Raw genomic sequence first — 115343 nt, forward strand, 5'->3', positions numbered from 1 at the left:
ACGCCGCGAGCACGGGGGTGTGGCCGCGGCCGGGTCCGCCCGGCTGCACGGGGTGGGGGTCGGTGGCGTGCCACGCGAACCCGTTGCCGATCGGCCCGCGCAGCTCGCTCTGGTGGCCCACCTCGAGGTCCCGGGGCAGTCTGGCACCCGGGGGTCGCGGGCTGTCGGTGGTGCTCGCTACCGTCGAGGGGTGACGCTGACGACCACCGAGCACGACTTCGAGACGCTCGTGGAGCCGCTGCGGCGTGAGCTCCTGGCGCACTGCTACCGGATGACCGGCTCGCTGCACGACGCGGAGGACGTCCTGCAGGACGCCTACCTGCGCGCGTGGCGCGCGTTCGACCGGTTCGAGGGCCGCTCGTCGGTGCGGACGTGGATGTACCGCATCACGACGAACGCCTGCCTCACGCACCTCGAGGGCCGGTCCCGCCGGCCGCTGCCGACCGGCCTCGGCGCACCGGCGGCCGACCCCGCGTCCGAGCCGCGTGAGGAGCACGCCGTCGCGTGGCTCGAGCCGCTGCCCGACGCCGTCGTGTGGTCCGGGACGCCGAACGACCCGGCCGCCGACGTCGTGACGCGCGACAGCGTGCGACTCGCGTTCGTCGCGGCGCTCCAGCACCTGACCGCGCAGCAGCGGGCCGTGCTCGTGCTGCGCGACGTCCTGCAGTGGAGCGCCGCGGAGGTCGCCGACGCGCTGGACCTCACGGTCGCGGGCGTGAACTCGACGCTCCAGCGGGCACGGGCGCACGTCGCGAAGCTCGACCCCGACGACGCGGGTGCGCTCGACGACGAGCGGCAGCGCCGGCTGCTCGACGCGTACGTGCGGGCGTTCGAGTCGTACGACATCGGCGGGATCGTCGCGCTCATGGCCGAGGACGTCGTGTGGGAGATGCCGCCGTACCCCGAGTGGTACCGCGGGCGCGACGACGTCGCGGCGCTCATCGGCACGTGGTGCCCGGCGAAGGGGCCCGGCGCGCTGCGGCTCGTGCCCGCCGCGGTCAACGGCCAGCCCGCGTTCGGCGTCTACCTCCTCGACCCCGACGGCGTGCACCGCGCGTTCCAGCTCGCCGTGCTCGACATCGGTGCGGCCGGCGTGCAGCGCGTCGTCGTGTGGTTCGGCGTCGAGCGCCTCACGGCGTGCGGCCTGCCCGCCGAGCTCGCGCCCGCCGTCGCGACGTCCTAGCAGCACGGCCGCCGGCGCGACCGCGCCCGGAGGCAGGCCGGGGACCGGTCCGCGGGGACCCCGGCGGTGCGCGTGCGACGAGCCGTGGGGCAGCGCCGTCAGGTGCCCGTCGGGCCGAACCGTTCGGTCCGGATGCGCTCGGGGTCGTGACCGAGGTCGACGAGCAGGTCCGCGACCGTCTCGACGAACGGCGTCGGGCCGCACACGTACACGTGCGGACGCTCGTCGGGCGGGACGCACACCTGCGCGAGGAGGTCGGCGTCGACGCGCCCGACCCGGCCCGTCCAGCCGGGCGGACCGCGCCGCGTCCACACGCGCGTGACCTCGACGTCGTCGAAGGTCGCGAGCTCGCCGGCGTAGATCGCGTCGAGCGGCGTCCGGACCGAGACCACCAGCCGGAAGGGCGCGTGCGAGCCGGCCCGGCGACGCGTGCGCAGCATCGACATGAGGGGCACCAGCCCGGAGCCGCCCGCGACGAGCTGCACGGGGTGCGGGTCGGTCGCGTGCCACACGAACCAGTTGCCGATCGGCCCGCGCAGCTCGATCTGGTCGCCCACCTCGAGGTCCTGCGTGAGATAGGGCGACACCTCGCCGTCCTCGACGACCTGGACGGTCAGCGCGATCCGCTCAGGCGGGCCGTCGGAGGCCGCGCCCGCGGGGAGGCCGAGCGTGCCCGGGGACGCGAGGGAGTACGAGCGCTGCGTCGAGTAGCCGTCCTCGGCGGTCAGCCGCACGTCGACGTGCTGACCCGCCATCGCGCCGCGCCAGCCGGGCACGTCGAGCTCGAGGGTCGTCGCGGTCGGGGTCTCGCGGCGCGTGGCGACGAGGGTCGCGACGCGCCAGGGCAGGCGGTAGGGGGCGTCGTCGGGGGAGACCGGGGCGGCCTCGTCGTCCGGCTCGGCGTTCAGTCGCCCCAATACCGCTGCTCCTTCCACGGGTCCCCGTACTGGTGGTAGCCGAGCTTCTCCCAGAAGCCCCACTGGTCGTCGGTCAGCAGGTCGATGCGGCGGACCCACTTCGCGGACTTCCAGAAGTACAGGTGGGGGATCAGCAGCCGCGCGGGGCCGCCGTGCTCGGGAGGGAGGGGGGCGCCGTCGTACTGGTACGCGATCCACGCGCGTCCGCCGCGCAGGTCGGCGAGCGGCACGTTCGTGGTGTAGCCCCCGTCGCAGTGCGCGAGCGCGTACTGCTCGTCGTCCGCGACCTCGACCGCGTCGAGGAGGCGGTCGAGCGACACGCCGCGCCACGACGTGTCGAGCTTGGTCCACTTCGTGACGCAGTGGATGTCGACCACGATGTCGTCGGCCGGCAGCGCCGTGAGCTCCGCCCAGGACCACGTGGCGCGCGGCCCGGCGGCGCCGCCGATCGAGAACGTCCAGGTGGACAGGTCGGTGCGGGGCGTCGGGCCTGCGGAGAGCACCGGGAAGCCACGCTCGAGGTACTGGCCGGGTGGCAGGCGCGGGTCGGCCTCGCGTCGCCCGCGGAAGCCGCGGGAGACGATCGCCATCAGCGGAGGGGCGCGGCTGCGGCCGCGCAGGTCGGGACGTCCACGGGTGCGGGTGCCATCGTCGCTCCGGTCTGCTCGGGGGCGTTCGGGGCCATCATGGGCCGCGCCGCGGGCCGTCCGCCAGAGCCGGGTGCCAGGTGGGGGTCGTCGGGGCCGCCGCCGGCCGTCCGCGCGCGTCGTCGCCCTCGCGGCTCCTGGAGGCCGCGACGCCGACCACCGGGTCGCACGTCGAGCCGCGGACGAGCCGTGCGGCGGACGTCGCGGTGCGTCGCGCTGACCCAGGTCCGCGCGACGCACCGGTCGGCTCAGCCGCCCGAGGGAGCGCCCGCGGGGCGACCCGCACGGCCACGGCCACCGCGACGTCCGCGGCGTCCCGCGCCCGCACCGGCCGAGGTGTCGGCCGGGGCGGTCGACGGCGTCGGGCCGCCGGAGCTGTAGCGCAGGGTGCTCGACGTGCCGCCCGCCGCGGACCGCGTGCCGCCCGCGCGGCCGCCGTCGCCGGCACGACCGCCGCCGCCCGCACGACCGGCGCCGCCGGAACGACCGCCGGCCGCGGCGCGCGGGCCGCCGCCGCTGCGTGCGCCGTTCGACGGGCCGGACGCCGAGCCGGCACGAGCCGACGTACCGGCTCCTCGCCCGGCACCGCCGCGACCGCCGGAGCCGCGCGAGCCGCCGCCCTGCGACGCGCGCGAGGAGGTGGCCGAAGGGGCGGGGGCCGGGGCGACCGGGGCCGCGACCTCGCCGACGAGCGCGGCGAGGTGCGCGTCGCCGAGGGCGACCGGCCGCGGCTGCGCGGTGATCTTCGCGGCCCGCGTGAGGGCGCGGACGTCGGCGCGCTGCTCGGGGAGGACGAGCGTCACGACGTCGCCGCCGGCTCCGGCTCGCGCGGTGCGGCCCGAGCGGTGCAGGTACGCCTTGTGCTCGGCGGGCGGGTCGACGTGGACGACGAGGCCGACGTCGTCGACGTGGATCCCGCGCGCGGCGATGTCGGTCGCGACGAGGACGCGGACGGCCCCGGTCGAGAACGCCTCGAGGTTGCGCTCGCGAGCGCCCTGGCCGAGGTTGCCGTGCAGGTCGACCGACGGGATGCCGTCGGCGGTGAGCTGCTTGGCGAGCTTCTTGGCCTGGTGCTTGGTGCGCGTGAACAGCACGCGACGGCCGGTGCCGGACGCGAGCGCGCGCACGACGGCCTTCTTGCTGTCGGCGTCGGCGACCTCGAGCAGGTGGTGCGTCATCGCGGCGACGGGCGACTGCGCGGTGTCGACCGCGTGCTCGACGGGCTTGGTGAGGTAGCGCTTCACGAGCACGTCCACGCCGTTGTCGAGCGTCGCGGAGAACAGCAGGCGCTGACCGGTGCGCGGGGTGCGGTCGAGCAGGCGCTTGACGACGGGCAGGAAGCCGAGGTCGGCCATGTGGTCGGCCTCGTCGAGGACGGTGACGGCGACGTCGTCGAGCGACACGAGGCCCTGCCGGAGCAGGTCCTCGAGGCGGCCGGGGCACGCGACGAGGATGTCGGCGCCGCGCTGGAGCGCGGTCACCTGGCGGGACTGGGCGACGCCGCCGAACACGACGGTCGTGCTCAGGCCCGCGGCCGCGGCGAGCGGGGCGATCGTCGCGTCGATCTGGCTCGCGAGCTCGCGGGTCGGCGCCAGGACGAGCGCGCGCGGCCGGGACGGCGCGGTGCGACGGCCGGCGGCGGCGGTGCGCGCGACGACCGGGATGGCGAACGCGAGCGTCTTGCCGGAGCCGGTGCGGCCGCGGCCGAGCACGTCGGTGCCGGCGAGCGAGTCGCGCAGGGTGGCGGTCTGGATGGGGAACGGGCTGGTGATGCCGTCGTCCGCGAGGGCGCGGACGAGCACGGCGGGCACGCCGAGGTCGGCGAAGGTGGTCACAGTGGGGCCTCTCGGGGAGGGTCGTCGGAGCCGCCGCAGGTAAGACCGGGGGTCTCCACGACGCGGGGCGCGCGGTGTCGCGCTGCCCGGGGATGCCACCAGGGTCTCACACCGGGCGTCCGGTGTGCCTGTGACGTCCACCGCCACGCCGCGCGCTCGGCGACCGGCCGGGCCGTCGCGGCCTCCCGGGCGGGGGCGTCACGGCTGGCTAGGCTCGGAGGATGCACACCACGGGGTCCCGCGCGGGGCGGTCGGTCCGATGAGCGACACGGGCTACGGCGACTTCGAGTTCGAGCGGCGCTTCTACGTGGAGCGACTGCCGACGGAGCTGATGGAGGAGACGCCGACGCTCATCGTCCAGAGCTACCTGCTGGCCGAGGACGGGTTCGCGGTGCGCGTGCGCGCGCAGGCGTCGGGGATCGAGGGCATCGACCCGCACGCCGACGAGCTCGCGGTGCTGGAGGCGCACGTCGGCGCGGTCGACTTCTGCGCGATCACGGTCAAGGGCCCGATGGTCGAGGGGACCCGCTACGAGGTGGAGCGCGAGCTCGACCCGCTGGTCGCGGTCGAGATCGTGCGTCGGGCGCCGGCGCGTGTCGCGAAGCTGCGGCACTCGGCGTGGCTGGGCACCGACGGCTGGGTGATCGACGTGTTCGCGGGCGGGAACGCGCCGCTCGTGATCGCGGAGGTGGAGCGCGGCGGGCCCGTCACGGACCTCGTCGTCCCCGAGTTCTGCACGACCGAGGTGACGGTCGACGGGCGCTTCGCGAACGACGGGCTGGCGCGGCACCCGTTCGGGGAGTGGGCCTCGGCATGGCGGTCGGAGCTGCTCGCGACCGGACCGCGCTTCCTGACCGGTCTCGGCCACAACCACCTGCCGGGTGAGACGGACTGACCGTCGCGGGGACGAGCCCGGGAGCCGTCCGGAACAAAGTTGAATCATCAACTATTGTACGGAGGAGCGAGCCCATCCCAGGAGGTCCCATGTCCACCGCTCCCGTCCCCGGCCAGGGTGCCGCCGTCCGCGGCGTCGCCCGCTCCGCGCACGACTCGATCGCCGCCGGCACCGGCATGGACGCCGTGACGCTCCTCGTCGGCGACCTCGACCGCCAGCTGCGGTTCTACCGCGACGCGATCGGTCTCGACGTGCTGCCCGACCCGGGCGAGCGGTTCGGCGACGCGCGCCCCGACGTCGTCACGCTCGGCCGCGGCACCACGCCGCTCGTGGTCCTCCGGCACACCCCCGACCTCCCGCCCGCGCAGCGCGGCTCGGCCGGCCTGTTCCACACCGCGCTCCTGTTCGACGACCGCGCGGGCCTCGCCGCGACGCTCGCGTCCGTCGCGCAGCGCGCCCCCGAGACCTACGTCGGCTCCGCCGACCACCTCGTGTCGCTCGCGTTCTACCTCACCGACCCCGAGGGCAACGGCGTCGAGCTCTACTGGGACCGCAGCCGCGACCAGTGGCAGCACGACGCCGACGGCCGCGTCGTCATGGACTCGCTGCGGCTCGACCCGAACGGGTTCGTCCGCGAGAACCTCGCGCAGGACCTCGACCAGCGGCCCGAGGGCGACGCGGTCGTCGGGCACGTGCACCTGCAGGTCGGCGACGTGCCCTCCGCCCGGGCGTTCTACGTCGACGCGCTCGGCTTCGACGTCACCGCCGAGTGGCACGGCGCGCTCTTCGTGTCCGCGGGCGGGTACCACCACCACCTCGCGATGAACACGTGGAACAGCGCCGGGGCCGGCCCCCGGGCCTCCGCGCTCGGCCTCGGCGAGGTCCGCATCGTCGTGCCGACCGCCGACGACCTCGGTGCGCTCGCGGACCGCGTCGCGTTCGCCGGGACGCGCCCCGTCGACGACGGCGCGACGCTCCTCTTCGAGGACCCGTGGCGCAACGTCGTCCGGGTGAGCGCCGCGGCCTGAGCCGGGAGACCCGCGTGGGCGACGGCCGGCCCGGCAGGGCGGCCGTCAGCCGTCCGGGTGGGCGCAGCGATCGCGCGACACGTCGACCTGCCCGTGCCCTGCAGCTTCCGGCCGCCAGGCTGTGCAGGATCCGGGGTGCGGTGCTCCCGGCCGTCAGGCTGTCCAGGATCGGTGCCCCGGCGCGAGCGCCCGGCGGACCGCCCGCAGCGCCGCACGCTCGGCGGCGTCGGCTGCCGACTGCTCGAGCGCGTGCAGACGCCCGAACGTGAAGGCGTTCTCGCCGTCGAGGTGCGCCTGCACGCCGAGCCGGCGCAACGTCTCGCGCCGCACGACGGTGTCCTGCTGGCGGCCCAGCACGTCCTGGACGTCGTGCGCGCGGGACGCGCTGCGCCGCGCGGGTCCCCCGACGACGAGCGCCGCCGTCGTGGCCGCGTACCGCGCCCGGCGGGCGGCCTTGCGGACCTCGTGCCGCGCCGTGTCGCGCGCGTCGCCCGCGGCCTGCTCGGCCTCCTCGGCCCGCCGCTCGAGGCGGCGCCACGCGCGCGCCACCCGCCGGGGGAGCACCTCCTCGGCGGCGTCGTCGGCGCGCGGTCCCCGCGGCAGCGTCGTCGCCCACGCGTCCAGCGTCGCGAGCAGGCGCAGGTGCTCGGGCGAGTCGAGGAGCGTGACCGCGCGCGCGAGCGCGGCGTCGCGCGCGGCCGAGCGGTCGTCGACGACGCGCCGCTCGACGGGTCCGAGCACGAGCTCGACGGGTTCGGCGGCGAGACGCTCGACCAGCGCGGCCTGCTCGACGTGCGGGTCGCGCGCGGCGCCCAGCACCCGGGCGACCTCCCGGAGCTCGGCGCGCACGGGCTCGGTCACGGCGCGGTCGACGACCGGCCGGAAGACACCGAGCGTCGCGCGCAGCCGGCGCGCGGCGACACGCGCGTCGTGCACCGCCTCGTCGTCGCCGAGCCGCACGCCGGTCTCCGCGGCCAGGAGCCGCTCGACGTCCCGTGCGACCCGCGCGCGCACCGCCTCCGCCGCGGTGCCGTCCGCCGGCTCGCGCGCCGCGGGCGCGGGGATGGCGGGACCGAGCGCGCGCTGCAGCTTCGACTCCGCGCGCGGCGCCCCGCCCGCCCGGGCGAGCGCGCTGCCCGCGGCCGCCAGCAGGTCGTCGTCGCCCGTGACGAGCTCGACCTCCCACTCCCGCCAGCGCGGGAGGTCGGCGGCGTCCGCCGTCGCGCGCGTCCCGGCGTCCCCCCGGTCGTCGCCCACGTCCCGCGGCGCGCGCGCCTCGACGACGTCGTCCGCCAGCTCGGCGAGCACCGCGCCCTGGTCGTCGAGCAGGAGCGTCGTCGCGCGCGTCGTGACGAGCTCGACGACGGGCACGAGCGCGGCGTCGCGCACGCGCGACCGCACGAGCGCCACGAGCTCGTCGGGCGGGGTGGTCGGCGCGCCGTCGACGCGGTGCTCGGCGCGGCGGCGGCCCGCGTCGTCGCTGCCGAGCGGGACCTTGAGGTGCCACCCCGCGTCGTGCCCGCCCGTGCGACGGCGCAGCGACACGCCCGCGCGGGCGAGGTCGAGCCGCGGCGAGTCCCAGTAGGTCGCGACGAGGCGGTCGGCGTCCTGCCGCTCGACGCGCGCGACGCCAGGCAGGCCGGTCAGGTCCGGGAGCGGGGTGTCGGGTGCGATCTCGAACGCGGTCTCGACCTCGTCGTGCGCCATGCGTCGAGCGTCGCACCCGGTCGCTCGGGTCGCCCGGTGAGGCGACGCCGCCCGGTCCCGCCGCGCCCACCGCTCAGCCCACGTCCGCCCACGTCTGCAGCACGCCTGTCCACCACGACGCGACGACGACGAGGCCCACCACGCCGAGCACGACCCCGGCGAGCGCCGCGTCCCGGCGGTCGAGCGGCACCGGGCGGGCGACGGTGCGCGGCCCGGCGCCCAGGCCGCGCTGCTCGAGCGCGACCGCGAGCCGCTCACCCTGCCGCAGCGACACGACCAGGACCGCGAAGGCCGCGCGCGCGAGCGCCCCGGCGTCACGGGGGAGCGGTGCGCCCGGGCGACGACCGGGCTCGCGCACGGCCTGCGCCCGGCGCACGGTCTCCCAGCGCTCGGGCAGCTGCTCGAGCACCCGGTAGCCGGCGAGGACCGCGAACGTCGCGCGCGGCCCGAGCCGCGCGTGCTGGTGCAGGCTGGTCATGAGCCGGCCCGCGTCGGTCGTGAGGGTGAACGCGACCGACAGCACGCCGACGAGCAGCGCCCGCAGCGCGAGCGCGCCGCCGACCGAGAGCCCCGTCGTCGTCACCTCCAGCCCGACTCCGCGCCACACCACCTGCCCCGGGCACGTCACGGCGTTCACCGCGAGCACCGAGAGCGCGAACGGAGCGAACAGCGCGACGGCCCGCAGCACGGTCCGCGCGCCCAGACGCCCCGCGACCGTCGCTGCCGGGAGCGCGAGCAGCAGCAGGAGCCCCGGCGTCCACGGGTCGACGGGGACGAGCAGCACGAGCGAGACCACGGACGACACCGCGAGCTTGACCGTCGGGTTCCGGCGGTGCAGCACGGAGTCGTGCGGCAGTGCGCGCCCGAGCGCGGGCGGGCTCACCGGTCGACCGTCGCGAGCGTCGGCGGTCGCCCGTCGGCGGAGCGCACCGCGGAGAGCGCGGTCGCCGCACGCAGCGCACGCAGGACCGTCCGCACCGGCCGGCCGGTGGCCACCGCCGCGGCCACCGCCGGCGGGACGACGAGACCGGCCTCGGCGAGGACGCGGTCGTCGGCGAGCACCGTCGGCACGGTCCCTCGCGCGACGACCCGCCCCGCGCGCAGCACGACGACGTCGTCGGCGAGCTCGGCGACGAGCCGCAGGTCGTGGGTCACGACGACGACGCCGCGGCCCTCGTCGGCGAGCGCGCGCAGGGCGTCGCCGCACGCCAGCGTCGTGCGGCGGTCCTGACCGAACGTCGGCTCGTCCGCGAGCAGCACGTCGTGGCCGCACACCGCGGCGGCCGCGAGCGACAGCCGCCGCTGCTGACCGCCGGACAGCCGGAACGGGTCGTGGTCCGCGAGCCCGTCGAGCGCGTACCGACCGAGCGTCGCCTCGACGAGCGCGTCGACGTCGGCGCGTCGCGCTCGACGCGGTCCCCACGCGACCTCGTCGCGCACGGTGCGGGCGAGCAGCTGGTGCTCGGGCCGCTGGAACACCGACCCGACGGTGCCGCCCACGACGCTGCCGGTCGCGGCGACGAGCCCCGCGAGCGCGAGCAGCAGCGTGCTCTTGCCGGACCCGTTCGGACCGACGACGGCGGTCACGCGACCGGCACGCACGTCGAGGTCGACGTCGTGCAGGCCGTCGCGCCCGTCGCGGCGCACGTGCACACCGCGGGCGCGCAGCACGACGGGTGCCGACGACGCGCGGTCCGTGCCGGGTCCCGCGTCGTCGTCGGCGGCGGTGAGCGCGTGCAGGGACGCGACACCGGCTGCGCGCAGCTCCGCGGCGAGCGGCAGGCTCAGCCCGAGCGCCGCGAGCCGCGCCGCGTGCTCGTGCAGGACCCGGGCCGTCGGCCCGTCCGCGGCGACCCGGCCGTCGTCACCGAGCACGACCGTGCGTGGCGGGAGGTCGGGCAGCTCGTCGAGGCGGTGCTCGACGAGGACGCTCGCCCGCTGCCGCGTCCGGCCGGTCGCGACGGCGGCGGCGACACCGCGGGCGGCGGCGGGGTCGAGCAGCGAGGTCGGCTCGTCCAGGAGCAGCACCTGCGGGTCCGTCACGAGCGTCGCCGCGAGACCGACGCGCTGGCCCTCGCCCCCCGACAGGTCGCCCGTGCGCCGGTCGATCAGGTGCGCGGCGTTGACCGCGCGCAGCGCCGCCTCCACGCGCGGACCGATCTCCGACGCCGGGACCGCCCGGTTCTCCAGGCCGAACGCCACCTCGTCGCGCACGGTCGGCAGGACGAGCTGGTCGGCCGGGTCCTGCGTGAGGTAGCCCGTGGCGGGGTCGGCGTGGTCGGTGGGCAGGGCGCGGCCCGCGACCTCGACGCCGCCCGACACGTCGGCGTCCACCACGCGCGGCACGACCCCGGCGAGCACCCGCAGCAGCGTGCTCTTGCCGCCGCCCGAGCCCCCCAGCAGCAGGACGTGCTCGCCGGCGCGGAGGTCGAGGTCGACGCCGTCGAGCACGGGCCGCGCGGCGCCGGGGTAGCGGACCACCAGCCCTCGCGTCGCGATCACCGAGCGCCGCTCGGGTCCCCGGCCGCGGCGGTCCGGCCCGCGGTCACGCCGGACCCGCCCTCGGCCACGTGGGTGTCGTCGCGGCCCGACGCGTCCGTCGGCGCCACGCCACCGTCGCCCGTGCGGGGAGCGAGTCCGTCCGTCGAGGCCGTCGCGTCGTCGCGCGTGACACCACCCGACGGTGCCGTGCGTCCGCGGCGGGCCCGGCCGAGCGGGGTGTTGTCGAGCACGCCCGTGCGCGCGAGCGCGTCGCCGACCACGCGCGCGAGCAGCCCGCACAGGACGAGCCCGCTCACGACCTGCAGCCCCAGCCGCCACGCGAACCAGTCCTGCGTGAGCCAGCCGAACCGCACCACGCCGAGCGCGGTGCTCGCGAGCCCGGCGAGCACGCCCGACAGCGCGAACACGCCCCACCCGTAGCGGCGGTAGCGCGTGAGCGCGAACGCCGCCTCGGCCCCGACGCCCTGCACGAGCCCGACGACGAGCAGCATCGGCCCGACGGGCGACCCGAGGAACGCGACCTCGACGAACGCGGCGACGAGCTCGACCGCGACGCCCGCGCCGGGCTTCCGGACGATGTAGACCGCGAGCGGCGCGGCGACCATCCAGCCGCCGATGAGGACGTGCTGCGCGAGGTCGCCGAACGGTCCCATCGCGAGCTGCAGCGCGCCCCACGCCTGCACGAGCGCCCAGTAGAGGAAGCCGAAGACGACCGCGAGGACCGCGAGCAGCACGAGCTCGGCGAGCGTGACCCGCGGGCGTGCGGCGCTCATCGGGTGCCCTCCGTCGCGTCGGACGCCGCACCGGACGCGTCGGTCCCCGCCGCGGACGGCGTGCCCGGGTCCCACGACGGTGAGTGCAGCGTGATCGTCACGTGCGCGACGACGTGCCGCACGTGCCGGGCCGCGGCGAGCCACGCGTCCGCGACGGCCCCGAGGACGTCGGCCAGGTCGCCGTCGAGACGCGTGACGAAGTGCGACGCCGACACGCTGGCGCGCGCCCGTGCGACCGCGATCGCCTGCTCGATCGCGCGCATGTGGTCGCCCGGATGCCCCGGGGTCCCGTCGTCGAGCGGGTACAGCGCCCAGTGCGCCGCGGCCCGCAGACCCGTGCGGGGCAGGTCGGGCGCCGCGACCGCGGAGAGGACGACGTCGTCGGGGAGCGCGCACGCGACCTCGCCGGGACAGCCGCGCGAGAGCTGGACGTGTGCCGCGACGTGGACGCCGTGTCGGCCCGCGGCGGCGAGGACGTCGTGGACGTAGCGGACCACGGCGGACTCGCTGCCGCGCACCAGGGTCGAGACGTCGTCGGTCGTGACGGTCACGTCCTCGCGTCCGACGCGGGCGAGCGCGTCGAGGATGACGCGCACCGCGTCGTCGGACGCGGGGTGCAGCGAGAAGCGGGCGCCGACGCCGAGCTCGGCGGCGGTCGCGGCCGGACGTCGGTCCGGCGCGGTGACGGGGGTGCTCATGGCGGGTCCTCCGGTGACGGTGGCGGACCCCCGGCGAGCAGCACGAGGCCGCCCGACGACGCGCACGGACGACCGAGTCCCGGCGGGAGGCGTGACGGGACGTCGCGCCGAGCCCGACGGACGCCGGTCGCCGGCGCGCTCCGCCGGCGACGAGTGCCCTGCTCCCTACGCTGGTGCGAACCAGGTCAGGTTCCACGGGTCTGCGGGTGGGACGTGTCGTCCGGCCGCACTCTCAGCGCTCCTGCGCTCCCCGGGGGCTTCTGTCGCCGCCGACGGTAGCGCTCGCCGGGACCGTCCGGAAGCCCGGTCCACGCGCTGGTCGTGGCCGCGCGACGGTCGCACCGGGCGCAGGCCCGGGGGTCTCGACGGCAGCGGCACACCGACGTCGAGGGGCGGGCAATCGGGCCCGCCCCGTACAGTGGGACGCCGACCGCCGAGGGAGGACCGTGCCGATCCGCGAGCCGCGCCAGCCGATCCGCCAGCCCGTCCGACGCCGCACCGCCGCCGCCGTGGTCGTGGCCGCGTGCCTGGGACTGGCGGCGTGCACCGCCGACGACGGTCGGCCCGGCCCCACGACGGGCGTGACCGCGTCGCCGTCGCCGACCGTGATGTCCGCCCAGGTCACGCAGCCGACGACGCCTGCGACCGTGCTGCCCGCGGCGTCCCCGGAGACCGCGGCGCTCGAGGTCGTGCGGACGCTCGTCGCGAGCGCGCCCGTCGTCGTCGTGGCGGACACCGCCGACGCCGCGGCGCAGGACGCCGCGATCCAGGAGGGGGCGCGCCTCGCGGCACCGGTCCTGCTCGGTGGGCCGGGCGTGCCTCCGGACGTGCTGGCCGCCGAGCTCGAGCGGCTCGGCACGCGCTGGGCCGTGGCGGTCGGTGCGACGGCGCCGAGCCCCGACGGCATCCCCGACGGCGTGACCGTCGTCCGCCCGGACGTCGACCCGTCGGCGGCGTCCGCGGCGCCGTCCGACGGGCCCCGGACGACCCCGTCGCCGGCGCGCAGCGCGCGTGCCGACGCGTCGCCGGACGCGACCGCCGCCGACGCGCTGCCTCCCACCACCCGTCCGGCCCCCGTCGAGTCCACGGTGCTGCTCACCGGCGTGACGCCTGCGCTGCCCGTCGCGGTCGCCAACGCCGCGGTGGCCGGCGTCGAGGTCGTCGACGTACCCGGAGGGGATCCGCGCGCGCTCGCGGCGACGGTCCAGGCGCTCGCGGAGCGCCGCCCCGCGCACGTCGTCGCGCTGGGGGACGCCTTCGGGCCGCCGGACCGGCTCGCGACGCGCGTCGCGGCGGCCTCGACCGGCGTCGAGCTGCCCGGCGGCGGTCAGCTCGTCTTCCCGGCCGTCGCGGGGCAGCCGGGCAAGCGGTACGTCGCGCTCTACGGCACGCCGGGCACCGCGGCGCTCGGGGTGCTGGGCGAGCAGGACGTGCCCGCCACGGTCGCGCGCACCCAGGCCCACGCGGACGCGTACCGCCCGCTCACGGGCGACACCGTGGTCCCGGCGGTCGAGATCATCGCGTCGATCGCGTCGGCCGGCCCGGGGGACGACGGCAACTACTCGCAGGAGCGGTCGGTCGACGAGCTGCGGCCGCTCGTCGAGGCGGCCGGCGCGGCCGGCCAGCTCGTGATCCTCGACCTGCAGCCGGGCCGCACGGACTTCCTCACGCAGGCGCAGCTCTACACCGACCTGCTCGCGCTCCCGCACGTCGGCCTGGCGCTCGACCCGGAGTGGCGGCTCGCGCCCGACCAGGTCCACCTGCGCCAGATCGGGTCGGTCGGCGTCGACGAGGTCAACGCGGTCAGCGCGTGGCTCGCCGACCTGACCCGCGAGCGCGCGCTCCCGCAGAAGATGTTCGTCCTGCACCAGTTCAGCCTGCGGATGATCTCCGGACGTGAGCGCCTGGACACGTCGCGCGACGAGCTCGCGACGGTCATCCACGTCGACGGGCAGGGCTCCCAGCCCGCGAAGGCCGGCACGTGGGCGACGCTGCGCAACGGCGCACCCGCCGTGCACTGGGGCTGGAAGAACTTCGTCGACGAGGACCAGCCGATGCTCGACCCGGCGCAGACCTACGGCGTGCAGCCGGTGCCGGACCTCGTCACGTACCAGTGACGTCCGGCGCCGGGTCGGCGGCGTCGACGGCGGACGCGGCGGACGCGGCGCGCGCGGCGGTCGCCGTGAGGTGGCGGTCGAGGCCGCGCTCGCCCAGCCGCATGACGCGCGCGTGCGACGCGACGAACACAGGGGCCAGCAGGGGAGCGGTCGCGTTCATCCAGGCGCGCGCGGTCCGGACGTCCCACACGACGCCGATGCGGGTCCGGGCGGGGTCGAGCGCCTCGAGCACGACGTCGCCGTGCCCGACCAGGTCGCCCGACGCGCGCACCAGCACGCGCCGCTGCGGCTGGGCGGACTCGACGACGAGCGCGACGCGCAGCGCGTAGCCGAGCGGGGTGCGGAACAGCAGCGTCGCGGAGCTGCCGACGAGCCCGTCGACCGGTCGCACGTCGCGCGTGCGCAGGTGGGGCCACCACTGCGGCCACGTGAGCGCGGGGTCCGCGAGCACGTCCCAGCACCGCGCGAGCGGGGCGCCCACGCGCCAGTCGGACGTCAGGACGTAGCCGCGACGGCGCACCCGGCCGAGTCTAGGCTCGGACGCGATGAGCACCGCACCCGACGAGACGCCGGAGGGCACGGGTGCGCGCGACGCCGTCCGGTGGGCACGCCGGGTGTCGCCGCGGACGTGGCGGCGCGTCGCGGTCGTCGCGGCGGGAGTGCTCGTGGCGCTCGTCGTCGGCGTGACGACCGCGTCGGTCGAGCTGAGCCTCGGGCCGCACGAGGCGCGCTACGACGTGACGACCGACGACACCGTGACGATCGACCTCGGACCGGTCGGGACGCTCCAGATCGACTCGCCGCTGCCCCTGACGCTCGGTGTGCGCGTCACGGTGCAGGAGATCCCGGCCGCGGTCACCGAGCTCGACCAGGCGACGACCCTGCAGGCGCTCAACGGCGACCTGCGCAGCTACCTCGCGTTCTTCTCGGCACCGCAGGCTGCGCTCGAGGACGTCGCACGCGCGCTCGTCGCCGACGCGCTCGCCCGTGCCGCGCTCACGTTCGCGCTGCTGACCGCGGTGTGGTGGCTCGGCCGCTGGGCGCTCGGACCCGCGCGCCGGGCTGAGCTCGCGGCCGCGGTGCGCCCCCACCGGCGCGCCCTCGCAGGCGGCGCGGTCGCGGTCGTGGTGGCGGGCACGGTGCTCACGGCGAGCGTGGGCCAGCAGGACCAGCCCGACGCGGCGCGACCGGCGTCGGCGGTCTTCGACGACACACCTCTGGAGGGGGCAAGCGTCACGGGTCGCCTGGGCGGCGTCATCGACACCTACGGCGGCTACGTGGTCGACGCCTACCGCGAGAACCAGGCGTTCTACGCGCGCGCCGGCACGGCGCTCGACGAGGCGTGGGACGCCACGCAGCCGGTGATCGACGCCCAGGAGGCCCGCGACCCGCTCACGGCGAGCCCGACGGCCTCCGCGGGCGCGGACGGGGACGAGGCCGAACCGGTCGTGCTCGTCGTCGTCTCCGACCTGCACTGCAACGTCGGCATGGCGCCCCTCATCGCGACCGTCGTCGAACGGTCCGACGCGGACGTCCTGCTCGACGCGGGCGACACCACGATGAACGGGACCGGGGTCGAGCAGTACTGCGTGACGACCTTCGCGCGCGCCGTCCCGGACGGAGTCGAGCTCGTGACGTCGCCGGGGAACCACGACTCGGCCGAGACGTCCGGGGTGTACGCCCGCAGCGGGGCGCGCGTGCTGGACGGGTCGGTCGTCGAGGTCGACGGCGTGCGCATCCTCGGCGACCACGACCCCGCGCAGACGCGGATCGGCTCGGGCACGGCGGCGACCGACGAGTCGCCGCAGGACATGGCGGAGCGGCTCGCGCAGACCGCGTGCGACGACGAGGACGGCGTCGACCTGCTGCTCATCCACACGCCGCGCGTCGGCACACCCGCGCTGACCGACGGGTGCGTCCCGACGCAGGTGTCGGGTCACCTGCACAAGCGTGTCGGCCCGGCCGTCGTGGGGGAGGGCGTGCAGTACGTGAGCTCGAGCACGGCCGGGGCGACGCTCGGGCAGCCGACCGTCGGCCCGCTCAACGGCACGGCCGAGATGACGGTGCTGCGCTGGGACCCGGACCGGAGGCGGATCGTCGACTACCGGCTCGTGCAGGTGCGCCCCGACGCGTCGGCGTCGGTCAGCCCGTGGCTCCGGTGGCCCGTCCCGACGCCGACGCCGTCGCCCCGCGGAGGGACGAATCACCCTTCACCGATGTGACCGACGTCACCTACTGTGGGAGCGCGAGTGGGGCCATGGTCGTGGCACACCGCCTCCCCTCGCACCAGCCGAACGTGCGCTGAGGGGGGAAGGCGTGGGAGACCAGGTGGAGGGCGCAGCGACGCGCCCCCGGGGCCGTCGGGCGGCGGCCGTCGTCGTCGCGGTGCTCGTGGCCGTCGCGTCGGTGCTGGCGGGGGCGGTGCCCGTCGCGGCCGCGTCCGGGCAGGACCGGCTGCTCGCGGGCGAGACGCTCGAGGCCGGCCACGGGCTCGTCTCGGCGGACGGGACGCAGACGCTCGTGGTGCAGCCCGACGGCGACCTCGGCCTCTACGACGCGGACGGCGTCGCTCGCTGGACGGCCGGCGCAGCGACGCCCGGCGCGCACCTCACGGTCCAGGCGGACGGTGACGTGGTGCTCGTGGCGCCCGACGGGTCGGCGGTGTGGAGCACCGGCACGGCCGGTGCGGCGGGGGCGGCGCTGGTCGTGCGGGACGACGGGGACCTCGTCGTCGAGGCGCCCGACGGCTCGGTCGCATGGGCGTCGGGCACGGCGGTGCTCCCGTCGATCCTCCCGCCCGGCGGCGAGCTCGGCCCCGGCGACGCCCTGACGTCGCCCGACGGTCGTCACACGCTCCTCGTCCTCGACGACGGCGACGTCGTGCTGCTCGGCCCCGACGCGTCGACGCGCTGGTCGGCCGGCACGCACGAGCCCGGCTCGTCCCTCGTGCTGCGTGAGGACGGCAACCTGGTCGTCGTCGAGCCCGACGGCCGCCGGGCGTGGCGCACCCGCACCGCGGGGCACCCCGGTGCGACGCTCGTGGTGCAGGACGACGGCGACGTGGTGCTGTGGGCGTCCGACGGCACGCCGCTGTGGTCGTCGCAGACGGCGATCGGACCGTCCCTGCTCGCGGCGGGTGCGCCGCTCGGCACGGGGCAGGAGCTCGGGTCGTCGGACGGCCGGCTGCGGCTGCGTCTCGACGAGGCGACGCTCGCGCTCACCTACGACGGGCGCCCGGTGTGGTCCGCGCCCGTGCCGACGGGTCCCGGGGCGCGGCTCGCCGTCCAGGACGACGGCAACCTCGTGCTCTCGTCGGCCGACGGCACGGCGCTGTGGTCGACCGGAACCGCGGGCGGCCCCGGCTCGTCGCTGCGGCTCGAGGACGGTGCGGTCCTGCTCCTCGCGTCGACGGGTCAGGAGCTGTGGCGCGTGGACGTCCCGGCCGACCTGCTCGTGCGGCGCGCCGAGCTCGCGACCGACTGCACCGCGGTCGACGCGCCGGTCGCCGAGACCGACACGGTCGTCACGACGACCGGCGTGCGGGTCCACCCGTGCCTCGCGGACGCCGTCGACGCGCTCATCCTCGCGGCGCGCGCCGACGGCATCGACCTGCACGCGTGGGGCTGGCGCAGCGGCGAGCAGCAGATCGCGCTACGGGCCAGGAACTGCGGCGCTTCCGGCGTCTGCTACCCGCCGACGGCCCCGCCCGGCACGTCGCGGCACGAGCGTGGTCTCGCGCTCGACTTCACGGTCGGCGGGCGCGTGGTGCAGCACGGGTCGCCGGCGTTCGCCTGGCTCGTCGAGCACGCACCCGCGGCCGGGCTGAGGAACCTGCCGAGCGAGGCGTGGCACTGGAGCGTCGACGGGTGGTGACGGCGCGGGCGCGCCGGTCGCGCGCCCTACGCTGGTCGCCGTGAGCAGCCAGCCGACGCCCCCGTTGACCGCGGTGACGCAGGACTACCTCAAGGTGGTGTGGTCGGCGCAGGAGTGGTCGGCGCAGCCCGTGACGACCAAGATGCTCGCGGCGCGCCTCGGCGTCGGGGCGTCCACGGTGTCCGAGACCGTGCGCCGGCTCGCCGACGCGGGCTACCTCACGCACCAGCCGTACGGCGCCGTCGAGCTGACCGCCGAGGGTCGCCGGCACGCGCTCGCGATGGTGCGCCGCCACCGTCTGGTCGAGACGTTTCTGGTCGAGGTGCTGGGCTACGGCTGGGACGAGGTGCACGACGAGGCCGAGGTGCTCGAGCACGCGGTGTCGGACCTGTTCGTCGAGCGGATCGACGCGCAGCTCGGGCACCCGCGGCGGGACCCGCACGGCGACCCGATCCCCGGCCCCGACGGCTCGCTCGACACGCCCGAGGCGCGCGTGCTGTGGGAGGCCGAGCCCGGCCGGTGGGCCGTCGCGCGCATCTCCGACGCCGACCCGGAGCTGCTGCGGTACGTCGAGTCCGTCGGGCTCGTGCTCGACGCGCCGGTCGAGGTCGTCGAGCGGCGCACGGTCGCGGGGGTGGTGTCGGTGCGCGCGGGCGAGGGTCCCGACGCGAGCGGTGTCGACCTGGGCGAGGTCGCGGCGCGCGCGATCTGGCTGGTGCCGCAGGCTTGACGCCCGACGCGTGACGTAGGCTCGTCGGTACATCCCGGAGCTGACGACGGCGTGACTCCGCCCTGTGTCGAATCGATTCGTTCGGAGGACCGTCGTGGTTCTGACTCCCGCGCGCACCCGCGCCGCGCTGCTCGCGCTCGCGCTCGGCGGGTTCGGCATCGGCACGACCGAGTTCGCGACGATGGGTCTCCTGCCCGAGATCGCCGCCGACCTCGGCGTCTCGATCCCGAGCGCGGGCCACGCGATCACCGCGTACGCGCTCGGCGTCGTCGTCGGCGCGCCCGTGCTCGCGGCCCTCGGCGCCCGTGCCGACCGTCGCCGCCTCCTGCTCGTCCTCATGGCCGCGTTCACCGTCGGCAACGTGCTGTCGGCCTTCGCGCCGACCGCCGAGACGCTCGTCCTCGCCCGGTTCGTCGCCGGTCTCCCGCACGGCGCGTTCTTCGGCGTCGGCGCCGTCATGGGCACCGCGGTCGTCGGGCCGGAGCGCCGCGGTCGCGCGGTCGCCGCGATGATGACCGGGCTCACCGTCGCCTGCGCCGTCGGCGTCCCGCTCAGCGCCGTCGTCGGCACGGCGGTCGGCTGGCGCTGGGCGTTCGTCGGCGTCGGCGTGATCGGCCTGGTGACGCTCGCGGCGCTCCGGGCGTGGACGCCCACGCTGCCGCCGCTGCCGGGCGCGACGGTCCGCACCGAGCTCGCCGCGCTGCGCAACCGGCGGCTGTGGATCGCGTTCGGCGCGGGCGCGATCGGGTTCGGCGGCATGTTCGCCGTCTACTCCTACGTCAAGCCGCTGCTCACCGAGGTGACCGGCCTCGACGTCGCCGTCGTGCCGCTCGTGCTCGCGCTGTACGGCGTCGGCATGACCGCCGGGACGCTCGTCGGCGGGCGGCTCGCCGACCGGTCCGTGCTCGGGACCGTCGTCGGCGGCATGGTCGCGACCATCGTCGTGCTCGTCGCCATCGCGCTCGTCGGCCCGTACCCCGTGCCCGCGGTCGCGGCGATCGTCCTGCTCGGCGTCACGTCGCAGGTGCTCGGGCTGTCCCTCCAGACGCGGCTCATGGACGTCTCGCCCGCGGCGCCCTCGCTCGGCGCCGCCCTGTGCCACTCCGCGCTCAACCTCGGCAACGCGGCGGGCGCGTTCTTCGGCGGGCTCGTCATCGCTGCCGGTCTCGGCTACCTCGCGCCCGCGTGGGTCGGCGCCGGGCTCACCGCGCTCGGGCTCCTGGTCGTCCTGACGGTCGGGCGGTCCGCTCCGCCGGCGGTCGGTCCGGGCGCGGGTCGGTCAGCGACGGCGGCGACGGGTGCCGAAGAGCGTGCGCGTGATCTCACGCCCGAGCTGAGTGCCCGCTGACCGCAGGAACGCGTCCAGCGGGTCCGACGACGACCGCGACGACCGGCGGGCCGCCGGGCGCTCCCGGGCGGCCTCCCGCTCGCGTCGCGCCGCCTCCTTCTCCGCGGCGGCCCGCTCCTTCTCCGCCTCGGCGCGGTCCCGGGCTGCGACCCGGTCCGCCTCGGCGCGTTCCAGCCGGGCCGTGAGCAGCTCCGCGGCCGACTCGCGGTCCACCGTGACGCCGTACCGGGTCGCGGCGGGCGACGCGGCGACGAGCTGTGCGACCGTGGCCTCGGGTGCGGCGTCCATCGACGCGCGCGGCGCGAGCAGCCGCGTCCAGGCCACCGGCGTCGGCGCACCGCGCTCGCCGAGCACCGTGACCACCGCCTCGCCCGTCGCGAGGTCCTGCAGCACGCGCTCGAGGTCGTACGTCGACGTCGGGTAGGTGCGCGCCGCCGCGCGCAGCGCCTTCGCGTCGTCCGGGGTGAACGCCCGCAGCGCGTGCTGCACGCGGCTGCCGAGCTGGCCCAGCACGTCGGGCGGCACGTCCTTGGGGCTCTGCGTCACGAACACGATGCCGACGCCCTTCGAGCGGATCAGCCGCACCGTCCGCACGACCTGCGCGAGGAAGTCGTCGGAGGCGTCGGCGAACAGCAGGTGCGCCTCGTCGAAGAAGAACACCAGGCGCGGCTTCTCGGCGTCGCCGACCTCCGGCAGGACCTCGAAGAGCTCGGCGAGCAGCCACATGAGGAACGTCGAGAACAGCGCCGGCCGGTCCTGCACGCCCGGCAGCTCGAGCGCCGACACGACCCCGCGCCCGTCGGCCGCCGTGCGCAGCAGGTCCTCGACCTCGAACGCGGGCTCGCCGAAGAAGGCGTCGGCGCCCTGGCCCTGGAGCGCCACGATCTCGCGCAGGATCACGCCCGCGGTGGCCTTCGACAGCCCACCGATCCCCGCGAGCTCCGCCTTGCCGTCGTCGGACGTCAGCCACTGCAGGGCCGCGCGCAGGTCCGCGAGGTCGAGCAGCGCGAGGCCCTGCTGGTCCGCCCAGTGGAAGACGAGCCCCAGGCTCGACTCCTGCGTCGCGTTGAGCCCGAGCACCTTGGCCAGCAGGAGCGGCCCGAAGTCCGTGACCGTCGTGCGGACCGGCACGCCCTGGCCCACGCCGCCGAGCGCGTAGAGCTCGACGGGGAACGACGCGGGCGACCAGTCCTGCCCGAGCGCGCGCGTCCGCTCCGTCAGGCGGTCCGACGCCGCACCCGCGACCGCGAGCCCCGTCAGGTCGCCCTTGACGTCCGCGACGAACGTCGGCACTCCCGCCGCCGACAGCTGCTCCGCCATGAGCTGGAGCGTGCGCGTCTTGCCCGTGCCCGTCGCGCCCGCGACGAGCGCGTGCCGGTTGAGCAGCCCGAGCGGCACCCCGACCCGCGCCGACGGCACCGGGGCGCCGTCCTCGACGAGCACGCCGAGGTCGAGCGTCGGGCCCGCGAACGTGTAGCCCTCGCGCACGGTGCGCACGCGTTCCGGCTCGCTCGCGTCCGGCCCGCCAGCGTCCGGTCCGACCGCGTGAGGCGTCGCGTCTGCGGGCGCGTCGACGGCACCGGCCTCGACACGCGGGGGAGCGGCAGCGGAGGGAGCGGCGGTCGCAGGAGCGTCGGGCGGCGCCGCGGCCGTCCGACCGGCGCCCTCGCCGCCCGCCGCGCGCATCGCGGCGACCTCGGCCGCGAGCGCCTCCGCCTCCGCGCGTGCCGCGGCTGCCTCGAGCCGGGCCGCCTCCGCGGCGGCTCGCGCCGCCTGCGCCTCCGCCGCGGCGAGCCGCCCGGCGTCCGAGGTGTCGCTCATGGCGCGATGGTAGGAGCGGGCCGGTCGCGCTGCAGGTCCACCGGTGCGCCCACCGGGCGCGAGGCGCCGCCGACGTGGGGCGGCGCCGGGGTGATGTGTGTGTGCGGGCGTCACGGGCGCGTCGGTAAACTCCTCGGGTGACGTCGCAGGACACCTCCGCCCCCGCCCCGACCAGCCCGTCGGGCGAGGTCCCGTTCCGCTACACCGCCGCCCTCGCGCAGGAGATCGAGCTCCGCTGGCAGGACGAGTGGCAGCGCCGCGGGACGTTCTTCGCCGCGAACCCGGTGGGCGACCTCACCGACGGCGACGGGCGGCTCGCGCAGCCGGGGAGCCGGCCGTTCTTCGTCATGGACATGTTCCCGTACCCCTCGGGTGCGGGTCTGCACGTCGGGCACCCGCTCGGGTACATCGCGACGGACGTCGTCGCGCGCTTCCGCCGCATGCAGGGCGACAACGTGCTGCACGCGCTGGGCTTCGACGCGTTCGGCCTGCCGGCCGAGCAGTACGCCGTGCAGACGGGCCAGCACCCGCGCACCACGACCGAGGCGAACATCGAGATCATGCAGCGCCAGCTGCGCCGGCTGGGCCTCGCGCACGACCCGCGCCGCTCGTTCGCGACGATCGACCCGGACTACGTCCGCTGGACGCAGTGGATCTTCCTGCAGATCTTCGAGTCCTGGTACGACGAGGACGCGGTGCGCGCGGACGGCGGTCGCGGCGCGGCCCGCCCGGTGAGTGAGCTGGTCGCGGCATACGAGTCGGGTCGCCCGCTGCCCGAGGGCGTCGACGGCGTGGCCGAGGGTGCGACGTGGGCCGACCTGGACGACGTGACGCGTCGCCGCGTCGTCGACTCGCAGCGCCTCGCGTACGTCTCCGAGACGCCCGTCAACTGGTGCCCGGGCCTGGGCACGGTCCTCGCGAACGAGGAGGTCACCGCGGACGGACGCTCCGAGCGCGGCAACTTCCCGGTCTTCCAGCGGAACCTGCGCCAGTGGAACATGCGGATCACCGCGTACGCGGACCGCCTGGCGGACGACCTCGAGCACATCGACTGGCCCGAGAAGGTCCGCTCGATGCAGCGCAACTGGATCGGCCGGTCGCAGGGCGCGCAGGTGCGCTTCGCGGTGCAGGGCGGCAGCGAGGTCGAGGTGTTCACGACCCGCCCCGACACGCTGTTCGGCGCGACGTTCGTCGTCGTGGCGCCCGAGCACCCGCTGCTCGACGAGGTGCCGTCCGCCTGGCCCGACGGCACGCACGCGGCGTGGACCGGCGGCCACCGCACGCCTGTCGACGCGGTCGCCGCGTACCGCGCGGAGTCGGCGGCCAAGACGGCCGTCGAGCGCCAGGCCGACGCGGGCCGCAAGACGGGCGTGTTCACCGGCCACCTGGCCGCGAACCCGGTCAACGGCGAGCTGCTGCCGGTCTTCACCGCCGACTACGTCCTCATGGGCTACGGCACGGGCGCGATCATGGCGGTCCCCGGCGGCGACGAGCGCGACTTCGCGTTCGCGCAGGCCTTCGAGCTGCCCGTCGTCTACACGGTCGACGCCCCGGAGGGCACGCCCGACGGCGCGCGCACCGGCGACGGGACGATCATCAACTCGTCGAACGACGAGATCTCGCTCGACGGGCTGTCCGTGCCCGAGGCGAAGGCCGCGATCATCGCGTGGCTCGAGCGGCACGGCATCGGCGAGGGCACCGTCACCTACCGTCTGCGCGACTGGCTGTTCAGCCGTCAGCGCTACTGGGGCGAGCCCTTCCCGATCGTCTACGACGAGCACGACCTGCCGGTCGCGCTGCCCGCCGACGCGCTGCCCGTCACGCTGCCCGAGGTCCCCGACTACGCGCCGCGCACCTTCGCGCCCGACGACGCGCAGTCCTCGCCCGAGGCGCCGCTGGGCCGCAACGACGAGTGGGTGACGGTCACGCTCGACCTGGGTGACGGCCCGAAGCAGTACCGCCGCGACACGAACACCATGCCGAACTGGGCCGGGTCGTGCTGGTACTACCTGCGCTACCTCGACCCGACGAACGACGAGCAGCTCGTCGACCCCGCGCTCGAGCGCTACTGGATGGGCCCGGGCCACGGTGCGCAGCCGGCCGACTCGGTCGGCGGCGTCGACCTGTACGTCGGTGGCGTCGAGCACGCGGTCCTGCACCTGCTGTACGCCCGGTTCTGGCACAAGGTGCTGTTCGACCTGGGCCACGTGTCGAGCGCCGAGCCGTTCCACAAGCTCTTCAACCAGGGCTACATCCAGGCGGCGGCCTTCACCGACGAGCGCGGCGTCTACGTGCCCGCGGACGAGGTCGTCGAGGACGGCGACGCCTTCACGTGGCAGGGGCAGCCCGTCACCCGCGAGTACGGGAAGATGGGCAAGTCCCTGAAGAACGCCGTCACGCCGGACGAGATGTACGCCGAGTACGGCGCCGACACGCTGCGCGTGTACGAGATGTCGATGGGACCGCTCGACCTGTCGCGTCCCTGGGAGACGCGCGCGGTCGTCGGGTCGCAGCGCTACCTGCAGCGCCTGTGGCGCAACGTCGTCGACGAGACGACGGGCGCCCTCGTCGTGACGGACGACGCGCCGTCGACCGAGACCCTGCGCGTGCTGCACCGCACGATCGCCGACGTGACCGCCGACATGGAGGCGATGCGTCTCAACACCGCGATCGCCAAGCTCATCGTGCTGAACAACCACCTGACGACGCTCGACGCCGCCCCGCGCGCGGCCGTCGAGGCGCTCGTGCTCATGACCGCGCCCGTCGCGCCGCACGTCGCCGAGGAGCTGTGGCAGCGGCTCGGCCACGACCGGTCGCTCGCGCACGAGCCGTTCCCCGTCGCCGACCCCGCCTACCTCGTCGAGGACACCGTCACGTGCGTCCTGCAGGTCCAGGGCAAGGTGCGGGGCCGCGTCGAGGTCAGCCCCGACGTCGCCGACGACGAGCTGACCGCGCTCGCGCTCGCCGACGCGGGCGTGCAGCGCGCGCTCGCGGGTCGCGACGTCCGCACGGTCATCGTCCGCGCGCCGCGCCTCGTCAACGTGGTGCCGGTCTGACCGCGCCCACCGGGCGACGTGCGGGTGCCCGCCCGCACGTCGCCGTGGTCACCGACTCGACGGCGGCCCTGAACCCCGCCGACGCCGCCGCGTGGGGCGTCGAGGTCGTGCCGCTCGACGTGGTCGTCGACGGCGAGCGGCACGCGGAGGGCGTCGACCTCGGACCGGCCGAGCTCCTCGCGGCCCTCGGCCGTGGCGCGCGCGTCACCACGTCGCAGCCGCCGCCCGCCGCGTTCGCCGCCGCCTACGAGCGCGCCGTCGCCGCCGGTGCGCGCGAGATCGTCTCCGTGCACCTCGCGGGCGGCCTCTCCGGGACCGTCCAGGCCGCTCGCGTCGCCGCCGCGACCGTGCCGGTGCCGGTGCACGTCGTCGACTCCGGCACCGCCGGCATGGCGCTCGGGTTCGCGGTGCTCGCCGCGGCGCGCGCCTCCCGGACCCCGCTCGTCCCGGCCGCTCCCGTCGCGCGCGGGGTGCGCGGCTGGTGGCACGGACGGTTCGCGCGCCCGACCACGCCGGGCGGTGCGGAGGTCGCCGACGTCGCGCGGACCGTCGCCGCGTCGAGCCGCGTGTGGTTCCTGGTCGACTCGCTCGACCACCTGCGCCGCGGTGGGCGGCTCGGCGCGACCGCCGCTGCGCTCGGCACCGTCCTGGGGCTGCGGCCCATCCTCACCGTGCGCGACGGTTCCGTCGTCGTGGTCGAGAAGGTGCGCACGCGCCGGGCCGCGCGCGACCGGCTCGAGGCGCTCGCCGTCGCTGACGTCGCACGGCGCACCGCTGCACGCGTCGCCGTGCACCACCTCCAGCAGCCCGAGCTCGCCGCCGCCGTCGCCGAGCAGGTCAGCACGTGGGGTGCGCAGCGCGTCGTCGAGGCCATCACGTGCGACGCGGGAGCGGTGCTCGCGGCCCACGTCGGCCCGGGCCTGCTCGCGATCGTCGTCGCCGACGCCTGAGCGCCCGACGCCTGACGCCCGACGCCCGACGCCCGACGCCACAGGGTCGCGTGTCCTCGCGTGACGTCGTGCGACCTCGCACGGTCACGTGAGGTGTCCACAGCCCGATGTGGCGCGCGTCGATCCACGGGGTCCTTGTGGTCGCGGCGGCCGGAGGCCGGGGCCCACCTAGCGTCACGGCGTGCGCAGCAACCCGCAGGACGCGCCGCGGCGGCGCCTGGACGACGTCGCGCGGCGAGCAGCCCCCGGCTGGACGCCCGCGCGAGGACTCGCGTCGCCGTCGGCGACGCGCGCGTCCTCCGACGCGGCCGCCGCGCACGACCGTCGGCCGGTCGTGCGCGGGCAGTCGGGTCGCCCGGGCGGTACCGACGGGCCGAGCGGTCCCGGGCTCAGCGGTGCAGACGGGCTCAGCGGTGCAGACGGGCTCAGCGGTGCAGACGGGCTCAGCGGTGCGGACGGGCTCAGCGGTGCAGACGGGCTCAGCGGTGCGGACGGGCTCGGCGGTGCCGGGCTCCGCGGTGAGGCGGGGCTGAGCGGTCCAGGCCGCAGCGTTGTGGACGGGCCGAGCGGTGCGGACGCGCTGAGCGGAGCAGGCGGACTGAGCCGTGGGGGCGGGGGGCGCGGTCCCGACGGGAGCGACGGTGCGGTCGGCGGCGAGCCGCCGGTCAGGACCACACCCCCGGTCGGCACGCCCGCGACGACCACGCCGTCTGCGACGAGGTCGTCGGTGAGCGAGCGCTCGGCCACGTCGCACGGTGCTCCCTCACGGGCGCGCTGGCCGGGTGACCTGCTCCCGCCGGACCCGATCGGCGACCGGTGGACGGGGCCCTCTGGTCCGCCCGGACGACTGCCGCGGTGGGACGCCCACCCGACGAGCCACGCCGCCCCGGAGAGCGACGGCCCGCCGATCGCCGCCCCCGGCTGGGACGCGGACGAGGCGCTCCGACGGGTGCGTGACGGCTACCGCGCGTCGCACGGACCGTCTCCCCTCGACAGGGCCGACGGACAGGACCTCGACGAGGACGTCGCCCCGCACGCGTCCCGCGACGCGGAACCGGTGCGGTGGCTCGTGTCGTGGCGGGTCGCGGCGGCGGCGGTCGTCGTCGTGATCCTGGCCGCTGGGACGATCGCGATCCGGGCCTCGACGCGCGCGACGGGGGCGGTCGTCGAGATCCCCGTCCCCGGAGCCCTCACGGCACCCGCAGACGCCGACGGTGACGGCGTGGCAGGACCGACCGGCGGTACACCCGCGGCGGCGACGGGCGCGCCCACGGTCGGTGCGGTCGTGGTGCACGTCGTCGGCGGCGTCGTGGCACCGGGCGTCGTGCGTCTGCCGGACGGTGCGCGCGTCGCGGACGCTCTCGCCGCCGCGGGCGGCCCGACGGCTGACGCCGACCTGTCGACGGTCAACCTCGCGCGCGTCGTCGTCGACGGCGAGCAGGTCGTCGTCCTGCGCGTGGGGGAGCGGCCCCCGGTGGCGTCCACGACCGGGGCGGCTCCGGGTGGTGGCGCCGTCGGGCCAGGGGCCGCTGCCGGGGCGGCCGGTCCGGTCGACCTGAACACCGCCGACGTGGCCGCGCTCGACGCCCTGCCCGGGATCGGGCCCGTCCTCGCGCAGCGCATCGTCGAGCACCGCACCGAACGTCCGTTCAGCGCGGTCGACGAGCTGGCGGACGTCCGCGGCATCGGCCCCGCGCTCCTCGAGAACCTCCGGCCGCTGGTGCGCGTGTGAGCCGCGGGCCGCGCGCACCCGGCCAGGGGGCCTGGGCTCCCGCCGACCCGCGGAGCAGCGGCGTGGCGCTCCCGCCGGTGCTCGACCTGCGCCTCGCGGGCCCGGCGGTGGCGGCGTGGCTCGCGGCGTCGGCCGTCGTGCGCCTCACGCCGTCGACCGGCAGATGGTTCGCGTGCGCGTGCCTCACGGCGGCCGTCGTGATGCTCGTCCTCGGGGCGGTGCGCGACCGCAGGCGCGGCAGGAGCCCTCGCGCCGTACCTCCGCGCGCCTCTGCGGTGGCGTCCGCCGCGCTCGTCCTCGCCGTCGTCGGGAGCGTGCTCGGCGCGGGTTCGGCGCACGTCGCCGTGCGGGACGAGCTGGCTGCCGCACCGGCGCTCCTGGCGCCCGGTCCCGCTGCGACCGAACCTGCTGCGCCCGGAGCTGTGGTGACCGGACGCGGTGCGCCCACTGGACCTGCTGCGACGGGAGATGCTGCGACCGGACGCGCCGCGACCGGACGTGCTGAGCCTGCTGAGCCCGGGCCCGCTGCGACCGGATCCCCTGCGCCCGGCGTCGGTGAGGGCGGCGTCGCCATCCCGCCGCCGGCGCACGGCGCCGGCGGGCCGACCGCGGGGGCCACCGTGGTGTCGGGGACCGTGCAGGGGATGGCACGGCCGCTCGCACCGTCGTGGCCGGGCGCCCCGCCGCGCGCGCGGGTCGACGTGCGGGTCGACCACGTCGCGACGCACGAGGGCTCCGTGGCGGTGGACGGTCCCGTCGTCGTCGTCGGACCGGCCACGTGGGTCGACGCGCAGCCCGGAGCGCGCGTCCGGGCCGAAGGCCGCTGGTCCGTGCTGCCGGCAGGCGACCGGGCCGCGGCGGTCCTCGTCACCGACGACGGGCCGACGGTCGTCGCACCGTCGCCCAGCGCTGACGCGGCCGCCGCCACGATCCGTGCCGCCGTCACGCGACAGGCCGCCGCGTTGCCGGGTGACGCGGGTGCCGTGCTCCCGGGCGTCACGGTCGGCGACACCGGTGGCGTGCCCGAGGACCTGCGTGACGCGCTACGGGTCGCCGGTCTCACGCACCTCACGGCGGTCTCCGGCGCGCACTTCGCCCTGGTCGGTGCCCTGGCGGTCGCCTGCGTCACCGCGATGGGTGCCCCGCGCGCCGTGCGCGCCGTCGCGGTGGTCGTCGTGGGCGCCGCACTCGTCCTCCTCGTCGGGCCGTCGCCGAGCGTGGTACGGGCGGCCGCGATGGCCGCCGTCGGGTGCGCAGGGCTGGTGGTGGGGCGCCGCTCCGCATCGCCCGCCGCCCTCGCCGCGGCCGTCGTCGCGCTGCTGCTCGGGGACCCGTGGCTCGCGTCCGAGCTCGGCTTCGTGCTGTCGGTGCTCGCGACAGGAGGTCTGGTGCTCCTCGGCGGACCGTTGGCCGACCGGTGGGCCGCCCACCTCCCACGTCCGGCGGCGACCGCGCTCGCGGCACCCGTCGCCGCCCACGTCGCCTGCGCACCAGCGGTGCTGCTCGTCACGCCGACCGTCTCCGTGCTCGGCGTCGTCGCCAACCTGCTCGCGGCGCCGGCGGTCGCGCCGGCGACCGTGCTCGGCCTCGCGGCCGCGGTGATCGGGACCGGGTGGCCGGCCGCCGGCCAGGTCCTGGCCGTGCCCGCGGGGGCCGCGTGCTGGTGGATCGGCGCCGTCGCACGCGCTGTCGCCGCGACCCCGGGCGCGGCGCTGACCTGGCTCCCCGGCGGACCGGGCGGGCTCCTGCTCGCCGTCGCCGGCGCGGCGACCGTCCGGCTGTGCTGGCCGTCGCGCAGCCCGTGACCCGGTGCCCTGGCGCCGGGAGGGTCCGACCGACGCGTCGGTGGCGTCTGGCAGGCTGTGCGCGTGCCTCCCGCCAGTCGCCGTAGCTCCGCCCGTACCGCCGCACCGGCGGGCCCCTCCTGGCAGGACGTCGAGCCGGCGCCGATCGTGCTGGTGAGCGGCCCGGAGGACCTGCTGGCGGACCGCGCGGTGGACCGGCTCGTGGAGCTCGGGCGCGCGCACGACCCCGGCCTCGAGGTCACGCGGCTCGACGCCGCCGACTACACGACGGGCACGCTCTCGGTGGTCACGAGCCCCTCGCTGTTCGCCGAGGACCGGCTGGTCGTGGTGGCGGGCCTGGAGCGCGCGGGAGACGACCTCCTCGCCGACGTCACCGCCTACCTCGCGGCGCCCGCGGCGGACGTCGTCGTGGTGCTGCGCCATGCGGGGGGCCAGCGTGGCAAGAAGCTCCTCGACGCCCTCAAGGCGCAGCGCGTGCCGACCGTCGCGTGCGACGCGGTGAAGACGGACGGCGACAAGACGGCCTTCGTGAGCGCGGAGCTGCGGCGCGCGGGGCGGCGTGCGGACGGACAGGCGGTCCGTGCGCTCGTCGACGCGGTCGGCAGCGACCTGCGGGAGCTCGCGGCGGCGTGCGCGCAGCTCGTCGCCGACACGAACGGCCTGATCGGTGCGGACGTCGTCGAGCGGTACTACGGCGGCCGCATCGAGGCCACGGGGTTCCGGGTGGCCGACGCGGCGGTCGCGGGGGACGCGGGCCAGGCCGTCGCCCTCCTGCGCCACGCACTCGCGACGGGCGTGGACCCCGTGCCCATCGTCGCGGCGCTCGCCGCCAAGCTGCGGGTGCTGGCGAAGGTGGCGGCCGTCCGCGGACGGGGCGCGGGGGCGGTGCGGGAGCTCGGTCTGGCGCCGTGGCAGGCGGACCGTGCGCTCGCCGACCTGCGCCGGTGGACCCCCGAGGGGCTCGCGACCGCGATCTCGTCGGTCGCGCAGGCGGACGCGGAGGTCAAGGGAGAAGGACGGGACCCGCAGTTCGCCGTGGAGCGCGCCGTCCTGCGCGTTGCGGCCGCCTCCGGCACCTCCTGATCGCGTCCACCTCCGGCACGGCGGGATCGCGCAGCCGCGGCACCTCCTGATCGCGACCCGCGTCACGCCGCCCCGACCCGTCCGCGACGCTCAGGGCCGGCTCGAGGTGCGCGGTGCGCTCAGAGCATGAGGGTGACCGCACGCCCGAGCGCGTCGCCCTGCAGGAGGCCGAAGCCGAGCTCGAGGCACCGGGCGCGACGTGCGCTGCTCGAGACCCGTTCGGCGACCAGCAGCGCACCGTGCTCGCGCGCGACGCGCACGAGGTCCTCGCCGCCGGACTCCAGGTCCCGGCAGTCGACCTTGACGTAGTCGGCGTACCGGAGCATCGCCAGCTGGTCGGGGGACGCCACGAAGTCGTCGAGGGCGATCCGGTAGCCGGCGGCCCGCAGGCGGCGCAGGCCGTCGATCACGAGCGGGTCGGCGGCGACGCTCTCGACGACCTCGATGACGAGCCGCCCGGCCGCGGCGGGCAGGGGCAGCTCGCGCACGAGGAAGGAGCGGGTCACGTTGACGAACGCGAGGGCGTCACCGGGGGGCTGCCCGTCGTGGAACAGCGCGGCGAGGACGGAGGACGTCGCACCGTCCTGCAGCCGCGCGCTCCACCGGTCCACGCCGGCGGGCAGGCCCGCCGAGGACCGGTAGAGGTACTCGTGACCGTGCAGGCGTCCGGACGTGGTCCAGATGGGCTGCCGGGCGACCGGGAGGTGCAGAGGTGCGCTCGGCGACGGCGCGGGCATGGTCACGTGGGATGAGAGGCCGCGGCGGCCCGGTCATGACGCCGATCGCTCGATGCTGTGACAGGTCTCACGCCGCGGTGTCACTCCGGGCAGGTTCTCCGCGTCCCGCGCGGCCCGTCGAGGGCGCCTGAGGTCGGCGGCGACGCTCGGCCGGAAGCCACGAGGAACCACGGATCCGGCAGCGACGAGCACGGCGCACGGCCCCATGTCCGTCGTGCGACGGACGCCAGGCGTCGGTGCGGCGGGGTCAGTGGCTGACCGGCCGCGCGCCCGCGCGGTCGAGCACGCCGGCGCGCTCGAGCAGGTTTCCCTGGAAGAGCGAGAAGCCCAGGTCGCGCGCGTACCGCAGCGTGTCCGCGTTCTCGACGTACTCGGCGACCAGGAGCGCGCCGTACGACCGGGCGAGGTCCACGACGGGGTGCCCCTCGACGTCGAGGTCGCGGACGTCGATCTTCACGAAGTCGGCGTGGGGGAGCAGGCGGCGCTGGTCGGCGTTGCTGACGAACCCCGGGACCGCGATCCGGAAGCCCTCCTCGCGCAGGCGGCGCACGCCGGCGAGCACGGCGGAGTCGACGTTGACGGTGTCCGTGATCTCGATGACGAGGCGGTCGGGCCGCCGCGGGACGGCGAGGTCGCCGGTGAGGTAGGCGCGCGGGCAACGGACGAAAAGCAGGCGACCGTGCGCGACGTGCTCGAGGTCGGCGCGACCGAACGTGGCGGCGAGCACGTGCGCGGTCGCGCGCTCGTGCTGGTAGGTGCTCCACGAGTGCGCGGTCTGCGTGTGCTGCCCCGGCGCCCGGTAGGACAGCTGGTAGGCGAACGGCCGACCGTGGGTCGAGAAGATGCCCTGGCGGGCGACGAGCACGGGCTCACGACCGACGCGCCGCTCCCACTCGTCGCGGAGCGAGTCAGGGATCGCAGCCTCGACGGCTGCGGCGAGCCGCGAGATCCGCCCGTCGACGTCGTCCGGTGTCATGGCATCTATGACACCACAACTCCTGGGCTGTGAACCGCTCGCAGGCGGGTGGATTTCTTCGGACATCGCCCCGAGGCGCACGAACCGGGCGGGCGGCGGCAGAACTTCACCCGCTGTGCTGAATCGAGGTGAACGGGAGACAGCACACCGCCGGGGCCGTCATCATTACGGTGACCCAGTCCGTGCATTGCTTGACAGGAGCTTCACCATGCCTCGTCCCCTCTCGTCCGCCCTCGCGATCGTCGCGGTGCTGGCCACGCTCGGTTTCGGCAGCGGCCCGGCCTTCGCAGAGGACACCGTCATCACGCCCTTCTCGGGCGGCGCGACCGGTTGCTGCCGACAGATCATCTGACCTCTCGACGGCCCGACGGCTGCCCGGGTGTCGACGTCGCGGACCACACCCGCATGACGTGGCCCGACGACACCCGGGCACTCGCCGGGCGGAGGGTGATGCGCTGGGCGACCGTCACACATACAATGACTTCCCATGACGACCATTGCTGACCGGGTACGCGAGGCCCGGCTCGCCGCTGGGCTCTCGCAGACGGCGCTCGCCGGGTCGGCCTTCTCGCCCAGCTACATCTCGCTGATCGAGGCCGGGCACCGGGAACCGACCGACTCCGCGCTCGCCGTACTGGCCTCCAGGCTCGGGACGACCCTCGAGTACCTGCGCCACGGCGAGGACGGACCGAACGAGGCGCGGACCCGCCTCGAGATCGACTACGCACGTCTGGACCTCACCCAGGGCGACGCGGCAGGGGCGCTGCGTCGGCTCAAGGCGCTGGACCTCGACGTCGTCACCCCTGCGCTGCGCGTGATGGCGCTCAGCGAGATGGCCCGCGCGCACGAGGCCGTCGGCGAGCTCGAGGAGTCCGTCGCCATCCTCGAGCCGCTCGTCGCCGACGCGCGTGCCCGCAACCACCACGTCGAGGCGGCGACGCTCGCCACGGCGCTCGTGGCGTCCTACCTCGAGGCCGGCGACCTGCACCGCAGCGTCGAGGTCGGCGAGCGCGTGCTCGTGGACCTCGAGGAGGCGGACCTCCTCGGGACCGACGAGCAGCTGCGTCTCGCGTCCACCGTGCTGTGGGCGTATGTCGAGCGCGGCGACCTCCTCTACTCGACGCACCGCGCCGCTGAGCTCATCACGCTCGCCGAGTCGCAGGGCACGCCCCGTGGTCGCGGCAGCGTCTACTGGAACGCCGCGCTCGTCGCCGAGCAGCGACGCGACTACGAGCTGGCCCAGCGGTACACCGAGCGCGCGCTCGCGCTGCTGTCGGAGGGCGAGCCCGACCGTGACCTGCCCCGGCTGCGGCTCAACTACGCCTGGCTGCTGCTCCGCTCGGAGCCCGCGCAGCCGCGCGAGGCCCTCGAGCACATCGAGCGCGCTGCGCCGGACCTCGCGGTGCTCGGCTCGGAGATCGAGCTCGCGCGTCTCGACGTCGAGCGGTCCCGGGCGCACCTGCTGCTCGGCGACCTCGCGACGGCGGAGTCGTTCGTGAAGGCCGCCCTCGACCGGCTGGGCGACCCGCCCCGCATCGAGACGGCGATCGCGCAGCTGTCGTACGGCGACGTGCTCTACGCGCGTGGCGACGACGACGGCGCCGCGAAGGCGTACCGGTGGGCCGCCGACATGCTCGGCATGATGCAGGCGTCGCGGCAGTCCGCGGCGGCGTGGCGCGACCTCGGCGACCGCTTCCTGCGTCAGGGCGACGCCGCGGCGGCCGCCCAGGCGTTCGACCGCGCGCTGCGCGAGGCAGGCTTCCGGCCGTCCGTCCCTCTCAGCAGCTGGGAGACCTGGTCGCTGACCTGACGGAGCCGGAGACAGGTGAAGGCGTCACCCCGCAGGGGGGGTGACGCCTTCACTTATGCCCGCGGCGACGTCTGCCCGCGGCCACGGGGGCCGCGGGGCGCCGGGGGTCGTGCGCGGGACCCGTCCGGCCGCCCGTCCCCGGAGACGACGAAGGCGCCACCCGAGGGTGACGCCTGTCGTGGTGCGAGGGCTGGTGCCCCTGCGAGGTGCCTCAGAGCGCGGCGACGGTCTTGGCGAGCGCCGACTTCTTGTTGGCGGCCTGGTTGGCGTGGATGACGCCCTTCGAGACGGCCTTGTCGAGCTTGCGCGACGCGGTCGCGAGCGCGACCGACGCGGCCTCCTTGTCGCCACCGGCGACGGCCTCGCGGACGCGACGCACGTGCGTCTTGAGCTCGGACTTGACCGCCTTGTTGCGCAGGCGGGCCTTCTCGTTCGTCTTGATGCGCTTGATCTGGGACTTGATGTTGGCCACGTGAAGAACTCTCTGGTGTGTTCGCCGAAGCGAGCTGACAGGTCGTAGAGGGCGCGCACAGCTCCGGGACTGGGGCGTGGGGACACCCGCGGAGAGGAGCTGGGCTTGTGCCCGCCGACCCGGGCGGACACGCAACTCACGATCGTAGCAGGTCGACCCGTGCCGCCCCGAGCCGCGGACGCGACCGGCGGGCGTCAGCGCGAGCGGCGGACGTCCGCGACCGCGCGAGTCACCGCGTCGAAGACGGCGCGGTCGAGGATCGCGCCCTCGCGACGCACCGCCGACCGTGGCAGGCGGATCACCCGGTCGAGGCGGACCTCGCTCGGCCGGCGCTGGGCGTCCCACGGTCCGGTGCCCACGTCCATCCAGACACGTCCCCAGCGGGCCTCGTCGGCCGCGTCACGGTCGTGGTCCTTGCTGGTCATCGTCAGCGCGAGCAGCGTCGCGCCGTCGCGCCCGATCACGAGCACCGGGCGGTCCTTGCCGCGCGACGGGTCGTCCTCGTACGGCACCCACGCCCAGACGACCTCGCCGGGGTCGGGCTCGCCGTCGAGCCTCGGCGCGTACTCCACGCGCGGGCCGGACGGCGCGGTCGCAGGGGCGCCCGGCGAGCGGCCCGGGGCCGGCCGTGCCCGCCCCGTCGTCGCGTCGCGTGACGCCGTCCGGTGGGTCCCGGGGAGCAGGGAGCCGAGTCGGCGGAGCGCGGAGCCGAGGCGTCGGACGGTCGTCACGCGGCCGACGGTACCGGGGTGGGACGTCGACCGTCCGCGTGCGGTGCGGGACGGTCCGCACGTAACGCGACGTTGACACGGGAGGGCTACTGTCCAGCGCATGGCGGACCTCTTCGACGACTACCCGACGGGGGCGGCCTGGGACGAGATGATCGACCCCGGGACGGGCGGCTCCCGGGCGGCGTACCGGCACCTGCACGCGGCGCTCGCGCAGCTGTCGGCCGGTGAGCTGCGGGGACGTGCGGACACGCTCGCGCGCTCCTACCTGGCGCAGGGCGTGACGTTCGACTTCGCGGGCGAGGAGCGGCCCTTCCCGCTCGACGTGGTGCCGCGCGTGGTCGCGGGCGAGGAGTGGGAGCACGTCGCGCCCGGCGTCGCGCAGCGCGTGCGGGCCCTCGAGGCGTTCCTCGACGACGTGTACGGGCCGCAGCGGGCGGTCGCCGACGGCGTCGTGCCGCGGTCCGTCATCGTGTCGTCGGAGCACTTCCACCGCGCGGTCCGGGGGATCCAGCCGCCGAACGGGGTGCGCGTGCACGTGTCGGGCATCGACCTCGTCCGCGACGGGCAGGGCGACTGGCGCGTGCTCGAGGACAACGTCCGCGTGCCGAGCGGCGTCAGCTACGTGCTGTCGAACCGGCGCGCGATGGCGCAGACGTTCCCCGAGCTGTTCGCGGCGCTGAGGATCCGCCCCGTGGCCGACTACCCGCGTCGGCTGCTCGCGGCGCTCACGGCGGCGGCCCCGGCGGGCGTCGACGACCCGACGGTCGTCGTGCTCACGCCGGGCGTCTTCAACTCCGCCTACTTCGAGCACGCGCTGCTCGCGCGGTCGATGGGCGTCGAGCTCGTCGAGGGGCGCGACCTGTTCTGCGCGGCCGGTCGCGTCTGGATGCGGACGACGCAGGGGCGCCGGCGCGTGGACGTCATCTACCGGCGCGTGGACGACGAGTTCCTCGACCCCGTGGCGTTCCGGTCCGACTCGCTGCTCGGCAGCCCGGGCCTCATGACGTGCGCGCGCAACGGCACCGTCACGATCGCCAACGCGGTCGGCAACGGCGTCGCCGACGACAAGCTCGTCTACACGTACGTGCCCGACCTCATCCGCTACTACCTCGGGGAGGAGCCGGTGCTGCCGAACGTCGACACGTGGCGCCTCGAGGACCCGGGCGCGCTCGAGGAGGTGCTCGACCGGCTCGACGAGCTCGTCGTGAAGCCCGTCGCGGGTTCGGGCGGCAAGGGCCTCGTCGTGGGGCCGGCCGCGAGCCGGGCGGAGCTGGCCGAGCTGCGGACGCGGCTCGTCGAGGACCCGCGCGGGTGGATCGCGCAGCCGGTCGTGCAGCTGTCGACGATCCCGACGCTCGTCGAGGACGGGCTGCGACCCCGGCACACCGACCTGCGGCCGTTCGCGGTCAACGACGGCGACGCGGTGTGGGTGCTGCCCGGCGGCCTGACGCGGGTCGCGCTGCCCGAGGGGCAGCTCGTCGTGAACTCGTCGCAGGGCGGCGGGTCGAAGGACACGTGGGTGCTGGGCGGCGCCGTCCCGCGCCGCGCACCGCTCGCGTCGTCCGGGCTGCCCCAACCGGTGCCGCTCGACGCGGCCGTGCCCATCGAGGCGAACCCCAGCGACGTGCGCGTGCAGGTCATGCAGCAGCAGCAGTCGCGCGCGCACGAGGCAGGTGCGCCGTGCTGAGCCGCATCGCCGAGTCGCTGTTCTGGATCGGCCGGTACGTCGAGCGGGCCGACGACACCGCGCGACTGCTCGACGTGCACGTCCAGATCCTGCTCGAGGACCCGTGGGCCGAGGAGGACCTCGCGTGCCGGTCGCTGCTGTCCGTCATGGACCGCACCGCGCCGCCGCCGCACGTCGAGGTCGGCCGCGAGCACGTGCTCGACGTCCTCGCCTACGACCGGTTCGCGCCGTCGGCGATCGCGGGGTCGCTCGTCGCCGCGCGGGAGAACGCCCGGCGTGCGCGCGAGATCATCTCGACCGAGCTGTGGGAGTGCCTCAACACGACGTGGAACCAGCTGCCGTCGCACATGCGGCCCGCGCGGCCGCACGACTACTTCACGTGGGTGCGCGAGAGGGCCGCGGTCGTCGCCGGGATCATGGACTCCGCGACGTCGCGCGACGAGACGTGGGCGTTCATGGTGCTCGGGCGGTCCATCGAGCGCGCCGACATGACCGCCCGCCTGCTCACGACGCGCGCGCTCGCGGGGTCCGCCGGTCCGAGCTGGACGACGCTGCTGCGGTCGTGCGGCGCGCACGAGGCGTTCCTGCGGACCTACCGCGGCACGGCGTCGGACGAGCGCGCGGCCGGGTTCCTGCTGCTCGACCGGCTGTTCCCGCGGTCCATCGTCTTCGCGCTCAACCAGGCGGAGGAGTGCCTCGCGGCGCTCGAGCCGGTGACGGACCGGGCGACGGTCGACGAGGCGCGGCGGCACATCGGGTTCGTCCGGACGAACCTCGAGTACCGGCCGCTGGTGGACGTGCTCGACGCGCTGCCGAAGGAGATGGAGCAGGTGCAGCGCGCGTGCTCGGCGGCGTCCGACGCGATCCGCGGCCGCTACTTCCCGTCGGCGGCGGCGACGACGTGGGTGGGGGAGGCTCTCTAGGTGGCAAGGCTGAGGGTGGTGCACACGTCGACGTTCCGGTACGCCGGGCCGGTCGCGGCGTCCTACAACGAGGCGCGCATGACGCCGCTGTCGCAGATCGGGCAGACGGTGCTCGAGACGCGGCTCGACGTGAAGCCGCACACGTGGTGGCACGAGTACCGCGACTACTGGGGCAGCGCGGTCACGGCGTTCGAGGTGCTCGCGCCGCACGAGTCGCTCGTCATCACCGCGGAGCACGTGGTCGACGTCGCGGAGCGCGTGCCGGGGCGCGCACCGGTCGGCTGGGACGTCCTGCGCGGTCCCGAGCTGCGCGACCGGCTCGCGGAGTTCCTCGCGGACACGCCGACGACCGAGCCGCCCGAGGAGGTCGTCGCGCTCGCGCACCAGGCCGCCGACGGTCTCGAGCCGGCGCAGGCCGCCGAGGCGGTGTGCCGCGCGCTGCGCGACCGGGTCGACTACATCCCGGGCGCGACGACGGTCCACACGCCGGCGACCGAGGCGTGGGCCGCGGGGGCGGGCGTGTGCCAGGACATCGCGCACCTCGCCGTGGGGGCGCTGCGCAGCATCGGCATCCCGGCGCGCTACGTGTCGGGGTACCTGCACCCGCGGTTCGACGCGCCCGTCGGGGAGACGGTGAGCGGCGAGTCGCACGCGTGGGTCGAGTGGTGGACGGGCGAGTGGACGGCGTACGACCCGACGAACCGCGTCCCGGTCGGGGAGCACCACGTCGTGCTCGCCCGCGGGCGGTCGTACGACGACGTCGCGCCGCTGCGCGGGATCTACGCGGGTGCGGGGACGCAGGAGCTCGCGGTCGAGGTGCGGATCACGCGCGAGGCCTAGCCCGTCGGCGGTCGGCCGTCGCGGCGCGCGGGGGCCGTCCGCGGGCGACCCCGCCGGTGCGCGCCCGCTGCGTGGCGGGCGTCAGGGCGTCAGCGCGTCACGGCGTGAGCCGGCGCGCGAGCGCGTCGCCGAGCGCGGCGCGGTCGCCGTCGACGCGGAACCCGTCGTCGTCGGGGGAGCGCCGGCCCCACACGAGCAGCGCGAGATCCTGTGCCGACGCGTGCACGGTCACGGCCGGCGAGCGGTCGCCGCCGAGCGACCACGTGCGAGGGGGCGTCGCGTCGGTCGCGACGAGCGCGACGGGTGCGGGCAGCGGCTCCATCCGGCCGAGCGCCTCCTGGCGCGGCTGCATGACGGTCACCACCTCGTCGACCGTGTCGGCCCAGACAGCGGCGTCGACGTCGAGCGGGAGGCCGCCCGCGGTGCGCAGGTCCCACAGGTGCACGAGCGTCTCGTGCAGCTGGCGTCGGTGCCAGAACGACGCCGGGCCGGGTCCGACGAGCGTGCTCGCGGGGGCGTCGGGGCCGAGCTCGAGGAGGGTGTCCCGGAGCTCGGCCGCGCACGTCGCGTAGAGGTCGACGAGGTCGAACGGTCCGCGGCCGAGCGGCGTCTCGCGGCGACGGCTCGCCTGCCCGGCGGCCCAGTGGTGGATCCGCGCGAGGTGCACGACGAGGTCGCGCACGCGCCAGCGGCCGCACCACGGCACCCGCGCCGTCGGGTCGACCTGCGGGATCGTCGCGAGGAACTCGTCCTGCAGGGCCCCGAGGAGCCGCAGGTGGTCGAGCGAGGCGGCCACGTCCGTCGTCATGGGACCATGGTGGCGTCGACCGCCCACGCGCCGTCAGGTGCGGGGCCGTCACCGACCGTCCGTCGGGCGCCAACCCGCGCCCGCGCCCACCGAAACCGGGAGCCGTCCGCGTTGTCCCCGATCCCGAGCACCGCCGCCGCGTCGCGCATCCGTCCGTCGGCCACCGCTCCCGAGCTGCTGCGCAACTTCTGCATCATCGCGCACATCGACCACGGCAAGTCGACGCTGGCCGACCGCATGCTCCAGCTCACGGGGGTCGTCGAGGCGCGCGCCATGCGGGCGCAGTACCTCGACCGCATGGACATCGAGCGTGAGCGGGGCATCACGATCAAGTCGCAGGCCGTGCGCATGCCGTGGGGCGTGGGCGACCAGGCCTACGCGCTCAACATGATCGACACGCCCGGCCACGTCGACTTCACGTACGAGGTCTCGCGGTCGCTCGCGGCGTGCGAGGGCGCGGTCCTGCTGGTCGACGCGGCGCAGGGCATCGAGGCGCAGACGCTCGCCAACCTGTACCTGGCGCTCGAGAACGACCTGCAGATCATCCCGGTGCTCAACAAGATCGACCTGCCGGCCGCGCAGCCGGAGAAGTACGCCGAGGAGCTCGCGGGCCTCATCGGCGGCGACCCGGCGGACTGCCTCAAGGTGTCCGGCAAGACGGGCGAGGGCGTCGAGGCGCTCCTGGACCGCATCGTCGAGCTCGTCCCCGCGCCCGTGGGCGACGCCGACAAGCCGGCGCGGGCGATGATCTTCGACTCCGTGTACGACACGTACCGCGGCGTCGTCACGTACGTCCGGGTCGTCGACGGCAACCTCAACCCGCGCGAGCGCATCGCGATGATGTCGACCAAGGCGACGCACGAGCTCCTGGAGATCGGCGTCATCTCGCCCGAGCCCGTCCCGACGCAGGGGCTGGGCGTCGGCGAGGTCGGCTACCTCATCACGGGCGTGAAGGACGTGCGGCAGTCCAAGGTCGGCGACACCGTCACGAACGCGAGCAAGCCCGCGAGCGAGGCGCTCGGCGGCTACTCCGACCCCAAGCCCATGGTGTTCTCGGGGCTGTACCCGATCGACGGGTCGGACTACCCCGCGCTGCGCGACGCGCTCGACAAGCTCAAGCTCAACGACGCCGCGCTCAACTACGAGCCCGAGACGTCGGTCGCGCTCGGCTTCGGGTTCCGCGTCGGCTTCCTGGGCCTGCTGCACCTCGAGATCGTGCGCGAGCGCCTCGAGCGGGAGTTCGACCTCGACCTCATCTCGACCGCGCCGAACGTCGTGTACGACGTCGACCTCGAGGACCGCACGACGGTCCGCGTGACCAACCCGAGCGAGTTCCCCGGCGGCAAGATCGGCGCGGTGCACGAGCCGATCGTCAAGGCCACGATCCTGGCGCCGAGCGAGTTCATCGGCGCGATCATGGAGCTCTGCCAGGGCAAGCGCGGCGACCTGCAGGGGATGGACTACCTGTCGGAGGACCGCGTCGAGATGCGCTACATCCTCCCCATGGCCGAGATCGTCTTCGACTTCTTCGACCAGCTGAAGTCGCGCACGCGCGGCTACGCGAGCCTCGACTACGAGCCCATCGGCGAGCAGACGGCCGACCTGGTGAAGGTCGACATCCTGCTCCAGGGCGAGACCGTCGACGCGTTCAGCGCGATCGTGCACAAGGACAAGGCCTACGCGTACGGCGTCATGATGGCGACCAAGCTCAAGGACCTCATCCCGCGCCAGCAGTTCGAGGTGCCGATCCAGGCGGCCATCGGGTCCCGGATCATCGCGCGCGAGACGATCCGCGCGATCCGCAAGGACGTCCTCGCGAAGTGCTACGGCGGCGACATCACCCGCAAGCGCAAGCTGCTGGAGAAGCAGAAGGAGGGCAAGAAGCGCATGAAGACCATCGGCCGGGTCGACGTGCCGCAGGAGGCCTTCATCGCCGCGCTGTCGTCCGACGCCGCCGGCGGCAAGGACGCGAAGGACGCGAAGAAGAAGTGACCGACGCCGCCCGTCGTCGCCGCCGGTTCGCCGAGCTGCACGCCGGCCCGGCGACGTTCCTGCTGCCGAACCCGTGGGACGTCGGGTCGGCGCGGCTGCTCGCGCACGAGGGCTTCGAGGCGCTCGCGACGACGAGCTCCGGCCTCGCGTGGTCGCTCGGCACCGAGGACCAGCACGTCACGCGCGACCAGCTGCTCGCGCACGTGCGGGCGCTCGTCGCGGCGGTCGACGTGCCGGTGCAGGTCGACGCCGAGCGCGGCTACGCCGACGACCCGGCCGGGGTCGCCCAGACCGTCGCGCTGCTGCACGACGCGGGTGCCGCGGGCTGCTCGATCGAGGACTACGACCCGACCGCGGGCGCGGTCGAGCCGCTCGACGCCGCCGTCGCGCGCGTCGCCGCCGCCGCTGAGGCCGCCCACCGCGACGGGGACCCGATGGTCCTGACGGCACGCTGCGAGAACCACCTGTACGGCGTCGACGACCTCGACGACACGGTGACGCGGTTGCGCGCCTACGCCGCGGCGGGGGCCGACTGCGTCTACGCACCCGGGCTCACGACCGTCGAGCAGATCACGACCGTGGTCCGCGCCGTGGACGTGCCGGTCAACGTCCTCGCGTGGCCCGACGGCCCGACGGTCGCCGAGATCGCCGCCGCGGGCGCGCGCCGGGTGTCCGTCGGCGGGGTGCTCGCGTCCGCCGCCTACGGCGCGCTCGTCGCCGCCGCGCGCGAGCTGCGCACCGACGGCACGACCACGTTCCGGCGGCGCGGCCTGACGCCCGCCGACCGTGAGGCGTTCCGCTGATGGCCCCGGCACTGCCCGACGGCGACGCCGCTCCCGACGACGGCGCGCTGCCCGCGTCCGTCGTCGCCGGGGCCGAGGGCCGCGCGTTCGGCGTCTACCTGCACGTGCCGTTCTGCACGGTCCGCTGCGGGTACTGCGACTTCAACACGTACACCGCGACCGAGCTCGGGGCAGGCGCCAGCCAGTCGTCCTACGCGTCGACGGCGCTCGCCGAGATCGATCTCGCCGGGCGCGTGCTCGCCGCGGCCGACCTGCCCGCCCGGCCCGTCTCGACGGTGTTCGTCGGCGGCGGCACGCCGACCGTCCTCCCCGTCGACGACCTCGCGCGCCTGCTGGGCGGTGTGCGCGACACGTGGGGCCTCGCTCCCGGTGTCGAGGTGACGACCGAGGCCAACCCCGACTCGGTGACGCCCGAGTCGCTCGCGGGGCTCGCGGCGGCGGGCTACACGCGCGTGTCGTTCGGCATGCAGTCCGCGGTCCCGCACGTGCTCGCGACGCTCGATCGCACGCACGACCCGCGCCGCATCCCCGACGTCGTCCGGTGGGCGCGCGACGCCGGGCTCGCGGTCTCGCTCGACCTCATCTACGGCACGCCCGGCGAGTCCCTCGACGACTGGCGCACGAGCGTCGAGACGGCCCTCGCGACCGGCGTCGACCACGTGTCCGCGTACGCGCTCGTCGTCGAGGAGGGCACGCGCATGGCCGTGCAGGTGCGTCGCGGCGAGCTCCCGCCCACCGACCCCGACGACCAGGCCGCGAAGTACGAGCTCGCGGACGACCTGCTCGCCGGCGCAGGGCTCGGCTGGTACGAGGTGAGCAACTGGGCGCGCACCCCCGCCGACGCGTGCCGGCACAACCTCGCGTACTGGCGCGGCGACGACTGGTGGGGGATCGGGCCGGGCGCGCACAGCCACGTCGGGGGCGTGCGCTGGTGGAACGTCAAGCACCCGCGTGCCTACGCCGACCGCCTGGCGCGGGGGCTGAGCCCCGCCGCGGGGCGCGAGACCGTCGACGGTGAGTCGGCGGCGCTCGAACGCCTCATGCTCGGTGTCCGCATGGCTGAGGGCCTGCCGATCGCCGACCTCCCGGCCGGCGCACGCCGCGAGGTCGCGGGCCTCGTCGCCGACGGGCTCGTCGACGGTCGCGCCGCGCTCGCGCGCCCCGCGGCCGGCGGCTCGTCGCCCGCAGGCCGGATCGTCCTGACGCGTCGCGGACGGCTGCTCGCCGACGCCGTCGTGCGGACGCTCGCCGCCTGACGCGACGAGGGCGCCACCCGCGGAACGGGAGACGCCCTCGACGTGAGGTGTGCTGCGGGTGTCAGTTCACCATGCGGATGTTCACCGGGTAGCGGTACCACTCCCAGCGGCTCGTGGCCACGGCGGCCAGGATGCCGAAGACGAGCTGCACGACCCACACCGCGAGGATGATGAGCACGCCGATGCCGATGACGCTGAGGATGCCGCCGACCACGTAGGCGATGAGGAGCGTGAGCTGGAAGTTCAGCGACTCCTTCGCGTGGTGCTCGAGGAACGGGCCACGGCCGCGGAACACGAGCCAGATGACCAGCGGGGCGATGAAGCCCACGCCCACGAGCGGCAGGAGGTGGGCGACGATGGCCCACGTCTTCTCGTCGTCGGGCCGCAGCGGCGCCGCGGGCTGCGCGTAGCCGGCCGGGGCGCCCTGCGGGGCACCCGCGTAGGGCTGCTGGGCGCCGTACTGCGCGCCGTAGGGCTGCTGAGCGCCGGACGGCTGGCCGGCGGGCTCACCCGCGGGCTGGCCTGCTGCGGCGTTCGGGTCGGGCTGCTTGGCCCACGGGTCGGGCTGCGGGGTGGTCATCGCACGAGCTCCAGCGAGAAGGGGTAACGGTACGAGCCGCCCTTGTTGACGGCTACGGCTGCGAGGATCGACAGGACGAGGCTGATGATGCCGATGCCGATGATCGCGATCCAGCCGATCACTCCGATGGCGGGCAGGTTCTCGACGATCTTGGCGACGACGAGTCCCACCAGCAGCGTGAGCTGGAAGTTGAGGGCGACGCGGGCCTGCTCGGCCGCCTGGCCGCCGCGCTCGCGGTGCACGAGCCAGATGACGAGCGCCGGGACCCAGCCGATGAAGAAGTAGGCGAGGATCCCGCCGAGGTGGGCGAGCGTCGCCCACGTGCGGGCCTGGTCCGCGCCGGGCGGGTGGTGGACCGGCTGCTGCTCGTACGACATCGCGCTCCTCGGTGCAGGTGCCGACCGGCGCGGGGCCGGCCGAGGTGTGGCGGGCCTGGTGGCCGCGTGCCTGACCGCGTCGGGGCGGGCGAGGCAGCGCGAGCCTACCGATCCCGGGGGACGCGCGCCCAGGGTTCGGCGGGGGTGAGATGTCCGATCCGCGCGGTTCCTTGACACGTCGTGCGCCGCGCCGATTCGATCCGACTGGGCGAGCCTGCCCGCGACAGGAGGCGACGCATGAGCGAGAACCCCGGCGGAGAGCGCCGCGACGACGAGCAGCGGCCCGACGTGCCGCTCGACAAGCCCACGCCCCCGCAGCCGGAGGCCACGCCGCCCGCCGACGGTGCGTACCCGCCACCGCCCGCACCCGCGCCCGGCGGCTACCCGCCGCCGCCCGCGCCTGGGGGCTACCCGCCGCCGCCTGCGCCTGGGGGCTACCCGCCGCCTGCCGCGCAGGGCGCGTACCCGCCCCCGGCGCCCGGTGGCCCCGGGTACGGCCAGACGCCTCCCGCCGGCGGCTACCCCCCGCCGGCGGGCTATCCGGCACCGGCGGGTTACGGGCCGCCGTCGTCCACCGCGCCGATCGGCGAGTCGCTGCAGTACGGCTGGCAGAAGTTCACGACCAACGGCGGCGTGTTCGTCGCGGCCACCCTCATCTGGCTCGCGATCGCGGCGGTCGTCGTCTTCCTGGTGACGCTGGTGTTCGGCGGGCTCTCGGCGCTCGCGGACCCGGACGGCGACGGCGTCCCGAACGGGATGGGGCTCGGCTTCTCGTTCGGCTTCGTCGTCATCTACACCGTCGCGTGGCTCGTGGCGTACCTCGTCCAGGCCGCGTTCGTGCGGGTGTCGCTCAACCTCACGTACGGCAGGCCGGTCGCCCTCGGCGACTTCTTCCGCTTCGAGAGCTCGGGTCCGGTGGTCCTGACGGCGCTGCTGCTGGCCGCGGTCAACCTCGTCGTGGGCCTCGTGGCGTGGATCCCGCTGATCGGCTGGCTCGTGAGCGTCGCGGCGAACCTGCTCGTGCTGTTCACGCTGTGGTTCGTCATCGACAAGCAGCTCAGCCCCGTCGACGCGCTGCGCTCGAGCGTGCAGCTCGTGACCTCGAACCTCGCGACGACGGTCCTGTTCTACCTGGTGGGCGGAGCCATCATCTGGGCGGGCGCGATCCTGTGCGGCGTCGGCCTGCTGGTCGCCGTCCCGATCGTGCTGGTGGCGACGTCGTACCTGTACCGGCGTCTGCTCGGGGAGCCGATCGCGCCCTGACGACACACCGGACGGCGCGCACGACGCCCCGCCCCGGACCGCGAGGGGCGGGGCGTCGTCACGCCGTGACGAAGTCGATGAGCTCCTCGACCCGGCCCAGCAGGCTCGGCTCGAGGTCGGCGTAGGTGCGGACGCTCCCGAGGATCCGCTTCCAGGCGTGCGCGACGTCGGCCTGGTCGGCGGCCGGCCAGCCGAGCTCGCGCAGGATGCCGTGCTTCCACTCGGTGCCGCGCTCGATCGTCGGCCAGCGGTCGAGCCCGAGGCGCTGGGGTCGGACCGCCTGCCACACGTCGACGTACGGGTGGCCGAGCACGAGCACGGTCCCGGCGGCGGCCGAGCGCGTGACCTCGGCGGCGATCCGGCTCTCCTTGGACCCGGGCACGAGGTGGTCGACGAGGACGCCGAGGCGACGTCCGGGGCCGGGCGCGAACGCGCGCACCGCGTCGGGCAGGTGGTCGACGCCGTCGAGCAGCTCGACGACGACGCCCTCGAGCCGCAGGTCGTCGCCCCACACCTTCTCGACGAGCTCGGCGTCGTGCCTGCCCTCGACCCAGATCCTGCTGCCGCGCGCGACGCGCGCCTGCGCACCCTGCACCGCGCGTGAGCCGGACGCGGTCCGGGTCGGGGCGGCCGGCGCGGTCGCGCGGACGGCGGCGGTGAGCTCGACGGGCTCGCCGTCGACCCAGAACCCCGGTCCGAGCGGGAAGGTGCGCGTCCGGCCGCGCCGGTCCTCGAGCACGACGACGTGCATCCCGCCCGACTTCTCGACGCGGACGACCGCGCCGACCCAGCCCGTCGTCACCTCCTCGACCACGAGGCCGACGTCGGCGGCCTGCGGCCGTGACGTGCGGGCCGGGCGGTGGTGGGCGGAGCCGGAGCCCCCGAGCACGTCCGAGCCGTAGCGGTCCTGAGTCACGCGCGGCACTCTAGGGCGCCGGTGCACGCGCCGCCGGCACGTCGGGGGCGCGGCGTAGGATTGGCACTCGTGCACGGCGAGTGCTACCCGGGTCGGCGAGGCCCGGGTCCGACGCGGGGGAGGCGAGAGTGAGCGAGGACCGTCGGCTGGACGTGCTGCGCGCGATCGTCGAGGACTACGTCGCGACGCGCGAGCCGGTCGGGTCGCGCGCGCTCGTCGAACGGCACGCGCTGGGCGTTTCGCCCGCGACGATCCGCAACGACATGGCGGCCCTCGAGGACGCCGGGTACATCGCGCAGCCGCACACGTCGGCCGGCCGCGTGCCGACCGACAAGGGCTACCGCCTGTTCGTGGACCGGCTCACGACCGTGAAGCCGATGTCGGCGGCCGAACGGCGCGCGATCGGTGCGTTCCTCGACCACGCGGTCGACCTCGACGACGTCGTCGACCGTGCCGTGCGGCTCATCGCGCAGCTCACCGGGCAGGTCGCGGTCGTGCAGTACCCGTCGCTGCGGCGCTCCGCGCTGCGGCACGTCGAGCTCGTCACCGTGGGCGCGCGCCACCTGCTCGTCGTGCTCATCACGGACACGGGCCGCGTCGAGCAGCGCACGCTCGAGCAGGACCACGACGTCGACGAGGCCGTCGTGGCGCAGCTGCGCGCGCGCCTCAACGTCGCCGCGACCGGCCGCCGCCTGTCGGAGCTGCCCGACGCGTTCCGCGAGCTCCACGACGCCTTCGCTCCCGAGGACGCCCCGCTCGTCCGCCAGGTCGTCGCGCTCGTCGAGGAGACGCTCGCGCAGGAGAGCGAGGAGCGCGTCGTGCTGGCCGGTACCGCGAACCTCGCGCGCGGCGGTGGCGTCGACTTCGCGCACACCATCGGGCCCGTGCTGGAGGCGCTCGAGGAGCAGGTCGTGCTGCTGCGCCTGCTGTCCGAGATGGCCGAGGACCAGGCCGCCGTGAGCGTGCGTATCGGCCGCGAGACGCAGCACGAGGGCCTGCTCGAGACGAGCTTCGTCACGACCGGCTACGGCGACGAGAGCGGCGCGGTCGTGGCCCGCGTCGGGTCGCTCGGCCCGCTGCGCATGGACTACCCCGGGACGATGACCGCCGTGCGCGCCGTCGCCCGCTACCTGACCCGCATCCTCGCCGGATGAGCCCTCTGCGGCGTCCCCGGCCCGTCCCCACCGCGTGCCTGAGCACAGGAAGCGAGCGCACCCGAACGTGACCGACTACTACGAGATCCTCGGCGTCCCGCGCGACGCCTCGCCCGAGCAGATCAAGAAGGCGTACCGCAAGCTCGCGCGCGAGCACCACCCCGACGTCGCGGGCAGCGACGCGGCGTCCGAGGAGCGCTTCAAGGACGTGTCGCGCGCGTACGACGTGCTCTCCAACCCGGAGAAGCGCCGCGCGTACGACCTCGGTGCCGACCCGGCGTCGCCCGGCGGCGGCATGGGCGGCGGCTTCGGCTTCCAGGACATCTTCGAGACGTTCTTCGGCGCGGCCGCGGGTGCGGGCGCCCAGCGGGGGCCGATCCCGCGCGCGCGTCGCGGGCAGGACGCGCTCGTGCGCCTCGACCTCGACCTCACCGAGGTGACGTTCGGCGCGCACAAGGAGGTGCCGGTCGACACGGCTGTGCTGTGCCCGACGTGCGGCGGCTCGTGCTGCCGTCCCGGCACGTCGCCGCGCACGTGCGAGGTCTGCCACGGCCGCGGGTCGGTGCAGCGCGTCGCGCGCTCGTTCCTCGGTCAGGTCATGACGACGCAGCCGTGCGCCGCGTGCCACGGGTTCGGCACGGTCATCCCCGAGCCGTGCCCCGAGTGCTCGGGCGAGGGCCGCGTGCGCTCGCGCCGCACGCTCGGCGTCGACGTGCCCGCGGGCGTCGACACCGGGACGCGCATCAAGCTCACGGGTCAGGGCGAGGTCGGCCCGGGCGGCGGCCCCGCCGGCGACGTCTACCTCGAGGTCCACGAGCGCAAGCACGACACGTTCGTGCGCCGCGGCGACGACCTGCACGCGACGCTCCAGGTGCCGATGACCGCGGCCGCGCTGGGCACGACCCTGCAGCTCGACACCCTCGACGGCGAGCGCGAGGTCGACCTGCGCCCGGGCACGCAGCCCGCGCAGGTCGTCACGCTCAAGGGCCTCGGTGTCGGCCACCTGCACGCGGGCGGGCGCGGTGACCTGCACGTGCACGTCGAGGTGCAGGTCCCGACGGCGCTCGACGACGAGCAGGTCGAGCTGCTGCGGCGGCTCGCGGTGCTGCGCGGCGAGGAGCGTCCGGAGTCGCGGCTCGCGAGCGCGAGCAGCGGAGTGTTCGCGAAGCTGCGCGACAAGCTCTCGGGCCGCTGAGGTGAGCGCACCCGTCTTCCTCGCGGAGCCGGGGACGCTCGCGGGCGTAGCCGCGGGCGGCACGTTCCTGCTCGACGGCTCCGAGGGTCGGCACGCGGGCGTGGTGCAGCGCCGTGGGCCGGGGGAGCGGGTCGACGTGGTCGACGGCGCGGGCGTGCGGCTGGTCGGCGTCGTCGAGTCCGTCGGCGGCGAGGGCGTGCTGCTGCGCGTCGACGACGTCGTGGTCGAGCCCCCGCCCGACGTCGCGCTCGTGCTCGTGCAGGCGCTCGCGAAGGGCGACCGCGACGAGCAGGCGATCGAGGCGGCGACCGAGGTCGGGGCCGACGGCGTCCTGCCGTGGCAGGCGGACCGGTCGATCGTCGTGTGGCGCGGCGAGCGCGCCGCGAAGAGCCGTGCCCGCTGGCTCGGCACCGTCCGGGCGGCCGCGAAGCAGTCTCGTCGCGCGCGCGTGCCGGAGGTCGGGACGGCGGTCGACTCGCGTGCGCTCGCGCAGCGCGTGCGGGCTGCCGTCGACGCCGGGGGAGCCGCGCTGGTCCTGCACGAGGAGGCGACGCTCCCGATCGCGGCGGTGGGGCTGCCGGACGCCGGAGCGCCGGGTCGCGAGTGCCTCGTCGTCGTCGGGCCCGAGGGCGGGATCGGGGACGACGAGCTCGCCCGCCTCGTCGACGCGGGCGCGGTCGCGGTCCGCCTCGGCCCGCACGTGCTGCGCACCTCGACGGCCGGCCCGGTCGCCCTCGCGCTCCTCGCGCAGCGCCTCGGCCGCTGGGCGTAGGCCGCACCCACGGCCCCGGCGCGTGAGAGCCTCGGTCGCGACGACGCGACACCGGGGGTGACCGATGGCGGAGCGGTGGCTGGTCCGTGAGGCCGCAGACGACGACGTGGCGGCCGTGTGCGCCTTCGGCGACCGGGTGGTCCGCGCGCACTACGCCCCGCTGATCGGCGACCGGGCCGCGACCGCGCAGGTCGAGCAGTGGTGGACGCCGCAGCAGATCGGTGGGGCCGTCGCCGCGGGGCTGGTCACGGTCGCCGAGCACGACGGCGAGATCGTCGGGGTCGCGCAGCGCGGCCGCCACGGCGACGACCACGTCCTGTACAAGCTGTACCTCGACGCGCAGCACCGTGGCGCAGGGCTCGGCCCGCGGCTCGTCGACGCGGTCGTCCGGCACCTCCCCGCAGGGACGCGGCGGCTGTGCGTCGAGCACTTCGCGGGCAACGCCCGTGCCGGGGCGTTCTACGAGCGCGAGCGTTCGTCGTCGAGCGCGTCGAGCCGAGCACGTCGGGCGAGCGGGCCCTCGACGTGGTGTGGCGGGTGCTGCCGCTCGACGGCGGACGCGACGACGCCTGACGCGGGGACGGCGCCACCAGGGCGCAGCTGAGGACGGGCCGGTCCCTCGTCCGCGCGGTCCTGGCGCGCCGGGTCAGCGCACGTCGACCCCCGCCTCGGCGACGGCGGCGCGCCCGGCCTCGAGGCGCGCGACCGGGACGCGGAACGGCGAGCACGACACGTAGTCGAGGCCCGCGTCGTGGAAGAACCGGATCGACTCGGGGTCGCCGCCGTGCTCCCCGCAGACGCCCAGCGTGAGGTCCGGCCGCGCCGCGCGGCCCTGCTCGACGGCGATCTGCACGAGCCGCCCGACGCCGAGCGCGTCGATGGTCTCGAACGGCGACACCGTGAGCACGCCGTTGTCGGTGTACTGCGCGAAGAACGCCCCCTCGACGTCGTCGCGCGAGAAGCCCCACGTGGTCTGCGTGAGGTCGTTGGTGCCGAACGAGAAGAACGCGGCCTCCTGCGCGATGCGGTCGGCGGTGAGCGCGGCGCGCGGGAGCTCGATCATGACCCCGACGGGCAGGTGGGGGTCGACGCCCCGCTCGGCACCGACCGAGGCCATGATCGCGCGCGCCTCGTCCTTGACGAGCCGCAGCTCCTGCACCGACCCGACGAGCGGCACCATGATCTCGGCGCGCGGGTCGCCGCCCGCGGCGCGCCGCTCGACGACCGCCTCGCAGATCGCCCGGATCTGCAGCGCGAACAGCCCGGGCACGACGAGACCCAGACGCACGCCGCGCAGGCCGAGCATCGGGTTCGCCTCGTGCATGCGCCGGACGGCGGCGAGCAGCCGCTCGTCGGCGGCCGCGTCCTGCCCCCGTTCGTGCGCGAGCGCGACGCGCACCGACAGGTCGGTGAGGTCGGGCAGGAACTCGTGCAGCGGCGGGTCGAGCAGGCGGATCGTCGTGGGCAGCCCGTCCATCTCGCGCAGCAGCCCGACGAAGTCCTCGCGCTGGAGCGGCAGCAGCGCGTCGAGAGCCGCCTGCCGTTCCTCGTCGGACGACGCGAGCACGACGCGCTCGACGAGCACGCGCCGCTCGCCCAGGAACTGGTGCTCGGTGCGGCACAGCCCGACGCCCTGCGCCCCGAGCCGGCGGGCGCGCGCGGCGTCGGCGGCGGTGTCGGCGTTCGCGTGCACGTGCAACCGGCGGACGGCGTCGGCGTGCGAGAGGAGGCGGTCGACGGACCGGACGAGCTCGCGCGTGTCGTCGTCGGGCGCGTGGTCGAGCGCCGCGTCGAGCCCCTCCTCGAGGTACCGGCTGACCGGCGACGGCTCGACGGGGACCTGCCCGAGGAACACCTCGCCCGTGCCGCCGTCGATCGCGACGGTGTCGCCCTCGCGCACGACGTGGCCGTCGACGCGGAACGAGCGCGCGACGAGGTCGATGTCGACGGCCTCGGCACCGACGACGCACGTGCGGCCCATGCCGCGCGCGACGACCGCCGCGTGCGACGTCTTGCCGCCGCGCGCCGTGAGCACGCCGACGGCCGCGATCATGCCGCCGAGGTCGTCGGGGTTCGTCTCCCGGCGCACGAGGACGACGTCCTCGCCGCGCGCGGCCCGCTCCTGCGCCGTGGCCGAGTCGAACACCGCGGCACCAACCGCGGCACCCGGGGAGGCGGCCATCCCGCGTGCGAGCAGCGTGCGGTCCGCGGACGCGGCGAACTGCGGGAACAGCAGCTGCGAGAGCTGCGCCCCGGTGACCCGCGCGAGCGCCTCGTCGAGCGTGATGAGGTGCTCGTCGACGAGCTGCGTCGCGATGCGGAACGCCGCGGGAGCCGTGCGCTTGCCGACGCGCGTCTGGAGCATCCAGAGCTTCCCGCGCTCGATCGTGAACTCGATGTCGCACAGGTCGCGGTAGTGCGTCTCGAGCTGGCGCATCGCACCGCGGAGCTGCCCGTACGCGTCCGGGTCGCGCTCGGCGAGGTCGTCGAGCGACAGCGTGTTGCGGATCCCCGCGACCACGTCCTCGCCCTGCGCGTTCGCGAGGTAGTCGCCGTAGTTGCCGGTCTTGCCGGTCGCCGGGTCGCGGGTGAACGCGACGCCCGTGCCCGACGTCGGCCCGAGGTTGCCGAACACCATCGGCACGACGTTGACGGCCGTGCCCAGGTCGTCGGGGATGCGCTCCTTGCGGCGGTAGAGCCGCGCGCGCTCGGTGTTCCACGAGCCCAGCACCGCGACGATCGCGAGGTCGAGCTGCTCGCGCGGGTCCTGCGGGAACGGCGCGCCCGTCTGCGACCGCACGATCTCCTGGAACGCGCCGACGAGCTCGCGCAGCGCGTCGGCGTCGAGGTCGACGTCGGACGTCACGCCGCGCGCCGCCTTCGCCGCGTCGAGCGCGTCGGAGAACAGCGCACCGTCGAGGCCGAGCACCGTGCGGCCGAACATCTGCACGAGGCGGCGGTAGGAGTCCCACGCGAACCGCTCGTCGCCGCTGAACCGCGCCAGCCCGTGCACGGTGGTGTCGTTGAGCCCGACGTCGAGGACGGTCTCCATCATCCCGGGCATCGAGAACTTGGCCCCCGACCGCACCGACACGAGCAGCGGGTCGTCGGGGTCGCCGAACCGCCGCCCGAGCGTGTCCTCCATCGTGCGCAGCGCCGTCGTCACCTCGACCGCGAGCCCGCGCGGCACCTCACCCGTGCGCATGTACGCGCGGCACGCCTCGGTCGTGATCGTGAAGCCCGGCGGGACGGGGAGGCCGAGCCGCGTCATCTCGGCGAGGTTCGCCCCCTTGCCGCCCAGGAGGTCCTTCTGGTCCTTGTCGCCCTGCGTGAAGTCCCACACGTACGTCGCCACGGCGCACCTCCGCGTGCGGCCGGGCGCCCTCACCCGGCCTCCCACCGGCCAGTCTGTCCCCGTCCGTGCCCGGCGCGCAGTACCAAGGTCCCGGGCGGTCGACGGGATTGCGCTCGGCGGACGCGTGCAGGGCGTCGGTAGACTGGGACGACCACCGAGACCGCGTGCGACGCGCCCGACGCGCCCCGCGACCGCCACCGAAGGAGCGCACGGCGTACGCCGACCCATGACGCAGCCCCACACTGATCCCCGCCCGGCCGGTGCGCACGCCCGCGTCGAGCACCGCATCACCGTCCCGGCCGACGTCTCGATGGTCGAGTTGCTGGGCCTGCGCGACGAGGTGCTCCGCGCGATCGAGTCCGGCTTCACCACGGTCGACGTGCACGTCCGCGGCAACGAGGTCACCCTCGCGGGTCCCGCGGGCGACGTCGCCCTCGTGGCCCGCCTGGTCGACGAGCTCGTCGAGATGGCCGCCGCCGGCACGCCGCTCACGCCCGACGTCGTGCAGCGCTCGGTCGCGATGCTCGCCGAGGGCTCCACGGCCCGCCCCGCCGACGTCCTGACGTTCAACATCCTCACCGCGCGCGGCCGCACCATCCGGCCCAAGACCGCGGGCCAGAAGGAGTACGTCGACGCGATCGACCGCCACACCGTGACGTTCGGCATCGGCCCGGCCGGCACCGGCAAGACGTACCTCGCGATGGCGAAGGCCGTGCAGGCGCTCCAGGCCCGCCAGGTCAACCGGATCGTGCTCACGCGCCCCGCCGTCGAGGCGGGGGAGCGGCTCGGGTTCCTGCCCGGCACGCTGTCGGAGAAGATCGACCCCTACCTGCGACCGCTCTACGACGCGCTGCACGACATGGTCGACCCCGAGTCGATCCCGCGGCTCATGGAGGCCGGCACGGTCGAGGTCGCGCCGCTCGCCTACATGCGTGGGCGCACCCTCAACGACTCGTTCATCATCCTCGACGAGGCGCAGAACACCTCCGTCGAGCAGATGAAGATGTTCCTCACGCGGCTCGGGTTCGGCTCGCGCGTCGTCGTCACCGGCGACGTCACGCAGGTCGACCTGCCGTCGAACACCACGTCCGGGCTGCGCGTCGTCGAGAACGTCCTCGACGGCGTCGACGACGTCGCGTTCTGCCGCCTGTCGTCCGCCGACGTGGTCCGCCACCGGCTCGTGAGCGACATCATCGACGCGTACGCGCGCTGGGACAGGAGCGGCACCCGATGAGCATCGAGGTCAACAACGAGTCCGGCTTCGACGTCGACGAGGCCGAGTTCGCGGCGCTCGCGCGGTTCGTGCTCGACGCGATGCACGTGCACCCGCAGACCGAGATGTCGATCATGCTCGTCGGCACCGACGTCATGACGGACCTGCACGTCAAGTGGATGGACGAGCCCGGCCCGACCGACGTGCTGTCCTTCCCGATGGACGAGCTGCGTCCCGGCCGCGAGGGCGAGCCGACCCCGGCCGGCCTGCTGGGCGACGTCGTGCTGTGCCCCGAGGTCGCCGCGCAGCAGGCGCGCGCCGCGGGTCACTCCACGGCCGAGGAGCTGCTGCTGCTCACGACGCACGGCATCCTCCACCTGCTGGGCTACGACCACGTCGAGCCGGAGGAGGAGAAGGAGATGTTCGCGCTCCAGCGACGCCTCCTGCTGACGTTCCTGGCCGGTCGATGACCGACGTCCCCGTCGGGCTGCTCGTCGCGCTCGCCGTCCTCGGCATCGCGTTCGCGGCGGCGATGTCCGCGGGCGAGGTCGCGGTCACGCGCGTCTCGCGCGCCACGGTGACCGACCTCGTCGCCGACCAGCACCCGGCCGCCGCGCGCGTCATGCGTCTCGAGGAGCACGCGTCGCGCGTCGTCGCGGCGGCGTCGTTCGTCCGCCTGCTCGCGGAGATGACCGCCACGGTCTGCCTCACGCTGGTCGTGTCGTCGGGCTCGCTGCCGTGGTGGGCGGTCCTGCTGATCACCGTCGGGCTCGTCGCCGTGGTCGCGTTCCTGCTCGTGCGCGTGAGCCCGCGCAGCATCGGCCGGTCCCACCCCGTGCAGACGCTCACGGTCCTGTCCCGCCCGCTGCTCGGGATCACCGTCGCGTTCGGCGGGCTCGGCCGCGCCGCGTCGTACGCCGGGCCCGCGCAGGGCGAGGAGGAGCTGCGCGAGATGGTCCAGCGCGTGAGCGAGTCCGAGGCGATCGAGGACGAGGAGCGCGAGATGTTCCGCTCCGTGCTCGAGCTCGGCGACACGCTCACGCGCGAGGTCATGGTGCCGCGCACCGACATGGTCACGACGCACGCCGACACCCCGGTCTTCAAGGTGCTCGGGCTGCTGCGCCGGTCCGGGTTCTCGCGCGTGCCCGTCGTCGGCGAGTCGGTGGACGACCTGCGCGGCGTGCTGTACCTCAAGGACGTGGTCCGACGGCTGCGCCTCGCTCCCGGCGTCGACGACCCCGACGCCGACGCGCTGCTCGCCGCGCCCGCGCACTCCCTCGCCCGGCCCGCGGTGTTCGTGCCCGAGTCCAAGCCCGTCGACGAGCTGCTGCGTGAGCTGCAGGACGGCTCGTCGCACATGGCGATGGTCGTCGACGAGTACGGCGGCATCGCCGGGCTCGTCACCATCGAGGACGCGCTCGAGGAGATCGTCGGCGAGCTGACCGACGAGCACGACCCGACCGCACCCGAGGTCGAGGACCTCGGCGACGGCGTCTACCGCGTGCCCGCGCGGCTGGGCCGCGACGAGGTCGGCGAGCTGTTCGGGCTCGACGTCGAGGACGAGGACGTCGACACCGTCGGCGGGCTGCTCGCGAAGGCGCTCGGCAAGGTCCCGCTGCCCGGGTCGGCGGGCGACATCCACGGCCTGCACCTCGTCGCGGAGGAGGCCCAGGGCAGGCGCCGCACGCTGTCGACCGTCCTCGTCAGCCTCGCGACGCCCGACGACCCCCCGACGCACACGCCCGCCGAGGGCGTGCCGACCGACCAGCACGGAGCCGCACGATGACCTTCCGTTCAGGATTCGCCTGCTTCGTCGGCCGGCCCAACGCGGGCAAGTCGACGCTCACCAACGCGCTGGTGGGGCAGAAGGTCGCGATCACCTCGGGCCGCCCGCAGACCACGCGGCACGCGGTGCGCGGCATCGTGCACCGGCCCGACGCGCAGCTCGTGCTCGTCGACACCCCCGGCCTGCACCGTCCCCGCACGCTGCTCGGCGAGCGGCTCAACGACCTCGTCAAGGACACGCTCACCGAGGTCGACGTCGTCGGGTTCTGCCTGCCCGCGGACCAGCGCGTCGGGCCCGGCGACCGGTTCATCGCCGACCAGCTCGCCGAGCTCGCGCGCGACGGCCGCGGCACGCCCGTCGTGGCGGTCGTCACCAAGGCCGACACGGTCGGCAAGGGACGCCTCGCGGAGCACCTGATGGCCGTGCAGAACCTCGGGGAGTGGGCGGACATCGTGCCGGTCTCGGCCGTCTCCGGCTACCAGGTCAAGGTGCTCGAGGACGTGCTCGTCGGGCACCTGTCCGAGGGCCCCGCGCTGTACCCCGAGGGTGAGCTCACCGACGAGCCCGACCACGTCATGGTGGCCGAGCTCGTCCGCGAGGCCGCGCTCGAGGGGGTCCGCGACGAGCTGCCGCACTCGCTCGCGGTCGTCGTCGAGGAGATCGTGCCGCGCGAGACGACGTCGCCCGACGCCACGCCCATGCTCGACGTGCGGGTGCACCTGTTCGTCGAGCGCGACAGCCAGAAGGCGATCGTCATCGGCAAGGGCGGCGCCCGCCTGCGTGACGTCGGGAGCCAGGCGCGGCGCGGCATCGAGGCGCTGCTCGGCGCGCGCGTGTTCCTCGACCTGCACGTCAAGGTCGCGAAGGACTGGCAGCGCGACCCCAAGCAGCTCGGGAGGCTCGGCTTCTGATGCTCCGCCCCGGGTTCCGCGACCGTCGCACCCTGCCGCACGAGCGGCGGGGCGGGTCGCCGTACCGCGTCGTCGCGAGCACCGCGCTCGGCATCGTCGTGCTCGCGGTGCTCGGCGCCGTCATGGGGCCGCAGTGGGACCCGGTGCCGCTCGCCGACCCGATCGCGGTCGAGACGGCGGACACCGCGATCGGCGCCGCGCCGCCGCTGCGGACCTACGACGTCGCGACGAGCACCGTCACCGTGCAGCTCGACGGCGCGACCGTCGAGGCGCAGATCAGCGTGCCCGTCGGGCTCGACGAGCCCGCGCCCGGCGTGGTGTTCGTGCACGGCGCCGGCACCGGCAAGTTCACGCGGGCGTTCGTCGAGCAGGCGCACGCGCTCGCAGCGTCGGGCATCGTCGCGATGGTCCCCGACAAGCGGCTCGACACCTACACGACGCGGCACCGCGACTACGTGCAGATGGCCGCGGACTACGAGGCGTCCGTCGAGGTGCTGCGCCGGCACGACGACGTCGACCCGGACCGCGTCGGCGTCTACGCCGAGAGCGAGGGCGGCTGGATCGCGCCCGTCATGGCCGCGCAGGACCCGCGCATCGCGTTCGTCGTGCTCGTGTCGTCGCCCGTCGTGCCGCCGCGCGAGCAGGCCGCCTTCGCCGTCGACTCCTACCTGCGCAACACCGGCGTCCCGCACGGCGTCTTCCGGGCGATCCCCCGTGCGGTCGGCATGTCGCTGCCGGGCGGCGGGTTCGAGTACGCGGACTTCGACGTCACGCCCTTCCAGCGGCAGATGCGCCAGCCGGTCCTCGTCGTCTACGGCACGGGCGACGCGTCGATGCCGACCGTGCAGGGCGCCGAGCAGATCATCCGCGACACCGCCATCGCCGGGAACGGCGACGTGACCGTCCGCTACTACGAGGGCGCGAACCACGGGATCCGGGTCGACGGCGACGTGTCGCCGGTGTTCCTGCGCGACCTGTCCGGCTGGGTGCTCGGCCTGCCGGCGACCGGCAGCAGCGAACCCCGCATCGCCGGTGCGCAGCCCGTCCAGACCTACGTCGCCGCACCCGTGCCCGAGCCGTGGTGGCTGCGCGACGGCGACGTCGTCCTGGGGACCGTGGCCGTCGCGGCCGGCCTGATCGTGCTCGCGCCGCTCGCCGTCGGGGGAGCGCGCACCGTCGAGGCCGTGCGCCTGCGCGCAGGACGGCGGCGCGGTTCCCCGGACGCGCAGGGCACGACGACGCCGCCACGGCCCGCGCGGTTCGGCCCCGGCGTCGCGTCCCGCCTCACGCTGCTGGGCGTCGGCACGATCGTCACGGTCGTCGCGCTCGTCGTGTACCTCGTGGCCGTCGCGCGGCTCGCGCTCGACTACGAGCGCAACGACTGGGTCGTGCAGGGCGGGTGGCTCCTGGTGCGCCTGCTGGGGGTCGGCGCCGTCGTCGCCGGCGTCCTCCTGGCGCGGCGCGTCCACCGGCTCGGCGCCGCGCACGCGCCCGTCGCCGGCGGCGTGCTGCGCGTCGTGGCGGGCGGGGCGGTCGTCGTCGGGTCGGCCGTGCTGCTCGTCGTCCTGGCGTACTGGGGCGTGTTCCAGCTCGGCATCTGACCGCCGATCGGTCCTCGTTTGTGTGGGACCGGCCCTGGTGAGGCACCATATGCGCGGCGCCCCAAGGCGTCGTCCGGACCGAGGAAGGGGCCTGCGTGCGCACGTCCTGGGGATCGGCGACCGACCGAGGCCTCGTCCGCGAGGTCAACGAGGACGCGCTGCTCGCCTACCCGCCCGTCTTCCTCGTGGCCGACGGCATGGGTGGCCACGACGCGGGGGACCTCGCGAGCCGCATCGCCGTCGAGGAGTTCGCGCAGCTCGCGGGCCAGCTCGCGGCGACCGCCGACGACGTGCACGCGTGCTTCACGCGCACCGCGGCTCGCATCCGCGGCGAGTTCACGGGCGGCCGACGCGGGGGCACCACCGTGGCCGGCGTCGCCGTCACCGAGCACGAGGGCGGGTCCTACTGGCTCGTCTTCAACGTCGGCGACTCACGCGTCTACCGCTGGTCCGACGGCGTCCTCGAGCAGGTCAGCGTCGACCACTCCGTCGTCCAGGAGCTCATCGACCTCGGCGAGATCACCGTCGACGACGCCGAGCGGCACCCCGAGCGGCACGTCCTCACGCGTGCGCTCGGGACCGGCGAGCCCCCCGAGCCCGACTACTGGCTGCTCCCCGCGGGGCTCAGCGACCGGCTCCTCATCTGCACCGACGGCCTCACGCGCGAGCTCCACGACGACCAGCTCGCCGCGGTGCTCGCCGCCGTCGGCGACCCCCAGGACGTCGCGACGCAGCTCGTCCAGGCGGCGCTCGACCGTGGCGCCCGGGACAACGTGAGCGCCGTCGTCGTCGACGTCGCGACCGCCGCGGGCGCGCTCGACGACGTCCACATCACCGTGCCGCGCATCGGTGCCGACCTGGCCCCGACCCAGTGGGACGAGATGCTCAACGGGGCGACCGTGCCACGTTCGCCCGCGCGGCCCTCGTCAACCTCCCCCGGGACGTCGGACCATGGAGGCACACTCTCGTCCGAATCCCCGACCGCTCGCGACCAGGAGACCCCGACATGAGCGTGCCCCAGTACAGCGCCGGCGAGTGGACCGCGGTCGTCCGGCCGGGGTTCGTCGCGCTCGTCGGCCCGCAGGCCGACGCCGACGTCGCCCGTGCGCTGTGGGACGCCGCGCCGCAGGGTGTGCTCGCGGCGCTCGACGTCCTCGCGCGCGACGGCCTCGCCGCGCTGCCGCCGTTCGCGGTCGCGTCGGTCGACGGCACGCGCGTGCACGTGGCCGTGCGGGGTGACGTCGACGTCGAGGTGACCGCGACCGACGGCGCCGTGCAGGTGCTGCGGGCCGGCGCCGTCCGTACGTGGTCGGAGCAGGTGCTCGAGACCGTGGGCGTGCTCGTCGCGCGCGCGGACGGTGCGCCGGACGCGCCCGCGCTCCCGCTCGTCGAGGGCGTCGCGCCCGCCGGGACTGTCCGCGTGGACGTCGCCGAGGTCGTCGTGCCGGTCGTCGAGCCCGAGGTGGAGGAGGCGCGCTCGCCTGTCGCGTCCGTCGACGACGCGCGGTCGTCCGTCGTCGAGGCCCCGGAGCCTGCCGTCGAGGGCGAGCCGGTCGCCGAGGAGGCGGCCGCGCAGGCCGCCCCGGTGGAGCCCGTGGCCCTCGAGCCCGTCGCCGCCGAGCCGTCCGACGTCGAGCCGGGCGACGCGAGGCCGGTCGTGGGCGAGCCCGTCGACGCCGAGCCCGAGGCCGCGGGCGAGCCCGCGGCGCAGCCCGTCGCGCTGACCAAGGACACCCCGCCGGCGCAGGTCCCGGACGTCGCGCAGGAGCCCGCCGCCCCGGCACCCGACGCGTGGGAGCACACGGTGCGCACACCCGCGTCGGCGGCCTACTCGCTCGAGCCCCAGCCCACCGAGCCGCGCTACGACGTCGTCGCGGCGGCCGAGCAGTTCCTCGAGCAGCACGCGCAGCGTCCGGGCCTCGTCGACCTGCCGCCCGTGCGGCCCGTCGACCAGCCGGCCGTGCCGCCCGCGTCGCCGGACGACCACGACGGCCTGACGATCCTGTCGTCCGACCTCGCCGCGATCCGCGACCAGCTGCCGAGCTGGGCGGCCGACGAGGTGCCCGGCCCGTTCGCGGTCCCCGCGGCGGCCGAGCCCGCGAAGCTCGTGCTGTCGACGGGCCTGGTCGTGACGCTCGACCGCGCGGTGCTGCTCGGGCGTGCGCCGCAGGTCGCGCGCGTGACCAACCGCGAGCTGCCGCGCCTCGTGACGGTGCCGAGCCCGCAGCAGGACATCTCGCGCACGCACGCCGAGGTGCGCGTCGAGGGCGACCACGTCCTCGTCACGGACCTCGACTCCACGAACGGCGTGCACGTCTCCCGGCCGGGGGAGGGCGCGCGTCGCCTGCACCCCGGCGAGCCCAGCGTCGTCGCGACCGACGAGGTCGTCGACCTGGGCGACGGGGTGACGTTCACCGTGGAGCGGGGGTCGTGACCGCACGCCGCGAAGCCTCCGCCCCGCCGCGACTGCCCGGCTACGAGTTCCTCAGGGTCCTCGGGCTGGGCGGTTTCGCGGACGTGTTCCTGTACCAGCAGGAGCTCCCGCGACGTGAGGTCGCGGTGAAGGTGCTGCTCGCCGGCAGCCTCGACGACGAGGTCCGGTCGCGGTTCCAGTCCGAGGCCAACCTCATGGCCCAGCTGTCGCACCACCCGTCGATCGTCACGATCTACCAGGCGGCGATCGCGGCCGACGGCCGGCCGTACCTCGTCATGGAGTACTGCTCGCGGCCGGGCCTCGCGGAGCGGTACCGGCAGGAGCGGATCTCCGTCGCGGAGTCGCTGCGCATCGGCGTGCGCCTGGCCTCCGCGATCGAGACCGCGCACCGTGCGGGCATCCTGCACCGCGACATCAAGCCGGCGAACGTCCTCACCACGGACTTCGGCTGGCCGGCGCTCACGGACTTCGGCATCGCCGCGACGACCGGTCACGGCGCCGGCGCGACGGTCGGCATGTCGATCCCGTGGTCGCCGCCCGAGCTGCTCGGCGAGCACCCCACGGGCGACGAGCGGTCCGACGTGTACTCGCTCGGAGCGACGGTCTACTCGCTGCTCGCGGGCCGCACGCCGTTCGAGATCCCGGGCGGGCAGAACAGCGCGCAGCAGCTCGTGGCGCGCATCGAGCGCTCGCCGCTGCCGCCGACCGGGCGCGACGACGTGCCCGTCGGGCTCCAGCACGTGCTCGAGCGCGCGATGGCCAAGGACCCGGACCGCCGCTTCATGTCGGCCGCCGCGATGGGCCGGGCGCTGCAGGCGGTCGAGTCCGGCCTCCGGCTGCCGGTCACGCCGCTCGACCTGCCCGACGGCGACGAGCCGGTCGAGACGCTCCCGGTCGCCCCGTCGGGCGCGCCCGAGGACGCGACGCGCGTCCGGTCGGTCGTCACGCTCGACCCGCACGGCGCCCGTCCCGGTACGCCCGTCCCGGCCGTCGCGCAGGTGGCGGCGGGCGAGGACGACGCGACGCGCCTGCGCGGCGTGCACGTCGTCCCGCAGGACGCCGCACCGGCGGCGCCCCGCCCGACGGCGTTCGTCGTGCCGGATGAGACCGCCGTCGCCGCTGAGCCCGAGCGCGCACCCGCCTCCCGGCGCACGCGCCTGCTCGCGGGTGCGGCCGCCGCCGTCGTGCTGCTCGGCACGGTCGGCGTCGTCGCGTACGCGACCCTCACGGGCGACCCGGCGCCGCGCACGTCGCCGTCGCAGGACGACCTGACGGGCGACGCGCCGCAGGTGACGGGCAGCGTCGTGCCCGCGCCGCACTCGCTCAAGGGCGTGGTCCAGGCCGACGGCTCGGTCGTGTTCACCTGGGTCAACCCCGTCCCGGCCGAGGGCGACCAGTACCTCTGGGCCGTCCGGACCGCGACGGGCGAGGGCCCGTCGGAGCTGACCGACGCGCCGACCGCCACGGTGCCCGCCGCACAGGCACCGGGCGGGCAGGCCTGCATCCAGGTCTCGATCGTGCGCGCCGACCGCTCGTCGTCCGCGCAGCCCGCGCAGGGGTGCTCGTCGTGAGCTGGCAGACCGTGCGCAGCCGTGCGACGAAGACGATGGCCGTGGTCACGCTGCCCGCGGTCGTCGCCGTGCTCGCGCTCGTCGACCAGGGCTTCCCGCTCGCGCGCGTCGACCTCAACGACGGCGGCGTGTGGCTCACCAACACCAGCCAGCTCAAGCTCGGCCGGTTCAACGCCCAGGTCGAGGAGCTCGACGCCGGGGTCGTGACCAGCGGCAGTCGGTTCGACGTCCTGCAGGACGGCCGTGACGTGCTCCTCCTCGAGCCGACCGGCTTCTCGGTCGTCGACCCCGCGTCGGTCACGCAGACCACCGCGGTGGCCGCCCCGGGCGACGCGGACGTGTCGATGGCCGCCGGGACGGTCGCCGTGGCCGCCGGCGGCGACGTGTGGGTGCGTCCCGTGAGCGGGCTCGACCGGCTCAACGTCCCGCAGGACCCGGCGGACGTCGAGGTCGGCGACGGCGGCACGGTCGTGGTCGCGCGCAGCGGCGTCGCGCTCGCGGTCGCCGGCGACGGCGAGGTGACGCGCGTCGACCTCGCGGGGGTGCCGGGCACGACGCCCGCAGGCTCGCTCCAGGGCGAGGGGGAGGTCGAGCACGTCACCGCGGTCGGCGACGAGCCCGTCGCGCTGACGGGCAGCACCCTGCGGACCCTGCACGGCACGGTCGAGCTCGACGGCGACGACCTCGTCCTCCAGCAGCCGGGCCCCGAGTCGTCGCGCGTGCTCGTGGCCAGCCGCGACGCGCTGCTCGAGGTCCCGCTCGACGGCGGCGACGTCGTCGAGCACCCGACGACCGGCGAGGGCCTGCCCGCCGCACCGGTCCAGGTCGGGTCGTGCGCGCACGCCGCGTGGGCCACGCCGCTGGGCTCGTACCTGCAGCTGTGCGACGGGAAGAAGGCGCAGGTCCGGGACCTGCAGGACATGTCCGCGCAGGACGTGCTCGTGTTCCGCGTCAACCACGGCATCGTCGTGCTGAACGACACGCTCCGCGGCCGCGTCTGGATGCCGACGCAGGACACCGAGCTGCGCACGCCCGACTGGCAGGACGTGGTGCCCGAGGAGGAGCCGGAGGAGGCCGAGGACGAGTCGCAGACGCCGCAGACGACGCAGGAGCTCGTCACGGAGTGCAGCGACACCTCGGCACCGCCCGTGGCGGCGGACGACGAGTTCGGCGTGCGGCCCGGCCGGACCACGATCCTGCCCGTCGTCGACAACGACTCGTCGTCGGACTGCGGCATCCTCGTCATCTCGGGCGTCGAACCGCTGCCGCCCGAGTTCGGCACGGTCGAGCCCATCTTCGGCGGGCGGTCGTTGCAGGTCGCGGTCGCGCCCGACGCGTCGGGCACCGCGGAGTTCAGCTACACCGTCGACGACGGCCGCGGCACGTCGTCGCCCACGACCGCGCGCGTGCGGCTGACCGCGCGGGACGCGTCGCTCGACGACCCGCCGGTGCAGCTGCGCACGGGGTCGTTGCGCGTCGAGGCGGGCGGCGAGGCCGAGCACCAGGTCCTGGCCGACTTCCGCGACCCCGACGGCGACGACCTCGTGCTCGTCGGCGCGTCCGCCGATCCCGCGGCCGGCACGGTGCGGTTCCGGCAGGACGGCTCGCTCACGTTCAAGGCCGACGGCGGCCGCCTCGGCCGCAGCCCGGTCACCGTGCTCGTCTCCGACGGCAACCACACGGTCGAGGGCTCGCTCGAGGTCGACGTGCGCCCGGCGGGCTCGCTCGCACCGCAGATCGACCCCGTCCACGCGGTCACCTACGTCAGCCAGCCCGTGACGCTGCGGCCGCTCGACGCGGTGCGCAGCAGCTCGCAGGAGGCGCCGCGGCTCGCGAGCGTCGACCAGGTGGTCGGCGCGACCGTGGACGCGGACCTCGCGGCGGGCACGTTCACGTTCTCGGCACCGCGCGCCCAGACCTACTACGTGCCGTTCGTCGTGACGGCCGCACCGCAGCAGGCGACCGGGCTCGCGCGCATCGACGTCCTGGAGTGGCCCGAGCAGGCGCGACCGCCGGTCGCGGTGCGCGACGTCGCCTACCTGCCCGCGGGCGGCGAGGTGACGATCGACCCGCTCGAGAACGACTCCGACCCCGCGGGCGGCGTGCTCGTGCTGCAGGACGTCGAGGTGCCGCCCGGGCTCGGGCTGCACGCCGCGGTGCTCGAGCACCGGTACGTCCAGATCACGGCGGACCGCACGCTCACCCAGCCGGTGTCCCTGCGGTACGTCGTCTCGAACGGCGGGGAGCAGGCCGTCGGCGAGATCGTCGTGCGACCCGTCGCCGCGACGGGGACGTCGCAGCCACCCGTCGTGCGCAACGTCGAGGCGTCCGTGCGGACGGGCGGCGTCGTGACGATCCCCGTGCTCGACACCGCGTACGACCCGGACGGCGACCGGCTGACGGTCGTGCCGACGCTCGCCGAGCCGCTCGGCGACGGCGAGGGCCTGCTGTTCGTGTCGGGCGACGTGCTGCGCTACCAGGCGCCGGCCACGCCGATCACCGCGCGCGCGACCTTCGTCGTGCGCGACGAGACCGGCAACGAGACCGCCGCGACGCTCACGGTGCGCGTGCACGCCTCCGACGCGGCGACCAAGGCTCCGCCGCGACCGCGGGACCTCGAGGCGCGGGTGTTCGCGGGCGACAAGGTCCGCATCGACGTGCCACTCGTCGGGATCGACGACGACGGCGACGGCGTGACGCTGCTCGGCTTCGCCAAGCCGCCGGAGCGCGGGCGGATCGTCGAGGTCGGCGCTGACTACCTCGTCTACGAGGCGGCGCAGGACGACCTCGGCACCGTGACGTTCAGCTACGCCGTCGAGGACTGGACCGGTCAGCGCGCGGTCGCGGACATCCGTGTCGGGATCGCGAAGCGCCCCACGACCGCGGCCACCGTGGTCGCGCGCGACGACGCGGTGACCGTCGCACCCGGGCGCACCGTCGAGGTGCGCGTCCTGGCCAACGACGTCGACTCGAGCGGCGGTGAGCTGCGCCTGTCGAACGAGCTCGTGACGTCACCCGCCGACGTCGACGCCGAGGTCGAGGGCCGCCGCATCATCGTGCGCGCACCCGAGCGCGACGGGATCCTGCAGATCTCGTACACCGCGACCAACACGCGCGGCGGCAGCGACACCGCGGTGCTCACCGTCACGGTGACGCGCGACGCCCCCGTGCTCGCCCCGATCGCCGCCGACGTCGTCGTGCCGCCCGCCGACACGTTCGAGCTCACCGAGGTCGCCGTCGACGTCCTCGCGCTCGCGCAGAACCCGAGCGGGCCGCTCAGCGACCTCGAGGTGTCCGTGCCGCGGTCGGTCGCCGACGTCGCGCGCGTGGGCACGGACGGACGCGTCGTGGTCACCCTCGTCGACCACGCGCAGACGCTGCCGTACCGCCTCACCAACACGACCGACCCGACGGGGGAGGCGGCGTCCTGGGCGTTCATCACGGTGCCCGCGCTCGGGTTCTTCCCGCCGACGCTGCGCCGCGGCGCCCCCGACCTGCGGGTCGCGTCGGGCGAGCTGCTCGAGATCTCGCTCGACGAGCAGGTCAAGGTCGCGCCCGGACGCACCGCGCAGGTCGCCGACCCGCTCGGCGTCACCGCGACGAAGTCCGACGGCAGCGGTCTGGTCAAGGACGACACCACGCTGCAGTTCCGCTCGGCCCCCGGGTACGCGGGACCGGCGTCGATCACGCTCGTGGTCACCGACGCGACGGGCACGGGCGACTCGTCCGCGCACACCGCGCCGCTCACGCTGCTCATCGACGTGTACGCGGTCGACGACCACCCGCCGACGTTCACGCCGTCGATGATCGACGTCGCACCCGGCGAGGCGGCGTCGGTCGTCGACCTGCGCGCGTTCACGACCGGGCCGGCCGGGCAGTCGGGCACCGCCGAGAAGTACAGCTACCAGCTCACGGCTGCGAGCCCCGTCGGGTTCACGGCGAACGTCGAGGACGGCGTCCTCTACGTCGCGGCGGCCCGCGACACGCCCAAGGGCAAGACCGCGCAGCTGCCGATCCGCATCGGGTACGGGCGGTCGGGCTCGCTCGACCAGACCGTCGACGTGCGCGTCGTGGCGAGCAAGCGTCAGCTCGCGGACGTCGTCGACCGCACCCTGACCGACGGCGAGGAGGGCAAGGAGCGCCGCGTCGACGTGCTCGAGGGCGCGTTCAACCCGTTCCCCGGCGAGCCGCTGACCGTCGTCGGTGCGCGCGTCGAGGCGGGGGAGGGCACGGTGGCCGTCGGCGACGGCACGGTCGCGCTGCGGCCCGCCCAGGGCTACATCGGCCAGATGGTCGCGGTCGTGCGCGTGCGTGACGCGACCGGGGACCCCGACCGCGAGGTCGAGGGGCGCGTCGTGCTCGTCGTGCGCGGCCGGCCTGCCGTGCCGATCGCGCCGCGCGTCGGCGAGGTGCGCGACCGGACCGTCGTCCTGTCGTGGGACGCGCCCGACAACCGCGGTGCGGCGATCGAGGAGTACCGCGTCGTCGCCAGCCCGGGCGGGATCACGCGGTCGTGCACGAGCACGACGTGCACGCTCGACAACCTGACGAACGACGTCGAGTACACGTTCACGGTCGCCGCGCGCAACGCGGTCGGGTGGTCGGACCCGAGCGCGCCGTCGGCGCCTGCTCGCCCCGACGCCGTGCCGGACGCGCCGGCCGCCCCGACGCTCGAGTTCGGCGACAACGCCGTGACGGCCCGCTGGACCCCGCCGGCGTCGCGCGGCTCGGCCATCTCGAGCTACACGCTGCAGATCTCGCCCGCGCCGCTGAACGGCCCGGCGAGCGTCTCGACGAGCTCGACGAGCCACACGTTCACGGGGCTGCGCAACGGCACGGCCTACACGGTGCAGGTGCGCGCGCAGAACCGTGCGCCCGAGCCGGGCCCCTGGTCGCCGTGGTCGGCGCCCATGGTGCCGGCGCGCGTGCCCGACGCCCCGACCGTGCAGGCGGTGCCGACGGACTCGCAGACGGGCCGCGTCCTCGACGTGTCGTGGACGCCGGGTGCCGACAACGGCGACGCGATCGCCGAGTACGAGGTCACCGTCGACGGGCCGAACGGCCAGACCGTCGTCGTGCCCGCGGGCCAGACCCGCTGGACGTTCACCGACGCCCGCACCGGGTTCCCGTACCAGGTGTCGGTCCGGGCGCGGAACAAGGCGGGCTGGGGTGCGGCGGGGTCGACGACCGCGTCGACGTTCGGGCTCCCCACCGCGCCGACCTCGCTCACGGCGACGTCGCTCGCGGGCCAGGGCGCGATCCGCCTGTCGTGGTCCGGCGCGGACGGCAACGGCGCGCCGATCACCGAGTACGTCGTGCGCATGCCCGACGGGTCGGAGCGGTCCGTCGGCCGCACCGAGCAGTGGGTCGCCGACGGCCTCCAGGGCCGCGACGAGCCGTACACGTTCCAGGTCCGGGCGGTGAACCAGGCGGGTTCGAGCGGGTGGAGCCCGGCGGCGAGCGCCCCGGCGACCACGCCGCCCGGCCAGCCCAACGTCGCCCAGCCGGTGGTCACCGCCACGACCTCCGCGGGTCGCCCCACGGCGCTGCAGATCAGCTGGTCCGCGGCCGCGTCGAACGGCGGCGGCAACCTGCGGTACCGGTGGACGGTGCAGACCGACACGGGTCAGCGCGCGGACGGCACGCAGGCGTCGGGGCACACGATCGACGTGTCCGGTTGGAACTGGCGGTGGCAGGGCACGCGCGTCACGATCACGGTCGTCGCGGAGACCACGATCGACGGCCGTACGTTCAGCGGCTCGCCGGGCCAGAACAGCGCGGTCGTGACGTGGGGCGCCGTACCGGGCAAGGTCGGCGGCCTGACGCTCACGCCGAACTCGACCAGCGCGCCGACCGAGCTCAGGGCGGCGTGGTCCGCACCCGACTCGGGCGGCCTCTCGGTGACGTACCAGGTCTGCTGGTCCGTCGACGGCAACCAGGTGGGCTGCGACGACGAGAACGGGACGACCACGACCCGCCGCATGCGCGACCTCGGCAACCCGGGGCCGGGTGCCACGGTCACCGTCGTCGTGACCGCCCGCAACGAGAAGGGCGCCGGCCCGGCGTCGAACCCCGCGACCTACACGGTGCCCGCCGCACCCTGACCCCCGCACGTCCCTGGAGGAGAACACGATGACCCCCGAGCAGAGCGCCTGGTTCGCCGAGACGTTCGACACGCTGGTGTCCAACGTCGGGCAGGCGCTGCTGGGCAAGGACCGGACGATCCGGCTCGCGCTCACGGCGATGCTGGCCGAGGGGCACCTGCTGCTCGAGGACGCGCCCGGCACGGGCAAGACGTCGCTCGCGAAGGCGCTGGCCGCGACGGTGCAGGGCACGCACCACCGCATCCAGTTCACGCCGGACCTGCTGCCGTCGGACGTCACGGGCGTGACGATCTACGACCAGAGCACGCACAAGTTCGAGTTCCACCAGGGGCCGGTCTTCGCGTCGGTGGTGCTCGCGGACGAGATCAACCGCGCGTCGCCGAAGACGCAGGCCGCGCTGCTCGAGGTCATGGAGGAGGGGCACGTCACGGTCGACGGCGTGACCCACTCGGTGGGCCGGCCGTTCATGGTCATCGCCACGCAGAACCCGATCGAGCAGGCGGGCACGTACCGGCTGCCGGAGGCGCAGCTCGACCGCTTCCTCATCAAGACGTCGCTCGGCTACCCGGACCGCGCCTCGACGATCGAGATCCTCGCCGGTGCGCGCGACCGCACGACGAACCTCGCGCCGCGCATCACGACGCAGGCGGTCGGCACGATGGCGGACCTCGCGCGGACCGTGCACATCGACGACGCGGTGCTCGACTACGTCGCGCGGCTCACCGAGGCGACCCGCACCGACGCGCAGACGGCGCTCGGCGCGAGCGTCCGCGGCGGGCTCGCGCTCGTGCGCTGCGCGAAGGTGTGGGCGGCGGCCTCGGGCCGCGAGTACGTGCTGCCCGACGACGTGAAGGACCTCGCGCAGCCCGTGCTCACGCACCGGCTCGTGCTCGACACCGAGGCGGAGTTCGCGGGCGTGCGCGCGGACGACGTGCTCGAGCGCATCCTCGAGACGACGGCGCCGCCGGTCCTGCGAGCCGTGTGACGGTGTCCGTGCGCATCTCGCCCCTCGGCTGGGGGACGGCGGTCGTCGCCGTCCTCGGCCTCGTCGTGGGCCGGTGGCTCGGCTGGCTGGAGGCCGCGGCGGTCGGTGCGGCGCTCACGGCGGTGCTCGTCGTGTCCGGGCTCATGGTGCTCGGCCGGTCGCGGTTCGGCGTGACGCTGGACCTCGCGGACCGGCGCGTGCGGGTGGGGGAGCGGGCGGTCGGGCGCGTCGAGGTCCGCAACGCGGGCCGGCGGCGCTCGTTGCCGGCGCGGATCGAGCTGCCGGTCGGCGTCTCCGTCGCGGAGCTCGCGGTGCCGGGGCTCGGGCCGGGCGCGTCGCACGACGAGCTGTTCGCCGTCCCGACGTCGCGCCGCGCGGTCGTCGTGGTCGGACCGGTCCGCTCGGTCCGCGGCGACCCGTTCGGTCTGGTGCGCCGCAGCGTCCGCTGGACCTCGCCCGTCGAGCTGTTCGTGCACCCGCTGACCGTCGGCCTCACCGGGTCGGGGTCGGGCGTGCTGCGCGACCTCGAGGGGCAGTCGACGCGCGACCTGTCGGACTCCGACCTGTCGTTCCACGCGCTGCGCGACTACGTCGCGGGTGACGACCGCCGGTACATCCACTGGCGCACGACGGCCCGGCGCGGCGCACTCATGGTCAAGCAGTTCGAGGACACGCGGCGGACGCAGACGGTGATCGCGCTCGCGACCGACCCGCGCGACTACGCCGACGAGGACGAGTTCGAGCTCGCCGTCTCCGTCGTCGCCTCGCTCGCCGTCCACACGATCCGCGAGCAGCGTGACCTCGAGGTGCTCGCGGGGCCGGGGTCGCTGCGCGTGCAGACGCCCCCGCTGCTGCTCGACGACTGCGCGCGCCTGGCGATGACCGACGGCGGCGCCGGTGCCGCTCTGCTCGGCCGCCGGGTGGCGCGCGAGACGCCCGACGTCTCGGTCGCGATCCTGGTGACGGGCTCGGAGGCGGACGACGCGACGCTGCGGCTCGGTGCGCGACACGTCCCGACGGGGACGCGCACCCTGGTGCTGCGCTGCCGCCGCGGTGCCGAGGTGGCGGTGCGCACGCAGGGGACGCTGAGCATGGCGACCGCGGGGGCGCTGTCGGACCTCCCGCGGCTGCTGCGGCGGGTGGTCGCGTGAGCGCACGTCCGGTGATCGGCGTGCGGACCGCGCGCGCCGCGACGGTCGACGTGGCGGTGCTGGTCGGCGCGCTCGCGCTCGTGCTCGTGCCCCTGCTGCCCGTCTACGGCGGCCTCGCGGCGCTGCCGGCGATCGTCGGTGGGCTGCTGCTGGGTGCGGGCGTCGCGCTGTGGGCCGCGGCGCGCCGCTGGTCGGCCGCGGTGACGGTCGCCGCCGTCACCGTGGCGTACCTCGTCGCCGGGGGACCGCTCGCCGCGCCGTCGACCACGGTCGCGGGCGTCGTGCCGACCGCGCGCACGGCGGTCGAGCTCGCCCGCGGCGCCGCCGCGACCTGGAAGCAGGTCCTCACGCTCCAGCCGCCGGTGGGCACGAGCGGGTCGCTCCTGGTCGCGGCGTACCTGCTCGCGCTCGTCGGGTCGGCGGCCGCGGTCACGCTCGCGCTGCGCGTGCGCGGGCCCGCGGCGGCGGCGCTCGCCGCCGTGGTGCCGCTCGTCGTCATGGTCGCGGTGATCCTCCTCGGCACACGTGAGCCCGTCCCGCCGCCCGCGCTCACGGGCACCGTCGCCGTCCTCGCGCTCCTGCCGTGGGCGGCCGCGCGCACCGGGCTGCTGCGTCCGCGGCGGGTCGTCGCGCTGGGCTCGCTGGTCGCTGTCGCGGTCGCGGCCGGCGTGGTCGGCGCGCCCGCCGTCGTCGGCGACACCCCGCGGTACGTCGTGCGCGACGAGATCGTGCCCCCGTTCGACCCGCGCGACTACCCGAGCCCGCTGTCCGCGTTCCGGCACTTCGTCAAGCTCGGCGAGGACACGACGCTGCTGACCGTCGAGGGCCTGCCGGACGGTGCGCGCGTGCGGCTCGCGACGATGGACCGCTACGACGGCGTCGTGTGGAACGTCTCGGGCGACGGCTCGGCCGACGCGTCGGGGGAGTTCCGCCGGGTCGGGGACGTGCTGGAGCCCTCGGTCGAGGGCGACCGTGCCCGCGTGAAGGTCGAGGTCGGCGCGCTCACGGGCGTCTGGCTGCCGACCGTCGGGATGGCGACGTCGTTCGACCTCGGGGCCTCGTCGGGTGCGCTGCGGTACAACGACGCGACCGGTGCGGCGGTGCTGGTCGGCGGCGTGCGCCAGGGCATGACGTACGACGTCGACGTCGTCGTGCCGCCCGTGCCGGAGACGACCGAGATCGGCTCGGCCCCCGCTGCCGCCGTGACGCTGCCCGAGGTGGCCGGCCAGCCGGACGTCGTCGCCGTCACCGCGCCCGACGTCGCGCGCGACGCGGGCGACCCGGTGGAGGTCGCGAGCGCGCTCACCCAGTGGCTCTCGGAGAAGGGCTACTTCAGCCACGGCGTGGCACCCGAGGACTACCCGTCGCTCTCGGGGCACGGCGCCTACCGGATGACGACCCTGCTCGGCGGCGACCTCATGGTGGGCGACGGCGAGCAGTACGCGGCCGCGCTCGCGCTGCTCGCGCGCGAGATGGGCCTGCCCGCGCGCGTCGTGCTCGGCTTCGAGCCCGAGCCGTCGGGCGGCGCGCCGGTCGAGCTCACGGGCGACGACATCCGCGCGTGGGTCGAGATCGCGTTCACCGGCTACGGCTGGGTGCCGTTCGACCCGACGCCCCCGCCCACGCAGACGCCGCAGGAGGACCAGCAGCAGGCGCCCACGCAGCCCGACCCGCAGGTCGTCCAGCCGCCCCCGCCGCCGCCGGACGCCGTGACGCCTCCCGACGAGGACACCGAGCAGCCGACGACCGACGACCCGCAGGACGACGCGGACGCCAACGCCGTGTGGCGGCTCGTCGCGCGGATCGCCGCGATCGCGTCGATCCCGGTCGTGCTCCTCCTGCTGCCGTTCGTCGTCGTCGGGGCGCTCAAGGCCCGGCGCCGTCGTCGGCGGCGTCGCCGCCCCGACACCGTGGGGCGCGTCGCCGGAGGCTGGGAGGAGGTCGTCGACCACGCACGCGACCTGCGCCGGCCCGTCCCGGACCTCGCCACCCGGCGGGAGGGGGCACGCGCGCTCGCGGACGCGTTCGCGGGCACGCCGGGCCGGCAGGCCGCCGCGGTCGCCGCGTCGGTCCACGAGCTCGCGGGGCACGCCGACCGTGCGGTGTTCGCCGCCGCCCGGCCGTCGGAAGCCGACGCGGCCGCGTACTGGCAGCGCGTCGAGGCTGCCGTCGCTGCCATGACCCGTACCGTGAGCTGGCGGCGGCGCGTGCGCGCCCGCCTGTCGACGGCGTCGTTGCGTGCCGGCCGACGGCGAGCGCGAGCCGCCGGTGCGGCGGCGGGCTCGGGTCCGCCCGGCCGTCGCGGCCGGCGGGGCTCGGGGGCGGCGCCGACGCCTCGCGGGACCTGACCGCAGCCGCGGCGCCCCGCCGCACGACCTGAGCCACCCGTCACCGCACCACCGCTCGACCGTCCGACCCGAGGAAGTCCACGTGCAGCCCGTCGCCCCGCTCCACCCGCCGTTCCGGTCGGCGATGCCCGCCGACGAGCCGCCCGCGGGCCTCGGTCGCCGCTTCCTCGCCGGCGCGATCGACGCCGCCGCCGCGGTGGCGCTCGGCGGCTGGCTCGTCCTGCCGTGGTGGCTCGCCACGGCCCGTGCGGCGGCGACGGGCGAGCAGCCGCCGGCCGCGGGTGCGGGAGTCGCGGTCGGTCTCGCGGTGATGCTGATCGTCGCGGCCGCGCAGTGGGTGCTGCACGGGCGAACGGGCGCGACGCTCGGCCGCTTCGCGCTCGGGATCCGCACGCTCGACGTCGAGACGCGACGGCCCATCGGCGTCGGCCGGGTGCTCGTCCGCGGCCTGGTGGTGGCGGCGGGTGCGCTCGTCCTCGGTGTCGGCCAGGTCGTCGTGCTGCTGTCCCCGCTGCTCGACCGGACGGGTCGCCGCCGTGGGTGGCACGACCTCGTCGCGCGCGACGAGGTCCTCGTCGTCCGGGGCACCTCGCCGGCGGGGCCTCGCGGTGCCCACGCGTGGGACGCCGCCGAGCCGGGCCCCGTGCGTCGTGAGGTGCCCGCCGGTCCGGCGGAGCCGGCGACGGTGACCTCGCCCGTGCGGGTCCCGCGGTGGGCGGCCGCCCAGACCGGCGGGACCGAGCAGCTCGCCGAGTGGTTCGACGACGCGCCCTCGCTCGTCCTGGCCCCCGTGACGCCGGCGCGCAGCGGCCCGGACCTCGACACCCGCGCGCTCCCGATCGTGCGCGCCGCGGCGGCCGCACCGACGGCCCCGCCCGTGCCGGCGACCGGCCTGGACCCGGAGCTCGAGCTGACCCGACCGGCGCCGCGCCGCCCCGACGTGCGCGTGGCTCCCGCGCGCACGCGCCCCGTGCCGACGGCTGCGGAGTTCGAGCTCAGCGACGGCCGGCGTCTGACGGTCGAGCGCACCGCGCTCGTGGGCCGCAACCCCGCGACGGTCGCCGACGTCCAGCTCGTCCGCGTGGTCGACCCGGCCCGCTCGGTGTCGAAGACGCACCTCCAGGTCGGCGTCGAGCCGGGTGGCGTGTGGGTGGCCGACCGCGGCTCGACCAACGGCACCGTCGTGACCCTGCCCGGGGGCGGCCAGGTGGTGTGCCAGGTCGACCACCAGGTGCGGCTCCGCGTCGGGGCGACGGTCGTGTTCGGCGACTGCTGGATGCGTCTGGTCCGGGCGCCGGAGTCGGCGGGCGTGTCCTAGAGTCGGCCTCATGGCCGGGAGGCGATCGGCTGCGCGGATGCAGCTCGTCGAGGTGGACGAGTCGCCTGCGCCGCAGACCCGCCCGGAGCACCCCGACAACCCCGCGAGCGCGCTGGCCGCGCCCTCGGCCGAGCCCACCGTGCGAACCCCGTTCACCCGGGTGGCGCGGCGGTGGTGGCCGGTCGCCGCGGTCGTCGTCGTGGCGGTCGTCGTGACGGTCGGCGCCGCCGTCGCGCGGGACCGCGCGTTCGTCGAGCGCATCGCGGCCGTCCCGGGGCTCGTCCGGCCGCTCGACGGTGAGCCGGCGATCCGCTGGAGCGCGCCGGCCGCACCGCACCGGGGCGCCGTGGTGGCGGCGGACGGGGCGCTCGTGCTGGTGTCGGCCCAGGACGGGCGTTGGCTCGTGACTGCGCACGCCGCCGACGACGGCAGGTCGCTGTGGACGCGGGACCTGGCCCCGGTGCAGCGCTCCGGGTTCGAGAGCAGCCTCGTCGCGTGCCCGTCGCGCGGGGAGGACGTGGGCTCGCTCGTGGTGTGCCTCGTGACGGAGCCCCGCGTCGTGTACTCGGACGACGCGTCGATCGACGAGCCGGCGCACACCCGGGTCGTCACGCTGGACGCCGCGTCGGGCGAGGAGCTGGGTGCGTGGGAGGTCGACGACGCGCTCGTCGAGGCCGGCCGCGTCGGTGACGACCTGGTCCTCGTGACGCTCGACGACGCGGGGCACGCGGTGGCCGAGAGGCGCGCGGTGGTCGGGGGCGGGGCGCGCTGGAGCTACACGACCCCGGACGTGCTGGAGTCGATCACGCTCAGCCGGGTCGCCGGCGCGAAGGTCGCGCGCGACGTCGTGGTGGTGGAGGGCGTCGTCACGACCGTGCTCGACGCGGACGACGGTGCGGTCCTGACCGCGGGTGCGCCCTACCGGAACCTGCAGGTGGCCGCGCTCCGGGACGGCTTCGCGACGTGGGCGACGGTCGGCGGCGGCCAGGTGCACGACGCCGACGGGTCGCAACGGTTCGAGGTCGACGGTCTCCCGGTGCCGTTCTCGCTCGACGACGGGACGGCGCCGGACGTGCTCGTCGTGGACGACGGGTCGCGCCTGCGGGGCGTGGACGCGGCGACGGGACGCGTGCGGTGGTCGACGGAGACGATGCTCGACGTGCGCGCGCGTGTGTCGGAGCGGCTGCTCGTGTCGGGCCTGAGCCGGTTCGGGGTGGTGGACGCAGCGGACGGACGCGTGCGCTGGGTGTCCGACGCGGGCGACCCGATGCCGTGGGCGCCGCTGACGGACGGCGCGCTCGTGCTCGCGCCGGGCCTGTCGCCGGGCGGGTCGGCGCAGCTGGTGGGGCTCGGCCTCGACGACGGCGTGCGCTACTGGGCGTTGGACCTGCCGGGCCGCGTGCAGCGGGTCGACGGCGTCGGCGGCGTGCTCGTGGCGCGCACCGCGGACCAGGCGCTGGTCCTCGGCTGACCCGGGGCCCCGGCCGGCACCGGCACCTCCCCGGTGGCACGGGGGCGGGGTTACCGTGAGCGCATGGGGGCGGCCGGGCCCAGCCCTGCGCTGCAGCGCGTCCCTCTCGACGAGGTCGACGAGGCCGACGCCGGGGCGGACGCGCGCCCGCCGTCGGCGTTCCAGCGCGCGTCCCGGCTCGCCGGAGCCTGGTCCGGCTGGCGCGCCCGCAGCCCGTGGCGGGCGGTCGGGGTGTTGCTCGGCTCGCTCGGCCTGGCGATCACGCTCGCGGTGGGCACGCCCAGCCTGGTGACCGCGCACGAGCGCAGCACGGTCCTGCGGCCGGGGGCGTTCGACGGCGCCATCCGGACGACGACGGCCCCCGCGGTCCGGTGGACGGTGCGCGTGGACGACCGGGTGCCGCCGCTGCTCGTCGGTGACACGGTCGTCGTGGCGACGGGACCCGGTCCCGACGACCGGTCGCTCGCGGGCCTCGACGTGGTGACGGGTGCGCTGCGCTGGCAGCAGCCGCTCGGGGTCGACCCGCGACCCGCGGAGGTGCGGTGCCTCGAGGTCGACGCGCGGGTCGCGTGCACGCTCGGCCCGGACCAGGTGGACGAGCGCGTCGCGACGCGGTCGGGCCTCCCGCCCGCGCAGGACGCGGCCGCGCTGGTGCTGCTCGACCCCGCGACCGGCGAGGTGCTGCGGCGCGCGCCGACGCCGGGTCGGGTCGTCTCCCTCGCGACGCACGACGCGCTCGCGGGCGACGTCGTGCTCGCGGCGATCGCCGACGGCGTCCTGACGATCCGCCGCCTCGACCCGGCGACGGGTGCGGCGCGCTGGGTCGCGACTCGGCCGTCGACGTTCCCGGCGGCCTCGACCTCGCGCGTCCACCTCTCCGTCGGCGGCGGGCTCGTGGTCGCCACGGCGGAGGGCAGCACGCTCGTGGTGCACGTCGACGACGGTGCGGTCGTGCCGCCCCCGGTGGACGCGGCCGGCACGGACGAGACGGCGCTGCTGTCCGACGGGACGCTGGTCCGGACGCGCTACCGCGTGCACGCCGTCGGCGTGGACGTCGTCTCGGAGCTGTCGCGCGGCGACGCCGAGCCGTGGCTGACGACGCGCGGCGTGCCGGTGGAGCCGATGGTCAGCGACGGCTCGTCGTCGCTCGTCTTCACGTCGAGCGTGCTCGCGGGCGGCCCCATGGGTGGCCGTGTGCGCGCGTACGCCCCGGGGCGCGCGGACCCGGCGTGGCACGCGCTGACCCCGGCACGCGAGATCGCGGTCGACGCGGGCGGTCGCGTGGTGCTGCGGGCGGCGGGTGCACTCGTGGGGCTGGACGTGGCGACGGGCCGGACGGTGTGGCGGCGCACGTTCGGGCTCGGCATGGGGCCCGTGTTCTCGGACGGCCGCCTCGTCGTCGTCCAGCGCACCGCGCCCGGCGACGGCTCGTCGCTCGTCGCGCTCGACCTGCGCTCGGGCGCGCCGGAGTGGGTCGCGCCGCTGCCGGCGGGGGCCCGGACCGTCGTGCAGCTCGGGGCGCACCTGTACGTCGTGTCGGACGACGCCCTCACGGCGCTGCGCTGAGCCGTCCGTGCGCCGGCCGCGTTTGCCGGGCGCCGGGGCCGTGGGGGTAGTGTGACGACGTGCTCGCACGCACCCTCCTCCTTCGTCGCCGCGGCGAGGCCCTGTAGAGGCCGCACCCTCGCCGCGGTGTTCCCTGTGCGCCGGCCGCCCCAGCCGCACCGCCACGAAGGAGCGTCACCCCCATGAGCTATCTCGAGACGAGCCCCCAGCAGCCGTCGCCCATGCCGGTCCACAAGTACCGGCCGTTCCACGAGCAGATCCGCGTCGACCTGCCCGACCGCACCTGGCCCGACAAGCGCATCACGCAGGCGCCGCGCTGGTGCGCCGTGGACCTGCGGGACGGCAACCAGGCGCTGATCGAGCCGATGAACCCCGCGCGCAAGCTCGAGATGTTCGAGCTGCTGGTGCAGATGGGCTTCAAGGAGATCGAGGTCGGCTTCCCGTCGGCGTCGCAGACGGACTTCGACTTCGTGCGGATGCTCATCGAGGAGGGGCGGATCCCGGACGACGTCGTCATCCAGGTCCTCACCCAGTCCCGCGAGCACCTGATCGAGCGCACGTACGAGGCGATCGCGGGCGCCAAGCAGGCGATCGTCCACCTGTACAACTCGACGTCGACCCTGCAGCGCGAGGTCGTGTTCCGGTCCGACGAGGACGGCATCGTCGACATCGCCGTCTCGGGCGCGCGGTTCTGCAAGAAGTACGAGGAGCTGATCCCGGACACCGAGGTGTTCTACGAGTACAGCCCCGAGTCGTACACCGGCACGGAGCTCGAGTTCGCGGTGCGGATCTGCAACGCGGTGCTCGAGGAGCTCAAGCCGACGCCCGACAAGAAGGTCATCGTCAACCTGCCCGCCACGGTCGAGATGGCGACGCCGAACGTCTACGCGGACTCGATCGAGTGGATGAGCCGGAACCTGCGGTACCGCGAGAATGTGATCCTGTCGCTGCACCCGCACAACGACCGCGGCACGGCCGTCGCGGCCGCGGAGCTCGGCTACCTGGCCGGCGCGGACCGCATCGAGGGCTGCCTGTTCGGCAACGGCGAGCGGACCGGCAACGTCTGCCTGGTGACGCTCGGCATGAACCTGTTCAGCCAGGGGATCGACCCGCAGCTCGACTTCTCCGACATCGACCACATCCGCCGCACGGTCGAGCGCTGCAACCAGCTGCCCGTGCCCGAGCGGCACCCGTACGGCGGCGACCTCGTCTTCACGGCGTTCTCCGGCTCGCACCAGGACGCCATCAAGAAGGGCCTGACGGCCATGGAGGCGACGGCCGCGCGCGAGCACAAGAGCGTCGACGAGCTCGTCTGGGCGGTCCCGTACCTGCCGATCGACCCGAAGGACGTCGGCCGCTCGTACGAGGCGATCATCCGCGTCAACTCGCAGTCCGGGAAGGGCGGCATCAGCTACCTGATGAAGTCCGAGAAGGACCTCGATCTGCCGCGCCGCCTGCAGATCGAGTTCTCGCAGGTCGTGCAGCGGCACACCGACGAGCACGGCACCGAGGTCACGGCCGACGAGCTCTGGCGGATCTTCGAGGACGAGTACCTGCCCGTCGAGCCGGGCTCGGCGACGCCGCCGTGGGGGCGCCTGAAGCTGCGCGGCACGCGCGCCACGAGTTCCGAGGACGGGCCCGACTCCCTCGTCGTGGACCTCGTCGACCGTGGCGAGGTCCGCACGCACGAGGGCTCCGGCAACGGCCCGGTCGCGGCGTTCGTCGACGTGCTGCGGGGCATCGGCATCGACGTCGCGGTGCTCGACTACGCCGAGCACGCGCTGTCGTCCGGCGGTGACGCGTCCGCGGCGGCCTACGTCGAGTGCGCGATCGGCGACCAGATCCTGTGGGGCGTCGGCATCGACCCCTCGATCACGACCGCGTCGCTCAAGGCGATCATCTCGGCCGTCAACCGGTACGAGCGCTGATCCGCGCCGTCCCGCAGCACGTGCAGCAGGGCCGTCCGGCGCGTCCGGGCGGCCCTGCGCGCATCGTGTCGGACCCGCGGGGGAGAATGACCCGGTGAGCCTCTACCGCGACGAGGCGATCGTGCTGCGCACCCACAAGCTCGGTGAGGCCGACCGCATCGTGACCCTGCTGACGCGCAGCCACGGCAAGGTGCGCGCCGTCGGCAAGGGCGTGCGCCGCACGTCGTCGCGCTTCGGCTCGCGGCTCGAGCCGTTCATGCACGTCGACGTGCAGCTCTCCACGGGCCGCTCGCTCGACATCGTCACGCAGGCCGAGACGCTCGGTGCCTACGGCCGGCCGGTGTGCGAGGACTACGCGCTCTACACCGCCGGGACGGTCATGCTCGAGACTGCCGAGCGGCTCGTCGAGGCCGAGCACGAGCCCGCGCTCCAGCAGTACTGGCTGCTCGTCGGCGCGGTCCGCGCGCTCGCGACCCGTGAGCACGCCCCCGGTCTGGTGCTCGACTCCTACCTGCTGCGTGCGCTCGCGGTCGCGGGGTGGGCGCCGTCGTTCACCGACTGCGCGCGCTGCGGCGACCCCGGCCCGCACCACGCGTTCGCGGTCGCGTCCGGCGGGGCGGTGTGCGGCGCGTGCCGCCCGCCCGGCGCCGCCGCGCCCGCACCCGAGACGTTCGCGCTGCTCGCCGCGCTGCTCGCGGGGGACTGGTCGGTCGCCGACGCGAGCGCCGAGCGGCACCGCGGCGAGGGCAACGGGCTCGTCGCCGCGTTCTGCCAGTTCCACCTGGAGCGCCAGCTCCGCTCCCTGCCCCTCGTGGAACGGGTCTGACCGCCGGGACGCCTCGCGCTCGCTAGGGCGCCCGATCGCGGCCGAGCCACGTGCGCGCCCGCCGGCGGCTGACGAGCGTCCCGTCCGGCGCGAACGTCTCGCGGAACCCACTGATCGTGGTCCCGACGCATCCCGGCGCGCTGAGGTCGCACCGGATCCATCGGTCGCCGTGCTTCTGCGGCCTGACCACCGCGCCGCCCGGGAGTCCCACGGCCACCTCGCCGGGCTCGTCCCCGCCGACCAGGACCGCGCACTGCTCCGGTACGGGCCACTCGTCGCGGGCGTCGTCGTCGGAGTAGACGCATTCCAGGTTCGACAGGTATCCGTCCTGGTCGACGAAGCAGATGACGGTGCGTGGGGTGCCGTCGGTCCGTCCGACCTCCAGCAGGTCGACGGGCAGCATCGACCGGCCCGGCGGTGCGGGCGGGGCGCTTGCCCTGTCGACGTGCGGCGTGATCGACGGGCAGCCGCACGTGCAGTTCGGCTCCACGCCCGTGATGTGCTCGACCTGGCGGCGCAGCTCCGCGGCGCGCGGGAAGTCGATGGACAGCAGGCGATCGAGCACCCGCAGCTCGACGTCGGAAAGAGTACGCACGCCTGAGCGTCCCACGACGCGCCGGCGTCCCCGAGGTGTCGGAACGGTGGTCACCTGGTCGGAGGCCGGTCACGCCGGACCACGTCGGCCCGCCCGCCGGGCAGAATGTGCGGGTGCCGAACCCCGTCGTGCCCCCGTACCCGCACCCGTCCGGGGAGCGTGCCCCGGCGATCCCGAAGCAGTTCGTGCCGAAGCACGTGGCCGTCGTGATGGACGGCAACGGGCGGTGGGCGAACGCGCGCGGGCTGCCGCGGACCGAGGGGCACCGGGCGGGGGAGGCGTCGCTGCTCGACGTCGTCGCCGGGGCGATCGAGATCGGCGTCGAGTACGTGAGCGCGTACGCGTTCTCGACCGAGAACTGGTCGCGGTCGCCCGACGAGGTGCGGTTCCTCATGGGCTTCAACCGCGACGTGCTGCGCCGACGTCGGGACCTCATGAACTCGTGGGGCGTGCGCGTGCGGTGGGCGGGTCGGCGGCCGCGGCTGTGGCGGTCGGTGATCTCCGAGCTGGAGGAGGCCGAGCAGCTCACGAAGGACAACACGACGTGCACGCTCACGATGTGCGTCAACTACGGCGGTCGTGCCGAGATCGCCGACGCCGCGCAGGCCATCGCGCGCGAGGTCGCCGCGGGGCGGCTCAAGCCGGACCGGATCAACGAGAAGACGTTCGCGCGCTACCTCGACGAGCCCGACCTGCCGGACGTGGACCTGTTCCTGCGCTCGTCGGGGGAGCAGCGCACGTCGAACTTCCTGCTCTGGCAGGCCGCGTACGCGGAGCTCGTGTTCCTCGACGAGCCGTGGCCCGACGTGGACCGGCGGCACCTGTGGCGCGCGGTCGAGACGTATGCCCGCCGCGACCGCCGGTACGGGGGAGCGGTCGACCGGCCGGGGACCGCGCCCGCCTGAGCACGTGCGGCGGCCGAGCCAGGACGCGGGTTGCGGGAGCACCGGCCCTCACCTGCACGGATGTCGGCGGTCGCCGCTACGGTTCCGGCCATGACGCTGCGACCCGCGATGGTGACCTTCGACACGCTCGACGCGACGACGCTCGCGGACTGGTGGGCCCGGCAGACGGGCGGCACGGTGCGCGACGACAGCGACGGCTGGTACGTCATGGTGCTGCCGTCGGCGGCGGGCGGACCGGTGCTCGCGTTCCAGAAGGTGCCGGACCCGACGCCGGGCAAGAACCGCCTGCACGTCGACCTCGCGGCGGCGGACCGCGAGGCCGAGGTCGACCGCCTGCTCGGCGACGGCGCGACGCTCGTCGGGCGGCACGAGCACGAGGGCTTCCAGTGGGTCGTCCTCGCAGACCCCGACGGGAACCAGTTCTGCGTCTCGCAGGAGCACGCGGCCTCCTGACGACGCGAGGGGTCAGGCGTCGCTCTCGGCGGCGTGTCGACCGGGGTGCGTCGGCTCGTGCTCGGCGGTGGCGGCGTTGCGCTGCAGCCGGCGTCGCACGACCCAGCCGATCGCGACCGCCAGCAGCAGGACCACGGCGATCGCCGCGACGGGCGAGGCGACGAAGAGCCGCACGCCCGCCCAGACGGCACCGAAGCCCACGGTCGCCCAGATGACGGCCCACGCGAGCGAGCCGGGGATCGACGCGAGCGTGAAGCGGAGGTACCGCATGCGGATCAGCCCGGCAGCCGCGAAGACCGCCGTCTGGAGGCCGACCGTCAGGTAGGCGAGCGTGACGGCGACGGCGCCCCACCGCCGCACGAGGTCGAGGCCGCGCTGGGCCGCGCGCGTGCTGGTCCAGCGTTCGAGGTGCTCCATCGTCGACCGCCACCACGCGAAGCCCCGGTCGGAGTCGTGCACGTACTGCGCGCCCCGTGTGACGCCGCGCCCGGCCCAGTAGGTCGCGTGCGAGCGGGCCAGCACGATGAAGAACAGCAGGACGACGGCGATGCCGACGGGCACGGTCGCGAGCCCGAACGCCGAGATGGGGTCGTCGTCCACGCGCCGATCCTAGGTCGCGCGGGACCCACCGGCCGGGTCGTCGGTCCCGAGCGGGCTCGTCGCAGCCGTGGCACCGCCGGCAGGCGTCGCAGCCGGTGGCGGGTTCGGTGCGACCGTGCCGCGGGCCGGCGTGGCGACCGTCGTGACGGGGTCGTCGCACACGTCGTCGACGATGAGCACGTCGTCGACCATGTCGGGGTGCGGGTCGTCGTCGGGGCGGTGCCGCTGGAGCGCGGGGCGCAGCGCGGCGGCGACGGTGTAGACGACGATGGCGAGGACGACGATGGTCGCGCCGGGCGGGATGTCCTGCCAGTAGGTCAGTCCGAGGCCGACGACGCTGACGACGACCCCGATGACGCTCGCGAGCGTCATGGTGCGGCCGAACGAGCGCGCGTAGAGCTGCGCGATCGCGACGGGCACGATCATGAGCGCGCTGACCAGCAGCAGCCCGACGACGCGCATCGCGATCGTCACGGTGAGCGCGGCGATCGTCGCGACGAGCATCGACAGCAGCCGCACGGGCAGGCCGCTGGCACGCGCGAACTCCTCGTCGTGAGACACGGCGAAGAGCGCGGTGCGCAGCCCGAGCCCGACGCCGAGCACGAGCGCGGCGAGCGCGACGGTCCACCACAGGTCCGTCGTCGAGACGGTCGAGATGGACCCGAACAGGTAGCTGATGAGGTTGGCGTTGGTGCCACCCGCGACCTTGATGAGCAGCACGCCGCCCGCGATGCCGCCGTAGAACATGAGGGCGAGCGCGAGGTCGCCGCTCGTGCGGCCGCGCTCCCGGACGAGCTCGATGACGACCGACCCCACGACGGCGGCGACGACGGCGCCCGGCACGGCGAGCGCGTCCTGCGGGACGAGCCCGACCCACGACCCGACGAGCCAGCCGAGCGCGACACCGGTGAGCGCGACGTGCCCGATCCCGTCGCCCATGAGCGCCATCCGGCGCTGCACGAGGAACGTGCCGACGACCGGTGCGGCGGCGCCGACGAGCACGGCGGCGAGCAGCGCGCGCTGCATGAGCGGCGACGTCAGCATCTCGACGACCAGGTCCCAGGTCACGGGGTCACCTCCACGGTGATCGTGGGGCCGGTCGGCGGCGGCTCGGGGTCGGGGTGGGCGTGCGTGTGGTCGTGGTCGGCGTGCGCGTGCTCGGGTCGCGCGGCGGGCGGGGGCCCGTCGTGCGCGACGCGTCCGTGCCGCAGGACGACGGCCCGCTGGATCAGCCCGGCGAACGGGCCGAGCTCGTGCAGGATCACGACGACGGTCGTGCCGGCGGCGTGCAGACGCGAGACGGTGTCGACGAACGTCGCCTGCGTGGGGATGTCGATGCCCGACGTCGGCTCGTCGAGCACGAGCAGGTCGGGGTCGCGGACGAGCGCACGGGCGATGAGGACCCGCTGCTGCTGGCCGCCCGACATCTCCTGGACGCGCCGGTGCGCGCGGTCGGCGAGCCCGACGGACTCGAGCGCGGCGAGCGCGCGACGACGGCCGCCGTGCGCGGGGCGCAGGCGCCGGCCGTGCAGGAGCCCGGACGTCACGACCTCGAGCGCGGTCGCGGGCATGCCGGACGCGGCGGGCATGCGCTGCGGGACGTAGCCGACGCGGTGCCACGGAGCCGAGGGGCCGAGCGGTGCGCCGAACAGCCGCACGCTGCCCGCGCTGGTCGGGACCACGCCGAGCAGCGCGCGGACCAGCGTGGACTTGCCGGACCCGTTGGCGCCGAGCAGCGCGAGCACCTGCCCGGGCTCGACCGCGAGGTCGACGCCGGCGAGGATGCGGCGGCCACCGAGCGTGACGTCGAGACCCGTCGCCTCGACGGCGAGCGGTGGGGTGGTGCCAGAGGTCACGAGCAGGACAATGCCACGCGCAGCGCCTCGAGGTTGTCCTCGGCGACGGAGAAGTAGTCCGCGTCCTCGTCGGCGAGCCCCTCGATGGGGTCGAGGACCGCGGTGTCGACGCCGAGGTCGGCGGCGAGCGTCTCGGCGACCTTGGGGCTGACCAGCGTCTCGAAGAAGATCGTCGTGACGCCCTCCTGCTCGACCACGTCGGCGACCTCGGCGAGGCGCGCGGGCGACGGCTCGGCCTCCGGGTCGATGCCGGAGATCCCGACCTCGTGCAGGTCGTACCGGTCGGCGAGGTAGCCGAACGCGGTGTGCGACGTCACGAACGTGCGGATCGAGCACTCGGCGAGACCGGCCTGGTACGCCTCGTCGAGCGCGGTGAACCGCTCGGTCAGCGCAGCGGCGTTGGCCGCGAACTCGTCGGCGCCGTCGGGGTCGAGCTCCGTCAGCTGCTCGGCGACCGCGTCGGCGACGGCCGGCATGCGCGACGGGTCGAGCCAGAAGTGCGGGTCGAGCCCGCCGTGCTCGTGGTCGTCGCCCTCCTCGTGCTCGTGCTCGTCGCCCTCGTCGGACATCAGCGGCGTGACGTCGGCGGCGTCGAGCACGTGCGCGGGGGCGGTCTGCGCGACGGCGTCGTCGACGGCGGCCTGGAAGCCGGACAGGTAGACGACGAGGTCGGCCGTGTCGAGGTGCGAGACCTGGGCGGGGGAGAGCTCGACGTCGTGCGGCTCGGCGCCGGGCGGGGTGAGCGACTCGACGCTCACGCGGTCGCCGCCCACCTCCTGCGCGACCATCTGCAACGGGTAGAACGACGCGAGCACCTGGACGGTGTCGTCGTCGTCGGCCGCGGCGGTCGACCCGCACCCGGCGAGCAGCAGAGGCAGCGCGAGGACGGGCACGACGAGCAGGTGCCGGGGGCGGGCGGAGAGCATGACGATCATTCTCAGTTGGACGAGAACGGTTGTCAAAAACGCCGTGCGGCGCGTCGCCTCGGGGCCGGTAGCCTGGGGACTCGTCTGCCGTGGCACCCGCCCCGGCCCCCACCGCCCGCGACACCCAGCCGTGGGCGCCTCACGCACTGGAGTGATCGCTCGTGGCCGCACCTTCCCGTCTGGACGCCGTCGTCTCCCTGGCCAAGCGCCGTGGCTTCGTGTTCCCCAGCGGTGAGATCTACGGAGGCACGCGCTCCGCGTGGGACTACGGCCCGCTCGGCGTCGAGCTCAAGGAGAACATCAAGCGCCAGTGGTGGCGTGCGATGGTCACCCGTCGCGACGACATCGTCGGCCTCGACTCGTCCGTGATCCTGCCCCGCCAGGTGTGGGTCGCGTCGGGCCACGTCGGCGTGTTCACCGACCCGCTCACCGAGTGCCTCTCGTGCCACAAGCGGTTCCGCGAGGACCAGATGATCGAGGAGTTCGAGGAGCGCAAGGGCCGCGCGCCCGAGGGCGGCCTGGCCGAGATCGCGTGCCCCAACTGCGGCACCCGTGGCCAGTGGACCGAGCCGCGCGACTTCAACATGATGCTCAAGACCTACCTCGGCCCCGTCGAGGACGAGTCCGGCCTGCACTACCTGCGGCCCGAGACGGCGCAGGGCATCTTCGTGAACTTCCAGAACGTGCTCACGGCGTCCCGCAAGAAGCCGCCGTTCGGCATCGGCCAGATCGGCAAGTCGTTCCGCAACGAGATCACGCCGGGCAACTTCATCTTCCGCACGCGCGAGTTCGAGCAGATGGAGATGGAGTTCTTCGTCGAGCCCGGCACCGACGAGACGTGGCACCAGTACTGGATCGACACGCGCACCGACTGGTACGTCGACCTCGGCATCAGCCGTGACAACCTGCGCCTCTACGAGCACCCGGCCGAGAAGCTCTCGCACTACTCGAAGCGCACCGTCGACATCGAGTACCGGTTCGGCTTCCAGGGCAGCGAGTGGGGCGAGCTCGAGGGCATCGCGAACCGCACCGACTTCGACCTCTCGACACACTCGCAGCACTCCGGCCAGGACCTGTCGTACTTCGACCAGGCCAAGAACGAGCGCTACGTGCCCTACGTCATCGAGCCCGCCGCGGGCCTCACGCGCTCGCTCATGGCGTTCCTCGTCGAGTCGTACACCGTCGACCAGGCGCCCAACACCAAGGGCGGCGTCGACGAGCGCGTCGTGCTCAAGCTCGACCACCGCCTCGCACCGGTCAAGGCCGCGGTCCTCCCGCTGTCCCGCAACGAGCAGCTCTCCCCGAAGGCCCGCGACCTCGCCGCCGAGCTGCGTCAGCACTGGAACGTCGACTTCGACGACGCCCAGGCGATCGGCCGCCGCTACCGTCGCCAGGACGAGATCGGCACGCCGTTCTGCATCACGGTCGACTTCGACACGCTCGAGGACCAGGCCGTGACGATCCGGCACCGCGACGACATGACGCAGGAGCGCGTCGCGCTCGACAAGGTGGCCGGCTACCTCGCGCAGCACCTGATCGGCGCCTGACCTCACGAGCACGGTCGCCGGGGTGGTCGTCGCGAGCCGACGACCACCCCGGCCGTCTGTCAGGCCGGGGGCCGCGCCATCAGCTCCTCGACGTCCGCGAGCTCCGCGTCCCCGATGACGCACTCCCGCGGCGAGTCGGCGCTCGCGCAGCCGACAGCGCCGTCCGCGGCCGCGAAAGCGACGCCGCTCGTCGTGTCGGCGAGTCCGGACCCGCGCAGGTCGGGGATCACCAGCACGTACCAGGAACGGTCGTCGTCCGGCAGACGGAACGTCGGCACCTCGAACGCGTGCGTCCCGCGACCGAACCCGCTCAGGACGGTGTAGAAGACGCGGGCGTCCGCGAATCTCGTGGGCACCGACCCGATCTCGACGAACGCCTCGCCGCCGATCACGCCAGTCGCGCCCGCGACGTCCGGCGCGTCCTCGCGGAGCGCCGTCGGGCCGACGACGACGGCGCCCGAGTCGGCGACGACCTCCGCTCCGTCGGCCGTCGGCCGCAAGGTCAGGTGCACGCCGCGCACGACACCGAGGTCGAGCGACCCGACCACCACCTCGCCCGGTGCGCGTCCGGCGACGAGCCCCGGTCCGACGACGTCGGTGTCGCCGGGCTCCGTCGAGGCGGTCGAGCCGCCCTGGCCATGGACGACGGGAGATGTCGGTGACGGGTCGGCGGCGCGGATGCCCGGCGCGATCTCCCGCGTCTGACCTTGCGGGGCGCACGCGGCGAGCAGTGCGACGGCCAGGACGGCGGCGGCGACGCGGCGGCAGACAGGGTCCACGCGCGACACCGTAGCGACGCGTCCTGCCGCAGGTGGATCGAACGGTCCACCTACCTGCGGCAGGACGTCGAGCCGACGTCGGCGTGGGACCGGCCGGTCGGCGCGACATCCGTCACGTCGGAGGCCGGTGCGACAATGGCCCGATGACCACGACGACACCCGCGGCTCCCGCGCGCCCCGGCGCCGGCGCGGTGCTGCCGCCGCTGCGCATCGGGCCGATCACCGTCGACACCCCCGTGGTGCTCGCCCCGATGGCCGGCGTGACGAACGCCGCGTTCCGGCGGCTGTGCCGCGAGTCCGGCGCGGGTCTCTACGTCGCCGAGATGGTGACGAGCCGCGCGCTCGTGGAGCGCAGCCCCGAGTCGTTCCGCATCATCTCGTTCGAGCCCGACGAGGTCCCCCGGTCGGTGCAGGTGTACGGCGTCGACCCGGCGACCGTCGCCGCCGCGGTCCGGATGCTCGTCGAGGAGGACCTCGCTGACCACGTCGACCTCAACTTCGGCTGCCCGGTCCCCAAGGTGACGCGGCGCGGCGGGGGAGCGGTGCTGCCCTGGAAGCGGGACCTCTTCTCGGCGATCGTGCACGCGGCCGTCGACGCCGCGCGCCCCGCGGGCGTCCCCGTCACGGTGAAGATGCGCAAGGGCATCGACGAGGACCACCTCACGTACGTCGAGGCCGGGCTCACCGCGCAGGACGCGGGCGTCGCGGCGGTGTCGTTGCACGGCCGCACGGCCGCCGACTACTACTCGGGCACCGCCGACTGGGACGCGATCGCGACCCTCAAGCAGGCCGTGACGGACATCCCGGTGCTCGGCAACGGCGACATCTGGTCCGCCGAGGACGCGCTCGCGATGGTGGCGCACACCGGCTGCGACGGCGTCGTGGTCGGGCGCGGCTGCCAGGGGCGGCCGTGGCTGTTCGCGGACCTCGCGGCGGCGTTCGCGGGCTCCGACGAGCGCATCCGGCCGGGTCTCGGCGAGGTCGCGCACGTCGTGCGGCGGCACGCCGAGCTGATGGTCGAGCACTTCGGCGACGAGGGCAAGGCGCTGCGTGAGATGCGCAAGCACATGGCCTGGTACTTCAAGGGGTACGTCGTCGGCGGCGAGGCGCGCGCCGGGCTCGGCCTGGTCACCTCGATGGCCGACCTCGACGACAAGCTCGCCGCGCTCGACCTCGACCAGCCGTACCCCGGCGAGGCAGCCGAGGGGCAGCGGGGTCGTGCCGGGTCGCCGAAGCGCCCGATCCTGCCGTACGGCTGGCTGGACTCGCGCGAGCTGTCGGAGGACTTCCGTCGCGACCTGCACGAGGCGGAGCTGAGCGTCTCGGGCGGCTGACAGCCGACCTCGACGAATCGGCGTGACGTCCCGGCGGGCCCCGGAGGACGCTGGGACGCATGGCTCCGTGGACCGTGCACCGGGTGACAGCGCCCGCGACGCCCGACGACGCCGCGACCGGGGCCGTGGCGGGCGCCTGCCGCACGCACGCGGCCACGCACCGCGCCCTGTTCGGCCACGCGGACGCCGCGTGGCAGGTGCCCGAGGTCGCGTCGCTGCTGCGGGAGCGGCCCTACGAGCGGTCGACGCTGCTCGTCGTCACCGAGGACGGCGCTCCGCCGACGGCCGACGCGGTCGTCGGCGCGGCCCTCGTGAACGTGCCCACGCAGGACAACCCGCACCTCGCGGTCGCCGAGACGTGGGTCCGGCCGGACGCGCGGGGGCGCGGGGCCGGACGGGCGCTGCTCGACGCCGCCGAGGCGGCCGCACGCGACGAGGGCCGCCGCACGCTGATCGTCATGAGCACGCACCGCGCGCCGGCCGACCGCGAGGCGACGGCGGGCGCGCGCAGCGGCACGGGCACCGTGCCGGCCGCCGACGCGGCGACGCGGCTCGCGGTCGCGCGCGGGTACGGCCTCGAGCAGGTCGAGCGGTTCAGCACGTTCACGTTCCCGCTGGACGACGCGCGACGCGCCGCGGTCCGGCGGGCGCACGAGGACGCGGCGCGCGCGGCCGGCGACGCCTACCGGCTCGCCGCCTGGACCGGGCCGACGCCCGAGGAGCACCTCGACGGCATGGCGGTGCTGCGGACGCGCATGAGCACCGACGTGCCGACCGCCGACCTCGAGCTCGACGAGGAGCCGTGGGACGCCGAGCGGGTGCGCGCGCACGACCGCGAGGTGGTCGAGCAGGGCCGTGTCGCGGCCGTCGTCGCCGCGCAGCACGTGCCGGCGGGCGACCTCGTGGCGTTCACGGTGGTGGAGTGGCCGCCCGCTCTGCCCGAGGCCGCGTACCAGCAGGACACGCTCGTCGTCTCGGGGCACCGCGGCCACCGGCTGGGGATGCTCGTCAAGACCGCGCAGCTCCTGCGGCTCGAGGACCTGTGGCCCGACCTGCGCCGGCTGCACACGTGGAACGCGCAGGAGAACGACCACATGCTCGCGATCAACGTCGCGCTCGGCTTCACGCCGACGGGCGTGCTCGGGATGTGGCAGCGGGACCTCGACGGCGTCGTCGGGACGCCCGCCGTCGGCTGAGCCCGCCTCGAGGGCGCGTCAGCGGGCGCGCACGTCCACGCGCGCCGCGAGCGCGGCGACCGCCTCCGGGGTCGCCGCCGCGGCACCGACGCCGGGCGTGCCCACGGCGAGAGCGCCGCACGCGGACGCCCGGGCCAGAGCGGCCGGGTGCGGGAGGCCGTCGAGGACCGCGTGCAGCAGCCCGGCGAGGAACGCGTCGCCCGCACCGTCGGCGTCGACGACGTCGTCGACCGGCGCGACGGGCACGTCCCACCAGCCGTCGGCGTCGCGCGCGAGCGCACCCGACGCCCCCGCGGTGCAGACCGCCAGGCGTGCGCCCCGGCGGACGGCCTCGTCCAGGTAGGCGGCGGGGTCGGCGAGCCGGTCGGCGCTGACGAGGAGCACGTCGGCGGCCAGCGCGAACGGGTGGGCGTACCCGGTGGCGGCGCCGTCGTCGTCGTGCACGTCGCACCACACGGGCACGCCCGCGGCGCGGGCGGCGGCGAGCACGGGGCGGCTGTGGTCGGCGAGGTCGACGACGGCCGCGGCGGAACCGTCGAGCAGGGTCCGGACGTCCCCGGGGACCGGGTCGGTCGCGCGGGCGGGCGTCGGGAGGGCCAGGTAGACCGACAGTCGCGACCCGTCGTCGGCGAGGACGTTGACGTGCCGCTCGGTGCGTCCGTCGGCGGCGTCCTCGGCGTGCAGCGTGAGCCGAGGGTGGTCGAGCGCGGCACGCACGCGGGAGGCGTGCTCATCGTCGCCGAGCACCGTGCGCAAGGTCACGTCGACGCCGAGCGCGGCGAGGGTGAGCGCCTTGCCGGCGGACGTCCCGCCGAGCCCGTCGTGCGTGGCGGTCGCGAACACGGTCGCGCTGCGCGGCTCGGGCAGTGCGGGCAGGCGGATCGTGGTGTTCCAGGAGGCTGGACCGGTGACGAGGACGCGCGGCACGTGGTCAGGGTAGGGCGCGCGGCGACTACTGTGGCGTCTGACGGGCACGACCGACGGCGACGCACGCACCGCGTCGTCGACGGCCGCTCGACCGTCGACGCCCCCGCACGGGACGCGCCCGCCGCGCGGCCGGACGGGGGACACCTCACCCACGTCGGGGTCTCCCCGACCAGGCGCTGTAGAGTCACGGCGCCGCCGCTTCGCGCTCGTCCGAGCGTCGCGTCACGTCCCCGATCGGAGTTCCGCATGCCCGCAGCCGACGCCGCCCGCCTCGCCGCGATCCTCCAGGACAGGCGCGGTGAGATCGGCGCCGCCTGGCTCGACCGTGTCGTCACCGAGCTGCAGGGCCGCATCACGCGCGCCGAGGCGGAGCGCGAGCAGACCGAGATCTTCGACGCGCTCGTGGGTGGTCTGCTCGCGGGTGGCGAGCGGCTCGACGCCCCGTCGTTCGACTCGCTGCGCAGCCTCCTGAGCGACCTGTCCGCGACGCGTGCGCGGCTCGGCTTCACGCCGCGTGAGACCGCCGTGGGCGTGTTCGCGCTCAAGGAAGGGCTCTACGACATCGCCGGCCGGGGCGACACCGAGCGTGTCGACGACGTCGCCGCGCTGCTGCGGCTCGTCGACGACCTGGGCCTGTTCACCTTCGAGTCGTTCGCCGCGGCGCGCGAGGGGATCATCAGCGAGCAGGCCGAGCAGCTGCTCGAGCTGTCGACGCCCGTCGTCAAGCTCTGGGAGGGCGTCGTCGCGGTGCCGCTCGTCGGCACGCTCGACTCGGCGCGGACGCAGGTCGTCATGGAGAAGCTGCTCCAGACGCTCGTCGAGACCGGCTCCGAGCACGCGATCATCGACATCACGGGCGTCCCGGCGGTCGACACGCAGGTCGCGCAGCACCTGCTCAAGACGGTCGTCGCCGCGCGCCTCATGGGTGCGGAGTGCACGATCAGCGGCATCCGCCCGCAGATCGCGCAGACGATCGTCGCGCTCGGCATCGAGTTCGGCGACATCCGCACCAAGGCGACGCTCGCCGACGCCCTGGTCGCGGCGCTGCGCGCGAACGGCAGCGCGCGCACCGCCGCCGCGGTCGCGGGGGCCTGATGGACAGCGTCCCCATCCTCAAGATCGGCTCGACCCTGCTGGTGTCGATCCAGGTCGACCTGCAGGACCAGTCGGCCCTGCAGCTCCAGGAGGACCTCGCCGAGCGCATCACGCAGACCGGTGCCCGCGGCGTCCTCATCGACATCTCCGGCCTGGAGATCGTCGACAGCTTCATCGGCCGGATGCTCTCCTCGATCGCCGGCATCTCACGCGTGCTCGACGCGACGACCGTGGTCGTCGGCATGCGGCCCGCCGTCGCGATCACGATGGTCGAGCTCGGGCTGTCGTTCGACGGCGTCCGGACCGCGCTCGACGTCGAGAAGGGCCTGCGGCTCCTGCAGCCCGACGGCGAGGACACCGCTCCCGAGCAGCTGCTCCTCGAGCTCGCACCGGACGCGCCCGCGTGACAGCCGACCCGGTGACGTCCGAGCGGCTCGCCATCACGACCGACGGCGACGTCGTGCGGGTGCGCCAGGCCGTGCGCGGGCTCGCGCAGGGCGCGAAGCTGTCGCTCGTCGACCAGACCAAGCTCGTGACCGCCGCGAGCGAGCTCGCGCGCAACACCCTCATCTACGGCGGCGGCGGCGAGGCCGTGCTGTCGGTCGAGGCGAACGGGCGGCGCACCGGCGTGCGCGTCGAGTTCCGCGACGACGGCCCGGGCATCCCCGACCTCGACCTCGCGATGACCGACGGCTGGACGAGCGGCAGCGGGCTCGGGCTCGGCCTGTCGGGTGCGCGGCGGCTCGTCGAGCACTTCGAGATCGACACGGGACCGGGGCGCGGCACGCGTGTGGTGATCGCCTCGTGGTCACGGTGAGCGCGGACGGCACCGTCGAGGACGTCGCCTGGTTCACGGTCGACCACGTGAGCGCGACGGGCACCGCCCGGCGTGCCGCCGCGTCGCTCGCGCGGCGCGTCGGCATGTCCGAGGAGCGGGCCGGCGAGGTCGCGCTCGTGGTCGCCGAGCTCACCGGCAACCAGATCACCCACGCCGGCTCGGGCTCGCTGCTGCTGCGGGTCCGGCACGCCGCCGCCGGTCCGGTGGTCGAGGTCGTCGCGGTCGACTCGGGCCCCGGGATGGTGAACGTCGCCGCGTCCCTCACGGACGGCGTGTCGTCGGCGGGGACGCTCGGGATCGGGCTCGGCACGCTGTCGCGGCTCGCGAGCTCGTGGGACATCTGGTCGCGGCCCGGCTCGGGCACCGTCGTGACCGCCGCGTTCGCCGACGTCGACGCCCCGACCCCCGGCGTCCCGTCGGCGGTCGGGCTCACCCGGCCGATGACCGGGCAGGACGTCTGCGGGGACGCGTATGCGATCCGCACGGACGACGGCGTGCTCACGGTGATGCTCGCGGACGGGCTGGGGCACGGTCCGCTCGCGGCCGCGGCGAGCACCGAGGCGGTCCGTGCGTTCCGGGGCGCGGCGGCCGGTGGCCCGCTCGCGCTGCTCACGACCGTGCACCGGGCGCTGTCCGGCACCCGCGGGGCGGCGGTCGCGGTCGCGCGGCTCGACCCCGGCGAGGTCCGGTACGCGGGCGTCGGGAACATCGCCGGCGTCGTCGTCGACGGTGCCGCGCGGCGCGGCATGATCAGCCACCCCGGGATCGCGGGCGCGCAGGCGCGCACGATGCGCGAGACCACCTACCCGCTGCCGCCCGGCGCCCTGGTCGTCCTGCACAGCGACGGCGTGACCGACCGGCACGACCTGGCGGGCTACCCGGGCCTGCTCGCGCGGACGTCGCTCGTCGTGGCGGCGGTCCTGCTGCGCGACTTCGGCGTGCGTCGGGACGACGCGAGCGTCGTGGTGGCCCGCGCCGGTGCGGCGGTGCCCGCATGACGGGCGGGTCCGCGGTCCGGCGGCTCGGCACGGTCGAGCTGCTCACGGACGGCGACGTCGTGCTGCTGCGTCAGGTGGGTCGTGAGGCCGGCGGGCTGCTCGGTCTCGACGGTCAGGACCAGGTGCGGCTCGCCACGGCGCTGTCGGAGCTCGGCCGCGAGGTCGCCGGGACCGCGGGCGGCCGGGCGGTGCTCGAGGTCGACGGTGCACCCGGCGCGCCCGAGCTCGTGGTGCACGTCCTCGGTCGTCCGGCGCGTGGTGGCCGTGGTGACGTCACCGGTGTCACGGCCGCGCAGCGGCTCGTCGACCGCGTCGACGTCACGTCCGACGCCGACGGCACCCGGACGGTCGTGCTGCGCAAGGCGCTGCCCGACGCGCGGGCGGTGTCGCCCGCGCGGCTCGACGAGGTGCGCGCGTCGTTGTCCCGCCCCCGTGCCGCGGACGCGCTCGACGAGCTGCGCGTGCAGAACACCGAGCTGGTGCGTGCGCTCGAGGCGCTCGCGGCCCGGGAGCAGGACCTCGTGCGGGCCAACGAGGAGCTCGAGGACACCAACCGCGGCGTCATGGCCATGTACACGCAGCTCTCCGACGAGCTCGAGGAGACGAACAGCGGCGTCGTCGCGCTCTACGCCGAGCTCGACGAGCGCGGACGCCAGCTCGCGGCCGCCAACGACGCCAAGACGCGCTTCCTGCGCAGCGTGAGCCACGAGCTGCGCGCGCCGGTGAACTCGATCCTCGGCCTGGCGTCGCTGCTCGCCGACGGCGCGCTCGACGAGGACCAGCGCATCCAGGTCGGCTACCTCGACTCGAGCGCACGCGCCCTGCTCGGCATGGTCAACGAGCTCCTGGACCTCGCGCGCGCCGAGTCGGGCCGGCAGCACGTGCACCGCGTGCGCGTCGACCTCGCGGCGCTGCTCGCCGACCTGCAGGGCACGGTGCGCCCGCTCCTGCGTCCCGGGGTGGGCCTGCACGTCGACGTCCCGCGCGGTCTCGAGCTCCACACCGACCCCGAGCTGCTGGGCCGTGTGCTGCGCAACCTGCTGACCAACGCCGTCAAGTTCACGGACGCGGGCGCGATCGACGTCGCGGTCACCGTCCCCGAGGCCGGCGTCGTGGTCGTCATCGTCCGGGACACGGGCATCGGCATCCCCGCCGAGCACCTGGAGACGGTGTTCGAGGAGTTCTTCCAGGTGCCGAACCGCCTGCAGCCGTCGGTCAAGGGCACGGGGCTCGGTCTGCCGTACGCGCGGCGCGTCGCCGAGGCGCTCGGCGGCTCGCTCGACGTGGCGAGCGTGGTCGGCGAGGGCAGTACGTTCACGTTGACCCTCGAGCGGACGACAGCCCCGGCGCTCGGGCGCGTGCTGGTCGTCGACGACGACGACGCCGCGCGCGCGGTCGTGCGCGGACTGCTCGCACCGTCGGCGGCCGAGGTCGTCGAGGCGCGCGACGGGGCGGAGGCGCTCGACGTGCTCGCCGGCGGCGCGGTGGACGCGGTGCTCATGGACGTGCGCATGCCCGGCGTCGACGGGGTCGCGACCCTCCAGGCGCTCCGGGCGGACGCGCGCTGGTCGACGCTGCCGGTCGTGCTCATGTCGACCCTCGACGAGCCTCCCGTGACGGGCGTGCCGTTCGTCGAGAAGGCCGCGCTGGACGCCGACGGTCTCGCGGACGTCCTCAGCCGAGCGACCGGGGGTGCCGCGGCGACGGAGACGGCGCCGTGACCGACGCGACGGCACGCGTCCTCGTGGTCGACGACACCGAGGCGCACCGCTACGTCATGGCGAGCTGGCTGCGCCGTGCGGGTTACCAGGTGACGGAGGCGGCGACCGGCCGGGACGCGCTGGACGCCGCGGCGGGGCACGACGCCGTCGTCCTCGACGTCAACCTCCCCGACATGTCGGGCTTCGACGTGCTGCAGGCGATCAAGGCCGACCCCGCCACCGCGGTGCCCGTCGTGCACGTGTCCGCGACGAGCATCGACGCCCGGGCCCGCACCTCGGGGCTCGAGCGCGGCGCCGACGCCTACCTGGTCGAGCCGCTCGACCGCGACGAGTTCCTCGCGACGGTCGCGGGCCTGTGCCGCTCGCACCGGGCCCGTCGCGGCATCACCGAGCACGCGCGCCGGCTCGCGGACCTCACGGCCGCGGTCGTCCCGCTCGGCTCGGCCCGCTCGCTCGACGACCTCGTCGCCGCGGCGGCGCAGGGTGCGGCGACGGTCTTCGGTGCCGCAGTCGTGGTCGTGGCCACCGCGTCGGACGGCATGGCGACGCGCGTCGTGAGCCCGGGTCCCGGGCAGGCGGTCGTGCGCGGCCGGCTGCTCGCTCCGGCGGCTGAGCCCGACGCCGACCACCCGTACCCGCTGCGCGCGGAGGGCACGCCGGGCGTGTGGCGCGAGATGCTCGACCGCGCGGGCGTGCCGACGACCGCCTGGCACGTGACGCCGCTCCAGGACGCGTCGGGCCGGCAGCTCGGCGGGTTCGCGGTCGCGACGCCGGACGGCCCGCTCGGCGCCGAGGACGTCGACCTCGCGCAGCAGCTGGGGGAGGCGCTGAGCGGCGCGGTCGGCACCCTCCGGTCGTACGCGCAGGAGCACCACATCGCGCTGACGCTCCAGCGCTCGATGCTGCCGCACTCGCTGCCGACCCCGCCGGGGATCCGGATGGCCGCCCGGTACAGCGCGTCGGACGCGCAGCTGAGCGTCGGCGGCGACTTCTACGACGCGCTCGAGCTCCCCGACGGCAAGGTCGCGGTCGTGATCGGCGACGTGCAGGGCCACTCCCTGCGGGCGGCGACCGTCATGGCGCAGCTCCGGTTCGCGCTGCACGCCTACCTCGTCGAGGGCCACCCTCCGGCGCGTGCGCTCGACCTGCTCAACGAGCTGCTGATCCGCAGCCACCCCGAGCTCGTGACGGTGTGCGTCGCGGTGGTCGACCTGCACGACGGCGGCATGGAGGTCGTCAACGCCGGGCACCTGCCGCCGCTGCTCGTGTCGCCCGACGGCGCGCGCTACCTCACGGGGTCGTCACCGCTGCTCGGCGTGCGCCTGCCGGGCGAGCGGCGCACGACGACGGTGCCGCCGTCGGGCCCGTGCACGCTGGTGCTTGTGACCGACGGCCTGCTCGAGCGCCGCTCGGGCCACATGGCCGACTCGCTCGCGCGCATGGCCGAGGTGGTGGCGGACGCCGGCACCCTGGACCCGGGCGAGCTGTGCGACGTGCTGCTCGGCCAGTTCGACTCGGCCGAGCGCGGCGACGACGTCGCGGTGCTCGCGGTGCACCTCACGCGCGACCAGGTCGCACCGGCGGGCTGACGCGGCGCCGCGCCCTCTCCGGACGGGACGGCCGCACCGAGGACGCACGACCGTCGCCGGACGCACGACCGCCCCGGGTGGCGCACCGTGGTCGGCGCGCCACCCGGGGCGGCAGGCGGGGTCACGCGGTCGCGCGGACCCACACGGTCGTGTCCGACGGGACGAGCACGGCGCCGTCGGCGTCCGTCGCGGTCGCGCCCGACTCGATCAGCACCTCGGTGCCCGCCGGCAGCACGACCGGCTCGGCGCCGAGGTTCGCGACGACGAGCACCTCGCGGTTGACGAACGCGATCACGTCGTCGCCGAGGTCCGGCGCCCAGGCGAGCCCGCCCGAGCCGAGCTGCTCGGCACGGCGCGTCGCGAGGGCGGTGCGGTAGGTCTCGTAGGTCGAGCCGGCGACACCGCGCTGCGCGTCGAGCGCGTACGCCGCCCACGACGCCGGCTGGGGCAGCCAGGTCACGCCCGTCGGGGAGAAGCCGAAGCCCTCCTCGGCGGCCGCCCAGGGCAGCGGGACGCGGCAGCCGTCACGCCCGCGCTCCGCACCACCCGTGCGGAAGAACGCGGGGTCCTGGCGCAGGTCGTCGTCGAGCGCGGTGTGGTCGGGCAGGCCGAGCTCCTCGCCCTGGTACAGGTAGGCCGAGCCCGGCAGGCCGAGCATGAGCAGCGTCGCGGCGCGCGCGCGGCGCAGGCCGAGCGCCTCGTCGGGCTGCTCGTCGCCGATGCCGATGCCGTTGGGCCGCGAGCCGGGCACGGACAGGCCCAGGCGCGATGCGTGCCGGACGACGTCGTGGTTCGACAGCACCCAGGTGGTCGGCGCGCCGACGCCGTCGGCCGTCACGTAGGACGCCTCGATGACGTCGCGCAGCTGCGCCGCGTCCCACGGCGTCGCGAGGAACGCGAAGTTGAACGCCTGCTGCATCTCGTCCGGGCGGACGTACAGCGCGAGGCGCGACAACGGCTCGACCCACGCCTCCGCGACGAGAGCGCGGTCGCCGGTGTACTCGGCGAGCACGCGGTTCCACGCCCGGTAGATCTCGTGCACGCCGTCCTGGTCGAACATCGGGCCGCGGTTGCCCGAGCCGGTGACCTCGTCGGCGCGCGACGGGTCGTCCGCGTCGGCCGGCACGGCCTCGTGGCCGTCGACCTCGTCGACGCCCTCGATCATCGAGACGTGGCCGTCCCAGTCGGGCAGGCCCTGCTCCTTGACCATGCCGTGCGCGACGTCGATGCGGAAGCCGTCGACGCCCCGGTCGAGCCAGAAGCGCAGGACGTCCTCGAACTCGGCGCGGACCTCGGGGTGGTCCCAGTTGAGGTCGGGCTGCCGCGAGTCGAACAGGTGCAGGTACCACTGGCCGGGCGTGCCGTCGGGGTTGGTCGTGCGCGTCCACGCCGGGCCGCCGAAGATCGACTGCCAGTTGTTCGGCGGCTCCTCGCCGTGCTCGCCGCGGCCCTCGCGGAACAGGTAGCGCTCGCGCGCGGCGGACCCGGGGCCGGCGGCCATGGCCTCGACGAACCACGCGTGCTCGTCGGACGTGTGGTTGGGGACGAGGTCGACGATGACGCGCATGCCGAGGCCGTGCGCGCGGGCGAGCAGCGCGTCGAAGTCGTCGAGCGTGCCGAACAGCGGGTCGACGTCGCGGTAGTCGGCGACGTCGTAGCCGGCGTCGGCCTGCGGCGAGCGGTAGAACGGCGACAGCCAGACCGCGTCCACGCCGAGCTCGGCGAGGTGCGGGAGGCGCGACGTGATGCCGGGCAGGTCGCCGACGCCGTCGCCCGACGCGTCGGCGAACGACCGCGGGTAGACCTGGTAGATCACCGCGGTGCGCCACCACTCGGCGTCGGGGGAACCGGGGGCGTGCACGAGGGTGTGCAGGGGCCGGGAGTCGAGCGTCGTCATGCAGGCATGCCTCTTTCGGGTGCTTCTGGGGAGGGGAGGCGTCGTCGCCGGAGGAGCGGTGCGTGGGTCGGCCGGGCGGGCCGGGCGAAGGCTCCGGGTCGGACCAGGGTAGGCAGTGGCTGCCGGGGTCCGGCAAGCCTGCCGGTCAGGCGGGTGCCGGACCGTCCGCCGTGGTGCCGTTCGCGGTGGTGCCGTGGGCCGGCGCGCCGTTCGCGACCGCGTGGGCAGGGGCCGCACCGGTCGAGCCGCGGACGATGAGCTCGGGGTGGAACTTGAGCTCGGTGCGCGACGCGGGCGTCCCGTTGATCTCCGCGACGAGCGCCGACACCGCGGCGTGACCCATCGCCTGGACCGGCTGGCGCACGGTCGTCAGCGGCGGGTCGGTGAACGCGATGAGCGGCGAGTCGTCGAACCCGACGACCGACACGTCGCCCGGGACCGACAGCCCGCGCGACCGGGCCGCGCGGATCGCGCCCAGCGCCATGAGGTCGGAGCCGCAGATGATCGCGGTGTGCCCGGAGTCGATGAGGTCGAGGGCGGCCGCCTGGCCGCCCTCGACGGTGAACAGCGTGGACACGACGTGCCCGGTGGGGTCGTCGACGCCGAGGTGCCGCTGCAGGTTGACCGCGAACTCCTCGCGCTTGCGGCGTGCCGGCACGAAGCGGTCGGGGCCGATCGCGAGGCCGATGCTGCGGTGGCCGAGCGACGTGAGGTGGCGGAACGCGAGGTCGAGCGCGGCGGCGTCGTCGGTCGACACGGTCGGCGCGTCGACGCCCTCGGCCCAGCCGTTGACGAGGACCACGGGCAGCCCGCGGCTGCGCAGCCGGTGGTACCGCTCCTTGCTCGCGGTGGTGTCGGCGTGCAGTCCGGAGACGAACACGATGCCGTCGACGCCGTGCTCGAGGAGCATCTCGACGTACTGGTCCTCGGTCGTGCCCCCGGGGGACTGCGTGCACAGCACCGCGGTGTACCCGCGCTCGGTGAGCATCGTCTCGATGACCTGCGCGAACGCGGGGAACACGGGGTTCGAGAGCTCGGGGACGACGAGGCCGACGAGGCCGGCCGACCGGGTGCGCAGCTTCTCGGGGCGCTCGTAGCCGAGCACGTCGAGGGCCGCCAGCACGGCCTGCCGTGCCTGGGCCGACACGCCGTGCTTGCCGTTGAGTACCCGTGACACGGTCGCCGTGCTGACGCCGGCCTGCTCGGCCAGGTCCGTCAGACGGGTGCGCACGGGTGGCAGCGTAAGGGACACGGGACCTCCTCGTCCTGGGCTGTTCGTGGTCGAGGCGAGCCCGTTCGTGACGCCGCTGCAACCGTTGCCTGAAAGTTACCGTAACGACTTGCAACGCGCGGTGCAACGACGTAACTTTCCGTCGCACCAGGCCAGCGTCGGTGGGAGCACCGCCGGAGCGGGCACTCCCTCTGCACCCCTTGGAGAGACACGATGCGACGGAGCATCCCTGTCGTCGCAGCGACCCTCGGCCTCGCGCTGACGCTCGCTGCGTGCTCGGGCTCGTCCGGCGAGACGACGGACGACGCGTCCGAGTCGTCCGCGGCGAACGCCGGCACCCTGACCGTCTGGGTGGACGACACCCGGTCCGGCCCGGTGAAGGAGGTGGCGACCGCCTTCGAGGAGGAGAAGGGCGTCACCGTCAAGCTCGTCCAGAAGGACTTCGGCGACATCCGCGACGACTTCATCTCGCAGGCGCCGACCGGCCAGGGCCCCGACGTGATCGTCGGCGCACACGACTGGCTCGGCAAGCTCGTCCAGAACGGCGTCGTCGCCCCGATCGAGCTCGGCGACAAGGCGGAGGACTTCCTCCCCGTCTCCACGCAGGCCATGAGCTACGAGGGCACCCTGTACGGCCTGCCGTACTCCGTCGAGAACATCGCGCTCGTCAAGAACAAGGACCTCGTCCCCGACGCCACGCCCACCACGTTCGACGAGCTCGTCGCGCAGGCCAAGGCGACCGGCACGCAGTACTCGGTCCTCATCCAGCAGGACGAGAAGACCGGCGACCCGTACCACATGTACCCGCTGCAGACGTCGTTCGGCGCCCCCGTCTTCGGCACCGACGCCGACGGCGCGTACGACGCGGCGCAGCTCGCGATGGACTCCGACGGCGGCCGCGCGTTCGCCGCGTACGTCGCCAAGCTCGGCGCCGAGGGCGTCCTCAACACGTCGCTCTCGGGTGACGTCGCCAAGGAGGCGTTCATCAACGGCCAGGCGCCGTACATGATCACCGGCCCGTGGAACGTCGGCGACTTCGTCAGCGCCGGCATCAACGTCGGCATCGAGAAGGTGCCGTCCGCGGGTGGCCAGCCGTCGCAGCCGTTCGTCGGCGTGCAGGGCTTCTTCATCTCCGCGAAGTCGAAGAACGCGCTCCTCGCGAACGAGTTCGTCGTCAACTACCTCGGCACCAAGGACGTCCAGCTCGCCATGTACGAGGCGGGCGGCCGCGCCCCGGCGCTGCAGTCGGCGCTCGACGAGATCGGCGACGACGCGATCGTCGGCGGCTTCGCCGAGGTCGGCAAGGACGGCGTCCCGATGCCGTCGATCCCCGCCATGGACACCGTCTGGGCCGACTGGGGCGCCACCGAGGTCGCGCTCGTCAACCAGCAGGGCGACCCGGCCGCGCTGTGGGACCAGATGACCGCCTCGATCTCCGGCAAGATCGCCGCGAGCTGAGCACCCGTCCGGCGACCCGGCCCGCCCCGGCCGGGTCGCCGGACCGCGCGCACCGCGCGCACCCCCTGGCGCCGCCGCGTCCGCGCGCCGCCCTCGCGCCGCGCGCACCGCGCGCGCCACCCCGTGCGCCTCGCGCACCGAGCAGCCCTCGCGCGCCGCGCGCGCCGATCACCGCCGATCTCCGGAGCACCCCATGACGGACACGTCGACCCGCCCTGACCGCACGGACGCGCCCGCGCCGCCACCACCGCCCGGCTCGCCCCGCCCCACGGGCAGCTGGTGGAGCCGGCAGGACCTGACCCGCGGCTTCTGGGTCAAGACGGTGCTCGTGGCGCTGGTCGACGCGCTCGGCGTCTACGGGATCCTCGCGGCCGGTGCCCTCGGCCAGTGGGGGATCGTCGCGTTCCTCGTCGTCGCGCTCGTCGTGGTGAACGTCGTCTACTTCTCCAAGCGCATGCTCCCGGCCAAGTACCTCGTGCCCGGGCTGATCTTCCTGCTCGTGTACCAGGTGTTCGTCGTCCTCTACACCGGCTTCACGGCCTTCACGAACTACGGCGACGGCCACAACTCGACGCAGGCCGACGCGGTCGAGGCGATCCTCGTGCAGAACGAGGTGCGCCTCCCGGACTCGCCGACGTACCCGCTGACCGTCGTCGTGAACGGCGACGAGCTCGGCTTCGCGGTCGTCGACGGCGAGGGCGACGCGGAGCTCGGCACCGCCGAGGAGCCGCTGGAACCCGTCGACGCGACGCTCGAGAACGGGCGTGTCGCGTCGGTCGACGGCTGGGAGACGCTGCAGTTCGCCCAGGTGCTCGAGCGCCAGGACGAGATCTTCGCGCTGCGTGTCCCGATCTCCGACGACCCGAACGACGGCAGCGTCCGCACGCCCGACGGCTCGACCGGCTACGTCTACGTCTCGACGATGGAGTGGGACGAGGCCGCCGGCACGATCACCAACACGACGACCGGCCAGGTCTACACCGCCGACGAGGAGCAGGGCGCGTTCGTCGCCTCGGACGGCTCGCAGCTCGGCACCGGGTGGAAGGTCTTCGTCGGGTTCGACAACTTCACGCGCGTCTTCACCGACTCCACGCTCGCCGGGCCGTTCGTCGGCGTGCTGCTCTGGACGTTCGCGTTCGCGATCCTGTCCGTCGTCCTGACGTTCGGGCTCGGGCTGTTCATGGCGATCGTGCTCAACCACCCGAAGGTGCGCGGCCGCAAGATCTACCGGTCGCTGCTGATCGTGCCCTACGCCTTCCCGGCGTTCCTCACCGCGCTCGTGTGGCAGGGCATGCTCAACCGCGACTTCGGCTTCGTGAACGCGACGCTGCTGGGCGGCGCGAGCATCCCCTGGCTCACCGACCCGTGGCTCGCGAAGATCTCGGTCCTCGTGGTGAACCTGTGGCTCGGCTTCCCGTACATGTTCCTCATCTGCACGGGCGCGCTGCAGTCGATCCCGAACGAGATCTACGAGGCCGGGAAGATCGACGGCGCCAAGCCGCTGCGCCTGTTCCGCTCGCTCACGATGCCGCTGCTGCTCGTCTCGACCGCGCCGCTGCTCATCTCGTCGTTCGCGTTCAACTTCAACAACTTCAACGTCGTCTACCTGCTCACCGAGGGTGGGCCCGACGACCTGTCGGCACCGGTCGACGTCGGTGCGACCGACATCCTCATCACGTTCGTCTACCGGCTCGCGTTCGGCGGCGTGAACCGCCAGTACGGCCTCGCGTGCGCGGTGTCGATCCTCATCTTCCTCATCGTCGCCTCGATCTCGGCGGCCACCTTCAGCAAGACCCGCGCCCTGGAGGACCTGCACTGATGGCTGCCACCACGCTCCCCGCCGGCACCACCGAGGCCGGCCTGCGCCCCGACAGCAACGAGACGACCCCGCGCGGCGCGCGCTGGTGGCGCGAGCTCGGCTGGCGCCACGTCGTCACCTGGGCCGTGCTCGTCTTCTGCTTCATCCCGATCCTGTACGTGCTGTCGTCGTCGCTGAACCCGACGGGCTCGCTGACCGGGTCGAACAAGCTCTTCTCGAGCATCTCGTTCCAGAACTACGTCGAGCTGCTGACCGACCCGGTGCACCCGTACGTGCGCTGGTTCGCGAACACGATCGTCATCGCGACGACCACGTCGATCGGCACGGTCCTGCTGGGCGCCGCCGCCGCGTACGCGTTCTCGCGGTTCCGGTTCCGCGGCCGCCGCGGCGGGCTGCTGTCGCTGCTCCTGCTGCAGATGTTCCCCCAGGTGCTCGCGTACGTCGCGATCTTCCTGCTGCTCGTGACGCTGCGCGAGGTCTTCCCGGCGATCGGCCTCGGCTCGCCGCTCGGCCTGATCCTCGTGTACCTGGGCGGCGCGCTCGGCGTGAACACCTACCTCATGTACGGGTTCTTCAACACCGTCCCGAAGGAGCTCGACGAGGCCGCCAAGATCGACGGCGCGAGCCACGCGCAGATCTTCTTCTCGATCATCCTGCGCCTCGTCGCGCCGATCCTCGCGGTCGTCGGGCTGCTGTCGTTCGTCGGGGTGTTCTCCGACTTCCTCATCGCGTCGATCGTGCTCGTCGACCCCGAGTCGCAGACGCTCGCCGTCGGTCTCTACCAGTACGTGAGCCAGCGGTTCTCCGAGTACTGGGGCGTGTTCGCGGCCGGCGCCGTGCTCGCTGCGATCCCGGTCGTGCTGCTGTTCCAGTTCCTCCAGCGCTACATCGTCTCCGGCCTGACCCAGGGCGCGGTGAAGGGATGACCGTGCACCACCTGCTCGACCAGCCCCACCACGACGGCTCGGAGCTCTACGTCCCGCAGGGCACGCCCGCGCTCGGCGACGTCGTGCCGGTCCGGTTCCGCGTGCCGGCGTCCGCGACCGAGCGTGCGCTGTGGGTGCGGACCGTCCGGGACGCCGAGCCGCGCATGGTGCAGGCCCGGCTGGACCGCGCCGACGCGCACGAGCGCTGGTACGTCGCCGACGTCCCGGTGCACAACCCGGTCACGTCGTACCGCGCGCTGCTCGACGAGCCCGGCGGCTACCGCTGGCTCAACGGCCGGGGGCTGTTCTCCCGCGACGTGCCCGACGCGGCCGACTTCCGCCTCACGGTGCACGAGCCCGCGCCCGCGTGGACGTCGTCGGCGGTCGTCTACCAGATCTTTCCGGACCGCTTCGCACGCTCGGGCGTCGAGCGCACGTTCCCCGACTGGGCCGAGCCGGCGGGCTGGGACGACGAGCCGATCGGGCGCGGGCCGTCGACTCCCGTGCAGCTCTACGGCGGCGACCTGCTCGGCATCGAGCAGCGGCTCGACCACCTGCAGCGGCTCGGCGTCGACACCGTCTACCTCACGCCCGTCTTCCCGTCGCAGTCGAACCACCGGTACGACGCGCGGACGTTCGACCACGTCGACCCGCTGCTGGGAGGTGACGAGGCGCTGGTCTCGCTGCGGCGCGCGCTGCACGGGCGCGGCATGAAGCTCGTCGGCGACTTCACGACGAACCACACGGGCGTCGCGCACGAGTGGTTCGAGCACGCGCTGCGGGACCGGTCGTCGGAGGAGGCCGAGTTCTACTACTGGGACAAGGAGTCCGACCTCGGCTACGTCGCGTGGCTCGACGTCCCGTCGCTGCCCAAGCTCAACTACGGCTCGTCCGCGCTGGCCCGGCGGATGGTCCAGGGTCCCGGCTCGGTCATCGGCCGCTGGCTCGGTGAGCCGTTCGCGCTCGACGGGTGGCGCATCGACGTCGCCAACATGACCGGCCGGTACGCCTCCGACGACTTCACGCACCACGTCGCCCGGACCGTGCGCGCGACCATGACCGAGCTCAACCCCGACGCCGTGCTGGTCAGCGAGCACTTCCACGACGCCGCGGGCGACCTGACCGGCGAGGGCTGGCAGGTCAACATGAACTACTCGGCGTTCACGAAGCCGCTGTGGACCTGGCTCGTGGACCCCGCGACGACGCTCGACTTCCTCGGCGTCCCGACGACGATCCCGCGCCGCGGCGGCGTGTCCGTCGTCGAGACCATGCGCGAGTTCGACGCGACCGTGCCGTGGAAGGTCACCGCGCGGCAGTGGAACATGCTCGGCTCGCACGACACCCCGCGGCTGCGGACCGTCGTCGGCGACCCGGCGCTCGTCGAGGTCGCCGCCGGGCTGCTGTTCACGTACCCGGGCACGCCCGCGCTGTTCGCGGGCGACGAGGGCGGGGCGACCGGCACCAACGGCGAGCACGCACGCGTGCCCATGCCGTGGGACCAGATCGAGGCCGGGGGCGGCGACCGCTGGGACACCCGGACGTTCGACGTCTACCGCTCGCTCATCGCGCTGCGACGCTCGTCGCGTGCGCTGCGCGAGGGCGGCCTGCGCTGGGCCGTCGTGTCGGACGACGCGCTGGCCTACCTGCGGGAGACGGCCGACGAGCGCGTGCTCGTGGTCGCCGCCCGCGCGCCGTGGAGCGGCGTCGACCTGCCGCGGCACCTCGTCCCGGCCGGGGCCGCCGTCGAGCGCCTGTACGGCGACGGCACGCTCGACGTCCGGCCCGACGCGCTGCGCGTCGCGGGGGACGGGCCCGGCGTGTCCGTCTGGCGCCTGGCGTGACGCTGGTCCTCGGCGCCGACCTCGAGCGCGACCTGCGCGCGCTCGGGGTCGAGCCGGGGGGAGTGCTGATCGCGCACGCGTCGCTGTCGCGGCTCGGCACGGTCGTCGGCGGGGAGCAGGCCGTCGTCCGGGCGCTGCTCGACGTGCTCGGTCCGGGCGGGACGCTCGTCATGCCGTCGCAGTCGTGGCAGCTGTGCGACCCCGCGTACCTGGCGGACCCGGCGGTCCCGCCGTCGCGGTACGACGAGGTGCGCGCCGCGCTGCCCGTCTACGACCCCGCCTGGACCCCGACCCGCACGATGGGACGGGTCGTCGAGGCGCTGCGCACCCTGCCCGGGACGCAGCGCTCGTCGCACCCTCACCGCTCGTTCGTCGCGCACGGCCCGCACGCTGCCGAGGTCCTCGCGCGGCACGATCTCGAGGACCCCGTCGGCGAGGGCTCCCCGCTCGCGGCCCTGTACGTGCTCGACGCGCAGGTCCTCCTCCTCGGTGTCGGCTACGACAAGTGCACGGTGCTGCACCTCGCCGAGGCCCGCTCAGGCCTCCCGCTGCCGACCGTGCCCAACGGTGCGCCGCTGCTCGTCGACGGCCGCCGCGAGTGGGTCCGGTTCGACGAGCCCGTCGTCGACGACGCCGACTTCGAGGCCGTGGGCGCGGTGTTCTCCGCCACGGGCCACGAGACCGTCGGCTCCGTGGGCGCCGCGCCCGCCCGGCTGGCCCCCGTCCGGCCGCTCGTCGACCTCGCCGCCGACTGGTTCGCCCGCACGCGCGCCTGAGGCGCCGGCTCCGTTCAGGACCGCAGGAGGTCCTGGAGGTCCGTCAGCGCCGACCGGACGTCGACCGGCGTACCCGCCGCCGGACGGGGGAGCGGGCGGTCGTCGTCCAGGCAGCGCCGCAGCAGCGCCTCGACCAGCGCGGCGTCGCGCACGATCGCGTCCTCGTCGAGCGACCCCGGCAGGATCCGCACCTCGAGCGTGTCGCGCAGGGGGTCGGCCGCGACGACCTGGGTGAGGTTCACGTCCGCGTACTTCGTCAGGCCGGTCGACCGGGCGTCGGCCGCGAGCGTCCCCCACGCGTCCGGCCCGTCAGCCGGCTCACGCGACACCAGGTCCAGCAGCTCGGCGGGCAGCGGACCGAGACGCCGGCACGCGGTGTTCGTGCCGAGCGCGGTCCACAGGTGCTCGCGCCACCATCCGAACAGGCGGACGACGTTCGCGAACGCCGCCGGACGGCGGAACGGCCCGGCGTCGAGGTGCAGGTGCACGGCGGCCTCGTGCGGGACCGTGAACCCGAGCTCGCGCGCGGGGGCCAGCAACCGCGCGAGCGCCGCCCGGTGACCGGCGACGATCGGCGGCGTGACGACCTCGCACGGGCGCTCGCGACCCGGCGGCAGCGGCAGCGCCACCGCCACGGTCGCGCCGGCCCCGTCGTTCACGCGCGCGGAGCCGGGTCGCACGTCGACCGTGACCCCGAACAGCGCGGCCACCGGGTCGAGGACCGACGCGAGCGGAGCCGAGGGGTCCGCGTGCCGCTCGACGAGCCGCAGCAGACGACCGTCGTCGCTGAGCACGCGGTACCAGCCGCGGTGCCCGCGGGTGCCGGTGCCGTCGAGGTCCGCGCGGATCGTCACGTCGTCCACGAGCCGCGCGACGGGCGCACCGGACGCGTCGAGCACGCCGAACGCGGGCGACAGGTGACGGAAGGTCTCCACGCCCGCCACCGGCGACGGCTCGGAGTCGGTGTGGAACGACCGGACGACGTCGCCGCGGTGCGTCGCGGCGAGCCGCTCGGCCAGCACGAGCCGGTCGGAGCCTGCGGGCGCCAGGAGCTCGATCTCGAACCCCGTACGCCAGGACAGGTCGCGCGTCCCCGACGTGCCGGTGCCGTGGGCCGTGGCGGCGGTCAGGAGACCGGGGTCCCGCTCGGCGGGATCGGCAGCGCCTGCCCCGCGCGGAGCATCTGCCCGGCGGTCGCCTTGGCCTCGAAGACGTCGACCGACCAGAGCGCCGCGAGGGCGGCGCCGTCCTCCGCGGTGTAGCCGGCGTCCCAGTACGCGATCGCGTCGAGGCGCGCGAGGGTCTCGGGGTCGGACAGGTCGAGCGACGACCCCGGTGCGACGGGCACGGGCTGCCCGTCGAGCAGCATCTGCCCGGCGCGGCCCTTCGCCTCCAGGACCGACACCTGCCAGAGCTCGGCGAGCGCGTCGGCGTCCTCCATGTGGTATCCCGCCGCCCAGAACGCGTCGGAGCGCTCCTGGGTGTACTCCTCCTCGCCCGGGACCGGCGTCGGCGTGCGGTTCGCCAGTTCCGGGGGCATGGGTGGGTCGACGGGCTCGTCGGACACGACCGGCCGGTCCGCCGCCACGACCGCGGTGTCCGGCGAGGCGCCGTTCTGCGCGAGCGCGTACGCGGCCCCCGTCGCACCGACGGTGAGCGTCGCCGCGACGACGCCGATGGCGGCGGTCCGGCGGGGGGAGCGGGTGGTGCTCGCGAGGGGCTTCATCGGACCTCCGTGAGGGCGCGGGTCGGTCGCGCCTGCCCGACGCCACCGACGCCGGGCTGCGTCCGCTCGCGGTGCGACGTGCGTCACCCGCGGGTGGGGCCACCCTGGCGCTCGATACCCTAGACCCGTGACCGCCCCTGACGTGCTCGAACGCGACGGCTATGTCGACGCCGACCGTGAGCGGTGGGCGCCGGAGGCGCCGAAGTCGCGTGAGCGCACCGCGTTCGAGCGCGACCGCGCGCGCATCGTCCACTCGTCCGCACTGCGCCGGCTCGGCGCGAAGACGCAGGTCCTCGGACCGTCGTCGGACGACTTCGTCCGCACGCGCCTCACGCACACGCTCGAGGTCGCGCAGGTCGGCCGCGAGATCGGCAAGGCGCTGGGGTGCGACCCGGACGTCGTCGACACCGCGTGCCTCGCGCACGACCTCGGCCACCCGCCGTTCGGCCACAACGGCGAGCGCGCGCTCGCGGACCTCGCGCGCGGCATCGGCGGCTTCGAGGGCAACGCGCAGACGCTGCGCCTGCTGACCCGGCTCGAGCCGAAGGTCGTCGGGCCGGACGGGCAGACGGTCGGGCTCAACCTCACGCGGGCGAGCCTCGACGCCTCCGTCAAGTACCCGTGGCGGTACGGGCAGGGCCCCGTGAGCGCCGCGAGCGGGCGGCCGACGCACAAGTTCGGCGTCTACGAGGACGACCTGCCGGTGTTCACGTGGCTGCGCGAGGACGCGCCCGACGGCCGCAAGTGCCTCGAGGCGCAGGTCATGGACCTCGCGGACGACATCTCCTATTCGGTGCACGACGTCGAGGACGCGGTCGTCGGCGGCCGCCTCGACCTCGGGGTGCTGACCCGTCCCGACGAGCGCGCGCGCGTGGTCGAGGCCGTGCAGACCTGGTACGGCGACGCGGTCGACGAGAACGGGCTGCACGACGCGATGGACCGCCTGGTCGCGGCGCACCTGTGGGCCACGCCCGGGTTCGACGGCTCGCGCGGCGCGCTCGCGATGCTCAAGGACGCCACGAGCCAGCTGATCGGCCGGTTCGCCAAGGCCGCGCAGACCGCGACGCGCGCGGAGTACGGCGACGGCCCGCTCACCCGGTACGCCGCGAACCTCGTGGTGCCGATCGGCACGACGGCCGAGATCCTCGTGCTCAAGGGCCTCGCGGTCGCGTACGTCATGGCGCCGCGCGAGCTCGAGCCGCTCTACCACCGCCAGCGCGAGGTGCTCACCGACCTCGTGCGGGTCATGTCGGACCGCGCGCCGCTCGCCCTCGAGCCCCCGTTCGCGGCCGACTGGGCGCAGGCCCCCGACGACGCCGCGCGGCTGCGTGTCGTCGTCGACCAGGTGGCCTCGCTCACGGACGTGTCGGCCGCGGAGATGCACGCGCGGCTCGTCCACCCGCCGCGGCACTGAGCGCGGCGGACGCGACGGGGCGAACGGCGCCGCGCGGCGGGCCGGAGCCCTCCCCGCGACGCCTAGACTCACCCGCGTGGCGGGACGCATCCGACGGGAGGACGTGGAGGCGGTCCGCGAGCGCGCGCGCATCGAGGAGATCGTCGGCGCCCACGTCAGCCTGAAGCCCGCGGGCGTCGGCTCGATGAAGGGCCTGTGCCCGTTCCACGACGAGCGCTCACCGTCCTTCCACGTCCGCCCGCAGGTCGGGCGCTACCACTGCTTCGGCTGCGGCGAGGGCGGCGACGTCATCGCGTTCGTCATGAAGGTCGACGGCCTGGGCTTCACCGAGGCGGTCGAGTACCTCGCGGGTCGCGTCGGCATCCAGCTCCGGTACGAGGAGGGCGGTGCGCCCCGACCGGGCGAGGAGCCGGGCCGCCGTCGTCGCCTGCTCGACGCGCACCGCGTCGCGGAGGAGTTCTACCGCGAGCAGCTCACGACGCCCGCGGCGGCCGCGGGTCGCGCGTTCCTCGCCGAGCGCGGGTTCGACCGTGCGGCGGCGGAGCAGTTCGGGGTCGGCTTCGCGCCGCAGGGCTGGGACGGGCTGCTGCGGCACCTGCGGGGTCGGAACTTCACCGAGGCGGAGCTCGTCGCCTCCGGGCTCGTCAGCCAGGGCCAGCGCGGGATCTACGACCGGTTCCGCGGGCGGCTCGTCTGGCCCATCCGCGAGGTCACGGGCGAGACCGTCGGCTTCGGCGCTCGACGCCTGTTCGACGAGGACCAGGGCCCGAAGTACCTCAACACGCCGGAGACGCCGCTCTACCGCAAGTCCCAGGTGCTGTACGGCATCGACCTCGCGAAGCGCGACATGCAGCGGGACAAGCGCGTCGTCGTCGTCGAGGGCTACACCGACGTGATGGCGATGCACCTGTCGGGCGTCGGGTCGGCGGTCGCGACGTGCGGCACCGCGTTCGGCTCGGACCACGCGCGCGTCGTCCGCCGGCTCGTCGGGGACGCGGGCTCGACGGGGGGCGTGCAGCTCGCGTCCGGCACGTCGCTCGGCGGTGAGATCATCTTCACGTTCGACGGTGACGCGGCCGGTCAGAAGGCCGCGCTGCGCGCGTTCGGCGAGGACCAGTCGTTCTCCGCGCAGACGTTCGTCGCCGTCGAGAAGTCGGGCATGGACCCGTGCGAGCTGCGCCAGGCGAAGGGACCCGACGCCGTGCGCGCGCTCGTCGCCGGTCGGACGCCGCTCTTCGAGTTCGTCATCCGCTCGACGCTCGACGCGCACGACCTGCGCACCGCGGAGGGCCGGGTCGCGGCCCTGCGCGCCGCCGCGCCCGTCGTGGCCGGCATCCGGGACGCCGCGCTGCGGCCGGAGTACACGCGCCTGCTCGCGGGCTGGCTGGGGATCGACGACCAGGACACGGTGCGGCGCGCCGTCGCGGCCGCCGGGCCGGGCCGGGGGAGCGGCGCGCGCGGTGTCGAGCAACGGCCGGACGAGCGGCGCAGCCGTCCCGACACCGGTCGCGGCGACGGCGGCCGAGGCGCGCGTCCGGAGTGGCGCGGGGGCGACGGGGCGCGCGGCCGCGGCGACGGCGCGCGGCGCGAGGGGCCGTGGTCGCGGTCGGACGACCGTCGGACCGGGCCCGACGGCCGGGGGCGACCCGACGACCGCTGGGCGCGCGGTGACGAGCGCGCCGACGGCCCGTACGGCGCCGAGGCGCCCGTCGTGCGCATGCCGTCGCCCGACCGGCGTGACCCGGTCGTGCAGATCGAGCGGACCGCGCTCGAGGTCGTCCTGCAGCAGCCCGAGCACGTGCCGGCGCAGTTCGACGACCTCGCCGCCGACGCCTTCGCCGCGCCCGCGCACCGTGCGGTGCACGAGGCGGTGCGCGCGGCGGGCGGTATGGCGGCCGCCCGCGCGGCCGCCGCGGCGGCGGGCGGCGCCTCGACGGGCTGGGTCGACGCGGTCGTCGAGCAGGCGGCCGAGGCCGTGCGGCCCCTCGTCACCGAGCTCGCGGTCGCACCCCTCCCGGAGGACCGGCCCGAGTCGATGCCGGGCTACGTCCGCGACGTCGTGCTGCGGCTCGTCGAGATCGGCTTCACGCGCAGCATCGCCGACCTGCGCGGGCGGCTCCAGCGGATGGACCCGGCCGAGGACGCCGCCGCCTACCAGGCGGCGTTCGCCGAGCTCGTCGCGCTCGAGGGTCGCCGGCGCACGCTGCGCGAGAGCGCCTGACGCGGCCGGCCGCGGCACACGGCGCACGCTCGCCGCGCGCGACCGGGTCGCGGCCAGGACAATCGCCTGCGTGACGGACACCGCCCCCACCCCGACCGAGCCGGCCCCGCAGCAGCGCCACGGCGACGAGCCCCTGCGCACGGCGGTGGTCGTCAACCCGAACCGGGTCGAGGGCACCGACGAGCTGCGCCAGGCGATCACGGCCCAGCTGACCACCGCCGGGTGGCCGGAGCCCGCGTGGCTGGAGACGACCGCCGAGGACCCGGGCACGGGACAGGCGCGACAGGCCGTCGAGGACGGTGTCGACGTGGTCCTCGTGTGCGGCGGGGACGGCACGGTCCGCGCCGTGATCGAAGGCCTGGTGGGCACCGAGACCGCGCTCGCGGTCCTGCCCGGCGGCACGGGCAACCTCCTGGCGGCGAACCTCGACGTGCCGACCAATGTTCCCGACGGCGTCGACACCGTCCTCGCGCGCGGGCGGCGGCAGATCGACGTCGGTCGCGCCGATGGGCAGGTGTTCGCCGTCATGGCGGGCATGGGCCTGGACGCCGCGACGATGGACGACGCGCCCACGAAGCTCAAGAACAAGGCGGGCTCGATCGCGTACGTCTTCTCGGCGGTCAAGCACCTCGCCGACGACGAGATGCGCGTCGAGATCGAGATCGACGGCGGTGCGCCGCGTCGTCGTCGGGCCCGCTCGGTGCTCGTCGGGAACGTGGGCCGTCTGCAGGGCGGCATCACGCTGCTCCCCGACGCGCAGCCGGACACGGGGACGATGGAGGTCGCGATCCTCGCCCCGAAGAACTTCGGGCACTGGGTGCAGCTGCTCGTGGGCATCGCGCTGCGCCACAAGCGGGTGCCCGCGCGCGAGATCGTGCGCGGCTCGCACGTCGTCATCCGGTGCGACAGGCCGCAGCCGCGCCAGCTCGACGGCGACGTGCTCGACCCCGGCCGCACGCTCGAGGTGACCGTCGAGCCGCGCAGCCTGTGGGTCTGCGTCCACCAGCCCGACACGTCGCCCGACCTCGCCGAGGGCGGACCGCACCACTGACGCGCACCGCGGGCCCGTGACGCCCTCCGTGCGGGCGGAAGTCAGGAGCAGGGCGTCGGCGTACCGGGCCTCAGCGGAGCGTGACGAGCCCCGTGCCGTCGTCGACCGGGAGCATGCCCTGCACGGTCGCGGTCACCGTCATCGAGCGCAGCGTGAGCGAGCCGCCGTAGTACGACATGAACGCGGTGTCGGTCGCGTCGCGGCCCGTCGCGATCCGCACGAAGGACTCCCGCGGCGCGAGCCGCGTCGCGTCGACGACGTGCCAGCCGCCGTCGACGTACGCCTCGGCGACCGCGTGGAAGTCCATGGGCTTGAGGCCGGGCGCGTACACCGACACGAGCCGCGCGGGCACGTCGGTCGCGCGCAGGAGCGCGACGACGAGGTGCGCGAAGTCGCGGCACACGCCGCGCCGCTTGAGCAGCGTGTCGGTCGCGCCGTCCGTCGGCAGGCTCGACCCCGACAGGTAGGTGACGTGCCCGGCGACCCACGCGACGACCGCGTCGAGCAGCTCGACACCCTCGAGACCGCGGAACTGGTCGCGTGCGAACGCGAGCAGGCGGTCGGAGTCCGCGTACCTGCTGGGGCGGCGGTACTCCACGAGGTCGATGTCCTCGACCGGCGGCGCGTCGGCCTGACCCATCACCGTGGCGGTGTAGTCGACGACCAGCCGCCCCGCCGGTGCGAGCACGCGGTGGGTGCGGCCGCCGTGCGGGCCCTTGATCTCGACGACGTCCAGCGGGCCGTCGTCGTGGCGGACGGCGAGCTGTTCGGAGCGGTCGTGGGCGCCGTCCGCGACGGCCACGGCGAGCAGCAGCTCGAGCGGCTGCCGCACGTCGATCGACAGGTGGGAGGTCACGGTGCGCAGCACGACCGCACGGGTCCTTTCCCGGCACTCTGCGGCCGGAACATCGAGGGGGCGACGGCAAGTGTGAGCCCCGCGCGACGATCCGTCCAGCGGGGGCGCGAGGCGCCGCGTCCGTGCAGGTCAGCGCGGTGCGCGTGCGGGTCGGGCTCGGCCGTCGCACAGTGGCTCGGACGGTGCGCGGCGAGCGTGTCCGGCGACG

The 115343-nt window shown here is 75.2% G+C and carries 93 protein-coding genes and 1 riboswitch; of the genes, 62 read left to right on the forward strand and 31 right to left on the reverse strand.

The window, feature by feature from the left end; translation table 11 throughout:
• Positions 1–190 precede the first annotated feature (190 nt).
• Positions 191–1183, forward strand: coding sequence for a sigma-70 family RNA polymerase sigma factor (locus OMK64_RS05600; RefSeq protein ID WP_272727100.1), 993 nt, complete (start codon positions 191–193; stop codon positions 1181–1183).
• A 98-nt stretch (positions 1184–1281) separates the two neighbouring features.
• On the opposite strand, the gene OMK64_RS05605 is transcribed toward OMK64_RS05600, so the two are convergent.
• The 3 genes from OMK64_RS05605 to OMK64_RS05615 all read right to left on the reverse strand — a co-directional run bounded on the left by OMK64_RS05605 (position 1282) and on the right by OMK64_RS05615 (position 4582).
• Positions 1282–2100 carry a ferredoxin reductase gene (locus tag OMK64_RS05605; RefSeq protein ID WP_272727101.1) on the reverse strand — a complete coding sequence of 273 codons (819 nt, stop codon included), beginning with the start codon at positions 2098–2100 and terminating at the stop codon, positions 1282–1284.
• The gene (locus OMK64_RS05610) at positions 2088–2690 is read right to left on the reverse strand and encodes a sulfite oxidase-like oxidoreductase (protein ID WP_272727102.1); all 603 of its coding nucleotides are present in this window, start codon (positions 2688–2690) and stop codon (positions 2088–2090) included. Before OMK64_RS05610 ends, OMK64_RS05605 begins: the two co-directional genes overlap by 13 nt.
• 305 nt (positions 2691–2995) lie before the next feature.
• Positions 2996–4582, reverse strand: a complete 1587-nt coding sequence (locus OMK64_RS05615; RefSeq protein ID WP_272727103.1) for a DEAD/DEAH box helicase — start codon at positions 4580–4582, stop codon at positions 2996–2998.
• Positions 4583–4841: 259 nt separating this feature from the next.
• Here OMK64_RS05615 and OMK64_RS05620 point away from each other — a divergent pair, with 259 nt between their 5' ends.
• Together OMK64_RS05620 and OMK64_RS05625 are read left to right on the forward strand one after the other, a co-directional pair.
• Positions 4842–5477: a CYTH domain-containing protein gene (locus OMK64_RS05620; protein ID WP_272727104.1), complete on the forward strand. Its 636-nt coding sequence runs from the start codon at positions 4842–4844 to the stop codon at positions 5475–5477.
• A gap of 89 nt (positions 5478–5566) precedes the next feature.
• Entirely contained in the window at positions 5567–6505 is a 939-nt protein-coding gene (locus OMK64_RS05625; RefSeq protein WP_272727105.1) for a VOC family protein, read from the forward strand.
• Between the two features lie 153 nt (positions 6506–6658).
• On the opposite strand, the gene OMK64_RS05630 is transcribed toward OMK64_RS05625, so the two are convergent.
• From OMK64_RS05630 to OMK64_RS05650, 5 genes are all read right to left on the reverse strand, one after another.
• Positions 6659–8212 carry a CYTH and CHAD domain-containing protein gene (locus OMK64_RS05630; protein ID WP_272727106.1) on the reverse strand — a complete coding sequence of 518 codons (1554 nt, stop codon included), beginning with the start codon at positions 8210–8212 and terminating at the stop codon, positions 6659–6661.
• A 73-nt stretch (positions 8213–8285) separates the two neighbouring features.
• Entirely contained in the window at positions 8286–9095 is an 810-nt protein-coding gene (locus OMK64_RS05635; protein ID WP_272727107.1) for an energy-coupling factor transporter transmembrane component T family protein, read from the reverse strand.
• Positions 9092–10714, reverse strand: coding sequence for an ABC transporter ATP-binding protein (locus tag OMK64_RS05640; RefSeq protein WP_272727108.1), 1623 nt, complete (start codon positions 10712–10714; stop codon positions 9092–9094). The genes OMK64_RS05635 and OMK64_RS05640 overlap by 4 nt, the downstream gene beginning before the upstream one ends.
• Positions 10711–11487 carry an ECF transporter S component gene (locus OMK64_RS05645; RefSeq protein WP_272727109.1) on the reverse strand — a complete coding sequence of 259 codons (777 nt, stop codon included), beginning with the start codon at positions 11485–11487 and terminating at the stop codon, positions 10711–10713. Before OMK64_RS05645 ends, OMK64_RS05640 begins: the two co-directional genes overlap by 4 nt.
• Complete coding sequence (locus OMK64_RS05650; RefSeq protein ID WP_272727110.1) at positions 11484–12185, reverse strand: YkoF family thiamine/hydroxymethylpyrimidine-binding protein; 702 nt, start codon at positions 12183–12185, stop codon at positions 11484–11486. Before OMK64_RS05650 ends, OMK64_RS05645 begins: the two co-directional genes overlap by 4 nt.
• Before the next feature lie 143 nt (positions 12186–12328).
• Positions 12329–12448: riboswitch (TPP riboswitch) on the reverse strand.
• A gap of 183 nt (positions 12449–12631) precedes the next feature.
• Between OMK64_RS05650 and OMK64_RS05655 the strand changes: the two genes are divergently transcribed.
• Complete coding sequence (locus OMK64_RS05655) at positions 12632–14302, forward strand: hypothetical protein (RefSeq protein WP_272727111.1); 1671 nt, start codon at positions 12632–12634, stop codon at positions 14300–14302.
• On the opposite strand, the gene OMK64_RS05660 is transcribed toward OMK64_RS05655, so the two are convergent.
• Complete coding sequence (locus tag OMK64_RS05660; protein WP_272727112.1) at positions 14289–14822, reverse strand: SRPBCC family protein; 534 nt, start codon at positions 14820–14822, stop codon at positions 14289–14291. The two genes, OMK64_RS05655 and OMK64_RS05660, sit on opposite strands and share 14 nt — an antisense overlap.
• Before the next feature lie 25 nt (positions 14823–14847).
• Between OMK64_RS05660 and OMK64_RS05665 the strand changes: the two genes are divergently transcribed.
• The 4 genes from OMK64_RS05665 (at position 14848) to OMK64_RS05680 (ending at position 20253) form a co-directional block, all read left to right on the forward strand.
• On the forward strand, positions 14848–16524 hold the full coding sequence (locus OMK64_RS05665) for a metallophosphoesterase family protein (protein WP_272727113.1): 1677 nt from the start codon (positions 14848–14850) through the stop codon (positions 16522–16524).
• Between the two features lie 94 nt (positions 16525–16618).
• Complete coding sequence (locus OMK64_RS21025; protein ID WP_272727114.1) at positions 16619–18175, forward strand: D-alanyl-D-alanine carboxypeptidase family protein; 1557 nt, start codon at positions 16619–16621, stop codon at positions 18173–18175.
• A 40-nt stretch (positions 18176–18215) separates the two neighbouring features.
• Entirely contained in the window at positions 18216–18905 is a 690-nt protein-coding gene (locus OMK64_RS05675) for a metal-dependent transcriptional regulator (protein WP_272727115.1), read from the forward strand.
• A 94-nt stretch (positions 18906–18999) separates the two neighbouring features.
• Complete coding sequence (locus OMK64_RS05680) at positions 19000–20253, forward strand: MFS transporter (protein WP_272727116.1); 1254 nt, start codon at positions 19000–19002, stop codon at positions 20251–20253.
• Here the strand turns inward: OMK64_RS05680 and OMK64_RS05685 are convergent.
• Positions 20185–22074, reverse strand: coding sequence for a helicase HerA-like domain-containing protein (locus OMK64_RS05685; protein WP_272727117.1), 1890 nt, complete (start codon positions 22072–22074; stop codon positions 20185–20187). The two genes, OMK64_RS05680 and OMK64_RS05685, sit on opposite strands and share 69 nt — an antisense overlap.
• A 137-nt stretch (positions 22075–22211) precedes the next feature.
• Here OMK64_RS05685 and leuS point away from each other — a divergent pair, with 137 nt between their 5' ends.
• The 5 genes from leuS (at position 22212) to holA (ending at position 30700) form a co-directional block, all read left to right on the forward strand.
• Positions 22212–25130 carry a leucine--tRNA ligase gene (leuS, locus tag OMK64_RS05690; protein ID WP_272727118.1) on the forward strand — a complete coding sequence of 973 codons (2919 nt, stop codon included), beginning with the start codon at positions 22212–22214 and terminating at the stop codon, positions 25128–25130.
• A gap of 44 nt (positions 25131–25174) precedes the next feature.
• Positions 25175–26080, forward strand: a complete 906-nt coding sequence (locus tag OMK64_RS05695; RefSeq protein WP_272727119.1) for a DegV family protein — start codon at positions 25175–25177, stop codon at positions 26078–26080.
• A gap of 727 nt (positions 26081–26807) precedes the next feature.
• A complete protein-coding gene (locus OMK64_RS21030) occupies positions 26808–27812 on the forward strand; it encodes a ComEA family DNA-binding protein (protein WP_272727120.1) in 1005 nt (334 codons plus the stop codon).
• A 644-nt stretch (positions 27813–28456) separates the two neighbouring features.
• Positions 28457–29617: a ComEC/Rec2 family competence protein gene (locus tag OMK64_RS05705; RefSeq protein ID WP_272727121.1), complete on the forward strand. Its 1161-nt coding sequence runs from the start codon at positions 28457–28459 to the stop codon at positions 29615–29617.
• Positions 29618–29680: 63 nt separating this feature from the next.
• On the forward strand, positions 29681–30700 hold the full coding sequence (holA, locus tag OMK64_RS05710; RefSeq protein ID WP_272727122.1) for a DNA polymerase III subunit delta: 1020 nt from the start codon (positions 29681–29683) through the stop codon (positions 30698–30700).
• A 119-nt stretch (positions 30701–30819) separates the two neighbouring features.
• Here holA and OMK64_RS05715 read toward each other — a convergent pair whose 3' ends face one another.
• Both OMK64_RS05715 and OMK64_RS05720 read right to left on the reverse strand, forming a co-directional pair.
• Complete coding sequence (locus tag OMK64_RS05715; RefSeq protein ID WP_272727203.1) at positions 30820–31437, reverse strand: EAL domain-containing protein; 618 nt, start codon at positions 31435–31437, stop codon at positions 30820–30822.
• 247 nt (positions 31438–31684) lie between these two features.
• Positions 31685–32413 carry an EAL and HDOD domain-containing protein gene (locus OMK64_RS05720; RefSeq protein ID WP_272727123.1) on the reverse strand — a complete coding sequence of 243 codons (729 nt, stop codon included), beginning with the start codon at positions 32411–32413 and terminating at the stop codon, positions 31685–31687.
• A 208-nt stretch (positions 32414–32621) separates the two neighbouring features.
• On the opposite strand from OMK64_RS05720, the gene OMK64_RS05725 reads away from it, so the two are divergent.
• Both OMK64_RS05725 and OMK64_RS05730 read left to right on the forward strand, forming a co-directional pair.
• Complete coding sequence (locus OMK64_RS05725; protein WP_272727124.1) at positions 32622–32765, forward strand: hypothetical protein; 144 nt, start codon at positions 32622–32624, stop codon at positions 32763–32765.
• 135 nt (positions 32766–32900) lie between these two features.
• The gene (locus OMK64_RS05730) at positions 32901–34223 is read left to right on the forward strand and encodes a helix-turn-helix domain-containing protein (RefSeq protein ID WP_272727125.1); all 1323 of its coding nucleotides are present in this window, start codon (positions 32901–32903) and stop codon (positions 34221–34223) included.
• A 211-nt stretch (positions 34224–34434) separates the two neighbouring features.
• Here the strand turns inward: OMK64_RS05730 and rpsT are convergent, their stop codons facing one another.
• Both rpsT and OMK64_RS05740 read right to left on the reverse strand, forming a co-directional pair.
• Entirely contained in the window at positions 34435–34695 is a 261-nt protein-coding gene (rpsT, locus tag OMK64_RS05735) for a 30S ribosomal protein S20 (RefSeq protein ID WP_272727126.1), read from the reverse strand.
• A gap of 194 nt (positions 34696–34889) precedes the next feature.
• The gene (locus OMK64_RS05740) at positions 34890–35426 is read right to left on the reverse strand and encodes a type II toxin-antitoxin system PemK/MazF family toxin (protein ID WP_272727127.1); all 537 of its coding nucleotides are present in this window, start codon (positions 35424–35426) and stop codon (positions 34890–34892) included.
• A 100-nt stretch (positions 35427–35526) separates the two neighbouring features.
• On the opposite strand from OMK64_RS05740, the gene OMK64_RS05745 reads away from it, so the two are divergent.
• The 3 genes from OMK64_RS05745 to OMK64_RS05755 are packed head-to-tail and all read left to right on the forward strand — an operon-like array spanning position 35527 to position 38876.
• Positions 35527–37113, forward strand: coding sequence for a circularly permuted type 2 ATP-grasp protein (locus tag OMK64_RS05745; protein WP_272727128.1), 1587 nt, complete (start codon positions 35527–35529; stop codon positions 37111–37113).
• Positions 37107–38036 (forward strand): alpha-E domain-containing protein, encoded by a 930-nt coding sequence (locus OMK64_RS05750; RefSeq protein WP_272727129.1) that lies wholly within the window; start codon positions 37107–37109, stop codon positions 38034–38036. Before OMK64_RS05745 ends, OMK64_RS05750 begins: the two co-directional genes overlap by 7 nt.
• A complete protein-coding gene (locus OMK64_RS05755) occupies positions 38037–38876 on the forward strand; it encodes a transglutaminase family protein (protein WP_272727130.1) in 840 nt (279 codons plus the stop codon).
• A gap of 97 nt (positions 38877–38973) precedes the next feature.
• On the opposite strand, the gene OMK64_RS05760 is transcribed toward OMK64_RS05755, so the two are convergent.
• Positions 38974–39684: a maleylpyruvate isomerase family mycothiol-dependent enzyme gene (locus OMK64_RS05760; protein ID WP_272727131.1), complete on the reverse strand. Its 711-nt coding sequence runs from the start codon at positions 39682–39684 to the stop codon at positions 38974–38976.
• Between the two features lie 111 nt (positions 39685–39795).
• Here OMK64_RS05760 and lepA point away from each other — a divergent pair, with 111 nt between their 5' ends.
• Genes lepA through hemW form a run of 3 tightly spaced genes read left to right on the forward strand, consistent with a single transcriptional unit; the run spans position 39796 to position 43735 of the window.
• Positions 39796–41676 carry a translation elongation factor 4 gene (gene lepA, locus OMK64_RS05765; protein ID WP_272727132.1) on the forward strand — a complete coding sequence of 627 codons (1881 nt, stop codon included), beginning with the start codon at positions 39796–39798 and terminating at the stop codon, positions 41674–41676.
• Positions 41673–42479, forward strand: coding sequence for an isocitrate lyase/PEP mutase family protein (locus OMK64_RS05770; protein WP_272727133.1), 807 nt, complete (start codon positions 41673–41675; stop codon positions 42477–42479). The genes lepA and OMK64_RS05770 overlap by 4 nt, the downstream gene beginning before the upstream one ends.
• Positions 42479–43735, forward strand: a complete 1257-nt coding sequence (gene hemW / locus OMK64_RS05775) for a radical SAM family heme chaperone HemW (protein ID WP_272727134.1) — start codon at positions 42479–42481, stop codon at positions 43733–43735. The genes OMK64_RS05770 and hemW overlap by 1 nt, the downstream gene beginning before the upstream one ends.
• A 61-nt stretch (positions 43736–43796) precedes the next feature.
• Here hemW and OMK64_RS05780 read toward each other — a convergent pair whose 3' ends face one another.
• Complete coding sequence (locus tag OMK64_RS05780; RefSeq protein WP_272727135.1) at positions 43797–44315, reverse strand: DUF4870 domain-containing protein; 519 nt, start codon at positions 44313–44315, stop codon at positions 43797–43799.
• Positions 44312–44692: a DUF4870 domain-containing protein gene (locus OMK64_RS05785; RefSeq protein WP_272727136.1), complete on the reverse strand. Its 381-nt coding sequence runs from the start codon at positions 44690–44692 to the stop codon at positions 44312–44314. Before OMK64_RS05785 ends, OMK64_RS05780 begins: the two co-directional genes overlap by 4 nt.
• A gap of 237 nt (positions 44693–44929) precedes the next feature.
• Between OMK64_RS05785 and OMK64_RS05790 the strand changes: the two genes are divergently transcribed.
• Positions 44930–45955, forward strand: a complete 1026-nt coding sequence (locus OMK64_RS05790) for a DUF2189 domain-containing protein (RefSeq protein ID WP_272727137.1) — start codon at positions 44930–44932, stop codon at positions 45953–45955.
• A gap of 58 nt (positions 45956–46013) precedes the next feature.
• On the opposite strand, the gene OMK64_RS05795 is transcribed toward OMK64_RS05790, so the two are convergent.
• A complete protein-coding gene (locus tag OMK64_RS05795; protein ID WP_272727138.1) occupies positions 46014–46871 on the reverse strand; it encodes a DUF3097 domain-containing protein in 858 nt (285 codons plus the stop codon).
• Between the two features lie 128 nt (positions 46872–46999).
• On the opposite strand from OMK64_RS05795, the gene hrcA reads away from it, so the two are divergent.
• The 4 genes from hrcA (at position 47000) to OMK64_RS05815 (ending at position 50596) form a co-directional block, all read left to right on the forward strand.
• A complete protein-coding gene (gene hrcA, locus OMK64_RS05800; RefSeq protein ID WP_272727139.1) occupies positions 47000–48025 on the forward strand; it encodes a heat-inducible transcriptional repressor HrcA in 1026 nt (341 codons plus the stop codon).
• A gap of 67 nt (positions 48026–48092) precedes the next feature.
• Complete coding sequence (dnaJ, locus tag OMK64_RS05805; protein WP_272727140.1) at positions 48093–49220, forward strand: molecular chaperone DnaJ; 1128 nt, start codon at positions 48093–48095, stop codon at positions 49218–49220.
• Position 49221: 1 nt separating this feature from the next.
• Entirely contained in the window at positions 49222–49992 is a 771-nt protein-coding gene (locus OMK64_RS05810) for a 16S rRNA (uracil(1498)-N(3))-methyltransferase (protein ID WP_272727141.1), read from the forward strand.
• Positions 49993–50056: 64 nt separating this feature from the next.
• Positions 50057–50596 carry a GNAT family N-acetyltransferase gene (locus OMK64_RS05815; protein ID WP_272727142.1) on the forward strand — a complete coding sequence of 180 codons (540 nt, stop codon included), beginning with the start codon at positions 50057–50059 and terminating at the stop codon, positions 50594–50596.
• Between the two features lie 42 nt (positions 50597–50638).
• On the opposite strand, the gene ppdK is transcribed toward OMK64_RS05815, so the two are convergent.
• A complete protein-coding gene (gene ppdK / locus OMK64_RS05820; protein ID WP_272727143.1) occupies positions 50639–53347 on the reverse strand; it encodes a pyruvate, phosphate dikinase in 2709 nt (902 codons plus the stop codon).
• A 226-nt stretch (positions 53348–53573) separates the two neighbouring features.
• Here ppdK and OMK64_RS05825 point away from each other — a divergent pair, with 226 nt between their 5' ends.
• The 17 genes from OMK64_RS05825 (at position 53574) to recO (ending at position 80560) form a co-directional block, all read left to right on the forward strand.
• A complete protein-coding gene (locus tag OMK64_RS05825) occupies positions 53574–54581 on the forward strand; it encodes a PhoH family protein (protein ID WP_272727144.1) in 1008 nt (335 codons plus the stop codon).
• Positions 54578–55030 (forward strand): rRNA maturation RNase YbeY, encoded by a 453-nt coding sequence (gene ybeY, locus OMK64_RS05830; RefSeq protein WP_124341789.1) that lies wholly within the window; start codon positions 54578–54580, stop codon positions 55028–55030. Before OMK64_RS05825 ends, ybeY begins: the two co-directional genes overlap by 4 nt.
• Positions 55027–56346, forward strand: coding sequence for a hemolysin family protein (locus OMK64_RS05835; RefSeq protein ID WP_272727145.1), 1320 nt, complete (start codon positions 55027–55029; stop codon positions 56344–56346). The genes ybeY and OMK64_RS05835 overlap by 4 nt, the downstream gene beginning before the upstream one ends.
• The gene (era, locus tag OMK64_RS05840; RefSeq protein ID WP_272727146.1) at positions 56343–57257 is read left to right on the forward strand and encodes a GTPase Era; all 915 of its coding nucleotides are present in this window, start codon (positions 56343–56345) and stop codon (positions 57255–57257) included. Before OMK64_RS05835 ends, era begins: the two co-directional genes overlap by 4 nt.
• Positions 57257–58858 (forward strand): alpha/beta hydrolase family protein, encoded by a 1602-nt coding sequence (locus OMK64_RS05845; RefSeq protein ID WP_272727147.1) that lies wholly within the window; start codon positions 57257–57259, stop codon positions 58856–58858. Before era ends, OMK64_RS05845 begins: the two co-directional genes overlap by 1 nt.
• Positions 58859–58953: 95 nt before the next feature.
• Positions 58954–59868 (forward strand): PP2C family protein-serine/threonine phosphatase, encoded by a 915-nt coding sequence (locus OMK64_RS05850; protein WP_272727148.1) that lies wholly within the window; start codon positions 58954–58956, stop codon positions 59866–59868.
• Complete coding sequence (locus OMK64_RS05855) at positions 59865–61292, forward strand: FHA domain-containing protein (RefSeq protein ID WP_272727149.1); 1428 nt, start codon at positions 59865–59867, stop codon at positions 61290–61292. Before OMK64_RS05850 ends, OMK64_RS05855 begins: the two co-directional genes overlap by 4 nt.
• On the forward strand, positions 61289–62863 hold the full coding sequence (locus OMK64_RS05860) for a serine/threonine-protein kinase (protein WP_272727150.1): 1575 nt from the start codon (positions 61289–61291) through the stop codon (positions 62861–62863). The genes OMK64_RS05855 and OMK64_RS05860 overlap by 4 nt, the downstream gene beginning before the upstream one ends.
• Positions 62860–68967 (forward strand): Ig-like domain-containing protein, encoded by a 6108-nt coding sequence (locus OMK64_RS05865; protein WP_272727151.1) that lies wholly within the window; start codon positions 62860–62862, stop codon positions 68965–68967. The genes OMK64_RS05860 and OMK64_RS05865 overlap by 4 nt, the downstream gene beginning before the upstream one ends.
• Positions 68968–68995: 28 nt before the next feature.
• Positions 68996–69952: an AAA family ATPase gene (locus tag OMK64_RS05870; protein WP_272727152.1), complete on the forward strand. Its 957-nt coding sequence runs from the start codon at positions 68996–68998 to the stop codon at positions 69950–69952.
• Positions 69953–69960: 8 nt separating this feature from the next.
• Positions 69961–71103, forward strand: coding sequence for a DUF58 domain-containing protein (locus OMK64_RS05875; protein ID WP_272727153.1), 1143 nt, complete (start codon positions 69961–69963; stop codon positions 71101–71103).
• Complete coding sequence (locus tag OMK64_RS05880) at positions 71100–73451, forward strand: transglutaminase-like domain-containing protein (protein WP_272727154.1); 2352 nt, start codon at positions 71100–71102, stop codon at positions 73449–73451. Before OMK64_RS05875 ends, OMK64_RS05880 begins: the two co-directional genes overlap by 4 nt.
• 82 nt (positions 73452–73533) lie before the next feature.
• Positions 73534–74769 carry an RDD family protein gene (locus OMK64_RS05885; protein WP_272727155.1) on the forward strand — a complete coding sequence of 412 codons (1236 nt, stop codon included), beginning with the start codon at positions 73534–73536 and terminating at the stop codon, positions 74767–74769.
• 10 nt (positions 74770–74779) lie between these two features.
• Entirely contained in the window at positions 74780–76240 is a 1461-nt protein-coding gene (locus OMK64_RS05890; RefSeq protein ID WP_272727156.1) for a hypothetical protein, read from the forward strand.
• A gap of 63 nt (positions 76241–76303) precedes the next feature.
• Positions 76304–77806, forward strand: a complete 1503-nt coding sequence (locus tag OMK64_RS05895; protein ID WP_272727157.1) for a BamB-related PQQ repeat family beta-propellar protein — start codon at positions 76304–76306, stop codon at positions 77804–77806.
• Positions 77807–77988: 182 nt separating this feature from the next.
• Positions 77989–79734 (forward strand): 2-isopropylmalate synthase, encoded by a 1746-nt coding sequence (gene leuA, locus OMK64_RS05900; RefSeq protein ID WP_272727158.1) that lies wholly within the window; start codon positions 77989–77991, stop codon positions 79732–79734.
• A gap of 94 nt (positions 79735–79828) precedes the next feature.
• Positions 79829–80560: a DNA repair protein RecO gene (recO, locus tag OMK64_RS05905; protein WP_272727159.1), complete on the forward strand. Its 732-nt coding sequence runs from the start codon at positions 79829–79831 to the stop codon at positions 80558–80560.
• A 22-nt stretch (positions 80561–80582) separates the two neighbouring features.
• Here recO and OMK64_RS05910 read toward each other — a convergent pair whose 3' ends face one another.
• On the reverse strand, positions 80583–81155 hold the full coding sequence (locus OMK64_RS05910; RefSeq protein WP_272727160.1) for a hypothetical protein: 573 nt from the start codon (positions 81153–81155) through the stop codon (positions 80583–80585).
• Between the two features lie 113 nt (positions 81156–81268).
• Here OMK64_RS05910 and OMK64_RS05915 point away from each other — a divergent pair, with 113 nt between their 5' ends.
• Positions 81269–82060 (forward strand): isoprenyl transferase, encoded by a 792-nt coding sequence (locus OMK64_RS05915; protein WP_272727161.1) that lies wholly within the window; start codon positions 81269–81271, stop codon positions 82058–82060.
• A gap of 90 nt (positions 82061–82150) precedes the next feature.
• Positions 82151–82513 carry a VOC family protein gene (locus tag OMK64_RS05920; protein WP_272727162.1) on the forward strand — a complete coding sequence of 121 codons (363 nt, stop codon included), beginning with the start codon at positions 82151–82153 and terminating at the stop codon, positions 82511–82513.
• A gap of 12 nt (positions 82514–82525) precedes the next feature.
• On the opposite strand, the gene OMK64_RS05925 is transcribed toward OMK64_RS05920, so the two are convergent.
• The 4 genes from OMK64_RS05925 to OMK64_RS05940 are packed head-to-tail and all read right to left on the reverse strand — an operon-like array spanning position 82526 to position 85895.
• A complete protein-coding gene (locus tag OMK64_RS05925) occupies positions 82526–83113 on the reverse strand; it encodes a DedA family protein (RefSeq protein WP_272727163.1) in 588 nt (195 codons plus the stop codon).
• 9 nt (positions 83114–83122) lie between these two features.
• Complete coding sequence (locus OMK64_RS05930) at positions 83123–84157, reverse strand: metal ABC transporter permease (RefSeq protein ID WP_272727204.1); 1035 nt, start codon at positions 84155–84157, stop codon at positions 83123–83125.
• Between the two features lie 20 nt (positions 84158–84177).
• Positions 84178–84969, reverse strand: a complete 792-nt coding sequence (locus OMK64_RS05935) for a metal ABC transporter ATP-binding protein (protein ID WP_272727164.1) — start codon at positions 84967–84969, stop codon at positions 84178–84180.
• Entirely contained in the window at positions 84966–85895 is a 930-nt protein-coding gene (locus OMK64_RS05940) for a metal ABC transporter substrate-binding protein (protein WP_272727165.1), read from the reverse strand. The genes OMK64_RS05935 and OMK64_RS05940 overlap by 4 nt, the downstream gene beginning before the upstream one ends.
• Before the next feature lie 161 nt (positions 85896–86056).
• Here OMK64_RS05940 and OMK64_RS05945 point away from each other — a divergent pair, with 161 nt between their 5' ends.
• Complete coding sequence (locus tag OMK64_RS05945; RefSeq protein WP_162352317.1) at positions 86057–87442, forward strand: glycine--tRNA ligase; 1386 nt, start codon at positions 86057–86059, stop codon at positions 87440–87442.
• A gap of 59 nt (positions 87443–87501) precedes the next feature.
• On the opposite strand, the gene OMK64_RS05950 is transcribed toward OMK64_RS05945, so the two are convergent.
• Entirely contained in the window at positions 87502–88221 is a 720-nt protein-coding gene (locus tag OMK64_RS05950) for a hypothetical protein (protein WP_272727166.1), read from the reverse strand.
• Positions 88222–88364: 143 nt separating this feature from the next.
• On the opposite strand from OMK64_RS05950, the gene dusB reads away from it, so the two are divergent.
• Together dusB and OMK64_RS05960 are read left to right on the forward strand one after the other, a co-directional pair.
• Positions 88365–89555 carry a tRNA dihydrouridine synthase DusB gene (gene dusB, locus OMK64_RS05955; protein ID WP_272727167.1) on the forward strand — a complete coding sequence of 397 codons (1191 nt, stop codon included), beginning with the start codon at positions 88365–88367 and terminating at the stop codon, positions 89553–89555.
• A 59-nt stretch (positions 89556–89614) separates the two neighbouring features.
• Positions 89615–90751 (forward strand): GNAT family N-acetyltransferase, encoded by a 1137-nt coding sequence (locus OMK64_RS05960; RefSeq protein ID WP_272727168.1) that lies wholly within the window; start codon positions 89615–89617, stop codon positions 90749–90751.
• 18 nt (positions 90752–90769) lie between these two features.
• Here OMK64_RS05960 and OMK64_RS05965 read toward each other — a convergent pair whose 3' ends face one another.
• On the reverse strand, positions 90770–91678 hold the full coding sequence (locus OMK64_RS05965; RefSeq protein WP_272727169.1) for a carbohydrate kinase family protein: 909 nt from the start codon (positions 91676–91678) through the stop codon (positions 90770–90772).
• A gap of 246 nt (positions 91679–91924) precedes the next feature.
• Between OMK64_RS05965 and OMK64_RS05970 the strand changes: the two genes are divergently transcribed.
• The 6 genes from OMK64_RS05970 to OMK64_RS21040 are packed head-to-tail and all read left to right on the forward strand — an operon-like array spanning position 91925 to position 97919.
• On the forward strand, positions 91925–92773 hold the full coding sequence (locus tag OMK64_RS05970; protein WP_272727170.1) for an STAS domain-containing protein: 849 nt from the start codon (positions 91925–91927) through the stop codon (positions 92771–92773).
• Complete coding sequence (locus OMK64_RS05975) at positions 92773–93180, forward strand: STAS domain-containing protein (protein WP_272727171.1); 408 nt, start codon at positions 92773–92775, stop codon at positions 93178–93180. The genes OMK64_RS05970 and OMK64_RS05975 overlap by 1 nt, the downstream gene beginning before the upstream one ends.
• Positions 93177–93590 carry an ATP-binding protein gene (locus OMK64_RS05980; RefSeq protein ID WP_272727172.1) on the forward strand — a complete coding sequence of 138 codons (414 nt, stop codon included), beginning with the start codon at positions 93177–93179 and terminating at the stop codon, positions 93588–93590. The genes OMK64_RS05975 and OMK64_RS05980 overlap by 4 nt, the downstream gene beginning before the upstream one ends.
• A complete protein-coding gene (locus OMK64_RS21035; RefSeq protein ID WP_272727173.1) occupies positions 93578–94609 on the forward strand; it encodes an ATP-binding protein in 1032 nt (343 codons plus the stop codon). Before OMK64_RS05980 ends, OMK64_RS21035 begins: the two co-directional genes overlap by 13 nt.
• Positions 94606–96330 carry an ATP-binding response regulator gene (locus OMK64_RS05990; protein ID WP_272727174.1) on the forward strand — a complete coding sequence of 575 codons (1725 nt, stop codon included), beginning with the start codon at positions 94606–94608 and terminating at the stop codon, positions 96328–96330. The genes OMK64_RS21035 and OMK64_RS05990 overlap by 4 nt, the downstream gene beginning before the upstream one ends.
• Positions 96327–97919, forward strand: coding sequence for a SpoIIE family protein phosphatase (locus tag OMK64_RS21040; protein WP_272727175.1), 1593 nt, complete (start codon positions 96327–96329; stop codon positions 97917–97919). Before OMK64_RS05990 ends, OMK64_RS21040 begins: the two co-directional genes overlap by 4 nt.
• Before the next feature lie 121 nt (positions 97920–98040).
• Here OMK64_RS21040 and OMK64_RS06000 read toward each other — a convergent pair whose 3' ends face one another.
• Together OMK64_RS06000 and OMK64_RS06005 are read right to left on the reverse strand one after the other, a co-directional pair.
• Complete coding sequence (locus tag OMK64_RS06000; protein WP_272727176.1) at positions 98041–99816, reverse strand: glycoside hydrolase family 13 protein; 1776 nt, start codon at positions 99814–99816, stop codon at positions 98041–98043.
• A 145-nt stretch (positions 99817–99961) separates the two neighbouring features.
• On the reverse strand, positions 99962–101047 hold the full coding sequence (locus tag OMK64_RS06005; protein WP_238402685.1) for a LacI family DNA-binding transcriptional regulator: 1086 nt from the start codon (positions 101045–101047) through the stop codon (positions 99962–99964).
• Positions 101048–101260: 213 nt separating this feature from the next.
• Here OMK64_RS06005 and OMK64_RS06010 point away from each other — a divergent pair, with 213 nt between their 5' ends.
• From OMK64_RS06010 to OMK64_RS06030, 5 genes are all read left to right on the forward strand, one after another.
• On the forward strand, positions 101261–102505 hold the full coding sequence (locus tag OMK64_RS06010) for a sugar ABC transporter substrate-binding protein (RefSeq protein ID WP_272727177.1): 1245 nt from the start codon (positions 101261–101263) through the stop codon (positions 102503–102505).
• Between the two features lie 193 nt (positions 102506–102698).
• The gene (locus OMK64_RS06015; RefSeq protein ID WP_272727178.1) at positions 102699–104324 is read left to right on the forward strand and encodes an ABC transporter permease subunit; all 1626 of its coding nucleotides are present in this window, start codon (positions 102699–102701) and stop codon (positions 104322–104324) included.
• Positions 104324–105250 (forward strand): sugar ABC transporter permease, encoded by a 927-nt coding sequence (locus OMK64_RS06020; RefSeq protein ID WP_272727179.1) that lies wholly within the window; start codon positions 104324–104326, stop codon positions 105248–105250. The genes OMK64_RS06015 and OMK64_RS06020 overlap by 1 nt, the downstream gene beginning before the upstream one ends.
• On the forward strand, positions 105247–107091 hold the full coding sequence (locus OMK64_RS06025) for a glycoside hydrolase family 13 protein (protein WP_272727180.1): 1845 nt from the start codon (positions 105247–105249) through the stop codon (positions 107089–107091). Before OMK64_RS06020 ends, OMK64_RS06025 begins: the two co-directional genes overlap by 4 nt.
• On the forward strand, positions 107088–107867 hold the full coding sequence (locus OMK64_RS06030) for an AAC(3) family N-acetyltransferase (RefSeq protein ID WP_272727181.1): 780 nt from the start codon (positions 107088–107090) through the stop codon (positions 107865–107867). Before OMK64_RS06025 ends, OMK64_RS06030 begins: the two co-directional genes overlap by 4 nt.
• Before the next feature lie 14 nt (positions 107868–107881).
• Here the strand turns inward: OMK64_RS06030 and OMK64_RS06035 are convergent, their stop codons facing one another.
• Both OMK64_RS06035 and OMK64_RS06040 read right to left on the reverse strand, forming a co-directional pair.
• Positions 107882–108997, reverse strand: coding sequence for an amidoligase family protein (locus OMK64_RS06035; protein WP_272727205.1), 1116 nt, complete (start codon positions 108995–108997; stop codon positions 107882–107884).
• A complete protein-coding gene (locus OMK64_RS06040; protein ID WP_272727206.1) occupies positions 108994–109593 on the reverse strand; it encodes a hypothetical protein in 600 nt (199 codons plus the stop codon). Before OMK64_RS06040 ends, OMK64_RS06035 begins: the two co-directional genes overlap by 4 nt.
• 127 nt (positions 109594–109720) lie before the next feature.
• Here OMK64_RS06040 and OMK64_RS06045 point away from each other — a divergent pair, with 127 nt between their 5' ends.
• The 3 genes from OMK64_RS06045 (at position 109721) to OMK64_RS06055 (ending at position 114279) form a co-directional block, all read left to right on the forward strand.
• Positions 109721–111007, forward strand: coding sequence for a deoxyguanosinetriphosphate triphosphohydrolase (locus tag OMK64_RS06045; protein WP_272727182.1), 1287 nt, complete (start codon positions 109721–109723; stop codon positions 111005–111007).
• Positions 111008–111083: 76 nt separating this feature from the next.
• Positions 111084–113228, forward strand: a complete 2145-nt coding sequence (dnaG, locus tag OMK64_RS06050; protein WP_272727183.1) for a DNA primase — start codon at positions 111084–111086, stop codon at positions 113226–113228.
• Positions 113229–113298: 70 nt separating this feature from the next.
• The gene (locus tag OMK64_RS06055) at positions 113299–114279 is read left to right on the forward strand and encodes a diacylglycerol/lipid kinase family protein (protein ID WP_272727184.1); all 981 of its coding nucleotides are present in this window, start codon (positions 113299–113301) and stop codon (positions 114277–114279) included.
• 70 nt (positions 114280–114349) lie between these two features.
• On the opposite strand, the gene OMK64_RS06060 is transcribed toward OMK64_RS06055, so the two are convergent.
• Positions 114350–115147, reverse strand: coding sequence for a transglutaminase-like domain-containing protein (locus OMK64_RS06060; RefSeq protein ID WP_272727185.1), 798 nt, complete (start codon positions 115145–115147; stop codon positions 114350–114352).
• Between the last annotated feature and the right edge of the window lie 196 nt (positions 115148–115343).

The sequence above is a fragment of the Cellulomonas fimi genome, from assembly GCF_028527925.1.
GTDB lineage: Bacteria > Actinomycetota > Actinomycetes > Actinomycetales > Cellulomonadaceae > Cellulomonas > Cellulomonas fimi_C.

Coding starts and splice junctions, on each gene's coding strand:
- OMK64_RS05610 (WP_272727102.1), bottom strand. CDS start 2,690: ATGGCGATCGTCTCCCGCGGCTTCCGCGGGCGACGCGAGGCCGACCCG.
- OMK64_RS05620 (WP_272727104.1), top strand. CDS start 4,842: ATGAGCGACACGGGCTACGGCGACTTCGAGTTCGAGCGGCGCTTCTAC.
- OMK64_RS05625 (WP_272727105.1), top strand. CDS start 5,567: ATGTCCACCGCTCCCGTCCCCGGCCAGGGTGCCGCCGTCCGCGGCGTC.
- OMK64_RS05630 (WP_272727106.1), bottom strand. CDS start 8,212: ATGGCGCACGACGAGGTCGAGACCGCGTTCGAGATCGCACCCGACACC.
- OMK64_RS05645 (WP_272727109.1), bottom strand. CDS start 11,487: ATGAGCGCCGCACGCCCGCGGGTCACGCTCGCCGAGCTCGTGCTGCTC.
- OMK64_RS05650 (WP_272727110.1), bottom strand. CDS start 12,185: ATGAGCACCCCCGTCACCGCGCCGGACCGACGTCCGGCCGCGACCGCC.
- OMK64_RS05665 (WP_272727113.1), top strand. CDS start 14,848: ATGAGCACCGCACCCGACGAGACGCCGGAGGGCACGGGTGCGCGCGAC.
- OMK64_RS05685 (WP_272727117.1), bottom strand. CDS start 22,074: ATGAGCGACACCTCGGACGCCGGGCGGCTCGCCGCGGCGGAGGCGCAG.
- OMK64_RS05705 (WP_272727121.1), top strand. CDS start 28,457: ATGGCACGGCCGCTCGCACCGTCGTGGCCGGGCGCCCCGCCGCGCGCG.
- OMK64_RS05715 (WP_272727203.1), bottom strand. CDS start 31,437: ATGCCCGCGCCGTCGCCGAGCGCACCTCTGCACCTCCCGGTCGCCCGG.
- OMK64_RS05720 (WP_272727123.1), bottom strand. CDS start 32,413: ATGACACCGGACGACGTCGACGGGCGGATCTCGCGGCTCGCCGCAGCC.
- OMK64_RS05725 (WP_272727124.1), top strand. CDS start 32,622: ATGCCTCGTCCCCTCTCGTCCGCCCTCGCGATCGTCGCGGTGCTGGCC.
- OMK64_RS05730 (WP_272727125.1), top strand. CDS start 32,901: ATGACGACCATTGCTGACCGGGTACGCGAGGCCCGGCTCGCCGCTGGG.
- OMK64_RS05745 (WP_272727128.1), top strand. CDS start 35,527: ATGGCGGACCTCTTCGACGACTACCCGACGGGGGCGGCCTGGGACGAG.
- OMK64_RS05760 (WP_272727131.1), bottom strand. CDS start 39,684: ATGACGACGGACGTGGCCGCCTCGCTCGACCACCTGCGGCTCCTCGGG.
- hemW (WP_272727134.1), top strand. CDS start 42,479: ATGGCCCCGGCACTGCCCGACGGCGACGCCGCTCCCGACGACGGCGCG.
- OMK64_RS05780 (WP_272727135.1), bottom strand. CDS start 44,315: ATGACCACCCCGCAGCCCGACCCGTGGGCCAAGCAGCCCGACCCGAAC.
- OMK64_RS05785 (WP_272727136.1), bottom strand. CDS start 44,692: ATGTCGTACGAGCAGCAGCCGGTCCACCACCCGCCCGGCGCGGACCAG.
- OMK64_RS05790 (WP_272727137.1), top strand. CDS start 44,930: ATGAGCGAGAACCCCGGCGGAGAGCGCCGCGACGACGAGCAGCGGCCC.
- OMK64_RS05815 (WP_272727142.1), top strand. CDS start 50,057: ATGGCGGAGCGGTGGCTGGTCCGTGAGGCCGCAGACGACGACGTGGCG.
- OMK64_RS05825 (WP_272727144.1), top strand. CDS start 53,574: ATGACGCAGCCCCACACTGATCCCCGCCCGGCCGGTGCGCACGCCCGC.
- ybeY (WP_124341789.1), top strand. CDS start 54,578: ATGAGCATCGAGGTCAACAACGAGTCCGGCTTCGACGTCGACGAGGCC.
- OMK64_RS05835 (WP_272727145.1), top strand. CDS start 55,027: ATGACCGACGTCCCCGTCGGGCTGCTCGTCGCGCTCGCCGTCCTCGGC.
- era (WP_272727146.1), top strand. CDS start 56,343: ATGACCTTCCGTTCAGGATTCGCCTGCTTCGTCGGCCGGCCCAACGCG.
- OMK64_RS05845 (WP_272727147.1), top strand. CDS start 57,257: ATGCTCCGCCCCGGGTTCCGCGACCGTCGCACCCTGCCGCACGAGCGG.
- OMK64_RS05855 (WP_272727149.1), top strand. CDS start 59,865: ATGAGCGTGCCCCAGTACAGCGCCGGCGAGTGGACCGCGGTCGTCCGG.
- OMK64_RS05870 (WP_272727152.1), top strand. CDS start 68,996: ATGACCCCCGAGCAGAGCGCCTGGTTCGCCGAGACGTTCGACACGCTG.
- OMK64_RS05890 (WP_272727156.1), top strand. CDS start 74,780: ATGGCCGGGAGGCGATCGGCTGCGCGGATGCAGCTCGTCGAGGTGGAC.
- OMK64_RS05895 (WP_272727157.1), top strand. CDS start 76,304: ATGGGGGCGGCCGGGCCCAGCCCTGCGCTGCAGCGCGTCCCTCTCGAC.
- leuA (WP_272727158.1), top strand. CDS start 77,989: ATGAGCTATCTCGAGACGAGCCCCCAGCAGCCGTCGCCCATGCCGGTC.
- OMK64_RS05920 (WP_272727162.1), top strand. CDS start 82,151: ATGACGCTGCGACCCGCGATGGTGACCTTCGACACGCTCGACGCGACG.
- OMK64_RS05930 (WP_272727204.1), bottom strand. CDS start 84,157: ATGCTGACGTCGCCGCTCATGCAGCGCGCGCTGCTCGCCGCCGTGCTC.
- OMK64_RS05940 (WP_272727165.1), bottom strand. CDS start 85,895: ATGCTCTCCGCCCGCCCCCGGCACCTGCTCGTCGTGCCCGTCCTCGCG.
- dusB (WP_272727167.1), top strand. CDS start 88,365: ATGACCACGACGACACCCGCGGCTCCCGCGCGCCCCGGCGCCGGCGCG.
- OMK64_RS05960 (WP_272727168.1), top strand. CDS start 89,615: ATGGCTCCGTGGACCGTGCACCGGGTGACAGCGCCCGCGACGCCCGAC.
- OMK64_RS05970 (WP_272727170.1), top strand. CDS start 91,925: ATGCCCGCAGCCGACGCCGCCCGCCTCGCCGCGATCCTCCAGGACAGG.
- OMK64_RS05975 (WP_272727171.1), top strand. CDS start 92,773: ATGGACAGCGTCCCCATCCTCAAGATCGGCTCGACCCTGCTGGTGTCG.
- OMK64_RS05990 (WP_272727174.1), top strand. CDS start 94,606: ATGACGGGCGGGTCCGCGGTCCGGCGGCTCGGCACGGTCGAGCTGCTC.
- OMK64_RS06000 (WP_272727176.1), bottom strand. CDS start 99,816: ATGACGACGCTCGACTCCCGGCCCCTGCACACCCTCGTGCACGCCCCC.
- OMK64_RS06010 (WP_272727177.1), top strand. CDS start 101,261: ATGCGACGGAGCATCCCTGTCGTCGCAGCGACCCTCGGCCTCGCGCTG.
- OMK64_RS06015 (WP_272727178.1), top strand. CDS start 102,699: ATGACGGACACGTCGACCCGCCCTGACCGCACGGACGCGCCCGCGCCG.
- OMK64_RS06020 (WP_272727179.1), top strand. CDS start 104,324: ATGGCTGCCACCACGCTCCCCGCCGGCACCACCGAGGCCGGCCTGCGC.
- OMK64_RS06025 (WP_272727180.1), top strand. CDS start 105,247: ATGACCGTGCACCACCTGCTCGACCAGCCCCACCACGACGGCTCGGAG.
- OMK64_RS06040 (WP_272727206.1), bottom strand. CDS start 109,593: ATGAAGCCCCTCGCGAGCACCACCCGCTCCCCCCGCCGGACCGCCGCC.